Consider the following 112,922-nt stretch of genomic DNA (forward strand, 5'->3'; position numbering starts at 1 on the left):
CGAGCGGGCGTCACCGAACTACCAAGGCTAACATCAGATCCCATCTGTACGGCGGACCGCAGGGGTGGAATCCTCATCTCGTGCGGATGTATTCGTAGGCCGTCTGGGGTACATAACCCCTTCGGACTCGAGTCACCCGCAGAGGCAGCGTGCGTCAGGCACGCCGCCTCTTTCTCCGTATATATTCACAATCGCTGGTTACTACTTAAGGCCTACGAACCGAGACTCCACAGAGAGTGAGTACCACACAGGATTACAGGACAATATTCCAATTATGATCTCGAGCATGGCAGAAATTTGTAATATGGGCTAACTCAGTACCGGACTGGAGCCCGATAGATATAGTAGCTCTTGAAACGATTTACACACCGATCGCAACGCTATCCTGCGATCGGGTGTGCATTGACTTTCAAGAGCTACTATACGTGCCATACGGAGGTCGATGCAGCCCTTTGCTAACGCGTCGTGAGTCTCCGAGTGCAGACTACAGACAGCGCTCGAATTATCCATCAATACCCTAACTTCTCCCCCCTCAGAGCGGTTTTTACAGCAGTGTTCGTTGTGTTCTCAAATTAATTCTACACGCGTGCGCGGCGACGGCCTCAAGGTAACATGCAGATGAAACGAAAATCATGCTGTGACGAATTATTGACAACGCCTCAAAGGGAGTGAAGCATGCGCCATACGCTGGACGAATGGGGTGATCGTCTTGCGCGACCACAACCGCGTTGTGGCCGTGTGCGTTCGCTGCGAGTCGGCATACGCAGCGAAAGAACTCTTGAGCGGTCTGATCCGCCCCATCGGAACACAATCGTGTTCCTGTGGGTGCGAACGATTCCACGCACTCGGGTGAATCGCTCCCCGTTCAATATTTTCGGGTACGTCTCGTGAGCCTACACCCAATATGCGGGGGACCAGACACATCCCTCGCGGGCGGTTAAGTCACACCTGCCGGATGAAAGCCGATGTCCGAACTGTAACAAGGGATTGGGTGAACAGGTCAGAAAATACGTATCTGACGGCTCCCCGGTCGCGGACTTCGTCTGTGTCCTTTTCCCAACAGACGAGCCAGATATCCTGCTCGCGAGCGCAATCTGCTAGCTCGGAGATCACCGTCTGTGGACCCGGTTGCTCGAGATATCGGCGCTCGTAGTCGACTGAATCCCACGCGATCGCGGCCGGGTTCGGCTTGCCGTTGTCGTCGGCAGCTTCTTCGACGACCTTGTACGCGTTCAACAGGTCCTCCGGTGGCGCGACAGCCGGGATATTCCGATCCGTAAGCCGCGAGAAGAAGTCCTGCGGGTAGCGGACCACCCCGAATACGGCGTCCCCGTCAGCAGGTTCGAAACTCGAGTTGAGCCCACCGAAGTAGGTCGTTCGGACGGTCACCGCGACTCACCCACGGTTACCGCCGGATCGATACCCTTGGGATCGATCACGTGCGACCACGTGAGCTTCGCGACCTCCTGTTCGGAGCGCGACCCGCTGACCTCGTACCACCGCCCGGCGAGCAACTCGTCGACGAGCGTCGCTGGCACGATCGCCCGCGCGACCTGCGGCAGTCCCGGCCGCGGGAGATAGACCACAAACAGGTACATCCCGCCCGCCTCGAGCAGTTGCTCGTGGGCGGCTCGCTTGACGTAGAACCGCCCGCGGGTCGACCGACCGCCGTTGCTCGTCTCGATCTGGCAGCCTTTGATCACGACCGGAACCGCCGGCTCGACGAGCACGATTCCGTAGAACGGCAGCGACCGACTCGCCTCGAGGACGGTAGTCGTCCGAGCGTCGTGCCACGTCGCGGTGTGATCGCTGACGTACTCGAGTTCGTCGACGACCTGGGCGGTCTCCGCCTCGAGGGCGTCACCGCTGGCCTTCGAACTCTCGAGTACCGACGCTCGAGAACTCATAGTGGGACCTCTCGCGTGTTCCGAATCGCGCGCGTACACTCCGGACAGAGCCGGCGAAGTGCGTCAACGCGATCACCGCACCGCTCGCACTCGTCGGATTCGACGAGGTGGCTCATCGCGACCCACCATCTGTTCGCTCAGTACCCGGCTGTAGTGATTGGCAGAGGTGAACAGGGTAGCCACTTCGTAAACAGAAATCGATAACGATATGCCCACTAATCGAGATTGCGTTGACGAACTGGGTGAACAGTATGACACAGCACAAACGCGTCGTCGGTGTCTGCGAGTGCTGCGAAGCAGTGTACGCCGCAAAAGTACTCTCGTCGGGACGAATTCGTCCGATTGGACGGGACCACTGCTCCTGTGGAAGCAAGAGGTTCCAATCGCTCGAGTGATCGGTACCGCTCGAGGACTGTCCGCCGCCGCCGACCCGCACCTCCCGATCGTCGAGCGCACGACGAACGTCCTCATCAGTTGCTTGATGGGACGGGTGGGCGATGAGCGTTCGACTCTCGACATCGTACAGGCGACTCGCCCGAACGAACCCGTCACGCATCGGCCTCACCGCCGTGACGGCCGGGCGACCTTTCCGGATCGGGGATCGATACGTCGACGCCAGCAGCGGAGCCGCGGCTCAGTCGAGCGTAGGTATCGCAGTCGCCACAGCGATGGGCTCGATCACCGTCGTCACCGAAAACGCGCCGGAATCGGTCAGTGACGTGGGCTCCGCAGTGTTTGCACGTCGATCGATCGACCGACGGGAACGGAGCGACCGTCACGCCGACCACCTCGTTTCGGCTACTACTTTCGCAAGACAGCGGCGACCCGGAACCAGTGACTGGTTCAGTCCAGGTTCAAACGGGGTAGTTCGGAAACAGAAAAGACGTGCTTCGAGTGGTTGAAGCTCCGCTTAGTGACCGAAGAAGATTCGGCCACGCTTCAGGGTTTTTGCGGATGGGCCCTGACGGATTCGAACCATCGACCACTCGGTTATGAGCCGAGCGCTCTAACCAGACTGAGCTAAGGGCCCGTCAATCGGGAAAAATCGTGCGCGGTAATTAACGCTTGCTGTCCGGTCCGCTCGAGAAAAAACGGCCGGCCGCTACGCGGACAAGGCCTCGAGTTCCTCGTCGCTGAGTTCGGCCTCGAGTTCCGCCCGAGTATGGGAGTCAAGGACGTCCTCGCGCTCCTCGGCGTCGAGTTCCGTGACGGATTCGAAGTGGTGGCACATAGCAGTCGAATGGACGTGCGTGTGCTCAATAAAGGCTGTTTCAGGCGAGTTGACCGATCGTCTGTTACCTCGAGATGGACAAGATGGGCACCCCCTGTCGTGAAGGCACTCTCGAGTGCGTTGGGAGCGGCATCTGCCGTCGGTGTTCCGACTGGAAGCCGAGGGACTGCTAACAGCAGATCTACTCGCTCCCGTAGTCCGCGAGCGTCTGGTCGCTCGCCTCGGTTCGGTGACGCGTCGCCAGTCCGGCGAGGTGTGGCGTCTCGGGGACGATCAGTTCCTCGCAGGCAGTTTCGCAGGCACTCTTGCTTCCGGGGAGACAGAAGACTGGGGTATCGACGGCGATCCCCGCTGTTGCGCGCGAGGCCATCGCTCGCGTTCCGACTTCGTCCCACGAGAGCGATCGGAACAGTTCCCCAAAGCCCGGCAGTTCGCGCTCGAACAGCGACGCGGTCGCCTCGGGAGAGACATCGTCGACGGTGACACCGGTGCCGCCGGTCGTACACACTACGTCGATATCTCGGCGCGCGACCAGCCCGCGGACGGCGGTCCGGATCGCCGAGTAGTCGTCCCGGACCAAGACTCGCTCTCGAACCTCATGGCCTGCCGCTTCGAAACACGTCTGTATGGTATCCCCGCCGGGATCATCGGGATCGTCTTTGCCCGCCCGCGAACTCGAGACGGTGACGATCCCGACGAAGAGGGGATCGATGATGTCGTGGCCGTGATCGTCGGTACTTCGGCGGTCGTCAGTATCACTGGGCATGTACGCACGTCACTGCCGAAAGACGATAATCCCTCCCCCGATGACAGCGACGACCTGCAGTCCGACGTGACTGCCATCGTCGACACGTCGCAAAGACGGATCGCTCTCCGTCGTGAATTAGGAAGAAGCGCCGAAGCCAGGACTCGAACCTGGGACAACCTCGTATCTGCGGCGGACAGGCAGTACCTGAGTCGCCGTAACAGCGAGGTGCTCTACCATCTGAGCTACTTCGGCTCATCTCGTGATAGTCGGGTGCATTTGATAGGGCTTTCGTTTTCCCTTCCCGCGGTTCGATACCCTTTCACGCACCGCTCGAGTACGGCACCCCAATGAGCGAGGAGGACGCTGCCAGCGACGAGCCCGACGATCGAGACGGTGGTCGCGACCTCGAGCGGGTCGTCGCCGAGGTTCGAACGCAGGTCACGCCCGGCAAAGACGAACGCGCGCGTCTCCGCGAGGTCGCCGACCGGCTCATCGAGCGAGCCGAACGGGCGGCGACGGAGCGGTGTGAGGGAGCCGACGTTTTGCAGGTCGGCTCGACCGCCCGCGACACGTGGATCAGCGGCGATCGGGATATCGATATCTTCGTCCGCTTTCCGCCGGAACTCGACCGCGAATCGCTCGAGAAGTACGGCCTCGAGGTCGGCCACGCCACGTTGCCCGAGGGCCACGAGGAGTACGCCGAACACCCCTACGTCAAGGGCGAAGTCGAGGGGTTCGACATCGATGTCGTCCCCTGCTTTCGACTCGAGTCGGCGACCGAGATCCGCTCGGCGGTCGACCGCACGCCGTTCCACACCCAATATCTCCAGCGGCGACTCGACGATGCACTCGCCGACGACGTGCGGGTCACAAAGCAGTTCCTGAAGGGGATCGGCGTCTACGGCAGCGATCTCCGGACCCGCGGGTTCAGCGGCTACCTCACCGAACTGCTCGTCTGCGAGTACGGCGGGTTTCGACCGCTGCTCGAGGCCGCGGCCGACTGGCACCCGCAGATCGTGATCGATCCCGAGGGCCACGGCCGCGCACGCGAGACAAAAAATGAGGCCGATGGTACGCCGAGCGGCGACGCCGTCAGCCAGTTCGACGATCCGCTGGTCGTCATCGACCCCACGGACCCCGAACGCAACGTCGCCGCCGTCTGCTCGCGGGAAAACGTCGCCCGCTTCCAGCACTACGCCCGCGAGATCCTCGAAACACCGCGTCTCGAGTGCTTCGAACCGAACGAGCACGGGCCGCTGACCGAATCGGAACTCCGCGACCACCTCGAGCGGCGGGGCACCACTCCCGTCGCGGTCCGGTTCGACGCTCCCGACCTCGTAGAGGATCAGCTCTACCCGCAGCTTCGGAAGTCCCTCGAGGGGATCACGCGCGGGCTCGACGACCGCGGGTTCGACGTCTTCCGAGCGACGGCGATCGCGGACGACAGCGCGGTCGTCATCGCCGAACTCGCGGTCAGCGAGCGCCCCGCAGTCGAGCGCCACGGGGGACCACCGGTTCACGTCCGAGATCACGCCGAAGGATTCTACGACGCCTACGCGGACGACGCCGACGCCTACGGCCCGTTCATCGAGGGCGATCGATACGTCACCGAGCGCGAGCGGGAGTTCACCACCGCTCGCGAGTTCCTCGAGAGCAACCGGCTCTTCGACGTGGGACTCGGCGCACACGTCGAAACGGCCCTCGAGGACGGATACGACGTGTTACTCGATGAGGAAATCACTGCCCTCCTCGCGGAGTTCGGTCCGGAACTCGCGGCGTACTTCGAGCCTCGACCGTAAAAGTGGCCGTCGAGAAACCTAGAGACCGTCCAGATCGACATCGAGATCGTGTGCCTCGAGAACGTCTTCCAGTGCGGACGCCGCTTTGTCGTCGGGGTCGTCGTCCGGTTCGATCGGTTCGCGGCCGTCGAAGGTTTCGTGAACGAGCGCGACGCTATCCGCGAGAACATCCAGTCCGTACCCGCCCTCGAGAATGAACCCCAGCGCGGCGTCGGTGTCGTCGGCGAGGGTTCGAACGCGGTCGCTCATCAGGGCGTAGGCCTCCGTCGAGAGCCGGATACGGGAGATCGGATCGTGACGGTGGGCGTCGAACCCCGCGCTGATGAGGAGCAGATCAGGGTCGAAATCAGTGAGCGCGGCGGCGATCGGCCCCTCGAAGGCGGCCAGATACTCGCTGTCGTCGGTCCCGGCCGGCATGGGGACGTTCATCGTCGTCCCTTCGCCGTCACCCTCGCCGGTTTCGTCGACATCACCGGTACCGGGGTAGAGTCCCTGTTCGTGCAGCGAGACGAAGAAGACGTCGTCCCGGTCGTAGAAGATGTCCTGCGTCCCGTTACCGTGGTGGACGTCCCAGTCGATGATCGCGACCCGATCGACGTCGTACACGTCGGAATCGAGGGCGTGCTGGGCGGCGACGGCGACGTTGTTGACGAAGCAAAACCCCATCGCGTTGTCGTAGACGGCGTGATGTCCGGGTGGGCGACCGATAGAGAAGGGCGTGTTCCGGCCCGTCGCGCCCTCGAGAGCCTGTTCGGCGGCCCAACAAGCGAGCCCGGCACTCCGGCAGGCCGCGTCCCACGTTTTCTCGACAGCCGTGGTATCGGGGTCCCAACTCCCGCCGCCGTCGGCACAGAACTCACGAACAGACTCGAGGTATTCGCGCTCGTGGACAGCCGCCATCGTCTCGAGTTCGCAGGGATCGGCCTCGACGTACTCGACGCCGTGTTTCTTCTTCAGCCCCTCTCGGATCGCCCGTAGCCGGTCCGGTGACTCTGGGTGGCGCGAACCGGGATCGTGTGCGAGACAGACCTCGCTGTAGCCGAACTGCATCTACTCACTCGAACAACGAGAAGTACGTCTCGATGTCGTCGTCGGTGATCGTGCGCCGATCGGCGTGGTGCGCGAGGATCGCCGCCGCCCGGGCGACGTTGTCCGCGTAGTCCTCGAGGATATCGGCGAGGGCGACGCGGGCGTCCATCGAAACGCGGTAGCGATCGTCGATTTCGAGCCGGGCGATGCGGTCGACCGGGGCGACCGGTAACTCGAGGTCGTCCTTGTCGATGACGCGTTCGACGCCGAAATCTTGGGCCATCAGCGTCTTGCGGCCGTCAGCCGTCGCCTCCTCGGCGGCGTCGATCGCGAGGTCGCTCCCGTGTTCCTGAATCCGTGTTGCGAGTTGCTTCGACGCGTCAGCACTCACCCGAAGATCGCCCGCGTTCCGCCGGATGATCGTATCCACCGGGGCGAACGGGAGTTCGACGTTCATATCATGATAGGCGGAGCTAACTCCCTTAACGCTTTTCCTAGGCGGACGATGCGGTTGCTCGCGACCTCAGAACACGTCGTTTGCCTCGAGGCGGCCGTCGCGGACGACCCCTCGGGCGGTTACCTCCTCGCCGAGTCCGACATCAGTGTCGGTCGCGACGCTCATCGTCGTCTCGCCGTCGTCGAGCACGAGCGGGTTCCCCGCTTGGACGACGACGCCGGTGAACTCGAGTTCCTCGCCGTCGGACGGGTTGTCGGAATCGGAGTCCCCGTCGGCGCTGGCCGTCTCGGTACCGTCCGCCGCGGCGTCAGCCCCGTCCGTCGAATCGGATGCGGCGGTAGTAGCTGCTGATTCCGCGTTGGTCCCGTCCCCACCGGCGAACGCAGAGAGGCCGGCGTTCTGGTCGCTCGAGTCCTCGGCGTCGCCCTCGGAACCGCCGGAGCCGGCCGAATCGGACTCCAATACCGTGATCGTCGACTGCCAGCCCGCGGAAGCCTCGAGGTCGTCCTGCCAGCCGTCCTGAATCTCGACGTCGCCGAGCGCGACTTCGTCGCCCGGCCCCACGTCGAGATCGGCTTTGTCGCCCCAGAGTGCGACGCGGATATCGCCGGTGGCATCCTGGACGCGGATGTTCCGGACCTGTCCCTCCGAGCCGTCGTCGCGGTCGAAGGTCCGCTTCGGATCCGCCGAGCGAACGACGCCCGCGATGTCGACTACCTGGTCGATCTCGAGGTCCTCGATCGGCGTATTTTCGGGGACGTACTCGATGTCCTCGTCGACTTCCTCGACGGCACCGCGATTGCCGACGTGGAGTTCGAGACTCCCGTCGCGTTCCTTGACGTAGCCGTCGACCACCTCGACGGTCGCGCCAGCCTCGAGTTCCGTGGCGAGGTCGGCCTGCTCGTCCCACAGCGTCACGCGGATGCGTCCGGTCGAATCCCCGAGGACGAGGTTCGACACCTTCCCCTGGGAGCCGTCGTCGCGGTCGAACGTACGCACGCTGTCGGTATCGAGCAACAGGCCGACAAGGTTGACGTTCGAGAGCCCGAGCGAGAGGTCGTCGACGGCGTACGTATCGGAGATCTGCACGTCGATCTCGGTGTCCGGATCCGGCTCGACGTTGTCGACGCTGACCTCGACGCCGCTAAAGCCCTCCTTGGGTCGACCCCCGATCCGCAGAACTTGCCCTTCCTCGAGTTCCTCGATCGCGGCTTCGGCGTGTTCGTCCCAGAAAGCGGCGCGCACGGAGCCGGTCTCGTCCGCGACTTCGACGTTGACGACCTGTCCGTCCTCGTCCTCGCCGTCGCGCTCGAAGGTCCGTTTCTCGCCGATCGAGAGCACCTTGGCGACGAACTTCGCCTCTTCCATCCCGGGTTCGATATCGGCGATGCCGCCGACCTCGCTCTCGCCGACTTCGTGAGCGACGAGCATCGCCGCCGTCTCCTCGTCCGCGAGTCCCCCCATCTGCTCGACTTTCGCCTCGACGGCCTCGCGAAACTCCTCGAGAGAAACGTCGGCCTCGAGGTCTTCATATACGCCCTCGATGTCGCTCATTCTATGCTCGTGCATGGGTAGCCCGCGCATAAGCGTTATCCATTCGGTGTCTCAGTGCGGTACCGCGTTCGACGGAAACGACGGTCGTATCTGTCGAATCGGCCCGTTCAGACCGCACGGAAACGGCTCGCCGCGGCTGTGATTCGGTGGGGCTCGAGCGGGAGAGCATACGCCACGCTGGCCGCCCGACAGTATATAAACGTCAGCACCGGTTGTGCGCCGTCAGAGCAGCGCCCCAACACACGCGACCGGCCGAACGGGGTCGTGTGAGATTCCGAGACGGAGAGACGGGCTCGAGCGGGCGAAACTGTCGGCAGGCTGCAGCGAAACCCCGTGCCGGCGGGAGCCTTTCGAAAGGGCTTTAATGTTCACCGGGGTATGAAGAGATGAGTCCTGATAGGGTAGTGGACTATCCTCTTGGCTTGCGGAGCCAGGGACCGGAGTTCAAATCTCCGTCAGGACGCTCACTTATCGCGAGTGCCTCACGTTGTTCAGCACTCGCTCTTGCGTTCGGTCCTGACGTGCCTGACGCTCGCTCCGCTCGCGTCAGACTCCGTCAGGACGCATTTATCGAGACCAATAACGAGGAGGCGAGTCTGTCGTCAAGAGACTACCCGCTCGGAATTAAGTCGATAGTACTCGAGGCGATCTTCGAGCGAGCGCAGTCGCTCTCGAGTGCGTGAAATCGGGTGAGAGGAGTAAGCCCCCTTCTGTTCGTCCCGGCATTCGGCTGAGCGTCCGCGCCGCCCGCGGAAACCGCGGTGCGTTCGGGCTACCACGGCGCGGACTTGCACCGGTGAGGATTCGCCGTTCCATCGTTCCTCGGCCGTCCGTGTGCGGTCGATCACGACGTTCGCGGTTCTCGCGCCGAGGGCGCTCCGAACCGCGCTCGTGACCCGTGGATTCGAACCACGGTTTAACAACCGCCTCACGTTTCGCGGTCCGTCGGACCGCGCATCCCTCTGCGGGTTCGCTCCCCTTCCTCTCGGTTGGGTTCGCACGCATCATCGGTCGGGCCGAGACGTGTCGTTTCTGTTCCAGAGCCAGCGGTCTCCCGCTCCGGACTTGCGTCCGGTCACCTGCCCGAACAGGTGGGGGGACTTTCCTCGCGAGCGTTGCGCGTCCCAGAGGGACGGGCAACGTTGGAGTGCGGGGCACCCCGGAGGCGGCCCGCGGTAGGTGATCGCGCCGTCGCCGGCACGACCATCGCGGCAACCGGGCTCTCTCTCCCACTCGATGTAGGTCCGTGGGGCGAATAAGTCCCCCGGTCGGGACACAAAAAAGCGCCGCGCAGCGAATGGAAGCGTTTTAGGACGACTATCCCCTTGTCCATCTGTATGTCCCAGCGACAGGGCGCAGACCTCTCCTACGAAGACGGTGCTCGCGCGGTCGAACTCGCGCGTGAATCCGTCGAATCCTACGTACAACACGGGCAGCGAGAACAACCGGGCAGCATGCGCGAAGCCTTCTACGAGCGAACCGGCGCATTCGTCCGTCTCGAGTCGACTCGCGGCCGGGGGAGCCTGCGAGGCTGTGCGGGTGGCTATCGTTCGGACGACCAGCTCGGTCACGTCATCGTCGACGCGGCGATCGAGGCCGCCAGCGAGGACTCTTGTGGCTCCGAAGTGAGCCCATCGGAACTGCCGAATCTGACGGTTTCGGTCTGTACCGTCAAGAACGTCTTGCTGACCGACGACCCGATCGCCGACCTCGAGCTCGGCACCCACGGCGTCGCCATCGACGGCGGCGAGGGCGGCTGGCTCTACCCGACAGTGCCGGTTCAAAACGACTGGAGCGCCCGCGAGTACCTCGATCGGACGTGCCGTAAAGCGAAGCTCGCACCGGGCGCGTGGGAAGACGACGACGTCATCGTCACGCTGTTCGAGGGGCAGGTCTTCCGCGAGCGCGAGGCCGACGGCAGCATCGAAGAAGTCTAAGACGCGATTCGGGACCGTATTATAACTCGAGTGCAGCCGTATCCGACCAGCCGCGCGACCTGCGTCTCCGCAGCCGCTATCGAGTTTTTACGAGTCTGGGTGGCCGAAATCGACCGCCTCCGCGTCCTCGAGACACCGTTCGCTCGCGTCGTCCAGATCGAACTCCCGGACGACCTCGCCGTCGCGGACCAGCGGCTCAAGCAGGCTGTCGCCGTCTTCGGGCCCCTCACGGTCGGCGAGCGCGACGTGGTGGCCGCCCTCGGGCGTTCGATAGACGTCTTTGACTCCCGACAGCTTGCCTCGTTTGGAGATCGGCTCGCCCGCTATCTCGACGATATCGAGACTGAAGTCCACCGAGTCGGCACCGGTGATGTGGCTGCCGACGCCGAAGCCGTCGGCGATGTTACGCAGGGGTCGGATCGAGTCGGGACCGAGGCCGCCGCTACAGAAGATGTCGACGTCCTCGCGGTCGCGGGCGTCGAGTTCCCAGCGGACCTCGCGGATGATGTGCCGGAAGTCGCCCCGTCGCGAACCCGTGGTGTCGATGCGGACGCCGTCTAAATCCTCGCCCAGCGTCTCGGCGGCCAACAGGCTCTCGCTTTTCTCGTCCCAGAAGGTATCGACCAGCGCGATTCGGGGCACGTCCTCGCCGACGGCCTCGTCGAACGCCGTCCACGCCTCGGCTTGGTTGCCCTCGCCGAAACAGAACATGAGCGCGTGGGGCATCGTCCCGCCCGCCTCGCGGTCCAGAATCTCGCCCGCCGCGACGTGGGAGAAGCCGTCGAGTCCGGCGAGTAACGCGGCTCGTTCGACGGTCGATGCGATCGAGGGATGGACGTGGCGCGCGCCGAAGGAGAGAACCAGCGAATCGGGCGCGGCCCGTCGGGCCTCGAGCGCCGCCGTCGCGAAGCCGCTGGGCTGAGAGAGAAAGCCGAGCAGCGAGGTCTCGAGTTCGGCGAACTCGAGGTACGGGCCCTCGATCCGGCAGACGGGGCCGCCGTCGAACAACTGTCCGTCCGGGAGCGCGTCGATATCGACGTTTCGGCCCTCGAACAGCGTCGCGACGTCTTTGACGCCGGTGAACACGTCGAAGCTGCCGGTCGGGAACTGGTCGGCGGTCACTTCGGCGACGACGTGGGGGTTCTTCTCCGCGTGCTCGAGCGTGGCCCGCGTGCGCTCGAAGTAGGCGTCCGTGGCTTCCCCCGCGAGAATCGCTTCCGGGGGAACGGTTCCGAACGGATTTGACATATCGCCGGTTTCCCGCGGGAGGCAAAAAAGCTACCCGTCTGCCGACGTGTGTGCCGCCGGTGTCGCCGACATCGCCCCCGCTGCCGTCGGTTCGGGCCGCGGCGAGACGGGAGGCGTTAGACCGGTCGCCGACTCGAGAGACTGTGTCTCGAGCGACCGAGTCGAACCCGACTCAGCGGGGTGAATCCCCTCGAGGTCGTCGACGGTCGGTGCACCGACGATTTCGACCGTGTCGCCGGTGACGGCGACTCGATACGCGCCGGCGAAGGGTTCGCCGTCGGGAATCCGGTAGACGCCGTCCCCGGCGGCGTCGACCCGTTCGGCTCCGTTGTTCGCGAGGAGTTGGCGGTACGCGTCGGCGAACTCGGTCGCGTCCGCGTGGCTCTCCCAGGCGAGCCGCCAGACGTGGCCGGTTCGGTCGGGGTCGTCCGCATGCCGGTAGACACGGATGCTATCGCCGGCCCAGCCCGCGGTCGCGGGGTGGGAGTAGTTGTATTGGGGCGGCTCGGTAGCCCCCGCCGCGAGCGGCCGGTCGATCGCGCCGTTGGCCCAGAGCGTCGCGAACAGGGTGGCCTCGCCGATGGTCTCGGTACGGGGCTCGCCGCCTTCGGTCTCGTCGCCGTTGCTACCGCCGCCACCGCTGCCAGTGCCGTCCGTAATCGGCCACCAGTCGTCGCTCGAGCGGTCGGGAACGTCGACGGCGACCGGCTCGGTCTCGGGGTAGCGGTCGGGATGGATCAACTGAGCGGTGCTCTGGGGTGGCTCCTCGTGAGCGTGGTCGACGGCGTCCCAGCCGCCGCGGTCGTAAAGATCAGTGACGAACGGCGGCCCCTCGGCGTAGGGTGCGTAAATCGAGAGGAAGAGGCCGACGTTGAACGGCCGCTGGGCGAGGGTCTCGCCCGACGCCGCCGGCGGCTGGGTGTCGGACAGACACTGCCACTCGTCGCCACACCGCCGGTCGTAGCGCTCGGGGACGACGGTCGCTTCGCCCTCGAGCAGCCCATTTTCGGCGCGCAGGCCGTCGATCGTCTCGCTCTGACGGTTGATGCCGAACTGTTGGTCTTGCAGCGCGTGGGTCAGTTCGTGGACCAGCGTCCGGCGGTCGATCCGGATGTCGTCGGCATCGTCCGCGACGATGACGATCCGATCGTTCACGTAGTAGCCCTGTACGGAGTCGCCGTAGAGGTCGTCGAACGCCTGATTTACGTCCGTCTGTCCGTCGACGAGGAACGCGCCGCGCCAGAGTTCGTTCTCGAACGCCGACGCGTTCTCGGACCCGGCTGTCTGCCGCTCGCGAAACGTGGCTCGATCGATCACCTCGAGAGAGACGTCGCGTTCGTACTTCAGCCCGCGAACGACCTCGATCCGGGCCATCGAGCGGTACTTGACGGCCTCGAGTTGGTCCGCAGTGAGGCCGTCGCTCGCGTCGAATTCGAAGCCGTCGTCGTGGGCGTAGTCGCCGACGCGGCCGAGTTCGCGGTCGGTGTCGAACCCACTCGAGTTGCCGGGGAGGGCACAGCCCGAGCAGACGACGAGGACGACCACCGCGAACAGTCTGAGCCGACTCATTGGGTGATCGTTCGTCGGAGCGGTAACAGAAGCGTCGATCGATCGTGCGGGCGATTAATCACTCGCGTCGATCACCGCCGGTCCGGCTGCGGCCGATGACGATCCGAGTCCCCGCGCCGAGCAGCGCGATCGCGAGCGCGCTCGCCACGGCCAACGGCCCGAAGCCGGGAACGGTGTCGCTCCCGATTTCGCTCGAGTCGGTGATCTCGAGGGTGTCCCCACCCTCGGGTGCGGCACCGGCTTCGACGTTCGGGAGTTCGTCGACCGACGGCGCGCGGACGATCGTCAGCGTCTGACCGGTTCGGTTGAGAAAGTACGCGCCGGCGTAGCCGCCGTCGTCGATCACGTAGGTGTCCCGTCGTTCGTCGACGGGCTCGGCGTCGTGGTTCTCGAGCAGCCGGAGATAGCCGTCGACGAACTGTTGGGTGTCCGCGTTCGACTCCCATTGCGTTCGCCAGACGTAGCCGGCGCGACCGGCCGCCGCGGCCGGGTCGCTCGCGTTCTCGACCTCGTCGTTCGTGTAGACGACCAGTTCGTCGCCGGTCCAGCCGTTCGTATACGAGTGGTTGTAGTCGTAGCTCCCCGTTCCTTGCAAGAATTCGGTGGAATTAATCACCGAGGGCCGGGCGGAATCGAGCGCATCGGCGGCGAACATCGCGACCATGCCCGCCTCGCCGACGGTGTCGTTTGCCGTCTCGCCGTCGACCCGGAGCTGTCGCCAGTCGCCACTCGAGCGGTCGGGGACCGAAACGGTCGCCGCCTCGGGTTCCGAGCCGGGGTGGATCACCGCCGCGGTCGTCGTCGGCGGGTCGTCGTAGGCCGCGTTGACGGCCGACCAGCCCTCGCCCTGATCGCGCAGGTAGTTGACGTAGTCGGGCCCGTCGCTGTAGGGCTGATAGACGCTGAAGTAGATGCCCCAGTTGATATCGAGGTCCCCGGTGCTCGGTCCGTCCGCGGGTTCGAGACAGTCCCACTCGGTGCCACACCGACTCTCGTACTCGCGTTCGACCCGGCTGGCGTCGCCCTCGATCAGCCCGTTTCTCGCGGTCTCGCCGTCTTGGGTCGTCCCCTCGAGTTGGGACAGGTTGAACCGCTGGTCCTGTAAGGCGTGGACGAGCTCGTGGCCGAGCGTGAGTTCGTTCAGTTCGGGCGTGTCTGGGTTCTCCGAGACGATGACGATCTCGTCGGTTTCGGGATCGTAGTAGCCGGCGACGGCACCGCCGTAGACCGTTTCGGCAGCGTCCGAGGCCGCGGTGTCCCGGTCGACGGTAAACAGCGCCTCGTAGCCGATGTTCTGCTCGAGGCGGTTCTCGGAGGAGATGTTCGCAAAGCGGTCGCCGTTCGTCTCCCGGTACTCCGCACGGGAGATGACATCGACGGAGACCCGGTCGTCGAAGGTGAGGTTGCGGATTCGCTCGACGCGAGCCATCGCCCGGTAGACGACCGGGTCGAGTTCGTCCTCGTCGACGACTGCGTTGGACTGGTCGTCGACGGGGAGGTCGTCGTCGTACCAGTAGCCCGCGACGTAGCCGACGGTGTCCTCGGTCGTCGGGTTCGCGGGACGATCAGCGTCTTGGGCCGTGGTCGACGCCGTGCTCGCGGTCGCGGTCGAATCGGCAGCGAGCGCGGAAGACGACCCCGAAGCCGCGGCGACGGAGTCGGACTGCGCCGCGGCCGTGGTCGCCAGTGCCGGACCGGCGAGGCCGCCGGTTACGAGCAGTACGGCGAGAGTCACTGCGAGGAGGGCTCCGAACGGGCGGGTGCGCGTCGATCTCATTGGGAGGAGTAGCTATCCGTACGAATGGCAGTGCAAAAAGAACGACGGTTGTCCCGGTCGAACGTCGATCTCGAGGCCGGCGCGAACGTTTTTAGCGTTCCGACCGTACGACCGCCTACGCATGCACCTCGAGCCAGCCAGGACGGCAGTGGTGGTCGTCGACATGCAAAACGGGTTCTGCCACCCCGAGGGATCGCTGTACGCGCCGGGAAGCGAGGCCGTCATCGAGCCGATCGCCGAGTTGGTCGACCGCGCCCGCGATGCGGGCGCGCGACTGCTGTTCACCCGCGACGTCCACCCGCCGGAGCAGTTCGACGACGCCCACTACTACGACGAGTTCGAGCAATGGGGCGAACACGTCCTCGAGGGGTCCTGGGAGGCCGAAATCGTCGACGACCTCCCAGTCGAAGCCGCCGACAACGTCGTCGAGAAACACACCTACGACGCATTCCATAACACCGAACTCGAGGGCTGGCTGAACGCCCGCGGGATCGACGACCTCGTCATCTGTGGCACCCTCGCGAACGTCTGCGTGCTCCATACCGGCGGCAGCGCCGGTCTGCGTGACTTCCGCCCGATCATGGTCGAGGACTGTATCGGCGCGATCGAGGACGACCACCGCGAATACGCCCTCGAGCACGCCGCGTGGCTGTTCGGCGAGGTTGAGCAGAGCGAGGACCTCGAGTTCGCCTGAGTGGGAGACGACGTTCCGTTCGACCGCACGGATACCCGAACGAGTCGGACGACGCTGGGTCTCGAGTTGCAGTGTTTTACCGGGGCGGCTCCAAGGACCGTCTATGACCGCACACCTTTCGCGACAACCGGCACCGCCGACCCGACCGTGCCTCGAGCCGACGACGGACGGTGAACGCGAATGAACAGACGGCAGCTACGCCCGATTTACATCATCGGGATCGCGCTCAACGCGGTCGCGTTCACGTACGCGGTCACGAGCGGCACGTGGCTCTACGCCGGCGCGTTCGCGTTCGTCGCGGTCTATCTCGTGGTCCGGCTCCGGATGCTGTCCGCCGATACGTAGCCTCGAGCAAGCGAGTTCGCATCGGCCGCCAGTGAGTAGCTTTTACTACCGAAGCCCCGATCCACGGGTATGGCAAAGCGGCGACTGCAGTCCGGGACGGGAAACAAGGGACCGCGGCACGGCTCGAGACCGGCGGAGGGAGGCACTTGAACGAACAACAGCTGCGGCCCGTGTACTTAGTGGGCATTGGAATCAGCGCATACGCGCTCTGGTATTTCGCCACGGCCGGCTCCTCTCTCCCAGCCGTCGCATTCGGGATCGTTTTGGCCGTTTTCGTGGTTCGACTTCGACGGCTGATTGCCGATTTCTGACGCCCCAGCTTTGGGGACGTAGCGCGAGGAAACTCGAGGGTCGGACTACTCGGGACGGAACACGCGGTACGCGCCCTGCCCGATCGCGACGGGCTTGATCTCCCCGTCGGGGGCCGTGCTCTCGACGGTGATCTCGCTGACGCCGACGCTGCCGCCGACCCGGATCACGTCCGCGGTCGCGACGAGGTCGCTCGTCGCCGGCCGGAGGTAGTTGACGTTCAGGTTGATCGTCGCGATCCGCGCGCCGAAGGGGTCGTCCATGGCCGTCCGCAGCGCGAGGCCGCCGACGGTGTCGATCAGGGTGGCCGCGACACCGCCGTGGAGATCCGCCTGCTCGTCGGGATCGGGATTTGGCCGCGTGTTCGTCAGCTTCTCGTCGTAGGGAATCGACATCGTCATCGTCCCGTCGCCGACGTTGTCGACGGTCGTTCCGAGCCACGAGAGGAACTCCTGGTTCTCGTCGAGGAAGTACTGGAGCATCCCCTCGAGGTCGTCGAACTCGTCGAGCGCGTCCATCGTCGGCGTGTCCTCGGCCATGGCGACCCGTCAGCCGGCGACGGCCTTGACAGCTACGTTTCCTGACCCGCCCGTTGTCGAGGGTTGATTTCTCTCGTCACCGTACCGCACGTGTGACCGACGACACCGACCCCGACGACGGTCCCGAATACGATATCGATTTCCGCGCCGATCCCGGCGCGTACGAGATCGGTCGCGGTGAGGAAGGAGTGTTCAAAGTCGAACCCTACAAGAGCGAACTGCTCCCGCTGTGGTCGTACAGCGACGAAGCGGCCGCCGAAGCGGCCGCCGAAGCGATCTACGAGCGGTACGAACGCTATCGGGCGAACGACGAGTTTCCGGGGATGGACATGGCTCGCAAGTACCTGCAGATGGGGTACACTCGAGCGATGCGATACGCGAAGTATCCGGGCGGTCGGAAGTACGACGACGACGGAACCGAACGCGAACCCCGGGAGTGGGCCGACCCCGACAAGCGAGCGGCCGCGCTCGTCTTCGAGGAGTACTGGAAACGGGTTCGCGAAGACGACGCCTACCAGCGGGCGAAGGCGCGCTACCGCGAGCGAACCGACTGAGACCCGCGAGAGCCCGACGAGTCAGCCGACGCGGTCGTCTCGCCGGTCGTCGATCGAGCGAACTCGCACTCGAACCCGTTCCCCTCGCTCGAACGACCGGTCCGGACAGATCAGCTTCGCGCCGAAGTCGCCATCTCGAGCGCAGAACAGCGACAGGCCGGTGATCGGCTCGTCGTTCGCCGTGACGGTCACGTCGTCCCACGCGATCGTCCGGCCGTCGGCGACGCCGAGGCGGTCGCCGTTCAGCGAGACGACGGAGTCGCGGTCGCGCTCCGCGTCGAGCGACCCGCCCTGCTCGAGCAGCCCGCCGCCGTCGTAGTGTGGGAGCCCGCCGTCGAGGACGCCGTCGCCGTCGGCCCGTACGCCGACGAATTCAGCGCCGGGATTTGGATGCGCCGGCGAATCGAGGACTGCGTACGTTTCCCCAGTCGAAACGACGCGGCCGGTGCCGTCCCACTCGAGCGGACGGACCGACATCTCGAGTTCGAGCGGGAGCGACCCCGACGCTCGGTAGGGGTTCTGGTCGGGGTCGCGAACGCCGACGTGGAGGTGGTTGTCGACCCACGGCGCGAAAAAGCCCGCCCGGACGAGCCGGCCCAGCGAGTCGCCGCGGTCGACGCGCTGGCCGGCTTCGACCGACGGCTCGACGTGGAGGATTCGGACGATCAATCCCGAGAGCGGGCTCGAGTCCGCGGGCTCGAGCAGGATGAGGTGGTCGTGGTCGGGCGCGTAGGGTTTCGGCGGCGCGCGGACGGTTCGGGTCTCGCGGACGGTGCCGGCGACCGGGCTCGGCGCGGCGGTCGTCCGCCCGTCGACCAGCGTGCCGGGATAGCAATCGATCGCGCAGCCGCCGTCGTGGGCGGGGTACGGCGAGTTGTACAGTGAGAAGCGCTCGTACTGCGCCAGTACGGCCTCGGGGAGCGTGACGGCCATTCGTTGTCGGACTCTGGGGGCGGGAGCGTTTAGACCCACCGGGACCTACGGCCGCTATGCACGTTTTTCGCGGGCGGGCAGCAGCTATCGAGGCCGATCGCGACGCGAGCCAGCGGCTGCTCTCGATCGCCGCCGCCGGCGAGCGGGCCGTTCGCGTCTGGACGCCCCACCGGCAGGTCGCCTTCGGCCGCCGGGACACCCGTCTCGAAGGGTACGATCGCGCCCGCGAGGCCGCACGCGAGCGCGGGTTCCCGCCGATCGAGCGCGACGTCGGCGGCCGGGCGGTCGCCTACGACGGCGAGACGACGCTGGCGTTCGCCCGCGCCGAACCGATCGCGGACTTCCGCACCGGGTCGACGGACCGGTACGAGCGGGTTACGGCCGACCTCGAGCGGGCGTTTCGGACGCTGGGACTCGAGCCGAGCCGCGGCGAACCCGACGAGGCGTTCTGTCCCGGAACGCACTCGCTGTCGGTCGCGGACGCAAGCGCCGACGGGAGACGCCGGAAATTCGTCGGCATCGCCCAGCGCGTTCGGGTCGACGCGGCGCTCGTCGCCGGCGTGGTGCTCGTGGCAAATCGCGACGAACTCGCGACCGCGCTCGAGGGGGTCTACGACGTGCTCGGGGTGGCGCTCGATCCCGCGACGGTAGGGACTGTGGCGGGGGCAGGTGGGCCCGCCGACTCCGAGACCGTTCGGGAAGCGATCGAGGACGCCCTAATCGGCGACGCGGGCAACACGAGCGACGCGGCCGACGTGTCGATCGAACACCTCGGCGACGGGCGGTAACGATCCGTCGGCGTCCGAAAGCGGAGCGAGACGCCCTCTGGAATCCGCTCGAGAGCCGCCGACCGAGAGAGTTTTCGACGCGCGAGCCGGTGGGAGATCATGGGAGAGCGATTCGACAAAGCGGGAGCGCTCGCCGCGTTCGCCAAGGTCGTCGCGGACGCCGAGCGGGAACCGGTGGTCGTCGTCGCGGGTTGTGGCGCGGGCGCGACGGTCGAGGGATTGTGCGAGCACGATGTGGCGGCCTACGGCTTCGACGCGTCGCGATCGGCACTGGAAACGGCGGAGCCCCAGATTCGAGCGCGGCTACTCGAGGCGGACATTCGCGACGAAGACCTGATCCCGTCGCTGCGCGAGGCGTTCGGAATCGACGCGATAGACGTGTTCGTCACCGAATGCATGCTGTCGTTCCTGTCGCTCGAGGCGGCGAGGGAAACGCTGGCCCGGATTCGCGAGACCGACGGCGTCGGGACGCTGCTTCATCAGATCCGAATAGACCCGCCCGTAGCGGCTCAGGAAGGGGAGGTCGACGTGACGATCCTGCCGCCGTCGGAGTGGCAAGCCGAGTGTGATCCGGACGGCGAAGATATCTGGCGCGATGCGCTGGAACGGCTCGATCTGCCACGGACGGACACGGAAGACGGCGATGGGAACTGCTCGACTCGAGTACGGGAGAGATAACGTTTTTCCGCTCCGGGTTGTCGCCCTCGAGTATGCCGACAGGAACGCGACCGGAGGGAATCCGATGACGGCGGAGAAATCGGAGTCGACGGAGAGTTCCGAGCAGGCAGATGGCCCGGAACCGATGGACAGTCAGGGACCGTCGGGGCCGCTGTGGGACGAACTTCTCGCCGACGCGCGGACGATCGCGGCGGAGTACCGCGAGGACGGCTGGGACGCCGTCGTCCTCGAGCCGACGGCCGTCTCGCCGGTCGACACCGACGAGCGGCTCGGGCTCGAGGTCACGGTCTCGGCCGAGGCGTACGGCGTCCTCGAGGAGCTTATTGAGGAGGGCAACGTTACGATCACGGCGGCCGACGTGTACTACCGGCCGCTCGCGGACGAGGGCAGCGACCGGCGAGTCGCGCTGACCGTCGAGCGCGACGAGAATACCGAGACGGCCGTTTTCGTGCCGCTGACCTACGACCTTACGGACTGCAGAGCAGTCTTCGAAACGGCACTCGTCGAGGAGGAGCTACTGACCCACGTGACCGCGGCCGAGACGGAGCGGTGGGTCAGCTTCTCCCACGACGACCCGTCGCTGTTCCTCGAGGAGGAAGACGTTCGCGCGTGGAACGCGGACTGAGACTCACTCACTGGTCCGAAACGACAGATCCAGCGACGGCGCGGAGTGGGTCAGCGACCCCATCGAGATCACGTCGATGCCCGTCGCAGCGTAGTCGGGTACGTCCGCGAGGGTAATCCCGCCGCTGGCTTCGGCCAGTACGCCCTCGTAGTCGGCAAGTTCGTCCACGGCGGCCCGCGTTTCCTCAGGCGTCATGTTGTCGAGCAGGACGATGTCGGCTCCGGCTTCGGCCGCCCGCGGCGCGTCGGCGACGCGCTCGACTTCCACGTCGATTTTCGTCGCGAACGAGGTGCGGGCCGCGAAGTGGTCGATCGCCCCCTCGAGTCCCATCTCGGCGATGTGATTGTCCTTGACCATGACCATATGTGAGAGGTCGAGCCGGTGGGTGTCACCGCCGCCCGCGACGACAGCGCGTTTCTCGAGGCCGCGCAGGCCGGGCGTGGTCTTGCGGGTCGCGGCGACGCAGACGGTCTCGCTCTCAGCGCGCTGCTCGCGGCTTTCGCCCGCTCGCTTATCCGAGGCGCGTTGCGCCTCGCGAGCTGCGTCGACGGCGCGGCGCGTGCGCGTCGCGATCCCCGAGGCGTGGCCCGCGAGGTTGACCGCGACGCGCTCCCCGCGGAGGACCTCGCGTGCAGCGCCGTCGACGCGGAGGACTTCGTCACCGGGGTCGATCTCGTCGCCGTCCTCGAGCCGATTGGTCACGGAAACGCCGAGGGAGTCGAAGACCGCCGTCGCGGCCTCGAGGCCTGCCACGATGCCGGATTCTTTCGCGACGAGTCGACCGGTCGTCTCGCCGGGGACCTGATTCGTCACGTCGTGGTGGCCGACATCCTCGCGGAGCCAGCGCTCGATCTGTGTGTCGGTGAGCATGGCTGTCAGTCGTCCGCCGTCGGTCCGGCCGTCGACTCCTCGCGGTCGGGCGAGACGTAGTGACAGCCCGTCGATTCCGTGTTCTCGCTCGCAGCGCGCGCGATCAACAGGGCTACGACACTGGCATTCCGGAGTTCGTAGAGGTCACGGGCCGTCCGTGTTCGGACGTAGGCGTCGACCTCGCCCTTGAGCCGCCGGAGGACGGCACTCGCGCGGGCGATCTCGTCGGGGTCGCGCTCGAGACCCAGATACTCGTCCATCGTCCGCGTGAGCCGGGTGAACTTCTCGGCGGCGAAGCGCTCGGGGAGCGCGGGGTCGCTGTCGCGGAGTTCGGGTGCCTCGACGGTCTCTGGCTCGAACCCGACTGCGTCGTCGCCCGCGCGGAGCCCCCAGACGAGGCCCTCGAGCAGGCTGGTACTGGCCAGCCGATTTGCGCCGTGGACCCCGGTTCGGGCGCACTCGCCGACGGCGTAGAGCCGATCGAGGCTCGTCCGCCCGCGGTCGTCGACGTCGATCCCGCCACAGAGGAAGTGCTCGCAGGGCGCAACCGGGATCTCGTCGCCCTCGATCCCGCGGTCGCGGCATTTCTCGGCGATACCGGGGTACTCGGCGTCGAACTCGAGCGGGCTCACGTCCAATACGACTTCGCCGGTCGCCTCGCGCTCGGTGTCGACTGCGCGCGCGACTACGTCCCGCGGTGCGAGGTCGCCCTGCGGGTGGTAGTCGTCCATGAACCGCTCACCCTCGCCATTGCGGAGCACTGCGCCTTCGCCCCGCAGGGCTTCCGAGAGCAGGAAGGGGTCCTCGCCAGCATACGCCGTAGGATGAAACTGCACGTACTCCATATCCTCGATATCCGCGCCGGCGAGCGCGGCCATGGCGATGCCGTCCCCAGTCGCGTCATCGGGGTTGGTCGACCGGCCGTAGAGCGCGCCGATGCCGCCGGTCGCGAGGACCGTCGCACCGGCGTAGATCGGGTGCCCGTCCGGTTCTTCGTCACTAATCACGCCGTGAACCCGACCCTCGGCGGTGATCAACTGGAGGGCCGCAGTATCCTGCCGGACCTCGATGCGGCCGTGGTCGTTGACGTGATTCAGGAACGGTCGTAGAATGTGGGTGCCGGTCGCGGCGTCGACGTGGAGGATGCGGGACTCGGAGTGGGCGGCCTCGCGCGTGTAGTCGAACGCGCCGCCCTCGCCCTCGTCGAAGTCGACCTCGAGCGTGTCGACGAGCACGCCCTCGACGGCCTCGTCGGCGTTTTCGACGAGGGTCTCGACGGCCGCGGAATCGGCGGTGCCGTCGCTGGCGTCGATAATGTCCCTCTTGAGCGCGTCGGGATTCCCGCGCGTAGTCGAGATGCCGCCCTGCGCCCAGTCGGTGCTGGCGTCGTCCGGTTTCGTCGCCTTGGTCAGGAGACACACGTCCGCGCCCTCCCTGGCCGCCGCGAGCGCGGCCGCACAGCCCGCGATCCCGCTTCCGACGACGAGTACGTCCGTTCGTTCGCCGTCGGTCGTCGTCTCCGTGCCGGTGGTGGTCTCGGTCATGGTTAGATCTCGAGCATGCGATCGAGTGCGACGCCGGCGAGTTCCTTCTCCTCGGGCGCGACCTCGATCACGTTGTGTTCGCGGCCCTCGGCGAGTTCCTCGAGCACCCACACGAGGTAGTTGGGGTCGATCTGACGCATGGCGTTACAATCCATGCAGGCGTCGCCACAGAGCGGGAGTACCTCGACTTCGGGGTGCCAGCGCTGGAGGTGGTTCGTGAGGTGAATCTCGGTGCCGATCGCCCACGTGTCGCCGGGATCGGCGTTTGCGACGGTCTCACAGATCGTCGCTGTCGAGCCGGACTTATCGGCCGCTTCGACGACTTCGCGGCGACACTCGGGGTGGACGATCACGTTCGCATCGTCGTGTTCGGCCCGAACCTCTTCGATGTGGTCCTCACGGAACCGCTCGTGGACCTGGCAGTAGCCGTCCCAGAGGACGATGTCGCTTTCCGCGACTTCCCCGGCATCTTTCCCCTCGGGGTCCCACGGATCCCACTCGGCGATCTCGTCTTCCATCCCAAGCCGGTGGGCCGTGTTCTCCCCGAGGTGTTTGTCGGGGAGAAAGAGGACTTTGTCCCCCTTGTCGAAGGCGTACTCGAAGGCTTCGTGTGCGTTCGAGGAGGTACAGACGAGCCCACCTTGGCTCGCACAGAACGCCTTCAGGTCCGCGTAAGAGTTCATGTACGTGATTGGGACGATGTCGGCGTCGGGCGCAGCGGCCGTGATCTCGGCCCACGCGCTGTCGACCTGTAGGGCCTCGGCCATCCCGGCCATCGGACAGGAAGCCTCCATGCTCGGCAGGATCACGGACTGGTCGTCGTCCGTGATGATGTCCGCGCTCTCGGCCATGAACGTCACACCACCGAAGACCACGTACTCCGCGTCGGCCTCGGCGGCCTCCTTCGAGAGTTGGTAAGAGTCCCCGACGAAGTCCGCGTGCTCGACGATCTCGCGTCGCTGGTAGTTGTGCCCGAGGATCACCACTTCGTCGCCAAGTTCGGACAGCGCCGCCTCGATCCGGTCTGTTCGTTCAGCTTCCTCGAGATCCCGATACCGAGACGGGAGTTGTTCGAGATTGTCGTATTTGAACAGACTGAGGGCGGTTTCCAGCTCCGCCGTTTCCATTTTGACCATCTTGCGTCACCTATGAGTGATTGCATATCACAGGCGACTATTGAATAACTTTTTCCTTCGAAAGACTGGCATGGGTGAATACCACCGGTGGATAGTAGCGTCGAAAACAGAACGGTTGTCGGTCACTGGAACGAAGCAGTCCGTGATCAAGACTGTCTGTCAGACGTTCACTGCTACCTTTTTCCCCTGAGCCCTAGAGACGGTATGGCACTCGAGGACTGGTTCGAAAACTTCACGCAGCGGGACTGGGAGCGAAAATCTGTCGCGGGAACCGTTCGCCTTGCGGTGATCGGGATCGGCGGCTTCGCCCGCCAGCGCGCGCTACCCGCGATCGCCGCGGGCACCTACTGCGAGACGACGGTGCTCGTCACGAGTTCGCCGGACCGCGCCACGGACATCGCCGAGGAGTACGACGTGTCACAGGTCATCGACTACGACGCCTTCCTCGCGGGCGAGCGTACGGACGCCTACGACGGCGTCTATATCGCGACGCCGAACGCCCTGCACGGCCGGTACGCGACCGCAGCGGCCGAGTTCGGCAAACACGTTATCTGCGAAAAGCCCCTCGAGACCACCCTCGAGCGCGTTCGGAACGTAGTCGATGCCTGTACCGACGCCGGCGTGGTGTTGATGCCAGCCTACCGCCTGCAGACCGAGCCGACGGTTCGGCGGACTCGAGAACTCGTCCGTGGAGGCGTCGTCGGCGACGTGGTCCAGATCCACGGCGGCTTTTCGCACCCACTGCTCGAGCACGCGAACCCCGAGACGTGGCGGCTCGACCCCGATCTGGCCGGCGGCGGCGCGTTAGTCGACCTCGGGATCTACCCGCTGAACACGACCCGGTTCGTCCTCGACTGCGAGCCCACGAGCGTCTTCGCCACCACCCACTCGAGCGACGAACCCTTCGACCGGGTCGAGGAACACGTCGCTTTCCAACTCGAGTTTGAGACCGGTGTGACGGCCTCGTGTACCGCCAGTTTCGACGCCCACGCCAGCAGTCAGCTCGAACTGGTCGGCACCGAGGGGAAGATCCACATCGAGTCACCCTTCGGCGGCGTCGTCCCCCACGAGATGGTCGTCGAGAGCGGCGACGTGCGCACGGAGTACACCGGGCCCTCGGTCGACGAGGTCCGCGAGGAGTTCGACTACTTCGGCTACTGCGTGCTTACCGGAACCAACCCCGAACCCGACGGCGCGGACGGGCTCGCGGACCTGCGCGCGATCGAAGCCGCCTACGAGTCGGCCGAGACCGGGTGTCGGGTGGGGCTCGAATGAGGCGCTCCACTCGGTTGGAGGAGAGATTCGGGGGTGAGGGACGGCTGACTCGGTACTGTTGATGCTCGAGCTATCGCTACTGAGGAGTGTTTTTCGGAGAGTTCAGAAAGAGCCTAGGCCGGGATTTGAACCCGGGCTCTCGTCCTTACCAAGGACGCGCTTTACCGCTAAGCTACCCAGGCGCGTACTTCCTCGTTGACCGGAGATGTCTTTATGGGTTTCGATTTGCGCGGGCCGTGAGTCGGGTTATCGCGGTGCCGTCCCACAGTTGGCAGCGGCTCACGGATCCGTCGCCGAGGTCGCCCGGTCGACGTGGTCCTCGAGCGAGTGCTCTCGAGCCGAGGGCTCGAGGTCACACAGCGAGTCCTCGACGGGCGGAAACGAGGCTCCGGCGCTGTCCGCGAGTCCCTCGGCGACGGCGAGTAGGTGTGGCGAGGGGGTTTCGCCGACGGCGACGGAACCGGTGAGGACGGCGAGTTCGAGCACGTCGCGCTCGAGGTTGGCGTCGAGCGGGGCGGGGTCACCGCCGCCCGCGACGCGCTCGGCGCGGTGGGTCTGGTCGCGGCCGAACGACTGGACGGTTCGGACCGCTTTGTCGGCGGCGTCGGTGCGAGCCAGTAGGTAAAAGCCGCGGGCGACGAGGATGTCGGCCGCGAGGATCGCGAGGTCGCCGTCGGCGGTGTCGGTTTCGGCCTCGGTCGCCGTCCACGGCTCCTCGCGGGCGAGCGACCGCGTCAGTCGCAGCCCCTCGTAGATGAGCTGGACGCCCGCCGCGTGGGTGAGGACGCCGTCGAGGTCGCCGTCGGCCGCTCGAGTTCGGTTTCCGTCGTCTCCGTCGTCGAGACCGGCGACGGACTCGTCTTCGAGAACATGCTCGGCTGCCATCATCGCGGCGCTCTCGAGTGTGAGCGCCCCGGGGACCATCGATGCACGATCGAGGGTAGATTCGATATAGTCGTGTAGCTGTGGTGGTTCGACGTCCGCGACGGCCTCGACGGCGGCACGCCGACAGCTGTCGGCCTTCTCCATTAGCGGGGGGTTACGACGGGGGAGCCAAAGACCTTTGGAAACGCCCGATCGACTGCTGACATGATCCACAGCGATGCCGACGGCCCGATCCGAACCGTGACGATCGACCGTCCCGAGGCCCGCAACGCCCTCACCGTCGACGCCCTCGCGGCCCTCGAAACGGCGATCGCGGACGCCGACGAACCCGTGATCTACCTTCGGGGGCGCGGCCCCGCGTTTTCCGCGGGGGCCGATTTGAACGAGGTCGCAGCACTCGAGGGGGATCGCGATCGCGCAGCGGAGTTCGCGCGGCTGGGCCAGCGCGTCGCGCGGATGATCGAGGACTCGCCCGCGGTCGTCGTGGCGGGGATCGACGGCCCCGCACGCGGCGGCGGCCTCGAGCTCGCGCTGGCCTGTGACGTGCGGGTCGGAACCCCCGACTCGACGTACGGCGAGCCGGGGGTCGGTTTCGGCCTGTTCGGCGCGTGGGGCGGGACCGTCCGGCTGCCGCGCGTGCTGGGAGAGGGCGACGCCCTCGAGTTCGCGCTTTCGGGCCGTCCGATCGACGCCGAGGAGGCGCTGCGGATCGGGCTCGTGTCGCGGATCGACGCCGACCCGCGGTCGGTCGCCGAGGAGGTCGCCGGCAACGCGGCCGACGCGCTTGCCGTCCTAAAACGCCGGATTAGAGACGACAGCGAGCGCGCCACACAGGAGCGACGCGAGGCCGACGCCTTCGCTGATCTCGTCGCGGCCCACGCCGACGATATCGACGCGCTGCTCGAGTAGGGAGTACGACCGAGCGTCGAGTCGACGATTCGACAACCCGACCGGCACAAACAATTTACACCGTGACAGATACGGGGAAGGTATGCCCGGGCCGGTGTTTCTGGACGGCGACCGAATCACGCTGCGACCGATCGAGGAGGACGACCTCGGGTTCCTGCAGACCCAGATCAACGACCCGCGGATCTGGCGGGCGATCGGTCGCTCTCGGCCCGTCAACGGCGAACAGGAGCGGGAGTTCTTCGAGAACGAGGTCTGTGGCGACGACACCGTGAACTTCCTGATCGCCGCCGATTCGACGCCGGTCGGAACCATCGGGCTGCATTCGATCGAGTGGGAGACCCGAAAGGCCGAGATCGGGTACTGGCTCGCACCCGACTATCACGGGCAGGGGTACGGCACCGAGGCGACGGAACACGTCGTCCGGTATGCCTTCGACCAGCTCGGACTCCACCGGATCGCCGCCCGCGTGTTCGAGTTCAACGAGCCGTCGAAGCGGCTCCTCGAGAGAGTCGGCTTCACGCAGAAAGGAGTTCACCGCGACGGCGAGTTCGTCGACGGCGAGTGGCAGGACGTCTACTGGTACGGCCTGCTCGAGAACGAGTGGCGGACGTGACCGTCCGCGAACCGATCACTCGAGCGGGTCCGGTGCCGGCGGTGCGTTCCGTTTGTGTTCGCTGTGCTCGTACATCCCGCGGACCTGTTCGACAGTTTCTTCCTCGACCTCGAGCAGCCGAGCGGTCGCGGCCGCGGAGAGCGGGCCGTCGATGTGCGTTGCGAGGATCGAGTCGAGTGCGTCGTAGCTGATGCCGAGTTCGTCCTCGTCGGTCTGGTCGGCCCACAGCTCCGCGGTAGCGGTTTTCGCGGCGAGTTCCTCCGGGACGCCGACGTGGCGGGCGAGCTGGCGGACCTGTCCCTTATACAGGTTCCCGATCGGGTGACAGTCGACGGCCCCGTCGCCGTACTTGGTGAAGTAGCCGACGGCGGCCTCGCTGCGGTTGCCGGTCCCGAGGACCAGCCGGCTCTCGTGGTTAGCCACGAGGTAGTTCAGCACCGCTCGGACGCGAGCGCGCGCGTTTCCGACCGCCTCGCGGTCGCCCTCGGCTTCAGGGTAGGCCGACAGCAGCGAGTCGACGATCGGTTCGACCTCGATCACGTCGTAGGTAATCTCTAAGTCCTGGGCGACCCGTTCGGCGTCGCTCATGTTCTCCTCGCTGCTGACCGTCGCCGGCAAGACGAGCCCGTGGACGTTCTCGGCCCCGAGCGCCTCGACGGCGAGCGTTCCGGTCAGCGTGCTATCGATCCCCCCTGAGAACCCGAGCACCGCACCGTCGGCCCCCGCGGCGTCGACCTGTTCCCGAATGAAGTCGGTGATGTGGTCGCGCCGCCGCTCGAGTTCCGCCTCGGAAAAGCGAAGGTCGATCATGTGATCGAATACGGACGGCACGACCTAATAGCCTCCCCTCCCCGGAAAAAACTGACTGGATGTCCGGTTTTCGCGGTCGCTCGCGGCTCGAGACGACTCGGAAAAGGTCCGGGTGCGAGAATCGAACTGCGCGTCTCAGCCTCCACGGGCTGAAGGTTGCCACTACCCCAACCCGGACACACTGTCTTGTGGCAGCTATCGCTACCACGGCGGATAGGTAATACGCACGGAGAGTCTGCAGGGATTGCAACTCGAGGTCGGATTCTTGTGTAACGGCGGGGAACGAGGATCGCTCGAGAGCGCTACGTTCAAGTGAGCGCGGCGGATATGCTCGAGTGAGAGCGGCGCAGCGAACGAGCGCCGGTGGTGAGCAGTTCCGGAGGAACTGCGATCCTCGGCGCGCGAGGAACGCAGTGACGATGCGCGCCGGTGGTCCAGTGGTAGGACTCGAGCTTCCCAAGCTCGCGGCCCGGGTTCAATTCCCGGCCGGCGCACTTCTCGAGGATCGCACGCTTCGATAGCGGCGGCTGTCCGATCGACGAGCGAGAGCGTACCGGTCGCGTTAGAAACGGCGGAAAGCCGACTTACTCGTGGATGCCCATCGCTTCGATCTGCTCCTGATACCGGTTCCGGATCGTGACCTCGGTCACCTGCGCGACGTCCGAGACTTCCCGTTGGGTCTTCTTCTCGTTACAGAGCAGCGAGGCGGCGTAGATCGCGGCCGCGGCGTAGCCGGTCGGGGACTTACCCGAGAGCAATCCCTTCTCGGTCGTGACATCGATGATCTCGTTTGCCTTGACCTGGACCTCTTCGGAGAGTTCGAGTTCCGAGCAAAAGCGCGGCACGTACTTCTTGGGGTTTACCGGCTCCATCTCGAGGTTGAGTTCCTGGGCGACGTACCGATAGGTGCGGCCGATCTCCTTTCGCTCGACGCGGGAGACGGCGGCGACTTCCTCGAGCGATCGGGGGATGCCTTCCATGCGGCAGGCGGCATAGAGCGTACTGGTCGCGACGCCCTCGATCGAACGGCCGCGGATGAGGTCCTCGTCGAGTGCGCGCCGGTAGATCACGCAGGCGACCTCTCGGACCGAGCGGGGGATGGCGAGCGAGGAGGCCATCCGGTCGGTTTCCGACAGCGCGAACTGGAGGTTGCGCTCGCCGGCGTCTTTGGTGCGGATCCGTTCCTGCCACTTCCGCAGTCGGCGCATCTGATTGCGTTTGTCCGAAGAAATCGAGCGACCGTAGGCGTCCTGGTTCTTCCAGTCGATGGAGGTCGTCAGCCCCTTGTCGTGCATCGTCTGGGTCGTCGGCGCGCCGACACGGGACTTGTTCTGGCGCTCGGAGTGGTTGAACGCGCGCCATTCCGGCCCGTGGTCGATGTTCGTTCCTTCGACGATAAGCCCACATTGGTCACAGACGAGTTCGCCCTGATCTTCGCTCTTGACGAGTGTCCCGCCGTCGCACTCGTCACAGACCCGCTCGCGCTCCGACTCCTGTGTTTTTTCTGTCGTTTCAGGATCGCGTTCGCGCTGACGGGTGGGGCTTGCCATTTCGTGTAGATAACGAAGTTGCAAGGACTTAAGGGCTCGCCACCGAAGACGCGCGGACCGAACGATAACGATGCCGTCGATGCCGGCAAGATAGGGCGCGACGACGGCTCAGAGGTAGCCAAAGAGGGTGCCACCCAACACGAGCAGCCACATCACCGTCCCGACCAGCAACATATCGTTGAACTTCGAGTCGCGCGCCGCGCGCTTGGCCGCGCCGCCGGCGATCAGCCCGAGCGCGACGACGACGAGCATCCGCTGGACGACGACGTCGACCGGGAGCGAGGAGACACCGAGCAGACTGTAGTCGAGCCAGACCGCAAGCGCGAGCGAGGCGGCGGCGACGACCGCGGCGTCGAGTCGTCGCGTGAGCCCGCGGGCAAGCAGGTAGGTCGCGGCCGGAATGCCGACCGCGATGACCGGGTATAGCAGCGCGGCGATCTGGTGGGGGGTGAGGAACCCGGCCTGGCGCTCGAGGACGAGACCGCCCATCCGGACGCCGAGATACAGCGCCAGAATGGTGAAAACGAGGAGGACGTGGCCGGCCTCGAGGCGGGCGTAGGCGGCCGCGAGTCGGCGGCGATCGACATCGGTCAGGTGGTCGTCAATCGCGTTCGGCGCTCGCTGGCTCACGCGCTCGACGGGCTGTTCGGTCCCGCTCGAGGAGCTGAGACGGCGTCTGCCGGCGCTGGCACCGACCAGGGTGGGGATGACGAACAGCCCGGCGAGGTCGACGAGGGTTGCCCAGCCGTCGGCGTCGGCGGAGTTCCTGTTATCGAGGTAGATACGGGTCACGTCCTCTTGGACATCAATCCGTGGATGGTCCATGAAGTCGTTCTCCACTTTCGTCTGGGCGTCCTGCGAGCCGTGGACGCGGTGGCGGAGCGTAAACCAGTCGAAGTGTTCGGAGTGGGTCTGCATCGCGACCCACTCCCCTTTGGGACTCTCGTAGAGTCTGATGTGGTACCGTTGGCCGTAGTAGTCGCCGTCCTCGAGCTGGCGGGATTCGGTCATCCAGTAGCCGCTCTCGTTCGGTCCGGGGTCGACGTAGGCGTAGCGGGTCCCCCCGTCGGCTTGGCCCCAGTCGAGAGTGGGAAGAGCGCCCCGTGGTTCGTCCACCTCCTCATCCGTCGCGTTCTCGGCCGAGTCGTTGGCCGCCGTTTCGTTTTCGGGCTCGGGTACGGATTGGGTCCCCTCGGCGGTCGCGTTGGCTGGTTGAGTTTCGTTCTCGGTGGCGTTCCCGCCGGTGAGCGAGTACGTCTCCGGGAGCGCTTCCTCCTCGGATTCGTTCATCTCCGACCAGTCGCCGTCGTCAGCGTCGGTCAGGACTCGCTCGACATCGGCGAGGTCGCCGCGGACGACGACGTTGACCGGGCTTCGCTTCTGGAAGCTTCGAGTGGGACTGAGATACTCCCAGAAGCCGCTTTCGGAGTCCTCGAAGGAGACGAGTTCGGGCGCTGGCTTCGTCTGGGCCGGCTGTTCGGTGCCACCCGTCACGGTGCCGATTTGGTCGGTCGATAGCGACAGCAACAGCGACGGCCCGCCCACGAGTAAGAAGGCGAGAACAAGTAGAACGGCCGTAATTACGATCGAACGACGCATCTCCGCGATACTAGTGACGGAGACCACATCAAACCGTGTGTTCCCGAACCGGCGTCAGCCGCTCACAGGCTGATCACTGAGACCACATCAAACGTCGGGTCCAACGGTAGTGACGGGAACCGGAGCGTCGCGGACGACGCGCTGGGAGACGCTCCCGACGACGTTTCGTTCGTACTCGTCGCCGCTGGTTCCCATGACGATCAGATCGATGTCGGCAGTTTCGGCGTAGTCGACGATACGCTCGGCCGGGTTGCCCGCGTCGACCGCCGTCGTCGTCTCGAGGCCGCGATCTGCGGCGCGGGTTGCCGCGTCGTCGGCCGCCTCGCGGGCGGTCGCCTCGAGGTCGTCGCGGACGCGCTCGACGCGATCGTCGTCGAGTACGAGGAACGCGCGGTCGTCGACGACCGAGAGGACGTGCAGGGTGGCGTCGCGTGTGGCCGCGGCGTCGATGGCGTGGGCGGCGACCGTCGCTGCGTGGTCGCTGCCGTCCGTCGGAAAGAGGATCGTCTCGTACATTGCTGTCCACTCTACGGTCTCGAGCCGACGGCAAAAGCAGTTGCCCACGTTCTTTCGGTTCGGGAATGCCGGCGGCGGGCTTAGATGCCCGGAATGCCGAGCGCGTCGGGGGTAACGAAGCCGACGACAGCCATCGCGTAGATGATCCCGACCGCGACGATCCACGCGACGAATCCGATCGCGGCCGCCGAGCCCCAGCCGCCGGGATACCGCCAGTTGATGACGCCGACCCAGATGACCAGCATCAGCAAGACGCCGAGGATGGGGACCCATCCGACGAAGAAACTCGTGATCGCCCACGCGGCCGCGCCGATGAGGGCAGTCACTGCCGCGTTCACGAAGCTCGCATCCCTGTCTAACACCAGGCGCGCGCCTGCCAGGATCCCGATCGTTCCGACCAGCAAACTTAGAACGAAGATCAGGACGGAGTCCGCGGCAGCCATGTTAGGGTTTCCAGCTTAGTTCGATCTCGACTGTCTCGCGGTTCCCCCGGAGCATCGACGACCGTTCGACAACCTCGACGGATACATCGACGTTCTGGGGCGGGTTCAGCGACACGTTCTTATTCCCGACCGGAACGGTGACCTCCTCCTCGCCTCGGCCGAACTCCGTCGCGAGTTCGTCGAGGTACGCGGCGAGTTCCTCTCGTGGCAGCGTTTCGTCGGCTGTCGTCCGTTGGGCCATACCTCACTATCGGACACCTACCCGCAAAAGTATGGAGCCTGAACATGTCGATACGTCGCTCTTACTCGATCGAACCGCACTGTAACGCGCGAGTGAAAGAAGGCGGCCCGACGAAGCGGAGAAATAGGAACGTATGTTGATACGAACTCCGACCGCTCGAGCGTACGACAAGGGAGTCAACCGAATCGTGACGTGTTACCGATTGGTAATCATCCGATTCGGTCGCCCTGCGGTCGCGCTCGCAGACGGCGGCCCGCGAAGGCGCTCGGTCACTCACGTGCTCGCCGGACAAGCGTGGCTTTTTGACGACGGGGCGGGTAGCCGCCGACGATGGACGTCGCCGTCGGCATCGTCGCCCAACGTGACAACGAGCGTGCACAGGAACTCGCTGCGAGCCTCGTCGACACCCTCGAGCGCGAGGGGGCCGGCGTCGTGGTCGACGAGGCCACCGGCGAGGCGGTCGGGGCGACCCCCGTCTCGGTCGCCGCGATGGCCGGTCGGGACCTCGTCGTGAGCATCGGCGGCGACGGGACGCTGTTGTTCGTCGCCCGCGAAGTCGGCTCGACGCCGATCCTCGGGGTCAATCTCGGCGAAGTGGGCTTTCTCAACGCCGTCGCACCCGAAGACGCACTCGAGGTCGTGACCGATGTCGTGGCCGAACTCGAGCGGACGGGGACTGTCGAGGGCCGAGAGCTATCGCGGCTGCAGGCGACCGACGGTGACGGGGACTGGTCGCTCGCGCCCGCGCTCAACGAAATCGTCATCCACGGGCACCGGCGGGGACACGGCGGTGGGGCAACTATCGAAATCGATGTCGACGGCCAGCGGTACGCCGAGAGCCACGCCGACGGCGTGCTCGTGGCCACGCCGACGGGATCGACCGCCTACAACCTGAGCGAGGGCGGGCCGCTGGTCCACCCCACGGCCGACGCGCTCGTCGTCACGCAGATGGCCGCGACCGAGGCGATGCCGCCGCTGGTGGTCGAACCGGACACCGAAGTAACCCTCACCGTCACCGGGACCGACACCGCGTACGCGATCAGCGACGGGCGCAACCGCCAGCGCCTCGAGCCGCCGGCGACAGTTTCGGTCTCGCTCGCAGCCGAATCCGTCACGCTCGCCGGGCCGCAAGCGAACTTCTTCGACGGCCTCGACAAACTCGAGTGAGTCGACAGCGGCTATCGACGGCCGCCGGACCCGTCACCCTCGACGAGTCGCTCTAGGTGCTCCGGCGGGACCGCGCCGCGGGCGACGTGGCCGTCCGAGAGGAAGGTCGGGACGCCGGTGACGCCGTTCTGTTGTGCTTTGGTGAACAAATCCTCGAGTTCCGTCCGGAGATCCTCGTCGGCAACCGCGTCGCGAATCTCGTCGGCCGGCAGGTCGACGTCGGCGGCGAGGTCGGCCAGCACGTCGGCGTCGCCGATATCACGTTCGTCCTGCCACAGCGCCGTGTAGATCGCCTCGTCGAACGCGGCCCATTGCTCGGGGTACTCCTCGTTGACGTACCACGACGCGATCTGTGCATTGAACGAGTCCACGTCCGTCGCGATTTCGCGGGCCATCTCGACGCCGTACTCCTCTTGGAGCCGGCGGACGTTCTGTCTGGCCTGCTCGTAGTACTGGTCGTCTTTGCCGTCGTCGACCTCGTGATCGATCGACCCGTCCGGGTTCCGCTTACCGCGGCGCAGATCGAAGGGGTGCCACTCGACGGTCAGCGGCTCGTCGCGCCCCTCGCGGTACTGCTCGAGCGAACGCGTCCCCAGATAACAGAACGGGCAGACGTAGTCGGCGTAAATTTCGATGCGGTCGGTCGTCTTCGGCGTGGATCCGGTGTCAGCGTCGGCCATAGCACCGTTAGGCATTCGTGAGGGAAAAGTCGCCGGTCACCGGCAGTCGACGTGAGTGGCTCGAGTCGAGGTGCGGACCCGGTCCGGCTGCGGGAGAAGAGGGACACACCCGCAGCCGTCGCGCGTTAGCTCTCCGATCCCGTCGCCGGGACGTCGGCGGTGTCGGTATCCGCATCCGTCACGTCCGGCAGGTTCGGATCGCGGTAGGGGTTGCGCCCGTAGGCCGGCAGTTCGTCCTCGAGTTGGGACTTGAGCACGCGGCGCAGCCGGTTCAGGCTCGTCGTATCCAGCCCGTAATCGGCCGCGAGCCGTTTGAAGGTCTCCTCGTCGGTGATATCGTGAGCGCGATACTGGCCGAACAGGTCCTCCATCCGGTCGGCCGAGAGTTCCTGTGCGTCGATATCGTCCAGCCCGAAGTACTGCTGGCGGTCGACGTCGACGACGTGACGGATCACCACCAGCGCCACCTTCTCGATCGCGCGCTGGCTCCCGAACTCGGTGAGGTCGATCTCGTCCATCACGCCGAGTGCGAGGTCTCGCTGCCACGGCGTCACCTCAAGGGCGTTACACAGCGCTTGGGTCGTTCGCAGCCTGTCGAGGTGGTGGGCGCGCTCGCTGTAGCCCGGCGTCGCCGCGTGCTGTTCGTCGTGGAGGCGACGGACGCTCTCGGAGAGGTCCGCATCGGGTGATTCCGCGCGGCCGATGACCGTCGCGCTCGGCGTGACGACGCCCCACTGGCGGACCGTCGAATCGCGCTGGACGTCCGCTCGAGAGAGCGACCCGGACCCGGGTCGGGTCTCGAGACGGCGCTCGCGGTCGGGCTCGCCACCGTCCGCGGGCACGGCTCGCTCGGAATCTGGACCAGGGTCGGCACCGTCGTCTTGCATCGTCTGTCGCTCGGAGAGGGAGAGTGAAAAAGGCTCGCTCCGTTCAGCACACCAGTTCGACGGACAGACAGCCTTTCTAACACGTATCAGACGACCGCGTCTCTCGAGCGGGACCGGGCGCTATCGCTTGCTACTCGATGTGAGTGGTCCGCGAAAAGCCCTTCGTAGCTTCACCTTGTGACCAGAGGCACTTAAAGAACGACGCCGGCACGAGCTATCGGACCGCGGTGAGCATCTCGTCGATGAAGTCGTCCAATCGGTCGGTATCCGGGCCGTCCCGGGCGTGAGTGTCGGGATCGATCGTCTTCGGCGGGTGAGCGAACTCGCGACCGACGGCGTCGCCGATCTCGGCCGCCCCCTCGCCCGCCCGTTTCCGCTCGAGCAACTCGCGAGCGCGGTCGATCCGGTCGGCGTCGAACACTGCGGGTGCCTGCTCGCGCAGGAAGGTCTCGAACTCGAGTGCGGGCAGGTCGTGTGTGCCGCGTTCACCGGTCTCCGCGAGGTAGTAAGCAGACATAGCCGCCCGGCAGATCGTCAGGTTTCGCTTCACGGTCGGTTTGGTTTGGGTCTCGCTGAAACGCTCGTCGTCCACGGAAACCGTCATCGTCCCGTCGTCAGTTTCGGCGGTGTACGCCCCGTCGCTTGACTCGAGGATCGGAAAGATCTCGTCGTCGGTGCTGACCAGATGGTGCGAGACGTACTTGCGGTAGTTGCTCGTCGCGATCCCACGCCACGCGTGATAGAGGTCGATCGGGTTGTACGTCTGGCGGATGTAGGCCGCGATGTCGCTGGGGTCGTACGCGCATCGGTAGCGGATCGGACTCCGCAACAGATCGAGCGCCCCGTCGTTCGAGTCGGCGAGCAAGCGCGCGAACGTCCGCACGTCCCAGCCCTGATACTCGAACTCGCCGCGGTCGTCGACGAGGGTTTCAGGCGACCCCTCAAGGTGGGCGTAGCGCCGCAGATCGGTCGGGGCGAAGACGAACCCAACGTCGTAGTCGCTGTCGGGACTCGCCGCGCCCCACGCGTGGCTCCCGCGGGCGACCGCCAGCGCGACCGCGATATCGTGTTCACGTTCGATCGCGGTGAGGTGATCGTCGACGGTTTCGTGGACGTGGATCGGAACCGAAGACATAGCAGTGGCTCGAGGACGTGGAAACGAAACCCGAGAAGGCCGGGTGACGAATGCCCTTCGTAGCTTCACCTTGTGACCAGAGACACTTAAAGAACGGAACGGAGCGCCGACGGCGTGAGAGAAGCCAGAGAGGACTCGAGACTCGAGATCTGCGAAGAATCCGGTGAGTGAAGTGGCGTGTGACTAGAGTAGCCCGAAACTCGCTGCATTACCCCAGACACATATGTAACTACAATAACCTTTGAGATAATGTCCGCCCTCCGAACCGCACTGCTCGAGTGGGATCGAAGCCGGATTTCGCGAGTGCTTCTCGCCGGGCTCGCCGTCTTCCTCGCACGCCGTGTCACCGACGGGGTTGTGAACGGGGTAGGCGCAACGTTCCTCTCCCTGTTCGTACTCGGTCTCGCGTGAGAAGCGATGAAGCGACTCTTCGGTGACTCGAGCGGGTCGTGACTCCGCCGGTCATCGGGACTGCCCGCCCATCTATCGATCGGCCGGGAGACGAAAATACGGCGACACAACTATCGGGTGTGCGTCACTGACTGCAGAACGACCGTCCTCCCGTCATAGCTCTACCTTGTGACCAGAGGCACTTAAAGAAACGACGGCTCACTCGAGGCGATGTCGAGAACCCACTTGCCGAGCCAACAACTACTGGTTCCGAAAGGTTGAATCGCCCGCTACCCTGAATGCGGTCAATGAGTCATCAGTTGCCGGACGTGCAGGCGACGTCGCCCGACGTGACCGTCGGCCTGAGTCAGGTCGGCGTCACCGGCGTCGACAAGCTCGTCAAGATCGCCCGCGAGGGCAAGCGACCGATCGTCCTCACCGCCGAGTTCGAAGTCTTCGTCGACCTCCCCGGCTGGCGCAAGGGCGCGGACATGAGCCGCAACATGGAGGTCATCGACGAAATTCTCGAGGACGCGACCCGCGAGGAGGCCTATCAGGTCGAAGAGGTCTGTGGCGAGGCCGCCGAACGGCTGCTCGAGCGCCACGACTACACCTCGAAGGCGGAGGTCTCGATGGAGGCCGAGTTCATGCGCCGCGAGCAGACACCGGCGAGCGACCGCGAGACCCAACACACAGTCGACATCGTGGCCTCGGCGACGGCGACCGACGAGGGTACTCGCGAGGAGATCGGCGCGCGAGTCACCGGCATGACCGTCTGTCCCTGCTCGCAGGGGATGTCGACCGCCCGCGCAAAGCAGACCCTCGAGGACTTGGGCGTCGAGGAGGAGACGATCACGGAGTTCCTCGATGAAGTGCCACAGCCGGGTCACTCCCAGCGGGGGCACGCGACGCTGACCGTCGAAGCCAACGGCGATCCGTCGGTCGATCTGAACGATATCATCGACATCGCCCGGGACTCGATGAGCGCCCGGATCTACAACCTCGCCAAGCGGCCCGACGAGGACCACATGACCTACGCGGCCCACGCCGACGCAAAGTTCGTCGAGGACTGCGTGCGCGCGTTAGCCGAGGGCGTCGTCGACGAGTTCGACCATCTGGCCGACGACGCGGTGATCACGATGAGCCAGTCCAACGACGAGTCGATCCACCAGCACAACGCCCACGCCGAGCGCGTCGTGGAAATGGGGACGCTGCGGGACGAAGTCGCCGACTAAAATTCGAGCGGTTCCGCTTCCTCCCATCGCGGGATGAACTCCTCGCGGACGTTCGCCGCGAACTCGGGGTCTTTGAGATCGATCATGCCGAAGGCCTCGCCCGAGGTGAGCGGGTTCGGGACCTGAATGCAGATCTCGACGCCGTCGATGATGTTGAACGAGCCTGTCACGTCGTCGTGTGTCCGAACCTCGAAGTCATCGAGTTGCTGTAAGGTCTCCCGGTAGCGCTTGCCCACATCTTCGGACATCGCGGCGACCATCTCGCGGGTCATCAGGAGGTTGACGGAGACACCGCGGTCGATCGCGTCCTCGAGTTGAGCGTTGATCTCCTCACTGACCGCCTGAATGTCCCACTGGGGAGAGGGATGAGACGACACCATCACGATGTCGCGGTCGGCAGCCGCCAGCCGTTCTAAGAGTAGATCCATCGTCTCCTCGGGGCCGACAGCGGCGGTCCAGAATTGTTCTTCGACCGGCTCGGCCGCGTCGAGTTCGTCGGACAGATCGTCGACGATCGATTCGTACTGGTCCGCTTTCTCCTCGAGTTCGCGTTTCTTGTCCTCGAGCAGCCGGTCGAGGGCCGTCGAGGGTTCGACGGCGACGTATTTCTTCGGCCGGCTCGCGGTCTGGCTGCGCACGAGGTTGTACTGTTCGATGCTGTTTAACACGTCGTAGATCCGCCCCATCGGCACGTCGCTCGCCCGCGACAACTCCTTGGCCGTTGTGGGACCGGTGGTCAGCAGCGAACGATAGGCTCGAGCCTCGTACTCGGAGAGCCCGAGATCCCTGAGAGTAGCCATATGCGAACGCAACCCACTGGAGAAACATAAACGCTGTGGTAGTTTGGCTATCGGACGGGTTCGACCGATAGGGGCTGTGTATCAGCCGTGAATGGTCTGAACGCGTTCACTCAACTCATCGGGAGTTTCGGCAGGGGCTGAGACGTGATCGCCGCGTTCGACCCGCGCGGTCCCCGCCTCGAGGTCGTCCGCGTCGGGCACGACGACCTTCTCGTGGTCCGCGAGTCGGAGCGCCGCGCGGTGGAGATCCGACCCGGGTTCGGCGGCGACGCGGATCACCAGCGGCCCCTCGAGCAGCCGGGAGACGGCCGTCGCGTAGCGGGCGATCTGGACGCCGAACCGGTCACTGGCTCCGGCGAACGCCTCGAGTGTCTCTCGGGCGAACTCGCGATAACGGTCGTCACCGGTGAGAACTGCCAGATCGATGAGCGCGTCGGCGAACGCGACGTTCGCGTCGAGCGGTCGTAGCGGGCGATCGCAGAGGCCGACGCCCTCGGCGGGGCCGTCGAGGAACGAGTCCCCATCGTGGAGCCGGTCGATCGTCGCCTCTGCGACTGCCCTTGCGTCTTCGAGGACAGTGGGCTCGATCGTGCTCGCAGCCGTCGTCAGCGCCGCGAGCGCACGCGCCTGATTCGTAAGGAGCGGGACCGCGTTGCCGTCGGCGTCGCGTTCGACGGCCTCCTCGCGTGCATGGGCGACGACGCCGTCCTCCTCGAGCAGATCCTCGCGGAGCGTCGCCAGCGCGCGTTCGGCGTATCGACGGGAGCGTTCGTCGTCGGTGTAGGCGTAGTACGTGAGCAGCCCCTCGATCGCCAGGGCGTTCGGGCCGGCGAAGACGCCTCCGTCGACCGGCGGCTCGTCGGCGGCCGCCCGATCGGTCGCGTCGAGGCTGTAGGCGTCGTCCTCGCCGGGTGCCTGACTGTTCGCGAAGGCGTCGGCCTCGTCGTTCCACAACGTCGTCGTCAGGAACTCGACCGTGCGCTCGGCGGGGGTTCGGTACTCGTCTTTTCCGGTGTGGAGATAGGCGTTAGCGAACGCGCGCACTAACGCGGCGTTGGAGTCCAGTAGCTTCTCGCGCTGAAGCCCCGACCAGTCGCGGTCGGTCGCGAAGCGATAGAACCCGCCGTCGTACTCGTCTAACAGGTTCGCGCCGACCGCGTCGTACGAGCGCAGCGCCATCTCCCGGTCCCGCTTGAGCGCGAACTCGAGGGCGTCGGGCAGCGGGAACTTCGGGGTCTCTCCCCAACCGCCGGCGGTCTCGTCGTAGGTGTCGGTGAGGTGGCCGAGCATCCCCTGTTCGATCTCGGCGGTCAGCTCGCCCGCGGGCGGGTTGTCTTCCCGGAGCGGGCGCGGAACCCGGGCCGCGTCGCTGCCTTTCGTCTCCCACATGGTTCGGACGCTGTCGAGGACCTGCCGCATCCCGTCGGGACCGAGGTAGCCCGCCCCGGTCAAGACCTTCCCGTCGGGTGCCAGAAAGACCGTCGACGGAAAGCCGCCCATATTGTACCGGTCGCGGACCCGCGGATGGCGGTCCACGTCGACCCGCACCGGAACGAAGCTATCGTTGAGATTGGCCGCGATGCGGGGCTCGGAATACGTCTCCTCGTCCATCTCGTGGCAGTGATCACACCACGTCGCGGTCAGCGAGAGCAAGACGGGGCGGTCGGCCGCCGCGGCGTCGTCGAAGGCCTCCGGTCCCCAGTCGCGCCACTCGACACGGGTCGTATCGTCCATACCGGACCGACGAACGTTGCGAGGGTAAGCCCTTCGTTCGCGTAGGCCACGAGCCGCTCGGCTCCGGCCTCGAGGCACGCGATTCCGTTTCTGGAACGAGAGTAAAAGATTTTCACCGTTCGGCGACTAGATCGGACTATGCTCCGGTGGATCTTCGCGCTGTTGCTCATTCCGTTTCTCGACGCCGTGTTGCTCGCGGTCGTCGTCACCCAGTTCAGCTTTCTGAGCTGGGTCGGGATGATCCTGCTCGTCGTCCTGACGGGCCTGATCGGCATGCTCCTCGTCCGCGCCGAAGGCCGGCGGACGATACGAAAGATGCAGCGGACGATGGCCGAGGGCAAGCCGCCGACCAACGAACTGCTCGACGGCGGGCTCCTGATCGCCGCCGGAGCGTTCCTGCTGACGCCCGGGCTCGTCACCGACGCCATCGGCTTCCTGCTCGCCGTTCCGATAACGCGAGTCCCGATTCGCGCCGTGCTCAAGCGCTACGTGATCATCCCGTACGCGGACAAGAAAACGGGCGGGTTCGCCAGCGGACAGGTCTGGACGTTCGGCTTCCCGAACGACGGCCCAGCGGAGGGGAACACCGCCTCGAGCGGCGGCGAGACGTACGACCTCGGCGACGACGCCTACACCGTCGACGGCGAGGGCTCCGAGGACGCCTACTCGATCGATTTCGGAGACGAACGCACGGACGACGCGGACGACGAGCGAGACGACGACCCCCTCGCTCGGTAGCGGTTCGCACGGGTCGGTGAGAAAGAAACGCTTAAACATCCCACCGAGCAACTATCGAGTGCGAAGGAAGGCAGTGCGGGCCAATAGCTCAATTAGGTTGAGCGCCACTCTGATAAGGTGGAGGCTCTCGGTTCAAATCCGAGTTGGCCCACTTCTTGTGGCGACTTGTGCCGTGAGCCGAGCGTAGGTGTGGCGATGACGGATCGAACCTCGTAACGATACCTCACGAGCGCAGCCAGTGGAATCGTCCGCAGTCGCCTCGAGCCGACGGGAGCCAACGCAGTTTCTGAACCGGTTGGAGACACTCGAGACGGTCAGTTCCGACTGGCGGTCGTTGCTACCCCTGACGGTCGTCCCGACCGACTGCGCTATTTCACGCGTAGCGAAACTGTTGTCCGGAACTCGGCACCGCCCCATTCGAACATATCTATCACTATGAGATACAACTCGGGTTCGATAGGAGTAGCATCTATCAATCGCAGAATGCGCGACACACGTGGGAAACGGACGCGATCGGAAACTCGCGAAATCGGCCGCTCCGGATCGCGTTAGACGCGGCGACTCGCGATTATAGCAGACGATCGTCAATACCGTTCGGACGCCGTAAATAGGTTTAAACAGCACATATTCGACGTGTTCGATGACAAAAGCCCACTTATGTGGCCATTTTCTCCAGTCATGGCCACCGCATGAGTTCGCGCCGATCCCGTCTATCGTTACGAGAGAACGAGCCGATTCAGAGGAGTTCCATCGATGAGAGTTCCGATCTCGAGGGACTACATACAAGAATAGTCGTACTGCTGTCTATATATCTGATCCGATAGAACAGACCATATACCACATTCCATACTTTTTGAGTACGCAGCGTTACTGACCTCGGAACGACTTCGAGGCGTATCCCCACCGACAGTCGATAGCGATCCACTAGAGACCCAACACGTGGTAATCGAGTATGGCAACTTTCGCTCGGGACGATACGGGCAGAACGTGCCGGAAGTGTAGTTTGTCTAATTTTTCTGCCAACGTTCATTTGGGAGACGGCCGTCGTGTCGTGTGTGACAGTCACGCTCGAGCGCGATCGGTTCGTAGAGACGATGCGAGAACAGGCCAAAATAGGGGGAACGGACAATGGGGGCCTCCATCGAGTAGCACTGAGCGACGAGGACAAAGCGGTCCGAGACTGGTTCGTCACGCAACTCGAGGACGCCGGACTCTCCGTTCGGATCGACGAGATGGGGAACGTATTCGGCCGCCGAGAAGGGCGTCGAAACACCGAGCCCGTGCTCGTCGGATCGCACCTCGACTCCCAGCCCAACGGCGGGATCTACGACGGCGCGTTAGGCGTCGTCGCTGCGCTGGAGTTCGTCCGGACGCTGAACGACCGCGGTTTGGAAACGAAGCGCCCCGTCGAGATCGTCAACTGGACGAACGAGGAAGGGTCGCGGTTCCAGCCGGTCTTACAGGGCAGCGGCGTCTGGGCCGGCGAACTCGACCTCAAGGAAGAGTACGCGAAGACCGACGAGAACGGGCAAACAGTAGAGTCGGAACTCGAGCGAATCGGGTACAAGGGGGACCAGCCGGCGGCTCCCGCCGAAGCGTACGACTCCTACCTCGAACTCCACATCGAACAGGGGCCGGCCCTCGACGAGACGGGCGCAGACGTCGGCGTCGTCACCGGTATCGTCGGGCTCACGTGGGGCGAAGTGACCTTTCTGGGCGAGGCGAGCCACTCGGGTGCGACGCCGATGCACCACCGCAGCGACGCCCTCGTCGCGGCGTCGGATCTCATTACCCAGGTGCGTCGGATTCCGAACGCAATTGGCAAACGAACCGTCGGGACTGTCGGTGCCGTCGACGTGCAGCCAAATTCGATCAACGTCGTTCCCGGCGAGGTGACCGTCAGCTACGGGTTCCGCGATCCAGCGGCGTCGGTGATCGATCGCGCCGAAGACTGCGTCCAACGCGAAGCGGCGGCCGCCGCCGACCGCGAAGGCATCGCGTACGACCACGCGGACCGCGCGCGAGCCGAACCGGTCTCGTTCGACGATCGCTGCGTCGACGCGGTCGAACGCGCGGCGGCGGCGTTCGACTACGAGACGAGGGAGCTGTTCAGCGGCGGCGTCCACGACGCGACCCACGCCAGCGAGGTGTGTGACGCCGGGATGGTGTTCGCCGTCAGCGAAGATGGCAAGAGCCACACCGAAGACGAGTTCACCAGTTGGGACGACTGTTACAGCGCCGCGAACACCCTCGCGTCGGCCGCGCTCGAGCTGGCGACAGAGGACGCATGAGCCGGGAGTACCCGCGCTGTCTCGAGTGAGCGGGGCCGTCGAACTAATGCATCGCGTCGCCGCCGTCCGGACTGAGCGTCTGTCCGGTGTAGTAGTCGCCCCCGTCGCCGGCGAGGAAGGCGGCAGTCGGCGCGATATCCTCGACCTGTCCCAATCGCCCCATCGGGAGCTCCGCTTCCTTGTTCTCGCGCCACTCCGCGGAGATGTCGTCGAGTAGGTCGGTCTCGACCGGGCCGGGCGCGATGGCGTTGACGGTGACTGCGGGGGAGACTTCCCGCGCGAGCGCCCGCGTCATCGCGATGACGCCGCCCTTTGCGGCGGAGTAGTGGACCAGTTCCTCGCCGCCTTTGATCCCCAGTTGGGACGCGACGTTGATGATCCGTCCGTCTCCTTGCTCGAGCATGCCCGGCAGCGCGAATCGGGTCATCAGGAACACGCCGCGGAGGTCGACGGCGATCGTTTCGTCCCACGTCTCGACCGACATGTCGGCGAGTGGCGACTGCGTGAGGATGCCGGCGTTGTTCACCAACACGTCGACGGCACCCTCCCGGGCTTCGAACTCGTCGATCAGCTCGCGAACGTCGTCCTCGTCGCTGACGTCACCCGGTAAAACGAACGCATCGCCCTCGGTCGCCTCGACGCTTTCGACGACCTCCCGGCCGTACTTCGCGGGTTCGTCCGGGTGGCGGTTGACCGCGACGGTCGCACCCGCTTCCGCTAGTTCCTCGACGATACCGCGGCCGATACCTCGACTCCCGCCGGTAACCAACGCTGACTTGTCGCTAAGCTCTCCCATTACGTGTGTCCATGCTAGTCCGTCTCTTATAGTTACGGGATCGGTCGAACCGTACCGAGTCGGGAGCGGACAGCAGTCAATGACGGGCGAAGCAGTCAGGACGATCCGCCAGGCAGTCGTTTCGGACCGGTGGGTCACGGCAGCGTCTGGAAATTCGGCGGAATCGCGCTCACCGATTCGATCCCGTGACGAAACTCCGGCAAATCTCGGCCAAATCCGATACACCCATATGGTTCGGTAATACATCACACGCTATGGGCTCGACAGATATTCGACTAGAGTCGGTAGACATCTCGTTCCGGAACGAGCAGGTTCTCGAGGATGTCCATCTAGACATCGACGAGGGGGAGTTCTGCGTCATCGTCGGTCCGAGCGGTTGCGGGAAGAGCACGCTCCTCCAGAGCATCGCCGGGCTGACGGAACCGGATCGAGGTCGCGTCTTCATCAATGGGACGGACGCGGCGGAGTTGTCCGTCCAAGACCGCGAACTGGGCTACGTGTTCCAGGAGTTCGAAGACGCTCTCTTTCCGCACATGACCGTCGGCGAGAACGTCGCTTTCGGCGTCCGGCAGCAAGACGAGGAGATCGACGAGGCGGAACTGCAACGAAAGATCGACGAGATGCTCGAGTTGCTAGCGATCGGACACACGAAAGACGACCCGCCCTCGGAACTCAGCGGGGGGCAACAACAGCGGGTCGAACTCGCACGGCAACTCATTCGCGAGTGTGATACGATGTTGCTCGACGATCCGCTCGCCGACCTCGATTACAAGCTCCAAAAGCAGATGGAACTCGAGATCCGTCATCTCCACGAGGATCTCGGGAGTACGTTCGTCTACGTCACGCACAATCAGGACCAAGCGCTGAAACTGGCCGACAAGATCGTCGTGATGAACAAGGGCCGCATCGAACAGATCGGAACGCCATCGGATGTGTACCACCACCCGAAAACGGCGTTCGTCGCCCGCTTCCTCGGCGACAACAACGCCGTAGACGGGGAAGTCGTCGAGACGGATGTCGACGGCTGTATCGTCGACACTGCCTTCGGCCGCGTCGCAGCGGAGAACGTCAACGACGCGGCGGCCGGCGACACGGGACTCTTACAGATCCGGCCAGTCAACGTTGCGATCGGCGACGACGCAGTCGGCCGCGATACCGAGTTCGAGGCGACCCCGATGGGGAGTACGTACATGGGCGAGACGACGGAGATCGCCGTCTCGATCGATGGCAACGACTTCTACGCGATCGTACCCGGCAAAGCCGAAATCGGCGAGTACGACGAGACGATTCGAGTGGGCTGGGACCGCGAGGATGCACAGTTCTTCACCGAAATGAGCGTCACCGAGACCGAAACCGCAAGCGACATTCTGAAACTATGACCATAGCACAAAACGCAACGGCCGAAGCCGAATCGACGGAAACCGACACGATACTCGAGGTAAACGAGCTGACGAAGGTGTACCCCGACGGGACCGTCGCCGTCGAGGACATCAGCTTCGAGATCGATCGGGGCGACTTCTGTGTCCTGATCGGGCCGAGCGGCTGCGGGAAGTCCACGACGCTTCACTCGCTGGTCGGCCGATTCCCGATCACCGAGGGCGAAGTGATCCTCGCGGGCGAGGACATCACTCACGCGGAAACCCACCAGCGCGATATCGGCCTCGTCTTTCAGGACTTCCAGCTGTTCCCCCATCTGACCGTCGAAGAGAACATCAGATACGGGCTCGAGCAGCTCGGCCTCTCCGAGGACGAACAGACCGAGCGCGTCGAGGAAATGGTCGAAATAATGCGGCTCGACGAGATGCGCGATCGTTCGCCCGAGGAGCTCTCGGCCGGCCAGAAACAGCGGGTGGCGCTATCACGAAGCCTCGTGCTGGAACCCCAGCTCCTGTTGCTCGACGAACCGCTCGGCGACATGGACTACAAGCTCCAAAAGCGCATGGAGCGGGAGTTGCTCCGGATCCACCGGGAGATGGACACGACGTTCGTCTACGTGACCCACGACCAGACCCAAGCGATGCGGCTGGCCGACCAGATCATCGTCATGAACGACGGGAAGATCGAACACTCTGGCTCGACCGACGAGGTCTACAACGCGCCGAACACCGCGTTCGTCTCCACGTTCGTCGGGGACTCGAACGTATTCACCGGCGAACTGGTCGCGGTCAGCGACGACGGCACTCGAGCCACGGTACAGACCCCCTTCGGTGCGTTCGTCGCATCGACGGCGAACCTCCACTCCGCGCCCGACTCGCTCGTCGGCGAAGAGATTCCGTTCTCGGTGCGCCCGCAGTACCTCGAGATCGGCGCGGACGGTGAGAACGTGCTCGCCTGTGACGTCGACGACGTCATCCACCAACCCGGAGCCGGGACGCAGATCCTGCTCACGGCGACGAACGACGCCGGAGAGGCCACGGACCTACAGCTGAAGAGCCACGAAATCATCGACGTCGAAACCGACACCGTCGACATCACGTGGCGGCCCGAACACGCCACGCTCCTCGAGCGAATCAGTGTCTTGCCCGACGTCGATCTCAGCGAGGACGTCTTGGGCGAATAACGGAGCCGTCTCGACCGCGTCTCGATTTCTCGCTCGCGTCGATCGCTCGTCGAGCTGTCGCCACGATGTATCGGAAGCGACCGCGCTACCGCGCCGTCCAGCCGCCGTCGACGGAGAGGACGTGACCGGTGACGAAGTCGCTCCGATCGCTCGCGAGAAACAGCGCCGCGTCCGCGACGTCCTCGGGCTCGCCAAATCGGGGCCACGGGGTCCGGTTTTGCCAGTCCTCGAGGAGGTCTTCGTCGGTTTCGCGCCACTCGTGGTTCTGGGCGGTCTTGATGATGCCGGGTGCCAGCGCGTTGACGTTGATCTCGTCGGCGGCGTAGTCGAGTGACAGCTGTCGCGTGACGTTCGCGACGCCGCCCTTCGAGGCGCAGTAGGCCGCGCTGTGTTCGCCGCCGACGAGACCGTAGATCGACGCGAGGTTGATGATCTTCGCGTTGTCGCTGTCCCGGAGTTCGGGTATCGCCGCCCGCGTGAGGAGGAACGTTCCGCCGAGATTGACGTCGATAATGTCGTCCCACGCCTCGTCGGGCGTCTCGTGGGCCTGATACTGCTGGTAGATCCCGGCGTTATTGACGAGAATGTCCAGCCCGCCGTACTCGGCGACGGCGGTTTCGACCGCCGCTTCCGCGTCGTCGGCGCTCGAGACATCGGTTTCGACGAACGTCGCGTCCGCGCCCGCGTCGTCGAGTTTCTCGAATACCGATCGCTCGTCCTCGAGCTTCGGTTCTTTGCGGATGTCCGCGACGACGACGTTCGCCCCCTGTCGGCCGAATGCCGCCGCAATGGCGTTTCCGATGCCGGAACTCGCGCCGGTAACCAGTGCTGTCCGTCCGTCTAACCGTTGTGCGGTCATGACACTCATACCTCAGCAGTTCGATAATAATAATGGTATCGATGCCCGCGGTCTCGTCGACTACACCGCGGTCGCTGCCCACCCGCTGCCGAGCGGTCACTGCAAGTGCGTTGTGCGTCGGGTCACTCGGCCGGGAACTGCTCGAGCGGCTCGTTCGTCGCGGTCACGGCGAGTGCGAGTTTGATTCGTGCCTTCTGTGCGGAGAGGTCGCCGGCGAATCCGACGCCGTGTTGGCGCAACGTCTCGCCGCCGCCCGGATTGCCGTAGACGGGAGCCGTGGCCCCGCCGAGACAGCGCGAGGCGACGACGACCGGAATACCCGCCTCGAGCGCGTCGGCGATCGCGTCGCTGAGGGCCGCGGTCGTGTTACCGAGGCCGGTGCCTTCGATAACGAGGCCGTCGACGCCCGCCTCGACCGCCTCGTCGACGGGATCGCGCGGACAGTCGGCATAGCTCGGCACGATCCGGACCGCCGCGTCCGGCACGACGGGGTCGAAGCGCGCGTCCGGTTCGGGCGGCGAGTAGTGAAACCGGAAGCCGCTGTGATCGTGTGAGGCGACCGGCCCCGAATCGGGCGACCGGAACGTATCGAGGCGGCTCGTATGGGCTTTCGTGGCGGTCCGTGCCTCGTGGAGTTGCTCGTCGAAGGCGACGTAGGAGCCGCCGGCCGCCTGCACGGCGTCGTGGGTTGCGGCTCGAACCGCGGTAACGATGTTCGCGGGGCCGTCGGGACTGATTTCGTCGGGTCGGCGCTGTGCGCCCGTGAACACGATCGGGGCGTCGACGCCCAGAGTCTGGTCGGCGAAAAACGCCGACTCCTCTAAGGTGTCCGTACCGTGGGTGACGACGATCGCGTCGGCACCCGACGAGATCGCCGCTTCGGCCTGTCGGACGATCGTCACCATCGTCTCGAAGTCCATGGTGAAACTCGGAATCTGTGCGACCTGTTCGACCGAGACGGACGCGTAGTCATCGATCTCGGGAATGTCCGCGAGCAGTTCGGACCCCTGCTTGTCCGGTCTGGCACCGTCATCCGTACCGGTGCTTGCGATCGTGCCACCTGTGCTGAGTATGTGGACGTTTGAATTCATGCTGTCTGTGGGGTGATATTTGACGCACCTAATCGTTTCGAAGCGAGAAGCGAGAGCGAACGCGGACGGCAGTGGAAAGAGAGATCGGAGCCATCGGTTAGTTTGCCGTATTGCGGATGACGAGCCAGCCGGCGATGAGGAGCAAGACTGTCGAGAAGATCGTCGTCACGCTGCCGAGGGCGAACAGTTCCGGCGTCGCCCGGTCGGCCGACGCCACCGAGAACACCTGAATCGGCATCGTCGTCTCCCGACCGACGAGCAACAGCCCGCGCTCGGCTTCGTTGTACGAGAGCGTGAACGCGAACACCGCCGCGCCGAGGACCGTCGGCAGAATCTGTGGCAAGACGATCTTGCGAAAGCTGGTGAGTTTGCTGGCACCCATCACCTGTGCCGCCCGCTCGTTTTCCCGCAGATTCGGCGGGAAGCCGGCGAGCAGTACGATCACGGCGAAAGGCAGCGTCCAGACGACGTGGACCGGAATCGCGAGCATGAGCCCTCGGCTAAGCTGAAACACCTGCGTCAGCAGTAACAACGTCCCGACGCCGTACGTGATCCCCGGCGTGATGATGCCGAGGATAATGAGATACAACATGCCGCGTTGCCCCCAGAAGTCGTACCGGTACGCGAGGGCGGTCGCCGTCGCGAGCAAGGTCGTGATGACGGTCACGACCAACGCGAGTTGAATCGACCGGGAGATCGCCCCCCACATCGTATCGTTTGCGAACAAGGACTCGTAGGCCTCGAGCGTAACGCCGGCAAAGGGTGCCGTCACGCCGCCGGTGTTGAACGAAAACACCACCAGGGAGATGATCGGCGCATAGATGTAGATCGCCATCAGGACGAAATACGCCGTTACGAGTCGCTTGGTACTGAGCCGATTCAGCAGCCCCGTTACTGTAGATCCGTCTGTCGAACTCTGGCGAGTAGCCATCACCCAATGTGGTACCTCATCACACATAAAACATGGTTTTTTACGTGACCCCCTCGCTTGCCGGCGACTTCGGCCCCGCTGCAACAACAGTCATAAGGCTTGAAACCTGATTTCAGATCAGATCATGTCCCGAGACGACAGTGAGCTTTCTTTTCCGCAAGCAAACATTGCAGCAATCAAGGGAATCGCGGGCGTTCTCGCCCCGTCGCTCGGCCCCGTCTCACACGATAAGTTCATCGGGGAGCGAACCGCCTCGCAGGGGGCGTCGCCCGACGGGGTCGCGTACGACGAGTACGTCGTCACCGGTGACGGGCGAACGATCCTGGAAGCGCTACCGCTAGAGCACCCGATAGCGCCCGTCGTCAGACGGGTTGCGGGCGACGAGTTTCCAGAAGACACCGAAACGGTCGGCGAACACGTCACCGACGGCGTCACGTCGACAGTTCTGCTGCTCGCATCGCTGCTCGACGAGGCCGAGACGCTACTCGAGCACGGGGTTCACCCGACATCGGTGCGTCAGGGGTACGTCGACGCGCTGTCGGTCGCGACGGATTCCGTCCGCGACTCGCGCCGCCAGTTGGATTCGTTTTCGGACCCTGCGGCCGCCGAACGGGCGGTCGCACGAACCGCGATGACCGGCAACGACGTGGGTGGGATGGCCGACCGGTGGGCCGAGTTCGCACGCGATGCGGCCACCGAAGTCGGCTATCCGACGCCGGAGACGTTCGGCGTAGAGGGGGTGTCGACCGGCTCGATCGGGGACTCGAGGCTGCTTCGGGGAACCGTCCTGCCGAGAAACGAGGTCGTCTCCGAGCGGATGCCGACCGCGGTCGACGACGCGACCGTCCTCGTCCTGTCGGGCTTCGAACGCGGGGACGCGGGGGACGGCCGCGTCGGCGGCCTCCGGAACCCCGAACTCACGCAGGAAGCGACGATCGAGATCACCGATCCGGGCGATATCGCGGGCTACGAGGATCTGTACGCGGAGCGACGGGGCGAGATCATGGAGGCGCTTATCAAACACGATGTAGACGTCGTCGTCACTCGGCTCGGGATCGACGATCGCTACCAGCGACAGCTCGCCGACGCCGGTATCCTCGCGGTTCGCGGCGTGAACCGGCTCAAACTCGCACGGGTCGCCAAGGCGACGGGGGCGAGTCAGGTCAGAGACCCGAGCGACATCACCGTGGCGGATCTCGGCTACGCGGGACGGGTCGAACAGCAACGCGCCGAGAAACGGAGCGGGCGGCGGGAGCGACGGCGGCTCGTCGTCTTCGACGGCTGCCGGACTCCCGGCTCGATGACCGTCTTCCTCCGCGGAAACTGGGGGGAACTCAGATCCGAGGCGACGCGACAACTCCGTAAGGCCACCGCCGCAGTCGCGTCGGCGCGTGGCGAACACGGTCGCTCGGCGGGCGTCGTGCCCGGCGGCGGCGCGGTCGATATCGGCGTCGCGCGGGACGTTCGCGCGGCGGCACCGGGAACCGGCTCTCGCGCCCAACTCGCGATGAACGCCTTCGCCGACGCCGTCGAGCGGATTCCGTACGGGCTCGCCAAAAACGCGGGTCTGGATCCGATCTCGACGCTTGCCGACCTCAGAGCGGCGGCAGGCGAAACGGGGTACGAGAGCGGACTGTTCCTTCCCGAGGGAGTCGTTACCAACGTGGCAGAACACGGTGTCCTCGAGCCGTTCGCTCTGAAAACGTGGAGCTACGTGACCGCGGTCGAAGTCGCTGGAACGGTCCTTCGAATCGACGACGCCATCGACGCGAAACGGTCTCGAGAACCCGCCGACGAGGGAGACGTCATCTTCGATGACCACGCCGAGAAACACCAAGACCATCTGGACGAACACGGCACGGACGGAACCATCTGGGAGTAGGGTCGGTCTCGAGGATGCGGCAGTATCGGTTTTTCCAGGTACACGACACCAAATCAGATCCCGAAACCCCGTCGTTCAGAACCCCGTCGTTCGGAACCAATGTGACTCGAGTCGAAAACGGAAATGGCGGCGCTAGTTCTGTGCGATCTCGCTGATGTCGACGACGCGGAACAGCGCGAAGACGAACGCGAAGATCACGACCAGTAGCATGATCGACATCGCCGACGCGTTCGGGTAGTGGAGGCCGCGCTGGACTTCCTGGTAAATCAGTCCGGTCAGGGTCGCAGAGCCCGAACTGAGGAACTGCGGGATGGTGAGGTTCCCGATCGCGAGGACGAACGTGAACATACAGCCGATGGCGACGCCGGGCAGGCTGAGCGGCCACGTGACGTTGCGAAACGTCGCGATCGAATCGGCGCGCAGCGTCTCCGAGGCGTCGAGCAGATCCTCGTCGATCTGGGACAGTGAGATGTAGATCGGGGCCGCCATGAACACGAGGAAGTTCTGCAGGTAGCCGACGATCTGCGAGAAGAGGCTAAAGATGAGCCACCGAAGCGGTTCGTCGATGACCCCGATCGAGAGGAGGACCCAGTTGATGGCCCCGGATCGGCCCAGGATCGGGAACCACGCGATCGTCCTGATGAGTTCCGAGGTCCAGAACGGAATCACGAGGAACAACAGCAGGATGATCCCGCCCAACTCGCTGGTGTAGAACCGAAGGTAGTACGCGATGGGGTAGGCGAACACGAGCGTGAGCAGCGTCACCAGTATGCCGGTGCCGATGGTGCGAGCGAAGACTGCACGGACCGTCCCGTCGGTGAAGACGCGGGTCCACGGGTCCAGCGTGAACTCGTATATCACGCTGAAACTCGAGTAGGACATGAAGCTGTAGAAGCCGATGACGGCAAGCGGCAAGAGGAGGAACGCGGTGAACCACGCGACCGTCGGCAGTGACAGTGCGTACGGCTCGCTCAGGGCCAGCCGCGAACCCGTACCCTCGCTCGCCGCTCGGTCCGGTACTGATCGATCGTCGGCGGAATCAGCCGCGGTATCGGTCGTCGTCATTGTGGAGTGTCTCCCATATTCTCGGATTATGCGGCGAGGAAGTCGCCCCAGCGGTCCTGCATGTAGTCCGCCTCGTCGGGCCAGATCTGGAAGAACCCGATGTTGTCGAAGCGCTCCTCGATCGGGCCGCTGTCGCGGGTCGACCCGTCGGCATTCGGCTCGCCCTCCTCGTCGGACCAGTCGTACTCCTGGGGATCGAACAGCGCCGGTTCGTCAACCGCATCGTAGGTGCTTTCGCCGCGGTAGGCCCAATCGTAGTATTCGGGACCCATCCCTTCGCCGGAGTCGTCGGAGCCGTCACGAACGAGTTCCGTGTTCTCGTAGTGGGGAACGGAGTACCCCCATCCCTGAACGAATCCGGGGTACCAAGCGCCGTAGTGAACGTCGTTCAGGAGCGATCGGACTGCCCCGAGGTTGTCGCGTTCTCGAGCGCCGGGGTCGACCGGCGCGATGCCGCCGAACCAGTAGCGGTAGCCCTGAATGCCGCCGTCCATGGTCGCGTACGTACACGGCGTTCCCTCGCGCCGGACGTCCATCGCCGCCGGTTGCCAGAGGTCGCCGATCACCGCTTCTTCGCCGGCCATCTGGGTCACGGATTCGCCGTAGGCTTCCCACGTCGTCCGGAACTGGCCGGCCTCTTTCTGTTCGATCAAGAAATCGATGGCGGCGTCGAGTTGTTCTTGGGACGGGTTATTGAGGTCGCCGATCTCCCCGTCGACTATGTCGGTGTCGACCATGTGCATCAGCGCCTGCGGGATGGTGATCGCCGCGGTTTCCCCGATGACGGACTGACCCTCGTACTGCTCGTCGAACAGGGCGCTCCAACGCGACACCTCGTCGACGAACTTGGGGTTGTACCCGACCGCGTCGAAGTTATACGCGTGTGGCGGGAACTGGAGTTCCGTCTGCTCGTCGTCCGCCCACAGGAGGTCGTTGATCGTGTCCGTCTGCGCACCGAGGTAGCTCAGGCGCTCGCCGGGATTGGTGAAGGCGTCGGAAACTTGCGTTTCGTCCCAGTTATCTAGCTCGTCGGTTGGCGTCGGGATCGTGACATCCGATAGCGCACCAGCGCCGGAGGTTTCGACGCTGTAGGCGTCGATCGACGAGTTCTCACCGCCGAGCAATCGTTGCTGGACCGTCGGGATCGTCGCCGTCGTGACGTCGATCTCGTTGCCGGTCATTTCGCTGTACTTCGCCGCCTGTTCGTCGCGGGCCGCCCATGCGGGACCGATCCAGCGGAGGCCCTCATCGCTGCCGCCGCCGCCGATACAGCCGGCGAGGCCAGCTGCGGCAGCTGCACTTGCACCCTTGACAAAGTTTCGTCTGTTAATACCAGACATGCTTCTGAAGGTAGTGCGAGATAGCATAAAGGTATCGGTGCTACCACCCCACGGCGGGACGCGGCGACTGAACCGGACAATATTACTGGAGTGCAAGTACTTAACCAACTTCGAAGAGGTCATCCGATCGTACTATGGGAGACATAGACGTAGCAATCGGGATCGACGTTGATTGTGTCGCCGGCTGGCTCGGCTCCTACGGCGGCGAGGATTCGCCAGCGGACCTCTCGCGCGGACTCTGCGCGGGGAACGAAGGGATTCCGCGGATGCTCCAACTCCTCGAGGACGAGAACGTCAAGGGATCGTGGTACGTCCCGGGCCACTCGATCGAGACGTTCGAGGAGGAGGTCCAAGCGGTCGCCGACGCCGGTCACGAACTCGGCGTCCACGGCTATTCCCACGAGAATCCGACGGATCTCTCGCGCGAACAGGAAGACGAGATTATCGCCGTCTCGAAGGACCTCATCGAGGATGTCACGGGCGAAGAACCCGTCGGCCACCGCGCGAGTTGGTGGGAGTTCAGCGAGAACACGCCGGAACTCGTCGAAAAGCACGACTTCCTATACGATAGCAGCCTGATGGAACGGGAGTTCGAGCCGGGGTACATGCGCAAAGGCGACGACTGGGAACCGATCAAGTACGATCAGGAGCCGGAAACCTGGATGACGCCCTACGAGTACGGCGAGGAAACGGACATCGTCGAGGTGCCGATCAGCTGGTACCGCGACGACATTCCGCCGATGCTGTTCATCAAGCAGCCGTCGTACAACGCCGGCTACAAGAGCCCCGTCATGATGTACGAGGAGTACTACAAGGCACAGTTCGATTACCTGTACAACCGACGCGGTGCCGGCGTGTACACCTTCACCATTCACCCGGACATTCACGGGCTGCCGCACATGATCCCGCTGTTCGAGGACTTCATCCAGTACGTCAAGAGCCACGAGAACGCGGAGTTCAAGACGATCGAAGAGATCGCTCACAAGTTCGAAGACGATCCGTCGGTCTACGAGAGCGAAGGCGAGTACATCTAGAGCCGCGTTCCGACCGGGACACACCGCTATTTTTGCGCGCTTTGCTCAGTACGTTCGAAAGGAGCCGCAATAGCCCCGCCATCGAACGTGTACTCACAGCGCCATCGATTTGCATTCTGCAAACACGATTCTAAGGGGGCGACCATACAGGCACCAGATACCGCCATAATAGCTATAAGAGGAGGATATATCCATAATAATAGCAAGAATGTTCACAGAAGCGAGATCGGTCCCGCAGACACGTTTGCAGATAGCAAACGTGGAACAGAACCATGGCATACTGAGACTTGGTAACTATCCTCTCATTTTCCGAAAAAGCGCATCACTGAAGCGACCCGAGAAAAATTCAGGGTGATCGAATGGAATAAATCTCAGTTGTCACGTTTGCAGTCCACAAACGATTTAGGCGCGGTCGTGGTAAGACATCACGATGACAGAGAACCCATCCGACCCCGGCTCGCCTCGGACGCTCCAGACGGTCACGCGGACGCTGGACGTGATCAAAGCACTGAAAGAATTAAACGGGGCGACCGTCACCGAACTGGCGACCGAACTCGATCTCTCGAAGGGCGGAGCATACAACCACTTGACGACGCTCAGGCAGAACGGATTCGTGATCAAAAACGGCGACGAATACGACCTCAGTCCGCGGTTCATCCTCATCGGCGAGCACGTCCGTCAGGAGAACCTCCTGTACCGGTTCGGCAAGAAAGAGATCGACAAGCTCATCGAAGAAACCGGCGAGTACGCACAACTGGTGACCGAAAAACACGGGCTGGGCATCGTTCTCTATCTGAAACGCGGCGAAAAGGCGATCGGCAGCGACTATCCGGATCAGATGGAACGGAAACCGCTCGGCCTGCATCACACGGCTGCAGGAAAGTCGATCCTCGCGCATCTGCCGGACGAACGGGTCGAAGAAATCGTCGACCAACACGGACTCCGAAAGCGGACTGCGAACACGATTACGGACATCGACGACCTCCTCGAGGAGCGAGAGACGGTCCGCGAGCGGGGGTACGCCTACAACATCGAAGAAGAGGTCGAAGGGCTACGGGCCGTCGGTGCGGATATCAAAGGACCTGACGGGGATATCCTCGGTGCGGTAAGTCTCTCGGGACCGAAAAGCCGGATGCAGGGCGAACGGTTCGAGCAGGAACTCCCGGAAATGGTGATGAACACCGCCGACGTCATCGAAGTCAACATCAACATGCACACGCAGTCGACGCAGTTTTGAGGGGAGAGCGGCGCTGTCGTGCCCTATTTCGTGTATCCAAGCCACGTTGTGATTGAGTCGGAAGCTATAGTTTACAATCATATAGGTGTGATACCTCTTTAGAAGCGGTACTCTGCTCGTGTTCGTCCAGCAATAAGACGGAGTTACCCAATTACAGGTATATGATTGTAACTCACTGGATCGAGGGGACGAACCGCAGTGTGGGCAGCCGGTTTGCCGATCGATGCAGTATCACGGGGGTGTTTCAATCGTGGTTTGGGCTGAGGGCGCTGTTCAGCGCCGGACGAGGGATGAGCCAGTGTGAGCTGCTCGTGGCTCGTGCCACGAGTCGATTACCGCAACGGTGCTAACACAGCGATCCGATCGGATTCTGTAGCCCAGGAGGCGACACCGTAAGGTCTGATGCGATCGCGTTCCACGCGATACCGGACAGAATTATCAAAATAATATACATGTCGAGGATTCGTTGATTCGGTGGCGAACGCTCACGGAAAGTCGTTTACGAACAGGGATAGAAAGCTGATTTGCGACTCGACACTGCTGTGAAACCGATGTACCCGCACTCGAGGAAACCGTGATTCGGATCGACGAGCGGCAGTAGTGACCGGACGCTCCGTCGGTTCCGAAGCGATCAGAGCTCGGTATAATCGGTTTCTCGGTTACGATCACCGGGAGAGCTGAACTCGTTTTCCTTGATCGATCGGGCAATACAGCATCGATAGTACCTGATTGCTCGTCGATGGACCACGGAATCTCTAGACGATACTTCGCTAATCTGAGCTCCGATTGCAATAGTGAAATATAGAATTTAACACTATACATATGTGTTTTAGAGTTGAACTGTATTTGAACACCACTATTCCCAAACTAATTCAGACACGGATAACCGGTGCCCGCAGAATCGTCGGTCCGAGCCTTCGTCGTCCGACACGACGCTACGACCGGAACACGACCGAATCGGATAGCCGGAGACTCGCGAACGTCACCGGTGGCACGTTCACGGCTCTCGAGTGCGGACGACGAACCTCGAGGAGGCCCTCGAAAACGACCTCGCAGATTACCAGGGCCGACCGTCGGCCGTGGATCCGTTCGTCACGTCGGCGACGGTGCCGCTGTTGACGTTCTCGATGCGGCTGGTTCCGTACCTGTTGTCGATGAGAGACTACTTCTGTATCGCGCCGGTCCACCACGTCCACTGCTGGAGGCTGGCACCGGGATCAGTCGATCCGTCGGTGACCTCGAGGGCTTTCGTGCTGTTCTGGTTGATGATTCGGTACTCGCCTCCCGACGTGTTCGACCCACCAGCGCTGGCAGAAACAGTCGTTCGCCGACCACTGCTGGACGGTGGCACCATCGTCGGTCGACGCGCTTGCGACCTCCATCGGTTTCCCACTGTTGGCGTTGACGATCTCGTAGATTCCGTCGTCGCCGTGACTGAACCGGTCGCCCCGGTCACGAACGCGCCGACACCGATCGATTTCAGGTCTGTTCGTCGATCTACGTCTAATTGGTTGTGATTGTCAATCGTGAAAATGTGTTTGGTGTCTATTCGGTGGTATTATTTCAGAATAAAATCCAAGAGACGCCGTGTGACCCATCGAACCGCCGGAGCAACCCGCGAATCCGCCGTGTATCGTACGTTGTCGCGATTGTGGTCAGTCGAACAGTAACGTATCCCGTATTCGTTGGAAACATACTACTGGTTCCGCATAGCAGGAAGCAGCAGACTGATCACGGGACACTGTTTATCGTTACAATTACTGTTCGCCATTACCGAAGTACTGAAAGCGGTTGGGTGCCTCTGAAACGACCGACCCGAGAAAGCTCTCATCAGCCTCGAGAAATTATACGGCCGTAGGTGTGTAAGGGAGAGCGTAACGTCCGGACGAAAATCACGTTCGAGACGACCGAAACGGATTCGAACTGGGACGCGACGACAGTTCGTTTCGGCCGGAGATTCACGGCATCAACGGCGTGAGCAGCGGTTCGCGGGAGATCAGGAGGACGACGTTGTTGCTCGCGAAGATGGCATACAGGACGACGACCGCAGCCACGAAGCCGATGTCGAACGGCCGCGAAAGGACGTACCCGATCGCGATCACGAAGCCGGCGTAGATGACGGCAGCGAGGACGACGCCGGCGAGTCCGAAGAGCTCGTGCAGAAACACGGTCACTGGATTCAGTTCGTACGCGTAGGGTACGACGAAAAAGAGGATCGTCGCGACGAGATCGACGAACCAGACGCTGAAAAACGCGGCGCGGAGGCTGGTGGTACCCGGTCTGTCCAACCCGATTCCGATCGAGGACGTTTCCACCATCGTATTCGAATAGAGTGGACTGCGAGCATTACGCCTTTGACTTGCGGTTTCCGGCACTGTGAGCGGTTCACACCATCGATATCGGTGGCGATGACACCGGTGTAAACGGCCGCCGGAGGGCCGCCCGCGGGATTCGGTTCAGCCGGTGTTCCCCGGTCCAACTCAGCCGTCGGCCGAGAGGCGTTCGAAGTCGGTGTCGGGACAACCGTTCGGCTTCGACGGGACGTGTCGATGTGCACGTAGCTCGCCGTCAACAACGACGGTCAACAGGATGTCGTTCGCCGCGATCGCCTCGAAGCGATCGACCGGAAGCACGAGCTGGTCGACGACCGCCTCGCCGTCCTCGAGCAGGAGAACGACGTGTTCGTCGTCGACGATACGATCGACGACCCCGACGTACAGATCGGTGCCGTCGAGTTCGTCGCCGATCGCAGCGTTGGGTTGGTCGGCCGAGTCGGCGGTGCTCGCGCCGGCCGTCGTCACCGCGGCGAGCGTACCCGCCCCGAGCATACCGAGCGTTCGAAGAACTGTTCGTCGCGATCGTCGGGAGTGATCCGACATACCCCCGTTGGCCGCGGTTTGAGTAATAAACCCTCGTCCAACCGGCGGTTCCACGCTGTACCGTGGGATTGGAATTCCGTAGCAGTAGTGGAACTATAGTAGCCACTGAAACGATGTACACACTGATCGCGACGCAGTCGTGCGATCAGGTGTGCACTGACTTTCGGTGGCTACTATAGTATGGCTCTCGAGTCGTCGTCTCCACTCTCGAGATTCGCTATCCGAACGGGACACTGAAACAGCGATTCCGGACCCGATCGGTTCGTCGGTCGGTCACTGAGCTGATCGTTTCGAAAGCCGAAGACTATCGTTTCGACGAGCAGGAAGAGATATCCGTTTTTCGGGAGAGATAGTTCGATCGTCGAAATATTGATCCCAGTTTGAGGAATTTTCTACGAGTATCTGTCCTTGTTTTCCCTGTAAGATGCTACCGACCGGCCGGCGTTTCATCCAGTAAAACACCTGTTCCGACGGGCGGTTTCGTCGCCGGTCAGCGAATACGTACGGTCGGGCAATTTCGGCAGCCGCTTCGAGTTCGACACATCAGCCGTATGCGAGCGTGACTCTGATCTCGCCTGCCTTGTCCCGGAGTCGCGTCGGGAGTTCATTGTGGACGTACTCGTCCGTGAATCGGCTGGTCGGTCCGAAGACGGCCAGCGAGCCGAGGAACTCGTCATCGGGCGTATAGACGGGGACGGCGACGCCGCGGAGCCCGTCCATGTGTTCCTGATTGTTCACCGCGTACCCGCGCTCGCGAATCGACTCGAGTTCCGAAAACAGTGCGTCGGAGTCGGTGATCGTGTTCGATGTGATCCGCTCGAGGCCGACCGCGTCGATATACTCGCGGACCGCCTCGTCGTCCCACTCCGCGAGAATGAGTTTGCCTGAGGCCATCGAGTGCAGCGGCCGTCGCTGGCCGATCATCGTATTCGAGAGGCTGCCATAGCGGTGGACGTAGACGGCCTCGTTGTCCTCTTCGACGATGAACACCGCTCGTTCGTCGGTCTCCTGCCCGAGTTCGAACACCGCGCGCTTGGCTGCCGTGTATCCCACGTTTCGGGATCGGGCTTGTTCGCCGAGTTCGACGAAACGGAACCCGACGTAGTAGGCCCCGTCGCGCTCGATCACGTAGCCCAGATCGGTAAGCGTTTGCAGGTGCCGATAGACGGTACTCTTCGGGAGGTCGGTCCGGTCCGTGAGGTCCGCGATCGTGACACCCTCCTCGGCTTTGAGCGCCTCGAGGAGCGTGAACGTTTTCCGAGTGGTCGAGACGCCGACTGCGTCGGCGTCGGCCTCGACCTCGGTTTCGTCCCGATCCGTATCCATATCCGATGATATTCACACGTCGCAATTAATGTTCCGAATACTGGGACGGAAACATCACTTGGTGGAACGGACGTTTCAAATCCGGACCGATGTCGGCGAGCGCGGGCCTCGAATCGATCCCCGAGCGGAAAACGCGAAGAGACGCAGAGAGAAGCCGAAAAGCGAAGACGAGCTGCCGGATCGCGTCGTTACTGGTAGGCCGGGATACCGGTGAACTCCTCGCCGAGGACGAGCGTATGGATGTCGTGGGTTCCCTCGTAGGTGTAGACCGTCTCGAGGTTGGCCATGTGCCGCATCGGCGAGTAGTCCGTCGTGATGCCGTTCCCGCCGAGCATCTCGCGGGCGATGCGGGACTGATCGCGCGCCATGCGGACGTTGTTTCGCTTCGACATCGAGACGTGCTGTGGCCGCATGTCGCCGCGTTCCTTGAGTTCGGCGAGGCGGTAGGCAAGCAGTTGGGCCAGCGTGATCTGGGTGCCCATCTCCGCGAGCTTGCGCTGTTGGAGCTGGAACCGGCCGATCGGACCGCCGAACTGGTCGCGGTCCGTCGCGTACTGTCGGGCCTCCTCGAAGCAGTCCCGGGCAGCGCCGACCGCGCCCCAGGCGATGCCGTAGCGGGCCTGCGTGAGACAGGACAACGGGCCCTTCATGCCCTCGACGCCCGGGAGGACGTTCTCCTCGGGCACGTGGACATCGTTCAGTCCGATTTCGCCCGTGATCGAGGCCCGCAGCGAAAGCTTGTCGTCGATCTTGTTGGTCGAGACGCCGTCGCGATCGGTCTCGACGAGGAATCCCCGAACGGGGTCGTCCTCAGTCGACTTGTCGCGCGCCCAGACGATGGCCACGTCGGCGATCGGCGAGTTCGTGATCCACGTCTTCGAGCCGTTCAGGACGTAACCGTCGCCGTCGCGCTCGGCGCGGGTCTCCATCGCCGACGGGTTCGAGCCGTGTTCGGGTTCGGTGAGACCGAAGCAACCGATCGCCTCGCCTCGCCCCATGTCCGGCAGCCACTCCTCTTTCTGCGCCTCGCTCCCGTAGGCGTGAATCGGGTACATCACCAGTGCGCCCTGGACGGACGCCATCGAGCGCAGTCCTGAGTCGCCCGCCTCGAGTTCCTGCATCAAGAGGCCGTAGGCCGTCTCCGAGACGTTCGGCGACCCGTAGCCCTCGAGGTTCGGCGCGTAGAAGCCGAGTTCACCCATCTTCGGGATGAGTTCTTTCGGGAACGTCCCGTTCTCGAAGTGGTCGCCGATATCGGGTTTGACGTGTTCGTCGACGAACTCCCGGGCGGTGTCCCGGATCATCCGCTCTTCCTGGTCGAGATCTTCCTCGAGCTGAACGAAATCCAGCATACGTCATACTTCGCCAAGGGCGCAATAGGCGTTGCGGTACGGAGTATCAAGCGCCGGATCTGCTCGTACTCCCGGCGTCGAGCCGTCGTTTCCGGCCCACAAAAGTGACGGACGGAGAGCTTCCACGCTTCTCGTCGATCGGAAATACCTCGCTGGCTTCCGGCGGAGACGGCGTCTCGGGGATCTCGATTCGAACGACAGTGCAGAGTCGACGACCGGTTTCGCGAGATAGCGGAAGGATTATAATAGCTAAGTATGAAGGAGTGTCCCATGGTAGAAAAGCGGACTTACATTTCCAAGGGTACGACTCGACGATCGCTCCTCGCGGCAACCGGCGTCGGCGCTGTGACTGCACTCGCCGGCTGTATCGGCGGCGAGTCGAGCGGCGATGGCGGCGGCGATCAAACCCTCGAGACCCTGTCGGACATCGGCGAGAGCACGCGGGTATCGCCGACGCCGAGCGGCTCCGGGACCGCCCCGGCGCTCGAACGCGCGCTCGGTCACGCCACTGACGGCTACGAGCGAGTGAGTACGAGCTACGGCGAACAGGGCAATGCGATCAACGAGAATCAGCTGGACGTCGGTGTCGGGACGATGATGAACTTCTCGATCGTCCCCAGTTGGCTGCAACAGACCGCGAGTACGGTCGACAACCTTCGCGTCCTCGACGTGAGCGACGAGACCGAACAGGCCTGGAACGACGACGACCGACTGCTGATCCAGCCGGCCGAGACGGGCCAGATCGATAACGTGGACGCCCCGGATGAGGTCCCCGCACCGACGTTCGCGTACAACTTCGTCTCCCGGGCCGACCTCGAGTACGACACGGTCTACACGTTCCTCGAGACCCTCCACGAGCAGAAACAGAGCCTGGCGGAGTATCACGGCCTGCTGGGGACGTACGAGGAAGACGACTTCTGGATGAAGAACATGTACGACGGCGTCCCATTCCACGACGCCGCGGCCGACTTCTACGAGGATATCGGCGTCTGGAGCGACGACTTCGAGCGCGCTGGCGGCAGTACGAGCGGCGGTGCGACCGGCGACACGGACGTCCGGATGCGGACGTCGACGTCGACGACGACGGCCTACGCCGCGAACCAGGGGATGGCAAGCGCCGTCAACGACGGGACCGACGACCTGTTCGTCGAGGCCCAGACGAGCGAGGGGACCGAGGCGAACCTCGGTGCGCTCGATCAGGAGGACGCTGAGATGGTGTACATCCAGAACTGGTCGGCACAGGAAGTTCAGAACGGTGCCGGTGCCTACAGCGAACTCGGCTTCGAGATGGCCCAGATCGTCCACTTCTACGACCTGCCGTGGTTCTTCATCGCCGACGGCGGTAACTAACGGAACCGATGTCCGGAACATATTCCGACCGCGACCGTCCCGAGACAGCCCTCGGGTTCGTCGTCTACGCGTTGGGGTTCTCCCTGACGTTGTACACCGTCGTGTATGCCGTGTCCCTCGTGGGAGGGTGGCCCCTCAGCGGGCTCGTCGCCGAACCCGGCTGGGTGAAGCGGGACAAGCTGTACATGATCATCTTCCTCGGACTCGGGCTCGGGCTGTATTACCTCGACTATGCCCGCAAGGAGTTCGCCGACGAGGGCGGCGAATTCGGTATCGACTCGGCAGCGGCCTCGTCGACCGCCGGGGAAGCCGCCGAGAGCGCGCTCGCTCGAGCGCGACGCGCGTGGTCGAAGGTCGACCCCTACGTCGCGCTCGCGTTCGCCCTCGCAGCGCTGCTCACGATGTACTACGTCTACACGAACTTCACCCGACTCGACGGTGATGCGTACATCCTCGGCTACACTACCACCGACCACGTCGTCGGCGTGGTACTGATCGCGCTGGCAGTCGATACGACCCGCCGAGCGTTCGGGACATCGATCGCAGCCGTCGCAGTCGCGGCGATCGCGTACGCCCACACCGTGGTCGGCCCGCGCCTGTTCGGCGTCTTCGAGCACTCGGGGCAGAGCTGGGAGCAGATCGCCGAGAACGGCGCGATCGGGCTCAGCGGCGTCTACGACGGCACGATGATGGGGATCGGCTCGACGTGGGTCGCGATCTTCATCATGTTCGCCGGGATCGCAAAGGCGTTCGGGCTGATGGATTTCGTCCGCGATATCGGGAAGGAACTCGGACGGAGCCTCCGGACCGGCGTCGTCCAGATCGCCGTCATCTCGAGCATGATCATGGGCTCGATCACCGGCAGCGCGGCGGCCAACACCGCGACGACCGGCAGTTTCACTATCCCGATGATCAAAGACCAGGGTGTTGACAGCGATGTCGCCGCCTCGATCGAGGCGGTCGCCTCCGCGGGCGGCCAGATGCTGCCCCCGGTGATGGGCGTCGCGGCGTTCTTGATGGCAGACATCATTCAGGTCCCGTATCTGGACATCGTGCAGGCGGGCGTCATTCCGGCGGCGCTGTTCTACTTCAGCGTCTGTCTCGCCGTCCATTTCACGATCCTGAAGTTCGGCTGGATCTCGAACAACCTTACGTCGTTCAGGTGGCGGCTCCTCCTCACGGGGGTCCACTTCGCAGTGCCGATGGCCGTCCTCCTGTACACGCTCGTCTACCTACGGTACACGCCGCTGTCGGCGGGGATGAACACCATCTTCGCGATCATCGCTGTAATGTTCCTCCGGAACTTCGTCGTCGGCGTCTTCGACATCGGCTCCGACGAGGTCACGGCCGAGGTCCTCTGGTGGAAGATTCGCGGCGACGATCCGCTCTCGAACCTCCTCGCGACGGTCAAGCAGACCGCCGACGGGTTCAAGCAAGGCGGCGTCGACATGGCACCGCTGGTCGGCGTCCTCGCGGCAATGGGCGTGATCGTCGAACTGCTCGAGGGGACGGGGCTGACGGCCCGCGTCGCGACATCGATCGTCAGTCTCGGGGACGTGAGCATCCTCGGACTGGGCGGCGGCCTGTTCGTCGTATTGTTCCTCGCGATGATCGCCAGCATCCTGTTCGGGCTGGGGATGCCGACGCCGGCGGCGTACATCCTCGTGGCAATTCTGGTCGCGAGGCCGATCACCGAACTGGGAACCCCCGATATCGCGACGCACATGTTCGTGTTCTACTTCGCGATGCTGTCGGCGATCACGCCACCGGTCGCGATTTCGGTCGCGATCGGAGCGCGCATCGCGGACGCGAGCTTCCTCCAGTCGTGTAAGCAGGCGCTCCGACTCGGCGCGCCCGGGTTCGTCATCCCCTACGCGTTCATCGCGAACGACAGCCTCATCTACTGGTCGAGCGAGACACTGATCGCGTTCCCCGTCGTCCTGGCGGGTACCGTCGGCCTGATCGTCGCGACGATCGGCTTCGACGGGTCTCGAGACCTCTCGGCACCGGTCCGTGGCCTCTACATCGCCGCTGCGTTCTGTGCGATGTTCGGATCGCTCGTCCACGTTGCGGTCCAGATCACCGCCGCAGCCGCCATCATCGGCGTGTTGCTCCACGCCCGCTTCGTCATCGGCTACGAACTGCCGACCAAAGGGGGTTCGGAGTCCGATATCGAGACGTCGTCGACCACCGACTGATCGCGAGCCTTTTCGCCGGACCGGCCGACCCGTTTTCTCGAACAACCGAAATAAATCGGAACGATGAGTAACAATCCTTTTGTGGGTCTCAGACGACCATACACAAGGTATGACAAATCTCGTGCGGGATGTCGGCGAGACGGTCGATGCGAACCCGGATTCGGCTGCGATCGCCTACGATGGCGCGGAACTGAGCTACGAAGAGTTCTGGACACAAGCCGGACAATTCGCGCAGGCACTCGAGGACCACGGCATCGGCGAGGGCGACCGCGTCGGAATCTACCTGCCGAACCTGCCACAGTTCGTGACGGCCTTCTACGGCACCCTGCGTGCCGGCGGGATCATCGTCCCGATGAACCCCCAGTACAAGGCTCGCGAGATCCGTCACATGCTCGGCGACAGCGGGGCAAAAGCCGTCGTCGCGCTGGCCGACCTGGTGCCGAACGTCCTCGAGGTACAGGACGACACCGACGTCGAGCAGGTCGTCAGCGTGGGCGCGGACGCCGACGGCGCAACGGCGTTCGACGAGTTCCTCGCGGATGACACCAAAGAGACCGTCGACCGCGCGGACGACGACGTCGCGGTCCAGCCCTACACGTCGGGGACGACCGGCACGCCGAAGGGTGTCCTGTTAACCCACCACAACCTCGCCTTTACCACGCGGGCCAACGCGAGTGTGCCACCGGGCGGCTTTCAGGCCTCCGACCGCCTCATCGGCACGCTCCCGCTGTTCCACATCTACGGCATGTCCGTCGTGATGAACGGCGCGATGTACAGCGGCGGCACCTACTACCCCGTCCCCAAATGGGATGCCCCGACAGTGATGGACCAACTCGAGGACGACGACATCACGATCATGTTCGCCGTCCCCGCGATGTTCAACGACATGATCAACCAGCCCGACGCCGAGAGCTACGAGTTCGAGGCCCTGCGATTCGCCAACTCCGGCGGCTCGAGCCTGCCCCTCGAGGTCTTAAATCGGTTCGAATCGCTCTGGGGCGTCCAACTCAATGAGGGCTACGGCCTGACAGAGACGAGTCCGGTCACCCACGCCAACACGAACGACGCCCGCCGGAAGGGCAGCATCGGCCGCCCCCTCGAGGGCGTCGAGGCGAAGATCGTCGATGAAGAGTTCAACGAAGTCCCGCGCGTCGAGGCGGGACCGGTCGACGAGGAGGAGGCGGCGATCCACGAAATCACGGGTGAACTCGTCATCCACGGGCCGAACGTGATGAAAGAGTACTACGGCCTGCCCGAGGCCAACGAGGAGGCCTTTACGTACGAGGACGGCAAGCGCTGGTTCCACACCGGCGACATCGGCTACTGGGACGAGGATAACTTCTTCTACGTCGTCGACCGGGAGAAGCACATGATCGTTACGGGCGGGTACAACGTCTACCCGCGCGAGGTCGAAGAGTTGCTCTTCGAGCACGAGGACGTCGCCGACGCCGCCGTCGTCGGGGTGCCGGACGAGCGCCGCGGCGAGACCGTCAAAGCGTTCGTCGTAACTACGCCCGACGCCGAGGCGACGCCCGAAGACATCAAGCAGTACTGCCTGACCAACCTTGCGGAGTACAAACACCCCCGCGAGGTCGAGTTCGTTCGGGAACTCCCGCGGACGACGACGGGGAAGGTCCAGAAGTTCGAACTTCGCGGCGACGACGCCGACGACATCGGCGAGTAATCGCGAGCCCGCTCGGCCTCCCGCGATCCGCTCGCTTCCGTACTCGAGAGCCGTTCGACGGTATATTAACAAAAACAAATTTCGAGCATATCCGAAGCTACTTTGTAAGACGACACCAAGCGAACGATATGGCATTCCAGCTGTCAGCCGAGCACGAGGCGATCCGTGAGGCCGTCCGCGAGTTCGGTGAAAACGAGATGGTTCCGGTCGCCGAGGAACACGACCGGGAGCACAAGTATCCCGAGGACCTGCGCAGAAAGGCCGCCGAGTACGACTTCGTTGCACCGAACATCCCGCTCGAGTACGACGGGGCCGGGATGGACAAGATCTCCTCGACGATCGTCACCGAGGAACTCTGGCGCGCTGACCCCGGAATCGGGTCTGCCGTCGGCTCCGCCGGCTTCGGAACGGATATGATCATCGAGTTCGGCGACGAGTGGATGAAAGAGGAGTGGCTGCCCAAAATCGCCAACGGCGAGACCGCCTCCTGTTCGATGATCTCCGAGCCCGCCCACGGCTCGAACGTCGCCGGCATCGAGACGGTCGCCGAGAAGGACGGCGACGAGTACGTCCTCAACGGCAACAAGATGTGGATCACCAACGGGACCGTCGCCGACGTCGGCGTCTGTATGGCCAAGACCAGCCCCGGCGAGGGCCACAAGGGCATCACCGCCTTCCTCGTCGAGATGGACCGCGACGGCGTCTCGACCGACAAGATCACGAACAAACTCGGCATCCGCGCCTCCGACCTCGCCGAGGTCGTCATCGACGACGTTCGCATTCCCGAGGACAACGTCATCGGAGAAGTCGACAAGGGCTTCTACCAGCTGATGGAGTTCTTCGCTTCCGGCCGCACCAGCGTCGCCGCACAGGCCGTCGGTGCCGCACAGGGCGCACTCGACGCCGCTATCGAGTACGCCAACCAGCGCGAGCAGTTCGACCAGAAGATCTCGGAGTTCCAGGCCATCCAGCACAAGATCGCCGAGATGGCCACCAAGGTCGAGGCCGCCCGCTCGCTGACCTACCGCGCCGCGACCCAGGTCGAGCAGGACAACCAGGACGTCGCCGCGCAGTACTCGAGCATGGCGAAGTACTTCGCAAGCGAGATTTCGGTCGAAGTCGCCGACGAGGGCATTCAGGTCCACGGCGGCTCGGGCTATGTTACCGACTACCCCGCCGAGCGCTACTACCGCGACGCCCGCATCACGAAGATCTACGAGGGCACCAGCGAGATCCAGAAGAACATCATCGCCGACCAGATCCTCTGATCAGGTACGCCGCGGCGGAGATCGATATTTGTTCTGCCGTTTTCGCGGTTCTTTCCGATTTAATTCATACTTTCGAGACGAGTTTCAGGAAGAGATATCGCCTCGAGTCAGACATCTATCGATCGCGAATCCAAACCAAAGCCGAGCGTTACTCGAGACGCGAACAGAGCGTTACTCGTCTACTGCTCCGGGACGCGGAGTTCGACGGCCGCACCCTGGCGCATCCACCTTTTGTCTCGGCTGACGCGTCGTCCTCGCAAAATCTGGACCAAAAAGCCTAGACGATCTGTCTTAGTTGACGGTAAATTCGATCGCTGCACCCTGCCCGTAACCAACACACATCGTCGAAAGCCCGAGGCCGCCGCCCCGGCGCTGTAGTTCGTGGATCAGCGTCACCGGCAGACGAGAGCCCGATGCCCCCAGCGGGTGGCCGATGGCGATCGCGCCGCCGTTGACGTTGAACCGATCGTCGTCGAAGCCGAGTTCGTCCCGGCAGTAGATCGTCTGGCTGGCGAAGGCCTCGTTGAGTTCCACGAGGTCGTAGTCGGCGGCGTTGCGACCGTTTCGCTCCCAGATGCCCCGCACCGCCGGCACCGGACCGATCCCCATCACCGTGGGGTCGACGCCGGCGACGTTGTGGTCCTCGATTTCGGCCATGATCTCGAGGCCTTGCTCCGCGGCGAATTCGCGGCTCGTGATTAGGACGCCCGCAGCGCCGTCGGAGACCTGCGAGGCGTTGGCTGCGGTGACGGTGCCGCCCTCCTCGAACGCAGGCGGGAGGCCCGCGATCTTCTCCGCGGTCGTGCCGGGCCGAAGCCCCTCGTCCTCGGTGATCGTGCCGTCCTCGGTTTCGATCGGGACGATCTCTTCGTCGAATTTTCCCGCTTCGGTGGCCTCGCAGGCGCGCTGCTGGCTCCGGGCCCCGTACTCGTCTTGGGCCTCGCGGGAGATGTCGTACGCTTCGGCAACTTTCTCGGCGGTCTGGCCCATCGCGAGGCCGGCCGCGTCGTACTGCTCGGCGATGCCCGCGTAGGCGTCGATCCCCTTTCGGCGCTCGTTGCGGGACATGTTCTCGACGCCGCCGGCGACGATGACCTCGCGCTGGCCCGCTCGAATGGCGTCGCTCGCGCTCATGATCGCCTCGGCCGAGGAGGCACAGAGCCGGTCGATCGTGGTGCCGGGGACGGTTTCGCCGAGATCCGACAGGAGGGCGATCACCCGGGCGATGTTGTTGCTCTGCTCGTTGACCTGCTTCGCACAGCCCCAGCGGATGTCGTCGACGGCCTCGCCATCGAGGCCGGTTCGCTCGAGCATCGCGTCGACGAGCGGGACCGACAGTTCCTCGCTGCCGGTCTCGGCGAAGACGCCGCCGTGTTTTCCCTGCGGAGTTCGGACTGCCTGGACGATAACTGGCTGGCGATCGCTCATTGGTACTGAGTGACTCGCGTTCCTGAACTAAAGTAGCTCCGTTCTCCGTTATTCGATAGTTGGGTCACCGGGACGAGCATTCTGCCGTCGTAAACAGACAGGTGCCACCGTCACGGGTAGAAAATATAGTAGCCACTGAAACGATTTACACACTGATCGCGATGCTGTCGTGCGATCAGGTGTGCACTGACTTTCAGTGGCTACTATAGGTATCCAGAAAGTCCCGCCCGACACGGTACCACGTCCTCCCCAACCGACTGCGGTCCTCGCTCCCCGGCTCGCGGCGTTGCCGCTCGCCTTTTCACGGCGCGAAGCGCCGCGCTTTCGGTCGCTGTTGACCTCATCCCTCGCACGGCGTCGTCGATCAGCCGTCGCTGTCGCTCGGGCGTGATCGACAGCGCGCGCCGAGAGATTCAGAAGGGTTCGGATCCGGAAGTTCCGTCGAAAGGGAACGCTTTTGATCGTTTCCACAGAGGGTTCGCACATGCAAATCGCAGTCCTCGGAGCCGGGAGTATGGGGCACGGAATCGCACAGGTTTCCGCGATGGCGGGCCACGACGTCGTCCTGCGGGACATCGAGGAAGAGTTCGTCGAGGATGGCCTCGAGGGGATCCGCAAGAACCTCCAAGGGGGCGTCGATCGGGACAAACTCAGCGAGGCCGAGATGGAAGACACGGTAGAGCGCATCGAGGGGACGACGGACCTCGAGGCGGCGGTCGAAGACGCCGAACTGGTCGTCGAGGCCGTTCCGGAGGACATGGACCTCAAGCAGGACGTGTTCGCGGATATCGAAGCCGCCGCGAGCGAGGACACCGTGATCGCCTCGAACACCTCCTCGCTGTCGGTGACCGAGATGGCGAGCGTCCTCGAGCATCCCGAGCGGGCGGTGGGACTACACTTTTTCAACCCGCCCCACATCATGGATCTCGTCGAGATCGTCATCGCCGAGCAGACCGACGACCGCACGGAGGAGTTCGCCGTCGACTACGTCCGGGGCATCGAGAAAGAGGACGTGGTCGTCCGCGATACGGCCGGTTTCGCCACCTCGAGGCTCGGGCTCGCGCTCGGCCTCGAGGCGATCCGGATGGTCGAGCAGGGCGTCGCGAGTCCGGCCGATATCGACGAGGGGATGGAGATCGGCTACGGCCATCCGATGGGGCCCCTCGAGTTGACCGACCACGTCGGGCTGGACGTACGCCTGCACATCGCCGAGTACCTCCGCGAGGAGTTGGGCGAGCGGTTCAAGCCGCCCCAGTCCTTGCGCCGGAAGGTTCGAGCGGGTAACCTCGGCAAAAAGACCGGCGAGGGCTACTACGTCTGGGAGGACGGCGAACGCGTCGGAATGAGCGGCGACTGGGACAACGAGTAGCCCGACCCCTACTAGTTAGGCGCGGCGCTTGTTTTGATTCCGCCCGTCCATTCGAATACCGTCCGAACGACCGGACGGCGGCCCCGGGGGCGCACGTGGGAAAACGACGGGGCCACTTTTCGATCAGGTCACCGACCGCAGTACGGAACTCGCGTTCCGGCCGGGCGCGGTTCTCGAACCGCGACTGGCCGTTCATTACGGGTACCTACCTCACTAATGCGGATGCTTTTAGCCGCCCGTGAGTAAGGCTCTCGTATGGCACTGGAGCCGAGCGCCGACCCGGCCGCCGACCGGCGAGCGAACTACGACTACCGGAGCGACGACGTCGATCGCCCGGCGCTGGTCGCGGACCTCGAGGAACTCGTCGACTGCGAGGTCCGCGCGGACTCCTACTCTCGCGAGCTGTACGCGACTGACGCAAGCCCCTACGAGCTGACGCCGATCGCCGTCGCCTTTCCCGAGTCGACGGCCGACGTGTCCGGAATTCTCGAGTACTGCGCCGAGCGGGAGATTCCCGTTCTCCCGCGTGGCGGCGGGACGAGTCTCGCCGGGCAGACGGTCAACCGGGCCGTCGTACTGGACTTTACGCGGTACATGAACGAGATCCGTGAGATCGACCCCGAGGGCCGCACGGCGACGGTCCAGCCCGGGACGATCCTCGGGACGCTGAACGAGGCGCTGGCAGCCCACGACCTCAAGTTCGCCCCCGACCCCGCGTGGGGCGACAAGAGCGCCATCGGCGGCGCGATCGGCAACAACTCGACCGGCTCGCACTCGCTGCAGTACGGGAAAACGGACGCCTACATCGAGGAGGCCGAAGCCGTCCTCGCCGACGGCACCGTCACCCGGTTTGGCGAGGTGACCGTCGAGGAGATCAGTGAGCGGGCCGACCCCGACGGCGATCTGGAGGGGCGGATCTACGCCGAAGTCGAGCGGATTCTCGAGGAAGACGCGGATCGCATCGCGGAGACGTACCCCGACCTCAAGCGCAACGTGTCGGGGTACAACCTCGATCGGCTCGTCGCGGAGGCCCGGGGTGAGGATCTCCCGGGCGGCGAAGAGACTGGCGACCCGGGCACGGTCAACCTCGCTCGGCTGCTGGCCGGCAGCGAGGGGACCTTAGCAGTCGTCACCGAGGCGACCGTGTCGCTCGAGCCGATCCCCGAAACGAAGGCCGTCTCCCTGCTCTGTTATCCCGACCTCCACGAGGCAATGCGAGACATCGAGCCGATCCTTGCACACGACCCCGCCGCCGTCGAGGTGTTAGATGACGTGCTGATCGATCTGGCCCGTGACACCGCGGAGTTCGGCCCCGTCACCGAGATGCTTCCGGAGGGTACCAACGCCGTCCTCCTCGTGGAGTTCTACGCCGAAGACGACGAGCACGGGAAAGAGCAGGTCGCCGGCCTGCTGGCCGATCGCGTGCCGTCGGCGTCGCCGACGGCTGAACCGGCCGCCGACGCGCCACGCAGCGATAGCGACCCGCTCGCAATCGAGGCCCTCGAGGCCTACGACGACGCCGAGCGCGCGAAACTGTGGAAGCTCCGCAAGTCCGGGCTCCCAATCTTGCTCTCGCGGACGACCGACGAGAAACACATCTCCTTCATCGAAGACACCGCGATTCCGCCGGCGCGGCTCCCCGAGTTCGTCGAGCGATTCGAAGAGATCCTCGAGACCCATGGCACCTACGCGAGTTTCTACGCCCACGCCGGTCCCGGCGTGCTCCACGTCCGACCGCTCGTGAACACGAAGACCGATATCGGTCTCGAGCAACTACACGGAATCGCGGACGACGTGACGGACCTCGTGGTCGAATTAGGGGGGTCGGTTTCGGGCGAGCACGGGGACGGCCGCGCCCGAACCCAGTGGAACCACAAACTCTACGGCGACGATCTCTGGGAGACCTTTCAGGACCTCAAGACGGCGTTCGATCCCGACTGGCTCCTGAACCCCGGACAGGTCGTCTTCCGCGAGGACGACCCGACGGACCTGCGCGAGCACCTGCGATTCGACCCCGACTACGAGTTCGAGGCCGGCTTCGAGCCCGCCCTCGAGTGGGACAACGACAACGGCATGCAGGGGATGGTCGAACTCTGCCACGGCTGTGGCGGCTGTCGCGGCGAGCAGGAGACCACGGGTGGCGTAATGTGTCCGACCTATCGGGCGAGTCGGGAAGAGATCACGGCGACCCGCGGCCGGGCGAACGCGCTCCGGCAGGCCATGAGCGGCGGTTTGGATCCGGACGAGGCCGTCTCCGACGAGTTCGTCGAGGAGGTGATGGGGCTCTGTATCGGCTGTAAGGGCTGTGCCATCGACTGTCCGAGCGAAGTCGACATGGCGAAGCTCAAGGCCGAGGTGACCCATGAGTACCACCAGCGAAACGGCGCAACGCTGCGGGACCGGCTCTTTGCCAACGTCGCGACGCTCTCGAAGGTCGGGAGCCAACTCGCCCCCCTGTCGAACGCCCTGCCGAAGCTGCCGGGCGCGCGCAAGGCCCTCGAGGTCGCCGTCGGAATCGATTCCGATCGGTCGCTGCCGACCTTCCGCGCGAAAACGTTCCGCGATTGGTTTCACGAACGCGGCGGCGCGAGAATCAGCGAGCGCGAGGCCGACCGCACGGCCGTCCTCTATCCCGACACGTACACGAACTACAGCCACCCAGAAGCTGGGAAGGCGGCGGTTCGGGTGCTCGAGGCCGCCGGCGTCCACGTCGCGGTGCCCGACGACCTCGGCGATACCGGCCGGCCGGCGTTCTCCAAGGGCTTTCTCGAGAAGGCCGAAGACGCGGCCCGCGAGAACGTCACCGCGCTCGCGCCGCGGGTCGCCGACGGCTGGGACGTGGTCGTCATCGAGCCCTCCGACGCGGTCATGTTTCAAGGCGACTACCTCGACCTGCTCTCCTCGGAGGCGGCCGAGACGCTCGCCGGCGCGACCTACGGCGTCTGCGAGTATATCGACACCTTCCGACTGGACGAGGAAATCGCGTTCGACGCCGGTTCGGTGACGCGGGACCTCGTCTATCACGGCCACTGCCACCAGAAGTCGGTCGCGAAGGACCACCACGCCGTCGGCGTGCTCCGGCGGGCCGGCTACGCCGTCGACCCGCTCGATTCCGGCTGCTGTGGGATGGCTGGCAGTTTCGGCTACGAGTCCGAGCACGCCTCGATGAGCGACGCCATCGCCTCGATCCTCTACGAGCAGGTCGACGAGAGCGCGGGCGACCGCGTCGTCGCCCCCGGTGCCTCCTGTCGTACCCAACTCGAGAACCGGCCGGGCGCGTCCGAGGAACCGCCGACGCCGATCGAAGTCGTCGCCGAAGCCCTCGAGCGCCGGTAGCCGACCGGTATTTCGGCGGATCGCTTATCGCCACTCGAGGCCTCAGTACCCGTATGACGACGGACGAACGGGATATCGAACGCGAAGCCCAACGCGGGCGGCCGGAGACGGAAGCGAGCTACGGGATTCCCGAGGACGTAGATGGCACGCTCCCGTGGGCGTTCGTGGCGGACCGACTGGAGGATGCGCGGAATTACTGGGTGACGACGATCAAGCCTGACGGCAGTCCCCACGTCCGCCCGACGTGGGGCGTCTGGGTCGACGGCACGTTCCACTGCGGGGGCGGCGAGGAAACGCGGTGGGTTCGGAACCTCGCGACGAATTCCGACATCGTGGTCCACAGTGAGAGCGCGACAGAAGTGGTCATCCTCGAGGGCCGAGCGGAACGGATCGATAGCGAAACCGCCAGATCGGACCTGCTCGAGGCGTTGGACGCGGCCTACGAGAACAAGTACGACACCCCACACGGGACGCCGTTTTTCGCCGTGCGACCGTCGGTCGTCTTCGCGTGGAGCGAGTTTCCGACGGACGCGACGCGGTGGACGTTCGGCGGCTAACGGCCGGATCGACGCGACCGGGATTAGAGACCGACCAGATCGTCGTAGCGCGCGCCGGTCTGTTTCAGCGTCTCGGTCGAGTAGAGTCGCTCGTGCTCGACGGGGAGGTAGTCGGCGGCGAGTTCGTCGATCTTCGCATCAACGGCCTCGGGATCGCGCCCGTGGATCATCGTGAACAGGTTGTACTGCCAGTCCTGCTCGGGTCTGCGGGGGCGGTGATAACAGAGCGTGACGTAGGGAAGTCCGCCCGCGCGCTCGCCCCACTCGTCGAGGGAGTCGTCGGGCACGTTCCAGACGACCATGCAGTTGGCGTCGAAGCCCGTCACGACGTGGTTGACCACGCAGCCGATCCGCTTGATACAGCCCGTCTCCCGGAGTCGTTCGAGCGACTCGAGGACGTCCTCGACCGCGTAGCCGACGTTTGCGGCGATGTCGCGGTAGGGGGTCGCCGACAGCGGGAACCCGTTTTGAATCTCGAGGAGCAACTCGGCCTCGAGCGCGGAGAGGTCGCCCGTCGCCGCCTCGCTGATCCGGGTCGCCGAGGAGTCGGTGCGAGCCTCGAGCGAGTCGTGGCTCGCGGTTGCACCGTCTACTGGTTCTGCGCTCTCCCGCGCGAAACGGTCGCCGTTGACGACGGGAAACTCGAGGTCGATGTAGTAGTCGGTTAGCATCGGCAAGTTGAGTACCGAACAGCCGGTGCGGTCCTCGATCTCGGCGAGAATTTCGTCTCGAGCGTCCCGCGAGCCGGCGGTGACGACGAACCACATGTTCCACTCGTGGTCGCGGGCGTAGTTGTGGTTGACCTGCCGGTAGTCGTTGATGACGGCCGCGATCTCGTCGAAGCGGTCCGCGGGGGCTCGGACCGCGGCGAGGGTCGACGAGCCGATGACGGGCGGGTTGAGGACGGCACCGAATCGGCGGACGATTCCCGATTCCCGGAGGGCACGAACGTGATCGACCGCCGCCGACTCGTCGATGCCGAGCTCGGCGGCGACGCGGCGGAACGGGCGCTCGGCGATCGGGAAGCCGCTCTGATAGCCGTCGATCAGCGCCGCGTCCACGTCGTCGATGGCCTCGCGCCAGTTCCCCGACAGAGTGCTCATTAGTGGCCCTAGGGAGAAGGCCACCGTATCGTTTTCGGGTCGTCCCGGGCGCCGGGAGGTCGGTTGGGTTTCCGGCAGTCCACGCTGTTGGCGATGAAAAACCCATTATTCGACGGGGGAGCGAGTACCGGAAACGGGGGATTTTTGCGCCGTCCGTCCCAACGAGTGCACATGGCGCAGGCAACACAGGAGTTCGGCGACTGGCCGCTGAAACGACTGATGACGGAAGTGGTCGGTTCCGGCCCCAAATCGGCCGACGACATGGACCGCGAGCAGGCCCGCGAGGCGTTCCAGCGGATCCTGGCCGGCGAGCCAGACGAGACCACGCTGGGCGCGTTCTGGCTGGCCAACCGCTGGAAGCGAAACAACCCCGAGGAGCTGGCGGCCTACACCGACGTGATGTGCGAGGAGTCGGTCGTCACCGCCGAGCCCGACGCCGACCCGGTCGACTGCGGGGCGAACTACGACGGCAAGGACGCCTCCGCCATCCTCGGCGTCGGTGCCGGCGTCGTCGCCGCCGCCGCGGGCACGCCGGTCGTCGTCCACTCCGGCGATCGCGTTCCCTCCCAGAAGGCGACCCCGTACAAACACGTCCTCGACGAACTCGGCGTCAGGACCGAACTCGAGCCAGCTGAAAGCGCCGACATGGTCGACGGGACCGGCTTCGGCTTCTACTATCAGCCCGCGTTCAACCCGGGGATCGACGACCTGTGGGAGCGACGCGATGAAATGGGCGTCCGAACCTTCGTCAACACCATCGAGACGATCGCCAACCCCGCGAACGCCGACGTCCACCTCGGCTCGTTCTACCACCTCGCGTTCGCGAAGAAGCTGACGGACACGCTCAGAGAGAGCGACCGCCTCGAGTACTCCCGTGCGATCTTCTTCCAGGGTATGGAGGGCTACGACGACATCCGCCCCGGCTACACGAAAGTCGCCGAGTGGGACGAAAGCGAGGCCCTCGAGGACTACGAGATCGAGACCGCCGAGTACGCCATGGACATGGAACGCGAGGATCTCGCCGTCGACGATATCGCGGCCGACTCCGCGACGATCACGACGGAGGTACTCGCCGGCGACCGCGAAGACCACTTCGCCGACGCCATCGCGCTCAACGGCGCGTTCCGGATGTACGCCCGCCAAGACGTCGAGAGCTTAGAGGAGGGCCTCGAACGGGCCCGCGAGGTCATCGCGGACGGCAGCGCGCACGCGGTACTCGAGGAGCTACAGGCGTTCTGATCGGCCGGGTCGTCTCGCCTCGATCCTCGAACCCGCGCTGTACACTGGCCACCGATCGGAGCCGGTATCAATCATAAAGACGACTATCCTGCGGGTCTGTCAATTACAGAGGAGACACGGAGCTGGTTTCGACATTCCAGACCCCGTAGAAGACCGCATCCGTCCCTGTTACAGCTATTATGGGATCACGACTCGAGAGTTAACCGAAGAGCGCCAGCACGGAGTAGCAACCGTATCGGAACCGCTATCGACGGGTTCGAGTTTCGTCCTCGAGTGCAACCAATTGTGTTCAATTTGAAAGAAGTCTCTCAACATACCACGTTCGATACCTCTCTTCGGCAACTGTGCCGACACTCGAGTACCGACCGACCCCCGGCCCGCGAAAAACAGGACACCTTTTTGATCGGTGGCCGAGACCACCACCCATGGACGAATCACTCGAGACGGTTCTGGTGCAGTTCGACGACGAGCACGGTATCGGCACGCTCACGATGAATCGCCCGGACGCGCTGAACGCGCTGAACGGCCAGCTCAGAGACGACATCATCGCGGGGCTCGAACTGCTCGAGGCGCAAAACGAAGACGCCGACGGCGTTGCGCTCCGAGCGGTGGTCCTCGAGGGAGCCGGCGAGAAAGCGTTCTGTGCGGGTGCGGACATCGGCGGCTTCTCCGAGGAGTCGGCGGGCGACTCCTCGGCGCGCTCTCACTACGAGGTGATCCGGGACTTCCCGGCACCGGTCATCGCAAAGATCGACGGCTACTGTCTGGGCGGCGGCTTAGAGACCGCGCTGGCGTGTGACTTCCGGCTGGCCAGCGAGGGGAGTACGTTCGGCTTCCCCGAAGTGAACCTCGGCATCCTCCCCGGTGCCGGCGGCATCCAGTACGTCGAGAAACTCGCCGGCCCCGCGGTCGCGAAGGAACTCGCAATGACCGGCGAACACATCTCCGCCGAACGCGCGGGCGAGGAGGGAATCGTCACCCACGTCTACGCTGACGACGAGTTCGACGACGAGGTCGACGAGTTCGTCACCGACCTCGCCGGACAGGCCCCGCTGGCGATTCAGGGGATCAAGAAGTCCGCGACCATGGCGGTCCAGACCGGACTCGAGGAGGGACTGGAGTACGACCACCAGCTCTTCGAAGGCCTCCTCGAGACCGAGGATCACGCGGAGGGCGCGGCGGCGTTCGCCGAGGACCGCGAGCCGGAGTTCGAAGGCAAGTAACTGACCGAGACGGCCGACCGCTGGCGCTCCGGGCCGAGTTTCGACGTGCGGTGGCGCGCGCTGGATCGACAGTCCGAAGCGGAACTGAAAGAGATGTCCGTTAGTCCCACTCCTCGCCGAGGCCAGCCAGCGAGAACGGGCCGACGGGGAGGTTGTATCCTTCCTCGAGCGCCGTATCGACCTGTTCTTTCGTGGCGATGCCCTCGTCGACGATCTTCTTGGCCTCTTCGCGCATCGCCGCGTGACACCGGTTCGCGAGGAAGCCGTAGGAACCGGGGTCGTCGTCGATGGTGACCCGCGTCTTCCCGAGTTCGTCGACCAGTTCCTCGGCGCGCTCGACGACGGCTTCGTCGGTCTCCGGTGCTTGGACGATCTCGACCATGTCCATGACCGCGACCGGGTTGAAAAAGTGCGTCACCGCGACGCGGGAGGGGTCGTCGACGGCGTTGGCGATCGACGTGACCGAAAAGCCGCTCGTGTTCGAGTACAGCGGCTGGTCGTCTGTCACCTCGTCTATATCGCGGAAGACCTGCCCCTTGATCGCTAAGTCCTCCGTGACCGCCTCGATCGTGAAATCGGTCCCGTCCGTCGCCGCGTCGAGGTCCGTCGTGAACGTCAGCCGATCGAGGACCGCGTCTTTTGCTTCCGCGGAGAGATAGCCGCCCTCGACGGCGTCCTCGAGGCCGTAGTTGCCCGATACCACGCGTTCGCGGGCCTCCTCAGCCAGTTCCTCGTTGATCTCGCGGACGGCCACCTCGTAGCCGTTTCGCGCGAGAACCTGTGCGATACCGGCGCCCATGATGCCGCCACCGACGACGGCAGCACGCTGTCGTGCCATGCCAGCAACCTTCACGGGTACTGACTTAGTTCTTCTCACGGGCCTAACCGGGGCCGACGGTCGGTCTCGGCGTCGAACGAGCCGGGCGCAATCGGCAGCAGCCGCAGATTTAATAGTTGGGTCGCCGATGTTTGGTACATGGCAACGGAGTACACGCCAACCGAGATGATGGACCGGGACTCCCGGTCGAACCGCTACTATCGCAACGCAGTCGAGCGCCACTGGGATCCGGGTGAGATCGACCTCGAGCGGGACATCGAGAACCTGCTGAGCTATATCGACAGGGTGGATGAGTACGACCGAGAATCGTGGTACGGTACCCTTAACGGCATCGCGAAGTTCGGCGCAGGTGAGGACGCGGTCACCGAGGATCTCGCCCCGCTGGGAACAGTCCTCGACGATATCGACGACCAACTGTTCCTGACGACCCAGCTGTACGAGGAGGCAAAGCACGCGGACTTCTTCGACCGATACTGGCGCGAGGTCGTCTGGGAAGTCGAGGACGAACTCGGCTGGGAGCGATCGAACCCGCGCCACGAACGGTGGTTCAACGACCCCTACGTCGAACTGTTCGACCGCAATCGGAAAGCGCAGTTCCGGCTGCTCGAGGAGGACACCCCCGAAAACAGGGCGAAAGCGTACTGTCACTACCATCTCACGGTCGAGGGCATCCTCGCACAGACGGGCTACTACGGGATGCAGACCTCCTACGGCAGCGAGTTCGAGGGGCTGCCACACCTGCCGGGGCTCGTCCAAGGCTTTACGAAGATTCGCAGCGATGAGGGCCGCCACGTCGGTTTCGGGATGAACCAACTCAAGAAACTCATCGCCGAGGGCGTCGACCCCACGCTGATTCAGGAGACCGTTGAGGACCTCCTCCCGCTCGTCCAGGGCATCACCGAGGACGAGCGGTTCCAACCCGACGACCCCGGCGACCGCATCGGCTTGGAGTCCGGGAAACTGGCCGAGTACGCAGTCGAGAAACACACTGATCGAATGCAACAGATTACCGACGCCGCGGCCGATATCCCCGAAGTCGACGAACTGGTGCAACTCGAGGGCGACGACTGAGACCGGAGATGGCGGTTCGGCGGACGATGCATCGAGTGCCCCGGCGACGGTAGGCTTTTGGAACCCGACAGGGACGTGATACCATGCGACTCGATTCGGTGCGGGTACTCGATCTGTCGCGGCTCCTGCCGGGACCGTACGCGACGCAACTGCTCGCCGACGCGGGCGCGGACGTAGTGAAAGTCGAGGACACCGACGCGGGCGACTACGCCAGGCAGACGCCGCCGACGACGGACCGCGGCGTCGGCGCGCTGTTCGATAGCGTCAACCGCGGCAAGCGAAGCGTCGCGCTCGACCTGAAATCGGAGGCGGGACAGCAGGCGTTCTACGACCTCGTCGTCGAGGCCGACGTCGTTTTCGAGCAGTTCCGCCCCGGCGTCGCCGACCGCCTCGAGATCGGGTACGAGACGCTGATCGAGTACAACGAGGACCTGCTCTACTGCTCGCTGTCGGGGTTCGGACAATCGGGTCCGTACGCCGAACGCGCGGGCCACGACCTCAACTACGTCGGGATAGCCGGACTGCTCGACATGACTCGCGAGGACGAGTCGATGCCCCCCCAAATTCCGGGCTACCAGATCGGCGACCTCGGCGGCGGGCTGTTCGCGGCCTTTTCGATCGTCGGCGGCCTCCTCTCGCGGGAACTCGGCAACGGTGGCGAGTATATCGACGTTGCCATGACCGACGTGGTCGCCTCCTTCTCGCAGGCGGTTTCCCACGAGGCGCTGACCGACGGCGACCCGCGGCCCGGCGAGACCGCGCTCACCGGCCGCTACCCGTGGTACGACGTGTACGAGACCGCCGACGGACGATACGTAACCCTCGCCGCGCTCGAGCCGAAGTTCTGGGAAGCCTTCTGCGAGGAGACCGGACGCGAGGACCTCGTCGACTATCACGGGAGCGAGGATCCGGCCGAACTGGAAGCCGTACGCGAAGAACTCGAGGCCCTATTCGCGACGCGAACGCGGGACGCGTGGCTCGACGAACTGAGCGACGAGACGATGGTCGGGCCGGTGTGTACGCCGGCCGAAGCCCTCGAGTATCCGCAATTCGAGGCCCGCGGAGTGGTCGAACGGCCGGCCGACGCGCCGCCGCGAGTCGGCTTTCCGGCGGCGGGATCGAACGTCCCCGAGAGCCGCGACGAGTCGGTGCCGGGCCACGGCGAACACACCGACGAACTGCTCGCCTCGGTGGGGTACGACGAGGCGGAACGAGCCGCCCTCCGTGAGACCGGAGCCATCCGCTGACAGGCCGTCGGAACGTCACGGCGGCGAACCCGTCCCAAATCATAAGTTACTGGACAGAATAGTGACGACGGCCATGATGGGTGTCCAGTTAACACTTGACAAGCTCCTCGAGCGGGCGGTCGACCTGTACCCCGATCGGGAACTGGTGACGAAACTGCCCGACGGGAGCATACACCGGTATACGTACGCCGACGCGTCCGAACGGATCAACCAGCTTGCCGGCGCGCTCGACGATCTCGGGCTCGAGGACGGGGATCGGGTCGGCGTCGTCGCGACGAACCACTACCGCCACTACGAACTCTACTTCGGGCCGGCCTGCTCGGGGCGGTCGATCCACATGTGCAACATGCGGCTGCCTGACCACCACTTCGTCCACACGATCGACGACGCCGAGGATAGGGTGCTCTTCGTCGACCCGAGCCTCATCGAGAAGGTCGAGGCGAACGCCGACGAGTTAGACACCGTCGAGCAGTACGTCGTCCTCGACGACGAGGTACCCGAGACGAGCCTCAAGCCGGTGACCGACTACGAGTCGCTGCTCTCCGGCCAGCCGACCGACTACGAGTGGCCCGACATCGACGAGGACGCGGAGTACGGCATGTGTCACACCTCGGGGACGACGGGGCTGCCGAAGGGCGTCGCCTACTCTCACCGGGCGATGTACCTCCACAGCATCATGGGCGGCCACGTCGACGCCAATGCGATCGGCGAGCGCGATACAGTACTCCCGGTCGTCCCCATGTTCCACGCCAACGGCTGGGGGATCCCCTACGGCGCGACGCTCGTGGGGGCAAAGCAGGTCTTCCCTTCCGTCCACACCGATCCTGAGTCGATCGCTCGACTGATCGACGAGGAGAGCGTGACTTTCTCCGCGGCCGTGCCGACCATCTGGCTCGAGATGGCGGAGTTCTTAGACGAGAACCCCGAGGTCGACATCTCGAACATCGACCGGCTGACGGTCGGGGGCTCCGCGCCGCCGGAGTCGCTCATCCGGAAGTACGACGAGGAGTACGACGCGCCGATCCTCCAGGGGTGGGGGATGACCGAGACCTCGCCACTGGGAACGCTCAGTACGCTCCGCAAGGAAACCGCGGACCTCCCGAAAGACGAGCAATACGAGTACCGCGCGAAAGCGGGCCTCCCCGTTCCGGGGATGCAGACCCGCGTGGTCGACGACGACGGCGAAGAGGTCCCCGCCGACGGCGAAACGATGGGCGAACTGCAGGTCCGCAGCCCGTGGGTGACCGACGGCTACCACGATCGGCCCGAGGAGAACGAGCAGGCGTTCACCGACGACGTCCCCGCGAGCGGGGAGTCGGCGGACTCGTCCGCCGGAAGGTACCTGCGGACCGGCGACATCGCCACCCGCGACGAGATGGGCTACATCGACGTTGTCGACCGCGACAAGGACGTGATCAAGTCCGGCGGCGAGTGGATCTCCTCGGTACAACTCGAGAACGAACTGATCGGCCACGACGATGTCAGCGAGGCCACCGTCATCGCGGTCGACCACGAGCGCTGGCAGGAGCGGCCCATGGCGGTCGTGGTGCCGCGAGAGGGCGGGACCGTCGATGCGGACGACCTCGAGGCCCACCTCGCCGAGACGTTCCCCTCGTGGTGGCTGCCCGATGTCTACGAAATCGTCGACGAGATTCCGAAGACCTCGACCGGCAAGTTCGACAAGAAGACGCTTCGCGACCGGTTCGATATCGTCCTCGAGGCCGAAGACGACGAGCCGACGGTCGACGAGCAGACGACAGACGACGAGCAGGCACCCCAGCAGTAAGCGGTTTCACCGTATTTCATCATGGCAGCAAACACCACAGGCGGCGTGAGTTTCGACACCGACGACGAGACCGAACTGATCCTCGAGAGCATCGACGAGTTCGTCGCACGCGAGGTCGAGCCGATCGTCGAGGAGTTGGGCGATACCTACACGAACCCCCGCAAGGGCCGCCACGAGAACGGCCGGTGGACCGACGAACTGCTCGAGGCCCGCGAGGAGATCCGGCGCAAGTCGGCCGAGGCCGGCTTCTACGCGATGAATCTGCCGGAGGACGCGGGCGGGGACGGGATCTCGCCAGTGACGTGGTATCGCGCCAAAAAACACCTCGCCAGCCACGGCGGCGGACTCGAGCGGTACGCGCTGGCCGGCCCCGAAGGCCCCAAGCCGCTCCTCTTGCAGGCCGAGGGCGAGCAGGTCGAGCGCTACCTCGAGCCGACGGTCCGCGCGGAGAAGTCGACGGCGTTCGGCCAGACCGAGCCCGGTTACGGCTCTGACTCGCCGAACATGGAGACCACCGCGGCAAAAGACGGGGACGAATGGGTGCTGAACGGGCGCAAACAGTGGATCACCAACGCGCCCTACGCGGACTTCGTTCAGCTGTTCGCCCGGACGACACCGCAGGAAGAAGCCGGCCGCTACGGCGGCATCACCTGCTTTATCGTCGAACGGGACGAGTACGAACTCGGCTCGTACAACAACGCCGTCGGGGCCGTGGGTTCTCAAGCTGAGATTATACTGGACGACGTTCGGCTCCCCGAAGATCGCGTGCTCGGCGCAGTCGACGAGGCGTTCTACGCCGCGATGGACTTTCTCTCGCTCGGCCGACTCGAGTTGGGGGCCGAGGCCGTGGGGTACAGCGAGTATCTGCTCTCCGAGGCCACTGATTACGTCACCGAGCGCGAGGCCTTCGGGCGGACGATCGGCAACTTTCAGCAGGTCTCAACCAAGCTCGCGAAAGGAAAGGCGAAGACCTACGCGGCCGACGCGGCGGGGTTGAAACTCGCCTGGAAGATGGCCCGTAACGAGCGGACGGTGATGGACGCGTCGGTGCTGAAGTGGTTCGCGACGAACGTCCTCTGGGAGGTCGCCGACGCGGCGGTGCAGGTCCACGGCGCGAACGGGCTCGCCGAGGAGAACCCGTACATGGATTTGGTCCATCAGGCGCGGATCCTGCGGATCGTCGAGGGAACCGACGAAATCCAGCTCAATACGATCGCGAAGTCCATGGGGATCACGGACTGATCGCCCATGACCGCACCATCGACACACGCGACCGCCGCCGGGCTCGCGAGAGCGATCCGCGACGGCGAGCGCTCGCCGATCGAGGTCGTCGACGCCACCCTCGAGCGAATCCACGAACGGAACGAGCGGACGAACGCGTTCGTCACGGTGACGGACGACCTGGCCCGCGAGATGGCCGAAGACGCGGAGCGTGCGATCGACGCCGGCGAACCGCTCGGGCCGTTACACGGCGTTCCGGTCGCGATCAAGGACTTAGACGACGTCGAGGGGGTTCGAACGACCTCGGGGTCGCTGCTCTTCGAAGACCGCGTTGCCGACTCCGATTCGCCGTTCGTCGCTCGGCTGAAGGCGGCGGGTGCCGTCGTGGTCGGCAAGACCAACACGCCCGAGTTCGGGCTCGGGACGACGACGGACAACCGCGTCACCGGGCCAACGAGGACGCCGTTCGATCCCGAGCGGGTCTCGGGCGGCTCCTCGGGCGGGGCCGGCGCGGCCCTGGCCGACCGACTCGTCCCGCTCGCGCCCGGCTCCGACGCCGGCGGCTCCGTCCGGATTCCGGCGAGCTTCTGTGGCGTTTACGGACTCAAGCCCACGCAGGGCGTGATCCCGACCGTCACGCGGCCGAACGCGTTCGCGAGCCACACCCCGTTCTCCACGAACGGGCCGCTGGCCCGAACCGTCGAGGACGCGGCGCTCTCACTGGACGTGATGGCCGGCGCCCACCCGCGGGACCCGTTCTCGGTCCCGAAGGGTGACGAATACCGCGCGGCCGTCGATCGCCCCATCGACGAGATGAATATCGCGTTCAGCCCCAATATGGGGATCTATCCCGTCGATCCCGCCGTCCGCGAGGTCCTCGAGGACGCCGTCTCGGCGCTCGAGCGCGCCGGCGCGACGGTCGATCGGGTCGACCCCGATCTCGGGCACGACAACGAGGAGATCCTGGACGCCTACTACACCATGGCGAGAGTACGGTGGGGGTCGCTGCTGGACAGTTTAGAGGGGGAGGGGTTCGACCCGCGAGGGAAAGACCGCGATCGGCTGCGGCCGTATCTCGTGGATCTCATCATGGACGCCGACGAACCGACCACGCACGAGTACAAGCGCGCTGACGTGGTCCGGACGCGCGTCCTCGACGGGTTTGCGGACCTGTTCGCGGAGTACGATCTCCTCGTCACGGCGACCGTCGGGACGACGCCGTTCCCCCACGGCGAGGAACCCGAGGCGATCGACGGCGTCGAGATCGACCCGTATCGGGGCTGGGTGCTCACCCAACCGTTCAACCTCACCGGGCAGCCGGCGGCCTCGGTTCCGGCCGGTTTCGTCGACGGACTCCCCGTCGGCATGCAGATCGCGGGACAGCGACACGCCGACGACGCGGTCATCGCCGCTAGTGCCACCCTCGAGCGCCACAGACCGTGGCACGACGCGTATCCCGAGTAACGAAGGAGACCGCGGCCGGTCCGTTGGTCGGTGTTAGAAGCTAAAGAGGTCTATCCCGCCGGTCACCCCGATCACCTGCCCGGTCACGTAGCTCGCCTGCTCCGAACAGAGGTAGGTGACCATGTTGGCGACGTCCTCCTCGGTCCCGAGGTGGCGCATCGGCGTCGCGTCGGCGATGCGCGCGTAGTACTCGTCGACGTTCTCGCGGAGTTCGTCGGGGCTCATGTCGGCCCAGTCGCCGACGACGATATTGGGTGCGATGACGTTCGAAGTGACCCCCGACTGAGCCCCCTCGAGGGCCATCGTCCGGCCGACACCGATCATGGCGGCTTTGGTCGCGGAGTAGGAAAACTGGCCGAAACCGCCGTACCAGCCGGCCATCGAGGACATATTGATGATCCGACCCCAACCGCGCTCACACATCCGCGGGAAGAGTTCTTTGCTGATGTTGTAGGTGCCGGTGAGGTTGATCTCGACGTCGCGGTCCCAGACATCGTCGTCGTAGTCGCCGATACGCGAGCGAGCATCGACCATCGCCGCGTTGTTGACGAGGATGTCCACACCCCCGAAGGCGTCGCGGACTTCGGCCATCGAGTCGGCGACGTCCGCGCGATCGGTGAGATCGCACTCCACCGCCATCGCCTCGCCGCTATCGGCGGTCTCGTTGATTTCGTCGGCAGTCTCCGCCGCGCCGTCGGCGTCGACGTCGAGGACGACGACGTTTGCGCCCTCGTTCGCGAGGAGTCGGCAGTCGCCGCTTCCGATGCGTCCCGCACCGCCGGTGACCACTGCGGTCCTGTCCTGGATTCCGAGATCCATTTCTCGCTCGAATACTTCGTTATTTGACTTAATCATTGGGGAGCGGTAGCAGAGTTCATAGGAGAGCCAACTCCGAAGTACACCGAAAAGAGTCCAGAACCGTTGCTCACGAATCTATGCACAACCTCTATGATGGATCGTGGAATACTCAAGCGTACGTCATGAACTCCGCAGTCATCGTCGATGCCGTCCGGACGCCGTTCGGGAAACGCGGCGGCTCGTTCAGGGACACGCACCCGCAGGATCTTGCCGCCGAACCGCTCGAGGCGCTGCGCGAGCGCAACGGCTTCGAGCCGGAGACGATCGAGGACGTGATTTACGGTTGCGTGACGCCGGTCGACGAGCAGGGGCTCAACATCGCCAGAATCGCGCCGATGGTCGCCGGCTGGGGCGACATCGTTCCCGGCGTCCAGTTGAACCGGATGTGTGGCTCCGGCCAGCAGGCGGCGAACTTCGCCGCAACGAACGTCATGGCCGGCCAGCACGACGTGCTCGTCGCCGGCGGGGTCGAACACATGACCCGCGTCCCGATGGGGTCGGACGGTGCCGACGGGGCGGACAGCGACGACAGCCTCACTGACACCTACTTCGAGCACTTCGACGAGGTGACCCATCAGGGCGAGGGAGCCGAGCGAATCGCCGAGGAGTACGGCTTCTCGCGCTCGGAACTCGACGAGATCGCCGTTGACTCCCAGCGCCGGTGGAAGGAAGCGTGGGACGAGGGCCGGTACGACGACCAGATTACGCCCGTCGAGACCGAACTCGACGGGGAGGAGAGCGAGTCGCGAAGCGACTCGGATAGTCGAACGGGGAGTGAAACGACCCGTGAGACGGTGGTCGTCGAACAGGACGAACACCCGCGTCCCGGTACCGATGCCGAAACCCTCTCGGAACTGCCGCTGTCGTTCCGCGAGGAGGGCGAGGGCGTCCACCATCCGGGGAACGCCTCGGGGATCGTCGACGGCTCGAGTGCGCTGTTGATCGCGAGCGAGGAGGCCGCCGCGGAACACGGCTGGGACCCGATGGCCCGCATCGTCCAGACCGAGGTCGTCGGCGTTGACCCGATCACCATGTTGAAAGGGCCGATCCCGGCGACCGAGAACGTCCTCGAGAAAGCCGACATGACGATCGGCGACATCGACCTCTTCGAGGTCAACGAGGCGTTCGCGGCGGTCCCGGCGGCCTGGCTCGAGGAGACCGGTGCGTCCTGGGAGGACGTCAACGTCAACGGCGGCGCGATCGCCCACGGCCACCCGCTGGGCGCGACCGGCGCGATGTTGCTGACCAAACTGGCCCACGAACTCGAGCGCACCGGACAGGACACCGCGCTCTCGACGATGTGTATCGGCTTCGGACAGGGCATCGCGACGATCATCGAGCGGGTCTAAGCGCCCCGCTCCTCGCAGACCCGACTCGAGAACCGGGGCCCGGTTGGCCGGAGCGACGGCCAACAGTGGAACCGAAGAGCCGATCGTCTCCCCCCATCGGTTGCCAGTGTATGCGTTCTTCGACCTATATCTTTACAATGCTGTGTGAGATGGTAGGTGATATGGAATACTACGACTCCGAAAAAGCGAAAGAAGTTGCGGGCCGGGTAGAGAACTTCATGGACGAAGTCGTCATTCCGCGCGAGCGAGAGGCGCTCGCGACGGGTGAGGCGATCACCATGGACGAAATCGAGGACATGTGGGACATGGCCACAGAGCGCGACCTGTTCGCGCCGCAGGTCCCCGAGGAGTACGGCGGACAGGGACTCGACTTCAGCGACATGCTGCCGTCGTTCGAACAGGTCGGACGCTCGCTGATCGGCGCGCTCGCGATCCGCGCGAACGCGCCCCAGGAGGGGAACATGCACACATTGGAAATGGTCGGCACCGAGGAGCAAAAAGAGGAATACCTCGAGCCCCTCGTGCAGGGTGAGATTTCCTCGGCCTTCGCGATGACCGAGCCTAAACAGGGCGGCGGCTCGGACCCGAAGATGCTCCAAAGTACGGCCGTCAAGGACGGCGACGAGTGGGTCATCAACGGCCACAAGTGGTGGACCTCCGACGGCCTCGGTGCCGACTTCTATCTGGCGATGGTCCGGACGGATCTGGACGCTCACCCCTACGAGGGCACCTCGATCATCCTCGTCCCGCGGGACGCCGACGGCGTCGAAGTCGTCCGCAACGTCCCCCACCTCGGCGGGCACGGCATCACCGAGCGCGAGGGCGGCCACGCCGAAGTGAAGTTCGACAACGTCCGCGTCCCCGTCGAGAACACGATCGGCGAGGAAGGCGAAGGGTTCCAGGTCGCCCAGATGCGACTCGGCGGCGGCCGGCTGACCCACTGCATGCGCTACTCCGGCATGGCCGAGCGCTCGCTGGACATCGCGAAGGCCTACCTGCAGGAACGGGAGGCCTTCGGCACGACACTCGAGGAGAAACAGGCGCTGCGCCACCGCATCGCCGACGCCGAGACGCAACTCCACGCCGCGCGGTGTATGGTCCGTCACGCGGCGCGCGAACTCGACCGCAGCGACGCCCGCATCGAGGTCGCGATGTCGAAGATGTTCACCGCGAACGTCACCAACGAGACCATCGACCTCGCCCTGCAGTGTCTGGGCGGCAACGGGATCGGCAAGGACCTCCCGATCGCGCACTTCTACGAGAACGTCCGCGCGTTCCGCATCGTCGACGGGGCCGACGAGGTCCACCGCCGCTCGATCGCACGCTGGGCCTTCGAGGACGTCGACGAGACCGAGATCGAGAACGCCCTGCAGTTCGACGAGGACCTACGCATCGACGCGCTCGACGAGTAAGCCCTGTTCACACGGGCTCCCTTCCGACGCCGTTTTCGCTCGAGACTCGCGGTCGATGCCGATCCGTCGCTACCGAGGAGCCGAGGTCGACCTACGTCGCGACGGTGCGAAACGGTATGTGACTTTGTCCCATAGATTTTTACGCGCAGACCGGGATATTCGGGACATATGAGCGGGGACACGTCACGGCGGAGTTCGGACAGTGCCGGGCTGGAAAACATCCGTGCGGCGTCGGACGCAGTAGAGCAGTCGACGGCATCGATCGTCGTCGAGAAGGTGCGCGAACGGTGGCGAATGGCCGGTGCCGTCATCGTGCTGGCGGTGACCAGCGTCCTGCTGTTCCGCGTGGACGGCTACCTGTCCATCGACACGCAAGTGTTCGCCGGGATCACCCTCGTTCTCCTGCTCTACTTCCTCGCGACGCTCCGGACGGACATCAGGATGGAGTGACTGCGCCCATCGCCCTCCCGTAGAGGGATAGATATTTCGTGCAGTCCGACGACACTTCCGGTATGAACGGCGGGACGGTGACACCGTGATCGACTGGAAGCTGAACGGGTTCCTCCCGACTGACCGACAACCAGCCCCCGTCACGGAGAGCGCGGGCGATCGCGACGTGTTGCTCGCCCGCAGTGGCGCGGCGGTCATCGATTTGATCGTCTGCTACGTGCTGATCGAACTCCCGATCATCTACGTGTTGAGCCTGGTGTTCCGCGGGCCCTACGAGTCACTCGGGGGGTACGCCGTCGGCCTGTCGCTGGTCGCGCTCGTGCCGATTTACGCGAGCTACTCGTTCGTCTGCGAGTGGCGCTACGGGCGGACGCCCGGGAAGGTCAACCGCGGCCTGCTCGTCGTCATGGCGGACGGCAGTCGCTGCACCTATCGCGCCAGCGCCGTGCGGAACCTCCTGTTGTACGTCGATCTTCTCGGCGTCCCGCCGGTCGTGATCGGCCTCGTCTCAGCGCTCGTGACCGACGGCCGCCGCCTCGGCGACCACGCCGCCGGGACGATCGTCGTCCACTCGACGGCGCCGGCGGAACGCGATTCGGCGGTCGCCACAGACATCGACGCGAGTGCGGCCGCTCGAGCGGGTGAGAGTCGAGAGAGCGGAGAGACCTGACGGTTCCGATCGGGACTCAAGCGATTCGGACGCCGGAGTCGGCGTCGAACAGTTGGATGTACTCGTCCTGAAAAACGAGGCCGTACTGCTCGCCGTTCCCCTCGAAGTCCGGATCGGTGACGACGACGATCTCGCCGAACTCCGTGTCGAAGAAGCTGTGTGTCGCATCGCCCAGCGGTTCGTCGAGCAGGTGCGTCGCCGGGATGCCGGCCTCGGGGTCGTCGCTGACCGTGATGTACTGCGGGCGGAGGCCGACGCGGACGTCGTCGCCGGTCCATCCCTCGAGGCCGTCGCGGGCGAACTCGTAGTCGTAGCTGCCGACCGCCAGTTCGGCGGTCCCGTTGACGGCTCTGACGTTGCCATCGAAGAACTGCGTCGACGGCTGACCGATGAACTGGCTGACGAACTGCGAGTCAGGTTCGTCGTATATTTCCTTCGGCGGCGCGACCTGCTCGAGTTTGCCGTCGTTGATGACCGCGACGCGGTCGGACATCGTCATCGCCTCCTCCTGGTCGTGGGTCACGTACAGCGTCGGACAGCCGATCTCGTCGGTGACCTTCTCGATGACCGGCCGCAACTCGGCTTTGAGCTTGGCGTCTAAGTCCGACATCGGTTCGTCGAACAGGAAGACCTCCGGATCCCGCACGAGCGAGCGCCCGAGTGCGACTCGTTGTTGCTGCCCGCCGGAAAGGTCCGCGGGCATCTTCTCGAGTTGGTCGGTGATCTGGAGCAACTCCGCGGCTTCCTCGACGCGGGCGACGCGCTCTTCCCGCGAGAAGCCGGAGATCTTGAGGCCGTAGGCCATATTCTCCAGAACGCTCATGTGCGGGTACAGCGCGATGTCCTGGAAGAGCAACGCGATGTTTCGTTCTTGGACCGGTTTCTCCGTCACGTCGCGGTCGCCGAACGTGATCGTCCCGCTGGTTGGCTTATTCAACCCCGCGACACAGCGAAGCGTCGTCGTTTTCCCGCAGCCCGAGGGGCCGACGAGCGTGACGAACTCGTCGTCTTTGATCGTCAGGTCGATGTCGTCGACTGCGACGATTCTGTTCCCCGATTCCTCGTACACCTTCGTCAGGTTCCGGATTTCGATGTCTGGCATCTGTCGTTGTGTTTCGTGAATGGTGGTTGGAAGTCGATACGCGCTCTCACAGCGCCCTGACCTGGAATCCCTTTAGCAGATAGCTCTGCATGAAGTAGGCGAACAGTAGCGGCGGCAGCGTCATAGCCAGCGAGATCGCCATCAGGTAGGCGTCCGGCAGGAACTGGGCCTGCCCCATCGCCCGGAGGATGCCGGGAGCGAACGTCGTGGTGTCGGTCTGGGGCAGGAGGATCTGCGCGAACGTGAAGTCGTTCCAGGCGAGCGCGAAGGCGAACAGGGCCGCGGCGATGATCGCCGGCCGACACTGGGGAATAACGACGTCACGGAAGCCGCGCCAGCGCGAGGCGCCGTCGACCCACGCGGCCTCCTCGTGGGCCTCCGGGATCGTCATGATGTACTTCCACATCAGCCACACCGCGAAGGGCATCGAAATCGCCGACAGCGCGATGATAAGCCCGAACCGGGTCCCGAGCAGGCCGATGTTCTGCCAGATCTGGTAGAGCGGAATCCCGATGACGATGGGGCTGAAGAGGTAGCCGACCAGCAGGATGCGTGCGAAGTTCTCCTTGTGTGGGAACTCGAGGCGGGCGAGGCCGTACCCGGCGAGCAACGAGACGAGGACAACCGTCACGATGGTGCCGATCGCGACCACGATGGTGTTGAACATGTAGGTGTACATCTCCGGCTGTGTCAACACCGTGAAGTTACCGAGCGTGAAGATGTCGGGCGTCGGGAAGGCGGTGACGGAGTCCTCGACTGCCTCGTACTCGGTAAAGGCCAGCTGGGTCATCCAGTAGATCGGCCAGGCACCGACGAGAACGATGATCGCGGTGCTGATCAGTTTCAACGCTTCGATGACTCGCGTTTCGCCGTCGTATGAGAGGCCGAAGACGCCTCCCGGTGGGTCGCTTTGGCTCATGTCGTCGTCTCCACCTCCTCGCTGGGGTTGAAGAGTTTGAAGTAGATGATCGCCGACGCCAGCAGGAACAGGAACATGACGACGGAGATCGCGTTGGCGAGCCCGTAGGCCTGATCGGTGTAGACGGTCTTGTAGGCCAGGACGGGTAGTGTCGTCGTCGCGTTACCGGGGCCGCCCTCTGTGAGCTGCCAGATGATGTCGAACTTATTGAACATGAAGACCGATCGGAGCAAGACAACGACCAGGACGATCCCCATCAGACGCGGCAGCGTGATGTCGCGGAACATCTGCCACCGGTTTGCGCCACAGACCTTCGCCGCCTCGTAGAACCGATCCGGAATCGCGCGCAACTGTGCGAGCGTGAAGATGGTGACGAAGACGGCGAACTTCCAGGTCCCGATGAGGATCAGCAGCCGCATAGCCCAATCGCGCGAGCCAAGCGGGGCCGTCTGCGCTCCCCACAGACCGAACCACTCGGCACCCATCATCTGGAACACGCCACCGAGCGGGTCGAACACCCGCAGCGCGACCAGCGAGACGATGATCGTCGGGATCAGATAGGCTGTAAAGACGACCGCGGTGAGCAATTTCTGCCCGCGGGTAATGCGGTTGAGCACGAGCGCCATCCAGAGCCCGACGCCGAGCTGGAGGAGCGTGCTGCCGACCATGTAGACGATCCCCCGCCACAGCGAGCCCCAGAACGTGGAGATGTTCAGGACCTCCCGGTAGTTCGCGAGACCGACCCACTGCCACTCGGGATTCAGTGTGTGGATCTGGTGTAACGATGCCCAGAACGCGAACGCGATCGGGAGCACCGCGATGAGTACGTACAGGACCACGACGGGGAGGACGGTGCCGATCCCGGCGACCGTCTCCCGATTTACCGGCAGGTCGTCCCACGGAATGTACGCCCTCCCGGGCCGTATCGACTCTCCAGTTTCACTAGCCATCTCTCGGTCTCCTCTTCATGTGTGTGGTAATACCACGGTCAATCATAAAGATTCGCTCCGTCTCGAGCGCGGGTACCCGCCGACCGGACCGCACGCGGTACTGCCTATCCGAACTGCTCCTGTGCGTCCGCGAAGGCCTCCTCGAGTTGCCCGTAGCCCCACTCGTAGGCCTCCTGGACGGACATCGAGTCGGTGACGACGCGGTTGACCATGTCGCCGTAGAACCACTGCCGTTGCATGTACAGCGACTCGGGCGAGGAGGTGTTGGCCTCGTCGACGCTCCCGTAGTGGTTGCCCCAGATTTCGTCCTGGACGTACTCGAGCTTCTCGAGCAGGTGGGGGTGGGCCTGGAAGATGTCCTGGTTCTGGAACGCGTCCGAGCCGATCACGTCGGCGTAGGTCGGCAGGAACCGACCGGGGTCCGTCTCGTAGAAACTCGCGGTCTGCTCCATGCTGTCGGCGTAGAGCCACTCGAACCACTCCTTGGCGTCGCCCGGTCTGTCGCCGTTCGCGAAGATGTGGTAGCCGTCGGGGGCCGGAGCGGAGAGCCAGTTTTCGTCGGGGTCGACACCGTCCATCATCGGATACGGGATGATCTCCGTGTTCTCGGCAACGAAGCGGAGATCGTCGTTGTCGTTTGCCTCGGCCGTTTGCGCGGTGACGCCGACCGGCCAGGCGTTGAGGTGATAGCACTGGGCGTACTGGCCCTGGACCCACTGACTGAGCGACTCGGCCCAACCGATGCTGGTCGGGTCGGGCGAGTACTGGGAGAGGTCCTTGACGTACTGTAAGACCTCGGTGACCACGTCCTCGGGCCAGTGTATCTCGAGTTCCTCGCGGGCGTCCGGATCGCTCCAGCGGAGGCCGATCCCGGAGATGCCGGCGCTCGCCAGCATGACGAGGATTTCGTCTTGGCTCTTGCCCGTCGGCGCGCCGGCGAGCCCGTAGCCGCGGGCGTCGACCTCGTCCGACTCGTCGATGATCCGGGCGTTCTCCAGAACGTCGCTGAAGGTCTCGGGGACGTCCAGACCGAGTGCCTCGTAGATGTCCGCTCGGTACTGGAAGTTCGAGACGTACAGCCCGTGTGGGATCTGGTAGAGCTCGTCTCCCTCGCCGAGGAACGCGTCGGTGTTTATCTCCCCGTTGACCTCTTCGATCGACGAGACGACGTCGTTGACTGTCTCGAGTTGGCCGGTTTCCCAGATATCGGCCACCTGGTCGAACGTGGACGTGTTGGCGTCCGGCGGGTTCCCCGACTGGATCAACTGCGCAAGCCGCCCCTCCTGGGTCCCGGACATCCCGCCCTCCTCGATGTTCATCGGGATGCCGGTCTCGTCCTCGAACGACGACTCGAGGTCGTCCCAGAGCGGTTGCCACGCGTCGTTGTAGTAGTCCGTAATGAAGTGGACGTCGTCGTCGCCACCACCGCCACCGAGACAGCCCGCCATCGCCCCCGCGAGTCCGACACCCATTCCCGAAAGTACCCGGCGTCTGTTGAGAGTGTTCCGTGTCATCTGTGATCAAGCCACACTTGCACAACGGTAACAGACATAGGCAGTCATATAAATCTTCACTATTATTTCACATATTGTCTCGGCCTATTATTTCCGATCGGGACGGTAAGTTACCAAACGCACGGTCATTCTGACAAGAACAAAGCAACAATAACACCCCAGAAGCCCACTGTCCCTCGGAAACGGCCGTTTCGGCCGATAGTAGCCACTGAAACGATGTACATACTGATCGCGACGGGGTCGTGCGATCAGGTGTGCACTGACTTTCAGTGGCTACTACAGGGGACGTGATCGCCTGACGGCGATGGAAATCGAGTTTCGGCTCGAGCATCCCGTCCCACTCATTGTGGCCGCACGGTTTTCGAGACCCAGCCGGTGGCACCGTCGGGCTTCGGGCCGTTCTCCTCGGGGATCTGGAGGTTCCCGTCACCGTCGCGGGCCCGGACGATCACCTCGTGTCGCCCGCCGGCCCCGTACTCGTGGCGCCACTGCCGCCAGACGTCATCACCCGGGAGGGGGTCGGACAGTTCGGCCTCGACCCACGTGTCGCCGTCGTCGGTGGATACCTCGACGGCATCGATGCCCCGCGTTCCGGCGTACGCGTGGCCCGCGACCTCGATGCGGCCGCCGCCGAGGTGGTTGACCTGCCAGAGCTTGGCGACCGTCTCAACCGGGCCGGTCCCGTGCCAGCCGCGGTGTTCCCAGTAGCCCCGCGTCTCCTCGTTGCGAACCTCGATCTCTGTCACCCACTTTACGTTGATCTCGCCCCAGTGGCCCGGGACGAGTACGCGCGCCGGAGCGCCGTGGCCTCGAGGCAGCGGACGACCGTTCATTCGGGAGGCCAACAGCCCCGACCACAGCGCCTCGATCGGGAACTCGTTGTAGTACGAGTCCGCCCCGTGCAAGACGACTCGATCGCCCTGCGGATTCGCGTCCTCGAGAAGCGCCTCGACGGGGACGCCGCTCCAGAGCGCGGTGTCCATCTGCCGGCCGTTGAGCTGGTCGCCGACACAGCGCAGCGTGACGAACCGATCCTCGACGGCCATGGCCTCGATGTCCGCGATATCGTACTCCTGCTCCGCCTCGACGGCACCCGTCACCGAGAGCGTCCACGCCTCGCGGTCGACGGCCGGGTTCACGTTGGCGATGTCGACCTCGTAGAAGTCGGTGCTGACCAGCGGCTCGAGGCCCTCGACGGCGAGTGACTGGTCTTTCGCCCGCGTGAGCAACTCTCGAACCTCGGGCCGGGCGTCCTCGGGAACGTCGAAGGCCGACGGAAACGTGTCGTCGCCGGTTCCGCGGACGAAGACGCCGAGCGCGCTCAGGCCGATCGCCGAGCCGACGGCACCGAGGACGCGTCGCCGGTCGAACGAACCGAGAGCCGCGTCTCCGTCGGCGGCGAGGAGGGTCGTGACGGCCGCCACCAGTACGACGAGTCCGGCACCGGCAGCCGTGGCGATGCTCGAGACCGGCGACCTCGTCACCCCGACGGCGACCATACCCGGCAGGACCGTCCCGGCGACGACGCCGGCGAACACGTCGGTTCGGATACTCGAGGGGCCGAAAGCGGGTCCGCGACCCCAGAGGAGCAACACGCCCGGCAGGGCCGCCAGTCCGAACAGGAGACACGTCAGTGCGATGGCCGTCAGGAACGCCAACTGGTGGCCGAGCGTCCCGAGTTCGGTGATCGCGAACGCGACGAGTGCGTCGGGGCTGACGACGATGACGAATCGATCGATCGGCGTCGCGACGAACGCCGGTCGTCGGCCGACGGACAGGTACGAGCCCCCCACGGCGGCGAGTCCCGCAGCGAGCGCCACGGCGACCGGCGGAAGCCACGGACGCAGCCGAGCGACCGCACTCTTGATGCGTGACATTATCTACCAATATGGTCGGGCCGGGTATGAAAGCTTCGCGAACGCACCGGCATCCCGAATCGAAGCCGACGCTCAGTCCGCTTTTACCTTCGTCCGGGAGACCTCGGGGTTGCGCAACAGCGGCAGCGAGACGACCGTGAGACAGCTCAGTACGAGCACTGCACAGAGCACGTAGGTCACCCGATAGCCGAACCAGAGATCGACGGCCGGGATCGCGACCAGCGGACCGAGACTGAGCCCGACATCGCCCATCACCTGATAGACCCCGCCCATCCGGCCGAGTTCGTCGCCCGGCGTCAGATCGCCCATGATCGCCAGCATCGCGGGCGCGGCCGCACCCATGCCGCCGCCGACGAGCACGATCGCCCCGAGCAGCGCCTCGATCGTCGGCACGTACGCGATGATCAGAAACCCCGCCCCCATCGATAGGAACGCCGGAACCGTCAGCAGGGTCCGATCGCTGACCATGTCCGATACCCAGCCGGTGACGACCGTCGTCGATCCCGACGTGAGAACACCCAGTCCCATCACGATGCCGCTGATCCCCGCCGCACCGAGCGCCGAGAGCTCGAGGCCGTAGTCGCTGGCGTACCGGGCGAGCGTCGAGAGGACGATGCCGCCCCAGAGGAGCCGCACGGTGAAGTTACCGTAGCCGATCAGCAGGACGGTCGGATTGCTGGCGAGCAGCGAGGGGACTTCCCGAAGTTTCGCGGCTCGGCCCTCCGCGCCGGCGTGGACATCGGGCAGGACGAGCGTCGCGACGGTGCCGGCGATCAACGCGAGGACGCCGGCGGTGACGAACGCCGTTTGCATGCTGGCGAGATCGGTCAGGAGGCCGCCGAGGACGAGTCCGGTCGGGAAGCCGAGCGACTGCCCGCCGCGCATGTAGCCGACCCACCGGCCGCGGTTGTCGGCCGTCGTGACGTGCGTGATCGTCGCGAACGCGCCGAGGAAGACGAACGCGCTGCCGATCCCCCAGAACAGCCGCGCCGTAACGAAAACGACGCCCGGCAGGGACACCGCGCCGAGCACCGGCACCGCACCAAGATGGGTCGGGGGCGTGTGCAAGCCGACGACGTAGCCGAAGGGGGCCAGCGCCTGCGTGAACAGCCCGAAAATCATCGGTTTGCGCGCGCCGACCCGATCGATGAGCGTCCCCGCGGGCGTGTTCATGACCAGCCGCGCGATCCGGTTCGCCGAGAGGATCACGCTCAGCATGACCGCGCTGATCACGAGCCGTTCGTCGAGCAACGGGAGCGTCGGGAAGGCCACGCCGGTCGCCACTCCGCCGAAGAAGATGCCGGCGATGACCGCAAGCGCGATCGTCCGGATCTCCCCGTTCGAGTACGCGGAGCCGTCGCTCTCGTCAGTCATCAGCCATCGCGAGCGACCGCCGAGAACTGTCTCGAGTCGAGGGCCATCCCACGCCGGCCGGTGGCTCCTCGAGGGATCGATCGGGTCCCGTCACGATTGTCTCCCGTGTGCCTCGATCCATTCGTCTCGCAGTTCCGTCTCGCGGAACGTACCGCTGCCGCGCTTGGGAGGTCGACGATCAGCGGGTGGGTGTCAGGAGCGAGGTCGCCGATGACGGCCGGTTCAGTCGTCATTCTTGCCCCTCCGCGACGCCAATACCGGTTACTGACCGTTCTCCCGACTCGAGTGTGCGATTCGCTGCCATTCCCGTTTACGGATTCATCGACCGCCGGTATAAGCGATTCGACCGTCCGATCCGTCGCCCCACGCGTTCCGACCGCGTTCCGCGAGGGGTACTGTTATAGCGGTCCTCGGTAAACCGTGGTGGCAATGAGGCGCGGACAGCACGGAGACGGAACGCAACGCGGCGCAACCGAACGGCGGGCGACGGCCAGTCCCGTCGACATGGAGGGACGCGATGCCGAATAAACCGATCACGGAACTCGAGGCGATGGTCGGGGACTCCCGCGTCACGGTCGAGGAGTTCCGCATCGAACCGGGCAAAGTCGAAGAGTTCGCGCGGTCGATCACCGCCGAAGACCCGGTCTTCCGCGACGAGGCCGTCGCCGCCGAGCGGGGCCACGACCGCGTCCCCGCGCCGCTTACCTACTCACAGGTCGGCCGCTTCCCGCGGTACACCCCCGCCGACGTCGACGGGAAGGGATTCGATCTCGCCTTCCAGCCCGAGTACGTCATCCACGGCGAGCAGGCCCACGAGTACGAACGGCCGATCTACGTCGGCGACGTCCTCGAGGGGACGACCACCCTCGCGGACGTCTTCCAGCGCGAGGGCGGCCGGGCGGGGACGATGACCTTCGCCGTCCTCGAGACCGAGTACCGAACCCCGGACGGCGAACTCGTCCTGACCGACCGCTCGACGGCGATCGAGACCGAGGGTGCGATCGACGACGGGGACGAGAGCGGGGCCGACGAGTCCGCGAGCGACGGCGAGCCGGCCGAACCAGACGGCGGAACTGCGGAGGCGGACACCGCGACCCCAGCACCGACCGCCGACGAGTTCGAGCGCGTCCGGGGCGTCGACGGCCTCGAGCCCGGTGACACCGGCCCGACCGTCGTCGTCGAGGACCTCGAGCGAAAGCAGTTCGTCAAGTATGCCGGGGCCAGCGGCGACTTCAACCCGATCCACTACGACGAACCGTACGCGACCGGAGCGGGCAACGAGAGCGTCTTCGGCCAAGGGATGTTCACCGCCGGCGTCGCCTCGCGGGTCGTCGCCAACTGGTTCGACCTGCGGGACGTGACGAGCTTCGGCGTGCGGTTCCAGTCCCGCGTTTTCCCCGGCGACACCGTCGTCGCGACCGGCGAGGTCGCCGAAATCGACGCGGACGCGGGCACGGTGGAGGCGGAACTCGAGGCCCGGACGACCGACGGCGAGACGCTGCTGACCGGGACGGCGACGGCCGACCTCGAGTAGCAAAGCCGCGATCGGGTTTTATTCCGGCTCGAACACCGGTATCGCGGCTTCCTTGGAGACCTGCCAGAACCGTACCCCGACGGCCGCGCCGATCTCGAGGTCGTCGGGATCGGCGTCGAGCAGGGCGAGCAGGCGCGGTCCCTCGGCGAGGTCGATCGCACCGACGGCGTAGGGCGTCCGGTCGGCGAAGCCGGGTTCGCCGGGGACGTGGCAGATGGTGTAGGTGTAGACCGTGCCGACGCCCTCGTTCGCTTCGAACGGCGGGTCCTCGGCCCCGCAGGCCGTACAGACCGCTCGCGGGTACAGCTGGCGGTGGCCACACTCGCAGTCCTGATAGCGCAGTTCGCCCTCGAGCGTGCCCGCCCAGAAGGGGGTCGTCGCGCCGGTCGGGACCGGGACCGGCCCGTCCCACTCCTCGCGGCGGTCCTCGACGCGTCCCGTCATGATTCCCTCCGGAGGACGACGGTGCTGCTCGAGGAGAGTAAGCCCCCGGTACCGTGGGCGACGGCGACTTCGGCGTCGTCGACCTGCCGATCGCCCTCGTAGTCGCCGCGGAGCTGACGCGCGGCCTCGATGAGGACGAAGATCCCGAAGTGACCGGGGTGACAGTACGAGAGCCCGCCGCCCTGCGTGTTCATCGGCAGATCGCCGCCCGGTGCGGTGGTGCCGCCCGAGACGAATTCGCCGCCCGCGCCCTTTTCGCAGAAGCCGAGATCCTCGAGGGTGACCAGGGCGGTGTAGGTAAACGAGTCGTAAATCTCGGCGACGTCGACGTCGTCGTGGGTAATCCCGGCTTGGTCGAACGCCTTCGGCCCGGTTACCGCGGCCCCGGTTGTCGTCATGTCGGGCATCTCGCTGATGTCCTGGCGGTGGGTACTCGTCGAGGCCACGCCCGCGACAGCGATCTCGGGAACGCCGAGTTCGGCCGCTTTCTCCTCGCTCACGAGCACGACCGCGCCGCCGCCGTCCGAGACGAGACAACAATCGAGCAGGTTGAACGGCTCGGCGATCTCCCGGGACTCGAGGACGTCCTCGACCGTGATCGGGTCCCGTTGGGCCGCTTTGGGGTTCATCGCGGCCCACTCGCGGGTCGCAACGGCGACCTCCGCGAACTGTTCCTCGGTGGTGCCGTACTCGTGCATGTGCCGGCGCGCGGCCATCGCGTAGGCCCCCGGCGGGCGGAAGAGCCCGGTCGGCCGGACGAAGCCGTCGATTGGGTGGGTCTCCTCGAGCGATTGATCCCTGCCGGGGCCGGTCTTGCTCGTCGAGCCGTAGGCGACGACCACCACGTCGGCCTCGTCGCGGGCCATGGCGTCGCGGACGTGGCCACAGAAATTCTCGAACGACGAGCCGCCGATCTCGGTCCCCTCGAGGAAGGAGGGTTCGTCGAGGTCGAGATATTCGGCCAGCACCAGCGCGGGCATGTAGTCGTCGCCGCCCGCGACCGCGACGCCGTCGACGTCCGCGAGGGGACAGCCGGCGTCCTCGAGGGCGCGCACCGTCGCGATGGCGGCGTTGTCCAGCCAGTTCCGGTCGGGCGTCTCGCCGAGGTCGCTCTCGGCGACGCCCGCGAGGATCGGTTCAGCCACGGATATGCCTCCGTCGGAGCGGTCGTCCCATCGTCTCCCGATATCTCGACCGAACGCAAATATGTTGTGGTGGGGGCTAACACGCCACAGAAGATATCGAGCCGCGCGCTCGAGGACGGCCAGCGCCGCGTCGGATCCTGAGAGGTACTATTTTATATCATTCCGTGATACCGTGACCCATGGATTTGGCACGTGTTACCGACGACGCCAGAGAGGGGAACGTCGCGCGCCTCCACGACGAGACCGCTCGTCACCACGGCGACGCACAGGCGATCGAGTACCACGGGCGGACGCTGACCCACGACGAACTGCGGGCCGAGAGCGCCCGCTTTGCGGGCGGGCTGGCCGACCTTGGGCTCGAGCCGGGCGATATCATGCTCCAGTACCTGCCGAACTGCCCGCCGTCCCTGATCGGCGCGCTGGGCGCGTTCAAAGCCGGTGTCACCGTCTCGCCGGTCAATCCCCAGTATCGCAAACGCGAGCTGACCTACCAGCTCGAGGATACCGAGGCCGCGGCCGTGCTCACCCACGAGGCTCTCGAACCCCACCTCGAGGAGGCCCTCACGGCGATCGACTGGAATCCGGTCGTCATCTCGGTCGACAGCGACTCCGAGGCCGTCCATCCTTTCACGGCGGTCCGCGGCGAGGAGCGGTTCGTCGAGCGGGCCGACGACGACGTCGCACTCCTGCCGTACACCTCGGGGACGACCGGGAAGCCAAAGGGTGTCCAGTTGACCCACCGCAACTTCCGGGCCCAGACGTTCTCCGTCCTCGCACAGGACAATGCGCTCGCGGACGAGGCCGTTAGAAGCCTCGTCTGGCTGCCGCTCTATCACATCACCGGCTTCACGCACACGGCCTGGCAGCCCCTCGTCCGGGGCGGGAGCGTCTACCTCCGCAACGCGGCCAACTGGGACGGCGACGCCGCGATGGCGCTGATCGAGGAAGAAGGGATCACCCACTACGTCGGCGTCACCGCGATGTACGTCGACATGATCAACAGCGAAGCCTTCGGTGAGTACGATCTCACCAGCCTCGAGTCGGCCGGCGAGGGCGGGGCGAAAATGTCCGTCGCGGTTCAAGAGGAGTTCGAAGAGACAGCAGGCGTCGAAATGGCCGAGGGGTACGGGCTCACCGAGACCAACGGCGCAACCCACACCCAGCGCAACTCGACGTTCGGCCTGCGCCACGGGACGATCGGCCAGCCGACCCGCATGACCGAGGCCAAGATCGTCGACTCGAGTGGGGAGACGGTCGAAATCGGCGAGGAAGGTGAGCTCCTCGTCCGCGGCCCACAGGTCATGAAGGGCTATCACGGGATGCCCGAGGCCACCGACGAAGCGTTCACCGACAGCGGTTGGTTCCGCACCGGCGACATCGCCCGTCGTGACGCGGACAACTACTACGAGATCGTCGACCGGAAGAAACACATGATCAATTCGGCCGGCTACAACATCTACCCGAGCGAACTCGAGGAACTTCTCTCGGAGCACGACGCCGTCGCGGAGGGGGCCGTCGTCGGGGTTCCCGACGAACGGCGCAACGAGGTCCCGAAGGCGTTCGTAGTCACCGCGCCGGGCGTCGAACCCGGCAAGGACATCACGGCCGAGGCGATCAAAGCGTACTTCCTCGACAACGTCGCCGCCTACAAACACCCCCGCGAGGTCGCGTTCATCGAGGAACTGCCGCGGACGACTTCGGGGAAGATCCAGAAGTACAAGCTCGAGGACGCCGAGGAGGAGCGCTGAGCCGTGCGAGTCGTCGTCTCCCCGCACGTCCTCGCGGGCGGCGGGCCCCTCGTCACCGAGGAGATCCGCGAGCGACGCTCCGAGATCGACCTCGAGCATATCGCGGACGAGGCCGACCTCCCGGCGGCGATCGAAGACGCCGCGGTCCTCGTCACCCACCGGCTCCCCGAGGAGGTCCTCGAGGCGGCCACCGACCTCGAGTGGGTGCAGGCGCTCAGCGCCGGGATCGACCGCTTCGATCACGACGCGCTGGCCGACCGCGGCGTGGCGCTGACGAACGTCTCGGGGATCCACGCGAAGCCGATCGGCCAGCAAGTCTTGGGCTATCTGTTGCACTTCGAGCGCGGCTTCGATCGCGCGATCGCCCAGCAGGACGACCGCGAGTGGAAACGCTATACGGGCGGCGAACTCGGCGACCGAACCGTCGGGATCGTCGGCGTCGGCGCGATCGGATCGAAAGTGGCCGACTACTGCCGACGCTTCGACGCCCGCGTGATCGGGACGAAGCGGGACCCGACTGATCCGCCCGAGAGCGTCGACGAGATCTACGGCGCGGACGGGCTCGAGTCCGTCCTGGCCGAGAGCGACTACCTCGTGATCGCCTGTCCGCTGACCGACGAGACGCGGGGGCTGATCGACGCAGAGGCACTCGCGACGCTGTCCGACGAGGCCGTGCTGGTCAATATCGCCCGCGGTGGGGTCGTCGACCAGTCCGCACTCGTCGACGCGCTCGAGGCCGACGAACTCGGCGGCGCGGCACTGGACGTCTTCGAGGAAGAGCCGCTCCCAGAGGCCTCGCCGCTGTGGGACCGCGACGACGTGCTCGTGACGCCGCATATGGCCGGGAGTACACCCCACTATTGGGAGCGCTGTGCCGACGTCTTCCTGCGAAACTACGACCGGGCCCGCGAGGGCAGGCCACTCGAGAACCGCGTCGTCTGATCGCGTTTGTCCGTCCGCTCGCGGCCGCACCCGTCCATACATTGAAGGTTCGACCCGTCGACTATCGGGTATGTCAGACCTTCGCATTGACGCGATGGTGCCGAAGCTATCGGACGGTGCTGGCGAGGCTGCCGCCCGCGCCGAGGACCTGGGGTTCGACGGCGTCTGGACGCCCGAGATGGACAACGACGCGTTCCTGCCCCACCCGTTGATCGCGGACCGAACGGACGAAATCAGACAGGGAACGCGCATCGCGCTCGCCTTTACGCGCAGTCCGATGGCACTGGCTTACACCGCCTGGGACCTCGCGCAGTGCTCCGACGGCCGGTTCACGCTCGGAATCGGCACGCAGGTCAAGGGCCACAACGAGCGCCGGTTCAGCGTGGACTGGGACTCGCCGGGGCCGCGGCTGCGCGAAGTTGTCGAATCGCTCCGGCACATCTTCGACGTGTTTCAGGGCGAGGCGGAACTCGACTATCAGGGTAAGCACTACTCGTTTTCGCTGATGACGGACAACTTCAATCCGGGACCGATCGACCACCCCGAGATTCCGATCTACATCGCCGGCGTCAACGAGTACAACATCCGGCTCGCGGGCGAACTCTGCGACGGGCTGGCGATGCATCCGTTCAACACCCCCGAGTACACGGACGAGGTCATCGCGCCGACCGTCGCCGAGGGAGCCGACCGCGACGACCGCTCGCTCGAGGACGTGGCTCTCTCCGCGAGCCCGTTCGTCGTAACCGGAGAAACTACAGCGGAGCGCGAGCGCTCTCGCGCGGAGGTCCGCCAGCGCATCGCCTTCTACGGGAGTACGCGCACCTACCACGACGTGCTCGCCCACCACGGCTGGCGGTCGGTCGGCGAGGAGTTACACGACCTCTCGAGAGAGCAGCGCTGGGAAGACATGGCGGACCTGATCACCGACGAGATGGTGGCGACGTTCGCGATCGAAGCGCCACCCGAAGAACTGCTCGCCCAGGCAGAGGACATCTACGGCGGGATCGCGGACCGCGTCGTCCTCCCGGTAGCTCACGGCGAGGCCTTCTTGAAGGAGTAGTAGCGGACGCCGTCGCGGTCCTCGTACTCGATTCTCCCCCGCGTCTCGAGCGTGCCGAGCGCGCCAAGCGTGTCCAGTAACTGGGCCGGATAGCGGACATCGCCGGCGCGGTTACGGGTGAGCTCCATCGGCGTCGCGGGGCCGACGGCGCTGACCGACTCGAGGGTCTCGGCCGTAAGCGTCTCGAGGGCCGACCGGGTGGTCGCGATGACCCCGTCGTAGTCGGTAAAGATCGGTCCGTGGCCGGGGAACACGCGGTCGAACTGGCGTCCCTCGAGCCGGTCCATGGCAGTGTGGAACGCCTCGACGGCGTCGTAGGCCCCGTCGTCGATGCCGACGTGGATCGCGCCCGGACGGAACGGCTCGATGAGCGCGTCGCCGCTGAACAGCACGCGCGTGCCGTGTACCGCAGTCGCCAGACTGGCGTGGTGTACCTGATGGCCGGGCGTGTGGATGGCCTCAAACTCGCGGCCGGCGACGTCGAACGGCTCGCCGAACTCGAAGGGGACGGCCGCCGCCGGCGCGAGCAAGCGACGGTTGCGCCGCAGGGACGACTGTGCTCGCTCGATCTCGCGCTCGATCGCCTCACCGCGATACCCCGCGGATCGACCGATCTCGCGGACGCCGTCGGCGAGGTCGTCCTCGTCGCGCTCGAGTCGCTCGAGGACCGGCGCTGGGGCGTACACCGTCGCTCCGGCCTCGCGCAACAGCGGGACCTGCCCGATGTGATCGCTGTGGGGATGCGTGACGACGACCGCCTCGATGTCCTCGAGGTCGTACCCTCGAGCGGCGACGCCGTCGCGGAGCGTCGCTTCGGCGCGGTCGGCCGGATCGCCGGCGTCGATCAGGATCGGTGCGGGCTCCGCGAGGAGGTACGCCGCGGCGTGTTTCGGCGGCCACTCGATGTCGAAGTCGATGCGCGAGACCTGTGAGACGGCGTCGACGCCCTGCCGCGTGGGGTCTTCCATCGTGGTTCAGATGAGTTCGCGGGCGATCGTCCGCTTTTGAATCTCGTCGGTCCCCTCGAAGATGCGGAAGACTCGAGCCGAGCGGTAGTTGCGCTCGATGGGGAGATCCTTCATGAAGCCGGCACCGCCGTGGACCTGCATCGCGATGTCGGCGGCGTCGTTGGCCAGTTTCGCGCCGCGGAGCTTCGCCATCGACTCCTCTTTCCGAGCGCGCTCCCCGTTGTCCATCTTCCAGGCGGCGTAGCGGTAGAGCTGCCGGACCTGTTCGATGTCCGTCGCGAGCTCGGCCAACTGGAACGAGATCCCCTGCCGGTGGCCGATCGGTTTTCCGAACGTCTCCCGATCGCGGGCGTACTCCACGGAGAGGTCCAGCAGGAACTCGGCCGTCCCGACTGCGCCGGCGGCGATGTTGATGCGGCCGCCGCCGATCCAGTCCATCGCGGACTGGAACCCCTTGTCGACCTCGCCCAGCACCTGGTCCTCGCCGACGCGGCAGTCGTCGAGGTAGATCTCTGCGTGGGTGCCGGGCGTCATCCCCATCGCGCGGTGGATCGTCCCGATCTCGAAACCGGGGGTGCCCTCGTCGACGAGGAAGCAGGTGATGCCACCGAGATCACCGTCCTCGCCGCTCGTTCGGGCGAAGACCATCGCGAAGTCGGCGTAGGGCGCGTTCGTAATGTACACCTTCTGCCCGTTGATGACCCACTCGTCGCCCTCTCTCTCGGCGCGGGTGTCCATGTGGTGGGCGTCGCTGCCGTGGCCCGGTTCCGTCAGCGCGAAACAGGTCGTGATCTCGCCGTCCATCAGCGGCTCCACATACTTCTCTCGCTGGCGCTCGTCGCAGTTCAGCAGGATCGGCGTCGGTCCGCCCGCACCGCCGAAGATGGCGCTGTGAAAGCCCGGCGGTCGGTTGGACATGTGTTCGCCGACGATCGCTCGAGTGAGAATGTCGACGTCGCCGCCGCCGACCTCCTCGGGCATGGTCATCCCGTAGAAGCCCGCCTCGACCGACTTTTGCCGGATCCGTTCGACGATGTTGCGGTACTCGGGGACCTGCCGGTGCTCGTCGTCGACGATCTCCTTCTCGTAGTCGGCACCGAGGAACTCGTCGTACTCGCTCTCGAGTGGGGCGACTTCCTGCTCGATGAAATCGTCGAGCGCTTTCTTGATCTGGACTGCCTCGGACGGTTCGCTGAAGTCCATAATCAGCCTTACATAACGCCCCACTTAAGCATTACCACGGGAATAGTTTTCAACTATCATGGAAATGCCCGAACGGTCCGTGCCGGCAGTATTAGCGACGGGGACGGGCGCGTGTACGTCAAGCTCGATTTTTTCGCACGTGACCGGTGTTCAGCAGAGCGGAACAGTTTTACTCCCCATCGTTGAGCGTGTACTATGGCAACATCAGGCACGAACGAGGGGAATCGCGTCGCGGCAGTGGTCAAGACCTTGGACATCCTCGAGGCGCTGTGGCAGGCTGAGGGGGCCGGCGTCACGGCGCTTACCGAGCGAACGGGGCTTGCAAAGAGTACGGTACACGCCCATCTGACGACGCTCCGATCGAAGGGGTACGTCGTCCAAGAGGGCGACGAATACCGGCTGAGCCTCCGATTCCTCTCCTTCGGGGAGCACGTGAAACACGCCGAGCCGCTGTACGCGGCCTCCGACGGACCGATCGAGGAACTCTCCGAGCGAGTCGGCGAGCGAGTGCTCTGTTCGACACACCAGAACGGGCTCGGCACGATCATCAACGTCAGCGAGGGAACGCGCGCGTTCACGAGCGACATCGACATCGGGACCCACACCTACCTCCACAGTTCGGCCGGCGGAAAGGTGATCCTCGCTCACTTCACCGAGGAACGCATCGACGAGATCATCGCGGAGTGGGGCCTCCCCGCGTTCACCGACGAGACGATTACCGATCGAGAGACGCTGCTCGAGGAACTCGCCGTGGTTCGCGAGGAGGGCGTGGCGTACAACCACGGCGAGTATCTACCGGGAATCAGCGCGATCGCCGCGCCGATACTCGACAACGACGGGACCGCCTATGGGGCAGTCACCGTCACCGGACCACAGCATCGACTCGAGAACGAGTGGGAGGAAAACGACCTTCGGACCCAGCTGTTGTCGACCGCAAACACGATCGAAGTGAACGTAATGTTCTCGTAGCCGTTCAGTCAGATCGAACGCCACTGCGATGTCTCGGAGTGACTCAGTTGCCGACCGTATCCTAATTCGATCGGCAGACCACCCTCGCCGAAGATTACAATAATATGTTTGTAATTTAGTAGCGATCAGGTACCCTTCAGCGCTCATACGATAGCGGTGTTCGAGGCCGGACCGCTCGAGTCTCGACTCGAGCGATATCGAAAATAGTACCAGTTTTAATGGTATGTCAATATACTGGTTATCTGAACAAGATGACGACCACTTTTTGTCTTTCACTGTCCCGTCGTGATCTCGACAGCGGTAACAACTGACGAGAAGCAGGATAAATAATCAGCCATCTATTCGCGTCTTTCCGCGTACTACGCTACTTTTCGAGGGGTAGTCAGTCTCGAATTGATCGATCACGCAGTTACTGGCGACCCACACGTTAGACGTGGTCGGTCGGCTCACGAGATAATCGCCGTCTAGAATAGATTCCGAGATCGATCGAAGTACCAATAATATAATTTATGTATTCCTGGAACCATCAGCTTCCAGTAGTACATCGGACTCCAGTTCCGATCGCCGACTCGCCGCTGGCCGCAGTCGGTTGGGCAACCGGTGGCGACTAGTCGGCTTCGTCCGCCCGTTCGGCCATCATCGTCGCGGCCGTCGTCGCCCAGTCACCCCAGACGAATCCGATGGCGACAACGAGCGCCCACCATGCGTAGCTGAGCACGATTCCGACGTAGACACCGGGAAGTCCGTACTCGAAGGTGATACCAGCGAGATACGAAAAGCCGAGCAGGAAGCCGGCAGTCCCGGTAAGTCGGGCGTAGAAGGGTGTGCGGGTATCGCCAGCGCCGCGGAGGCTCCCCGCCAACGGGAAGAAGAGACCGAAGAAGAACATCGAGACGCCGAAGACGCGAGCGAAGGTCGCGGCGTACTCGAGGGTGGCTGGGTCGGACGTAAAGAGGCGGGCGATCGGGGTCGCGCCGACGAGCAGGACGATGCCGGCGAGACCGAGCGTGAGGACGCTCAGTGCCGTGATCGCCAGTCCCGCGAACCGCGCGTCGTCGGGACGGCTCTCGCCGAGGGTCTGTCCGACGATGATGCTCGCGGCGACGCTGTAGGATCGGTACAGCGGGCCGCTGAACTGCTGATAGATCCGCCGTCCGATGTGGTAGGCCGCCGTCACTTCGGTTCCGAAGGTAAGCAAGAGCGCGTTGAAGGGGAAGTTCGCGACCGAGGTGCTCATTCCTTCAGCGAAGTTCGGTAGGCTCACCGCGACGAGTTGGCGCGTGATCGTGAGACTCCGTGGCCGGGCAAACGAGAGGTCCGTGCGATCGATCGCGATCGCGGCCGTGATCGCGACGGCCTCGACCGTGCGACCGATCGCCGTCGCCAGTCCGACGCCGACGATCCCGAGCGCCGGGAGGGGCCCGAGACCGAGCCCGAGCCCGGCCGTCGCGCCGATGTTGATCACGTTCGCGGTGCCGTTGACCACCATCGGCGTCCGCGTATCGCCGGTGCCCTGCAGCGAGCGCGCACCGACGAGGCCGACGATACGCATCGGCGCGGCGGCGAAAACCAGCGCGAGGTAGCGTCCGCCGGTCTCGGCCACGTCGGGGTCGGCACCCAGCAGGGCGATCAACGGCCGAGACAGAAAGAATCCGACGAGCACGAGCGGCAACCCCGCCAGAAAGCCGATGAGAAGCGCCTGCGTAATCGCCCGGTCTCGAGTCGCCGCCGCACCCCGGCCGGTGTCCTGACTCGAGAGGGTGATCGCGCCGGTGCCGAGACCGAGTCCGATCCGCAGCGGGAGCTGGGCGTAGAGGTCCGCGAGGCCGACCGCGGCGACGGCGGTCGGCGAGAACAGGCCGGTGACGATGATGTCGACCGTTCGCATCAGCGTGTTGAGCGTCTGCTGGACCGCGATCGGCCACGAGAGCGAGAACGTCCGCCGCCAAACGCGCCGGCCGCGCCGAACGCGATCCCCGGACTCGGCCATACACCCGATAGCACGGAGATCCGCCGCATCAACGTATTGGTCTCGGGGGATCGGTCACGACCGTGCGCGATACGTGCGCTCGCAACCGGGTCGAACGCTGTGAAGCGAATCGACCGTCGATAGATAGATTACTACTGTTCAGAGAATGTAGTTCTCCGGCGAACGATGACAAGAAAAGAACAAGAAATCATGAACGAATTTATGTGCCGGCCGGCCGATACGGTTCCTATGCGACTCGAAGACAAGACGGTAGTCATCACGGGTGCGGCGTCGGGAATCGGGCAGGCGACGGCCGAGCGCTGCGCCGAGGAGGGCGCACGGGTCATCGTTACGGACATCGACACCGACGGCGGCGAGGCGGTCGCCCAGGCCATCGAAGCGGACGGCGGCGACGCGGCGTTCTACGAACTCGACGTCACCGACAGCGACCAGTTCCACGCGGTCGTCGACGAGGTCGCCGAGACTCACGGCCTCGACGTGATGATCAACAACGCCGGCACCGGCCACCCGGGCGGCAGCCTCGAGACGCTCGATGACGACATCCGGGATTTCGTCATCGACATCAACATCAAGGGCGTCTGGAACGGCTGTCACGCGGCGCTTCCCCATCTGAAAGAGCAGGGCCACGGCGCGATCGTCAACGTCGGCTCGCTGGCGAGTATCCTCGGGCTCCCCAAGCAGTCCGCCTACTCGATGAGCAAGGGCGCGGTCCTGAACATGACGAAGGCCGTCGCCGCCGAGGCCGGCCCCCACGGCGTCCGCGCGAACACGGTCTGTCCCGGCTTCACCGAGACCTCGCTGCTCGATCAGTACCTCGAGGGCCAAGAGAATCCCGAGGCGGCCCGCAAGCAGATGATCGAACAGTACCCGCTCAAGCGACTTGCCGAACCCGAGGAGATCGCGGACGCGATCCTGTTTCTGGCGAGCGAGGAGTCCTCGTTCGTCAACGGCCACGGACTGGTCGTCGACGGCGGCTTCTCGGCCTGACCTGCGCGGGCGCGATCGCCGTCTTCTCACTCCTCGCGGACCAGCGCCACGCTCGCGAGTTGGTCGCCCGCGGTCACGGTCGCCTCGCGGGTGAGCGCGTAGAGCACGCCGTCCCGGTCCGCGCGGGCCTCGTGGAGCGGCTCGTAGGTCGTCGGGTGATAAACCGTCCCGATCGGCGTCCCCTCCGTGATCGACGCTCCGACCTCGAGTCCCGGCTCGGGCCGGAAGAGCCCGGAGTCGGCGGCGGTGACCTGGCCGAGGTGGTTCCGGGCAACGGTGGGATCGCGGTCGGGAACGTCGCCCGGAAGCAACTCGAGGGACCGACAGACGTCGAGCAGTCCCTCGACCCCCTCCGCGACGACCCCCTCGAGGATCTGCTTGTTGTGGGCGAGTTCGGGCGTGATCGACGGGATTCCCTCCTCGGCGGCGGCGACCCGGAGCTTCCCCGCGAAGCCGCGGCGGTGCCACTCGTCGGGGGCCTCGTCGTCGGCCTGTTCGGACAACAGGAGGTCGGTTCCGAAGGCGTTGGCGAGGCTGCGCGAGCGCTCGTCGCC

102 protein-coding genes, 6 tRNA genes and 1 other RNA gene (1 of these 109 running past the window's edge) are annotated in these 112,922 nt (G+C 64.7%); 48 read left to right on the top strand and 61 right to left on the bottom strand.

What is annotated here, in order from left to right; genetic code table 11:
* Positions 1-942: 942 nt before the first annotated feature.
* The 7 genes from ACJYUO_RS19130 to ACJYUO_RS19160 all read right to left on the bottom strand — a co-directional run bounded on the left by ACJYUO_RS19130 (position 943) and on the right by ACJYUO_RS19160 (position 4,138).
* Complete coding sequence (locus tag ACJYUO_RS19130; protein ID WP_494346939.1) at positions 943-1,389, bottom strand: hypothetical protein; 447 nt, start codon at positions 1,387-1,389, stop codon at positions 943-945.
* On the bottom strand, positions 1,386-1,907 hold the full coding sequence (locus tag ACJYUO_RS19135) for a PD-(D/E)XK family putative nuclease (RefSeq protein ID WP_494346940.1): 522 nt from the start codon (positions 1,905-1,907) through the stop codon (positions 1,386-1,388). The genes ACJYUO_RS19130 and ACJYUO_RS19135 overlap by 4 nt, the downstream gene beginning before the upstream one ends.
* 548 nt (positions 1,908-2,455) lie before the next feature.
* On the bottom strand, positions 2,456-2,695 hold the full coding sequence (locus ACJYUO_RS19140; protein WP_494346941.1) for a DUF7563 family protein: 240 nt from the start codon (positions 2,693-2,695) through the stop codon (positions 2,456-2,458).
* A 167-nt stretch (positions 2,696-2,862) separates the two neighbouring features.
* Positions 2,863-2,937, bottom strand: a tRNA-Ile gene (locus ACJYUO_RS19145).
* Positions 2,938-3,009: 72 nt separating this feature from the next.
* A complete protein-coding gene (locus tag ACJYUO_RS19150) occupies positions 3,010-3,138 on the bottom strand; it encodes a hypothetical protein (RefSeq protein WP_494346942.1) in 129 nt (42 codons plus the stop codon).
* A gap of 181 nt (positions 3,139-3,319) precedes the next feature.
* Complete coding sequence (locus ACJYUO_RS19155; protein WP_494346943.1) at positions 3,320-3,904, bottom strand: MogA/MoaB family molybdenum cofactor biosynthesis protein; 585 nt, start codon at positions 3,902-3,904, stop codon at positions 3,320-3,322.
* A 128-nt stretch (positions 3,905-4,032) separates the two neighbouring features.
* Positions 4,033-4,138, bottom strand: a tRNA-Asn gene (locus ACJYUO_RS19160).
* Positions 4,139-4,233: 95 nt separating this feature from the next.
* On the opposite strand from ACJYUO_RS19160, the gene cca reads away from it, so the two are divergent.
* A complete protein-coding gene (gene cca, locus ACJYUO_RS19165; RefSeq protein WP_494346944.1) occupies positions 4,234-5,685 on the top strand; it encodes a CCA tRNA nucleotidyltransferase in 1,452 nt (483 codons plus the stop codon).
* Positions 5,686-5,703: 18 nt separating this feature from the next.
* Here cca and ACJYUO_RS19170 read toward each other — a convergent pair whose 3' ends face one another.
* The 3 genes from ACJYUO_RS19170 to ACJYUO_RS19180 all read right to left on the bottom strand — a co-directional run bounded on the left by ACJYUO_RS19170 (position 5,704) and on the right by ACJYUO_RS19180 (position 8,725).
* Positions 5,704-6,735: a histone deacetylase family protein gene (locus ACJYUO_RS19170; protein ID WP_494346945.1), complete on the bottom strand. Its 1,032-nt coding sequence runs from the start codon at positions 6,733-6,735 to the stop codon at positions 5,704-5,706.
* Positions 6,736-6,739: 4 nt separating this feature from the next.
* The gene (locus ACJYUO_RS19175) at positions 6,740-7,171 is read right to left on the bottom strand and encodes a histone (RefSeq protein ID WP_494346946.1); all 432 of its coding nucleotides are present in this window, start codon (positions 7,169-7,171) and stop codon (positions 6,740-6,742) included.
* 66 nt (positions 7,172-7,237) lie between these two features.
* On the bottom strand, positions 7,238-8,725 hold the full coding sequence (locus ACJYUO_RS19180) for a single-stranded DNA binding protein (protein ID WP_494346947.1): 1,488 nt from the start codon (positions 8,723-8,725) through the stop codon (positions 7,238-7,240).
* A 390-nt stretch (positions 8,726-9,115) separates the two neighbouring features.
* On the opposite strand from ACJYUO_RS19180, the gene ACJYUO_RS19185 reads away from it, so the two are divergent.
* Positions 9,116-9,188 (top strand) — tRNA-Arg (locus ACJYUO_RS19185).
* A 224-nt stretch (positions 9,189-9,412) separates the two neighbouring features.
* On the opposite strand, the gene rnpB is transcribed toward ACJYUO_RS19185, so the two are convergent.
* An RNA gene (gene rnpB, locus ACJYUO_RS19190) (RNase P RNA component) lies at positions 9,413-9,851 on the bottom strand.
* 211 nt (positions 9,852-10,062) lie between these two features.
* Between rnpB and ACJYUO_RS19195 the strand changes: the two genes are divergently transcribed.
* Entirely contained in the window at positions 10,063-10,662 is a 600-nt protein-coding gene (locus ACJYUO_RS19195; protein ID WP_494346948.1) for a TIGR00296 family protein, read from the top strand.
* Between the two features lie 87 nt (positions 10,663-10,749).
* Here ACJYUO_RS19195 and ACJYUO_RS19200 read toward each other — a convergent pair whose 3' ends face one another.
* The 3 genes from ACJYUO_RS19200 to ACJYUO_RS19210 are packed head-to-tail and all read right to left on the bottom strand — an operon-like array spanning position 10,750 to position 15,256.
* Positions 10,750-11,910, bottom strand: coding sequence for a nicotinate phosphoribosyltransferase (locus ACJYUO_RS19200; RefSeq protein WP_494346949.1), 1,161 nt, complete (start codon positions 11,908-11,910; stop codon positions 10,750-10,752).
* Between the two features lie 30 nt (positions 11,911-11,940).
* Complete coding sequence (locus tag ACJYUO_RS19205; protein WP_494346950.1) at positions 11,941-13,479, bottom strand: Hvo_1808 family surface protein; 1,539 nt, start codon at positions 13,477-13,479, stop codon at positions 11,941-11,943.
* Between the two features lie 58 nt (positions 13,480-13,537).
* Positions 13,538-15,256: an Hvo_1808 family surface protein gene (locus ACJYUO_RS19210; RefSeq protein WP_494346951.1), complete on the bottom strand. Its 1,719-nt coding sequence runs from the start codon at positions 15,254-15,256 to the stop codon at positions 13,538-13,540.
* A 121-nt stretch (positions 15,257-15,377) separates the two neighbouring features.
* Between ACJYUO_RS19210 and ACJYUO_RS19215 the strand changes: the two genes are divergently transcribed.
* Together ACJYUO_RS19215 and ACJYUO_RS19220 are read left to right on the top strand one after the other, a co-directional pair.
* The gene (locus tag ACJYUO_RS19215; RefSeq protein ID WP_494346952.1) at positions 15,378-15,950 is read left to right on the top strand and encodes a cysteine hydrolase family protein; all 573 of its coding nucleotides are present in this window, start codon (positions 15,378-15,380) and stop codon (positions 15,948-15,950) included.
* 180 nt (positions 15,951-16,130) lie between these two features.
* Entirely contained in the window at positions 16,131-16,295 is a 165-nt protein-coding gene (locus ACJYUO_RS19220; protein ID WP_494346953.1) for a hypothetical protein, read from the top strand.
* 356 nt (positions 16,296-16,651) lie between these two features.
* Here ACJYUO_RS19220 and ACJYUO_RS19225 read toward each other — a convergent pair whose 3' ends face one another.
* On the bottom strand, positions 16,652-17,143 hold the full coding sequence (locus ACJYUO_RS19225; protein WP_494346954.1) for a PaaI family thioesterase: 492 nt from the start codon (positions 17,141-17,143) through the stop codon (positions 16,652-16,654).
* A gap of 92 nt (positions 17,144-17,235) precedes the next feature.
* Here ACJYUO_RS19225 and ACJYUO_RS19230 point away from each other — a divergent pair, with 92 nt between their 5' ends.
* Positions 17,236-17,697: a DUF4385 family protein gene (locus ACJYUO_RS19230; RefSeq protein ID WP_494346955.1), complete on the top strand. Its 462-nt coding sequence runs from the start codon at positions 17,236-17,238 to the stop codon at positions 17,695-17,697.
* 21 nt (positions 17,698-17,718) lie between these two features.
* On the opposite strand, the gene ACJYUO_RS19235 is transcribed toward ACJYUO_RS19230, so the two are convergent.
* The gene (locus ACJYUO_RS19235) at positions 17,719-18,630 is read right to left on the bottom strand and encodes a DUF8155 domain-containing protein (RefSeq protein WP_494346956.1); all 912 of its coding nucleotides are present in this window, start codon (positions 18,628-18,630) and stop codon (positions 17,719-17,721) included.
* A gap of 56 nt (positions 18,631-18,686) precedes the next feature.
* On the opposite strand from ACJYUO_RS19235, the gene ACJYUO_RS19240 reads away from it, so the two are divergent.
* The 3 genes from ACJYUO_RS19240 (at position 18,687) to ACJYUO_RS19250 (ending at position 20,721) form a co-directional block, all read left to right on the top strand.
* On the top strand, positions 18,687-19,418 hold the full coding sequence (locus tag ACJYUO_RS19240; protein WP_494346957.1) for a lipoyl protein ligase domain-containing protein: 732 nt from the start codon (positions 18,687-18,689) through the stop codon (positions 19,416-19,418).
* A 99-nt stretch (positions 19,419-19,517) separates the two neighbouring features.
* A complete protein-coding gene (locus ACJYUO_RS19245) occupies positions 19,518-20,096 on the top strand; it encodes a class I SAM-dependent methyltransferase (protein ID WP_494346958.1) in 579 nt (192 codons plus the stop codon).
* Positions 20,097-20,220: 124 nt separating this feature from the next.
* The gene (locus ACJYUO_RS19250) at positions 20,221-20,721 is read left to right on the top strand and encodes a DUF7529 family protein (protein WP_494347080.1); all 501 of its coding nucleotides are present in this window, start codon (positions 20,221-20,223) and stop codon (positions 20,719-20,721) included.
* A 3-nt stretch (positions 20,722-20,724) separates the two neighbouring features.
* On the opposite strand, the gene nadC is transcribed toward ACJYUO_RS19250, so the two are convergent.
* The 3 genes from nadC to nadA are packed head-to-tail and all read right to left on the bottom strand — an operon-like array spanning position 20,725 to position 24,271.
* Positions 20,725-21,591, bottom strand: a complete 867-nt coding sequence (gene nadC / locus ACJYUO_RS19255) for a carboxylating nicotinate-nucleotide diphosphorylase (RefSeq protein ID WP_494346959.1) — start codon at positions 21,589-21,591, stop codon at positions 20,725-20,727.
* Between the two features lie 5 nt (positions 21,592-21,596).
* Positions 21,597-23,135 carry an L-aspartate oxidase gene (locus tag ACJYUO_RS19260; protein WP_494346960.1) on the bottom strand — a complete coding sequence of 513 codons (1,539 nt, stop codon included), beginning with the start codon at positions 23,133-23,135 and terminating at the stop codon, positions 21,597-21,599.
* Between the two features lie 2 nt (positions 23,136-23,137).
* Positions 23,138-24,271 carry a quinolinate synthase NadA gene (gene nadA / locus ACJYUO_RS19265; protein ID WP_494346961.1) on the bottom strand — a complete coding sequence of 378 codons (1,134 nt, stop codon included), beginning with the start codon at positions 24,269-24,271 and terminating at the stop codon, positions 23,138-23,140.
* Between the two features lie 204 nt (positions 24,272-24,475).
* Between nadA and gfo6 the strand changes: the two genes are divergently transcribed.
* Positions 24,476-25,546 (top strand): D-xylose 1-dehydrogenase Gfo6, encoded by a 1,071-nt coding sequence (gfo6, locus tag ACJYUO_RS19270; protein ID WP_494346962.1) that lies wholly within the window; start codon positions 24,476-24,478, stop codon positions 25,544-25,546.
* Between the two features lie 110 nt (positions 25,547-25,656).
* Here gfo6 and ACJYUO_RS19275 read toward each other — a convergent pair.
* A tRNA-Thr gene (locus ACJYUO_RS19275) sits at positions 25,657-25,728 on the bottom strand.
* Positions 25,729-25,825: 97 nt separating this feature from the next.
* Positions 25,826-26,575: a DUF7114 family protein gene (locus ACJYUO_RS19280; RefSeq protein WP_494346963.1), complete on the bottom strand. Its 750-nt coding sequence runs from the start codon at positions 26,573-26,575 to the stop codon at positions 25,826-25,828.
* Positions 26,576-26,635: 60 nt separating this feature from the next.
* Here ACJYUO_RS19280 and ACJYUO_RS19285 point away from each other — a divergent pair, with 60 nt between their 5' ends.
* Both ACJYUO_RS19285 and ACJYUO_RS19290 read left to right on the top strand, forming a co-directional pair.
* Positions 26,636-27,340 (top strand): enoyl-CoA hydratase/isomerase family protein, encoded by a 705-nt coding sequence (locus ACJYUO_RS19285; protein ID WP_494346964.1) that lies wholly within the window; start codon positions 26,636-26,638, stop codon positions 27,338-27,340.
* A gap of 82 nt (positions 27,341-27,422) precedes the next feature.
* Positions 27,423-27,953, top strand: coding sequence for a GNAT family N-acetyltransferase (locus ACJYUO_RS19290; protein WP_494346965.1), 531 nt, complete (start codon positions 27,423-27,425; stop codon positions 27,951-27,953).
* Between the two features lie 15 nt (positions 27,954-27,968).
* Here the strand turns inward: ACJYUO_RS19290 and ACJYUO_RS19295 are convergent, their stop codons facing one another.
* Positions 27,969-28,763 carry an NAD+ synthase gene (locus ACJYUO_RS19295; RefSeq protein WP_494346966.1) on the bottom strand — a complete coding sequence of 265 codons (795 nt, stop codon included), beginning with the start codon at positions 28,761-28,763 and terminating at the stop codon, positions 27,969-27,971.
* Between the two features lie 423 nt (positions 28,764-29,186).
* Here ACJYUO_RS19295 and ACJYUO_RS19300 point away from each other — a divergent pair.
* Positions 29,187-29,257: transfer RNA gene (locus ACJYUO_RS19300), tRNA-Gly, on the top strand.
* 90 nt (positions 29,258-29,347) lie between these two features.
* Here the strand turns inward: ACJYUO_RS19300 and ACJYUO_RS19305 are convergent.
* The 5 genes from ACJYUO_RS19305 to ACJYUO_RS19325 form a co-directional block, all read right to left on the bottom strand.
* Positions 29,348-30,313: a transcription initiation factor IIB gene (locus ACJYUO_RS19305; RefSeq protein WP_494346967.1), complete on the bottom strand. Its 966-nt coding sequence runs from the start codon at positions 30,311-30,313 to the stop codon at positions 29,348-29,350.
* A 108-nt stretch (positions 30,314-30,421) separates the two neighbouring features.
* Entirely contained in the window at positions 30,422-31,912 is a 1,491-nt protein-coding gene (locus ACJYUO_RS19310; protein ID WP_494346968.1) for a hypothetical protein, read from the bottom strand.
* 87 nt (positions 31,913-31,999) lie between these two features.
* On the bottom strand, positions 32,000-32,428 hold the full coding sequence (locus ACJYUO_RS19315; RefSeq protein ID WP_494346969.1) for a universal stress protein: 429 nt from the start codon (positions 32,426-32,428) through the stop codon (positions 32,000-32,002).
* Positions 32,429-32,508: 80 nt separating this feature from the next.
* Positions 32,509-32,871, bottom strand: a complete 363-nt coding sequence (locus ACJYUO_RS19320; RefSeq protein ID WP_494346970.1) for a hypothetical protein — start codon at positions 32,869-32,871, stop codon at positions 32,509-32,511.
* 1 nt (position 32,872) lies between these two features.
* Positions 32,873-33,112, bottom strand: a complete 240-nt coding sequence (locus tag ACJYUO_RS19325; protein ID WP_494346971.1) for an amphi-Trp domain-containing protein — start codon at positions 33,110-33,112, stop codon at positions 32,873-32,875.
* Between the two features lie 330 nt (positions 33,113-33,442).
* On the opposite strand from ACJYUO_RS19325, the gene ACJYUO_RS19330 reads away from it, so the two are divergent.
* Positions 33,443-34,279, top strand: a complete 837-nt coding sequence (locus ACJYUO_RS19330) for an NAD(+)/NADH kinase (RefSeq protein ID WP_494346972.1) — start codon at positions 33,443-33,445, stop codon at positions 34,277-34,279.
* An 11-nt stretch (positions 34,280-34,290) separates the two neighbouring features.
* On the opposite strand, the gene ACJYUO_RS19335 is transcribed toward ACJYUO_RS19330, so the two are convergent.
* The 3 genes from ACJYUO_RS19335 to ACJYUO_RS19345 all read right to left on the bottom strand — a co-directional run bounded on the left by ACJYUO_RS19335 (position 34,291) and on the right by ACJYUO_RS19345 (position 36,981).
* The gene (locus tag ACJYUO_RS19335) at positions 34,291-34,959 is read right to left on the bottom strand and encodes a DsbA family oxidoreductase (protein ID WP_494346973.1); all 669 of its coding nucleotides are present in this window, start codon (positions 34,957-34,959) and stop codon (positions 34,291-34,293) included.
* Between the two features lie 125 nt (positions 34,960-35,084).
* Positions 35,085-35,846 carry a DNA-directed RNA polymerase subunit epsilon gene (locus tag ACJYUO_RS19340; protein WP_494346974.1) on the bottom strand — a complete coding sequence of 254 codons (762 nt, stop codon included), beginning with the start codon at positions 35,844-35,846 and terminating at the stop codon, positions 35,085-35,087.
* Between the two features lie 214 nt (positions 35,847-36,060).
* Positions 36,061-36,981: a nucleotidyltransferase domain-containing protein gene (locus ACJYUO_RS19345; RefSeq protein ID WP_494346975.1), complete on the bottom strand. Its 921-nt coding sequence runs from the start codon at positions 36,979-36,981 to the stop codon at positions 36,061-36,063.
* Positions 36,982-37,230: 249 nt separating this feature from the next.
* Between ACJYUO_RS19345 and ACJYUO_RS19350 the strand changes: the two genes are divergently transcribed.
* Both ACJYUO_RS19350 and mptA read left to right on the top strand, forming a co-directional pair.
* The gene (locus ACJYUO_RS19350) at positions 37,231-37,392 is read left to right on the top strand and encodes a hypothetical protein (protein WP_494346976.1); all 162 of its coding nucleotides are present in this window, start codon (positions 37,231-37,233) and stop codon (positions 37,390-37,392) included.
* A gap of 287 nt (positions 37,393-37,679) precedes the next feature.
* The gene (gene mptA / locus ACJYUO_RS19355) at positions 37,680-38,606 is read left to right on the top strand and encodes a GTP cyclohydrolase MptA (RefSeq protein ID WP_494346977.1); all 927 of its coding nucleotides are present in this window, start codon (positions 37,680-37,682) and stop codon (positions 38,604-38,606) included.
* Here the strand turns inward: mptA and ACJYUO_RS19360 are convergent.
* Both ACJYUO_RS19360 and ACJYUO_RS19365 read right to left on the bottom strand, forming a co-directional pair.
* Positions 38,603-39,406 carry a TrmB family transcriptional regulator gene (locus ACJYUO_RS19360; protein ID WP_494346978.1) on the bottom strand — a complete coding sequence of 268 codons (804 nt, stop codon included), beginning with the start codon at positions 39,404-39,406 and terminating at the stop codon, positions 38,603-38,605. The two genes, mptA and ACJYUO_RS19360, sit on opposite strands and share 4 nt — an antisense overlap.
* A gap of 81 nt (positions 39,407-39,487) precedes the next feature.
* Positions 39,488-41,140, bottom strand: a complete 1,653-nt coding sequence (locus ACJYUO_RS19365) for a DUF255 domain-containing protein (RefSeq protein ID WP_494346979.1) — start codon at positions 41,138-41,140, stop codon at positions 39,488-39,490.
* 138 nt (positions 41,141-41,278) lie between these two features.
* On the opposite strand from ACJYUO_RS19365, the gene ACJYUO_RS19370 reads away from it, so the two are divergent.
* From ACJYUO_RS19370 to ACJYUO_RS19380, 3 genes are all read left to right on the top strand, one after another.
* Positions 41,279-41,878, top strand: coding sequence for an FxsA family protein (locus ACJYUO_RS19370; protein WP_494346980.1), 600 nt, complete (start codon positions 41,279-41,281; stop codon positions 41,876-41,878).
* A 77-nt stretch (positions 41,879-41,955) separates the two neighbouring features.
* A tRNA-Ile gene (locus ACJYUO_RS19375) sits at positions 41,956-42,029 on the top strand.
* A 904-nt stretch (positions 42,030-42,933) separates the two neighbouring features.
* The gene (locus tag ACJYUO_RS19380; RefSeq protein ID WP_494346981.1) at positions 42,934-44,169 is read left to right on the top strand and encodes a Zn-dependent hydrolase; all 1,236 of its coding nucleotides are present in this window, start codon (positions 42,934-42,936) and stop codon (positions 44,167-44,169) included.
* Positions 44,170-44,212: 43 nt separating this feature from the next.
* Here ACJYUO_RS19380 and ACJYUO_RS19385 read toward each other — a convergent pair whose 3' ends face one another.
* Positions 44,213-44,965: a 3-oxoacyl-ACP reductase family protein gene (locus ACJYUO_RS19385; protein ID WP_494346982.1), complete on the bottom strand. Its 753-nt coding sequence runs from the start codon at positions 44,963-44,965 to the stop codon at positions 44,213-44,215.
* A 254-nt stretch (positions 44,966-45,219) separates the two neighbouring features.
* Between ACJYUO_RS19385 and ACJYUO_RS19390 the strand changes: the two genes are divergently transcribed.
* Together ACJYUO_RS19390 and ACJYUO_RS19395 are read left to right on the top strand one after the other, a co-directional pair.
* Positions 45,220-46,344 (top strand): ABC transporter ATP-binding protein, encoded by a 1,125-nt coding sequence (locus ACJYUO_RS19390; RefSeq protein WP_494346983.1) that lies wholly within the window; start codon positions 45,220-45,222, stop codon positions 46,342-46,344.
* Complete coding sequence (locus ACJYUO_RS19395) at positions 46,341-47,525, top strand: ABC transporter ATP-binding protein (protein ID WP_494346984.1); 1,185 nt, start codon at positions 46,341-46,343, stop codon at positions 47,523-47,525. Before ACJYUO_RS19390 ends, ACJYUO_RS19395 begins: the two co-directional genes overlap by 4 nt.
* An 85-nt stretch (positions 47,526-47,610) precedes the next feature.
* On the opposite strand, the gene ACJYUO_RS19400 is transcribed toward ACJYUO_RS19395, so the two are convergent.
* The 3 genes from ACJYUO_RS19400 to ACJYUO_RS19410 form a co-directional block, all read right to left on the bottom strand.
* Positions 47,611-48,384, bottom strand: coding sequence for an SDR family NAD(P)-dependent oxidoreductase (locus ACJYUO_RS19400; protein WP_494346985.1), 774 nt, complete (start codon positions 48,382-48,384; stop codon positions 47,611-47,613).
* 122 nt (positions 48,385-48,506) lie between these two features.
* A complete protein-coding gene (locus ACJYUO_RS19405; RefSeq protein ID WP_494346986.1) occupies positions 48,507-49,475 on the bottom strand; it encodes an asparaginase in 969 nt (322 codons plus the stop codon).
* 97 nt (positions 49,476-49,572) lie between these two features.
* Positions 49,573-50,406 carry an ABC transporter permease gene (locus tag ACJYUO_RS19410; RefSeq protein WP_494346987.1) on the bottom strand — a complete coding sequence of 278 codons (834 nt, stop codon included), beginning with the start codon at positions 50,404-50,406 and terminating at the stop codon, positions 49,573-49,575.
* Positions 50,407-50,530: 124 nt separating this feature from the next.
* On the opposite strand from ACJYUO_RS19410, the gene ACJYUO_RS19415 reads away from it, so the two are divergent.
* Positions 50,531-52,288 carry a TCP-1/cpn60 chaperonin family protein gene (locus tag ACJYUO_RS19415; RefSeq protein WP_494346988.1) on the top strand — a complete coding sequence of 586 codons (1,758 nt, stop codon included), beginning with the start codon at positions 50,531-50,533 and terminating at the stop codon, positions 52,286-52,288.
* A gap of 132 nt (positions 52,289-52,420) precedes the next feature.
* Here ACJYUO_RS19415 and ACJYUO_RS19420 read toward each other — a convergent pair whose 3' ends face one another.
* Both ACJYUO_RS19420 and ACJYUO_RS19425 read right to left on the bottom strand, forming a co-directional pair.
* On the bottom strand, positions 52,421-53,353 hold the full coding sequence (locus tag ACJYUO_RS19420) for an ABC transporter permease (protein ID WP_494346989.1): 933 nt from the start codon (positions 53,351-53,353) through the stop codon (positions 52,421-52,423).
* 26 nt (positions 53,354-53,379) lie between these two features.
* Positions 53,380-54,693: a twin-arginine translocation signal domain-containing protein gene (locus tag ACJYUO_RS19425; RefSeq protein WP_494346990.1), complete on the bottom strand. Its 1,314-nt coding sequence runs from the start codon at positions 54,691-54,693 to the stop codon at positions 53,380-53,382.
* 134 nt (positions 54,694-54,827) lie between these two features.
* Here ACJYUO_RS19425 and ACJYUO_RS19430 point away from each other — a divergent pair, with 134 nt between their 5' ends.
* Entirely contained in the window at positions 54,828-55,727 is a 900-nt protein-coding gene (locus tag ACJYUO_RS19430; RefSeq protein ID WP_494346991.1) for a polysaccharide deacetylase family protein, read from the top strand.
* A gap of 430 nt (positions 55,728-56,157) precedes the next feature.
* On the top strand, positions 56,158-56,964 hold the full coding sequence (locus ACJYUO_RS19435) for an IclR family transcriptional regulator (protein ID WP_494346992.1): 807 nt from the start codon (positions 56,158-56,160) through the stop codon (positions 56,962-56,964).
* A 1,162-nt stretch (positions 56,965-58,126) separates the two neighbouring features.
* Here the strand turns inward: ACJYUO_RS19435 and ACJYUO_RS19440 are convergent.
* The 6 genes from ACJYUO_RS19440 to ACJYUO_RS19465 all read right to left on the bottom strand — a co-directional run bounded on the left by ACJYUO_RS19440 (position 58,127) and on the right by ACJYUO_RS19465 (position 62,521).
* Entirely contained in the window at positions 58,127-58,231 is a 105-nt protein-coding gene (locus ACJYUO_RS19440; protein WP_494347081.1) for a hypothetical protein, read from the bottom strand.
* Positions 58,182-58,346: a hypothetical protein gene (locus tag ACJYUO_RS19445; protein ID WP_494346993.1), complete on the bottom strand. Its 165-nt coding sequence runs from the start codon at positions 58,344-58,346 to the stop codon at positions 58,182-58,184. The genes ACJYUO_RS19440 and ACJYUO_RS19445 overlap by 50 nt, the downstream gene beginning before the upstream one ends.
* 576 nt (positions 58,347-58,922) lie before the next feature.
* Complete coding sequence (locus ACJYUO_RS19450; RefSeq protein ID WP_494346994.1) at positions 58,923-59,282, bottom strand: hypothetical protein; 360 nt, start codon at positions 59,280-59,282, stop codon at positions 58,923-58,925.
* Between the two features lie 162 nt (positions 59,283-59,444).
* Complete coding sequence (locus ACJYUO_RS19455; protein ID WP_494346995.1) at positions 59,445-59,843, bottom strand: hypothetical protein; 399 nt, start codon at positions 59,841-59,843, stop codon at positions 59,445-59,447.
* Positions 59,844-60,386: 543 nt separating this feature from the next.
* Positions 60,387-61,169 carry an IclR family transcriptional regulator gene (locus ACJYUO_RS19460; protein WP_494346996.1) on the bottom strand — a complete coding sequence of 261 codons (783 nt, stop codon included), beginning with the start codon at positions 61,167-61,169 and terminating at the stop codon, positions 60,387-60,389.
* Between the two features lie 188 nt (positions 61,170-61,357).
* Positions 61,358-62,521, bottom strand: a complete 1,164-nt coding sequence (locus ACJYUO_RS19465; RefSeq protein ID WP_494346997.1) for an acyl-CoA dehydrogenase family protein — start codon at positions 62,519-62,521, stop codon at positions 61,358-61,360.
* Between the two features lie 270 nt (positions 62,522-62,791).
* Between ACJYUO_RS19465 and ACJYUO_RS19470 the strand changes: the two genes are divergently transcribed.
* The 4 genes from ACJYUO_RS19470 to ACJYUO_RS19485 all read left to right on the top strand — a co-directional run bounded on the left by ACJYUO_RS19470 (position 62,792) and on the right by ACJYUO_RS19485 (position 69,021).
* Complete coding sequence (locus ACJYUO_RS19470) at positions 62,792-63,871, top strand: TAXI family TRAP transporter solute-binding subunit (protein WP_494346998.1); 1,080 nt, start codon at positions 62,792-62,794, stop codon at positions 63,869-63,871.
* Between the two features lie 8 nt (positions 63,872-63,879).
* Entirely contained in the window at positions 63,880-66,069 is a 2,190-nt protein-coding gene (locus ACJYUO_RS19475) for a TRAP transporter permease (RefSeq protein ID WP_494346999.1), read from the top strand.
* A 109-nt stretch (positions 66,070-66,178) separates the two neighbouring features.
* Positions 66,179-67,753 (top strand): long-chain-fatty-acid--CoA ligase, encoded by a 1,575-nt coding sequence (locus ACJYUO_RS19480; RefSeq protein ID WP_494347000.1) that lies wholly within the window; start codon positions 66,179-66,181, stop codon positions 67,751-67,753.
* Between the two features lie 128 nt (positions 67,754-67,881).
* Positions 67,882-69,021: an acyl-CoA dehydrogenase family protein gene (locus ACJYUO_RS19485; RefSeq protein WP_494347001.1), complete on the top strand. Its 1,140-nt coding sequence runs from the start codon at positions 67,882-67,884 to the stop codon at positions 69,019-69,021.
* Between the two features lie 291 nt (positions 69,022-69,312).
* Here the strand turns inward: ACJYUO_RS19485 and ACJYUO_RS19490 are convergent, their stop codons facing one another.
* Positions 69,313-70,449: a thiolase family protein gene (locus ACJYUO_RS19490; RefSeq protein ID WP_494347002.1), complete on the bottom strand. Its 1,137-nt coding sequence runs from the start codon at positions 70,447-70,449 to the stop codon at positions 69,313-69,315.
* Between the two features lie 484 nt (positions 70,450-70,933).
* Between ACJYUO_RS19490 and ACJYUO_RS19495 the strand changes: the two genes are divergently transcribed.
* The 3 genes from ACJYUO_RS19495 (at position 70,934) to ACJYUO_RS19505 (ending at position 75,711) form a co-directional block, all read left to right on the top strand.
* Positions 70,934-71,818, top strand: a complete 885-nt coding sequence (locus ACJYUO_RS19495; protein ID WP_494347003.1) for a 3-hydroxyacyl-CoA dehydrogenase family protein — start codon at positions 70,934-70,936, stop codon at positions 71,816-71,818.
* 255 nt (positions 71,819-72,073) lie between these two features.
* Positions 72,074-75,154 (top strand): FAD-linked oxidase C-terminal domain-containing protein, encoded by a 3,081-nt coding sequence (locus tag ACJYUO_RS19500; RefSeq protein ID WP_494347004.1) that lies wholly within the window; start codon positions 72,074-72,076, stop codon positions 75,152-75,154.
* 53 nt (positions 75,155-75,207) lie between these two features.
* Positions 75,208-75,711, top strand: coding sequence for a pyridoxamine 5'-phosphate oxidase family protein (locus ACJYUO_RS19505; RefSeq protein ID WP_494347005.1), 504 nt, complete (start codon positions 75,208-75,210; stop codon positions 75,709-75,711).
* Between the two features lie 23 nt (positions 75,712-75,734).
* On the opposite strand, the gene ahbB is transcribed toward ACJYUO_RS19505, so the two are convergent.
* Positions 75,735-76,814: a siroheme decarboxylase subunit beta gene (gene ahbB / locus ACJYUO_RS19510; RefSeq protein WP_494347006.1), complete on the bottom strand. Its 1,080-nt coding sequence runs from the start codon at positions 76,812-76,814 to the stop codon at positions 75,735-75,737.
* A 171-nt stretch (positions 76,815-76,985) separates the two neighbouring features.
* Here ahbB and ACJYUO_RS19515 point away from each other — a divergent pair, with 171 nt between their 5' ends.
* A complete protein-coding gene (locus tag ACJYUO_RS19515; protein WP_494347007.1) occupies positions 76,986-78,053 on the top strand; it encodes an anthranilate phosphoribosyltransferase in 1,068 nt (355 codons plus the stop codon).
* A 425-nt stretch (positions 78,054-78,478) separates the two neighbouring features.
* Positions 78,479-79,276, top strand: a complete 798-nt coding sequence (locus tag ACJYUO_RS19520) for an enoyl-CoA hydratase/isomerase family protein (RefSeq protein WP_494347008.1) — start codon at positions 78,479-78,481, stop codon at positions 79,274-79,276.
* A 100-nt stretch (positions 79,277-79,376) separates the two neighbouring features.
* Here ACJYUO_RS19520 and ACJYUO_RS19525 read toward each other — a convergent pair whose 3' ends face one another.
* Positions 79,377-80,114 carry a 3-hydroxyacyl-CoA dehydrogenase family protein gene (locus ACJYUO_RS19525; RefSeq protein WP_494347009.1) on the bottom strand — a complete coding sequence of 246 codons (738 nt, stop codon included), beginning with the start codon at positions 80,112-80,114 and terminating at the stop codon, positions 79,377-79,379.
* 138 nt (positions 80,115-80,252) lie between these two features.
* Here ACJYUO_RS19525 and ACJYUO_RS19530 point away from each other — a divergent pair, with 138 nt between their 5' ends.
* The 5 genes from ACJYUO_RS19530 (at position 80,253) to ACJYUO_RS19550 (ending at position 86,903) form a co-directional block, all read left to right on the top strand.
* Entirely contained in the window at positions 80,253-81,185 is a 933-nt protein-coding gene (locus ACJYUO_RS19530; RefSeq protein WP_494347010.1) for a ferritin family protein, read from the top strand.
* Between the two features lie 83 nt (positions 81,186-81,268).
* Positions 81,269-82,432 (top strand): CaiB/BaiF CoA transferase family protein, encoded by a 1,164-nt coding sequence (locus ACJYUO_RS19535; RefSeq protein ID WP_494347011.1) that lies wholly within the window; start codon positions 81,269-81,271, stop codon positions 82,430-82,432.
* A 76-nt stretch (positions 82,433-82,508) separates the two neighbouring features.
* On the top strand, positions 82,509-84,218 hold the full coding sequence (locus ACJYUO_RS19540; RefSeq protein WP_494347082.1) for a long-chain fatty acid--CoA ligase: 1,710 nt from the start codon (positions 82,509-82,511) through the stop codon (positions 84,216-84,218).
* Between the two features lie 21 nt (positions 84,219-84,239).
* A complete protein-coding gene (locus ACJYUO_RS19545; protein ID WP_494347012.1) occupies positions 84,240-85,460 on the top strand; it encodes an acyl-CoA dehydrogenase family protein in 1,221 nt (406 codons plus the stop codon).
* 6 nt (positions 85,461-85,466) lie between these two features.
* Positions 85,467-86,903 carry an amidase gene (locus tag ACJYUO_RS19550; RefSeq protein WP_494347013.1) on the top strand — a complete coding sequence of 479 codons (1,437 nt, stop codon included), beginning with the start codon at positions 85,467-85,469 and terminating at the stop codon, positions 86,901-86,903.
* 33 nt (positions 86,904-86,936) lie between these two features.
* Here the strand turns inward: ACJYUO_RS19550 and ACJYUO_RS19555 are convergent, their stop codons facing one another.
* On the bottom strand, positions 86,937-87,722 hold the full coding sequence (locus tag ACJYUO_RS19555) for an SDR family NAD(P)-dependent oxidoreductase (RefSeq protein ID WP_494347014.1): 786 nt from the start codon (positions 87,720-87,722) through the stop codon (positions 86,937-86,939).
* A 161-nt stretch (positions 87,723-87,883) separates the two neighbouring features.
* On the opposite strand from ACJYUO_RS19555, the gene ACJYUO_RS19560 reads away from it, so the two are divergent.
* The 4 genes from ACJYUO_RS19560 (at position 87,884) to ACJYUO_RS19575 (ending at position 91,642) form a co-directional block, all read left to right on the top strand.
* The gene (locus tag ACJYUO_RS19560) at positions 87,884-89,110 is read left to right on the top strand and encodes a thiolase family protein (protein WP_494347015.1); all 1,227 of its coding nucleotides are present in this window, start codon (positions 87,884-87,886) and stop codon (positions 89,108-89,110) included.
* A gap of 161 nt (positions 89,111-89,271) precedes the next feature.
* Entirely contained in the window at positions 89,272-90,522 is a 1,251-nt protein-coding gene (locus ACJYUO_RS19565) for an acyl-CoA dehydrogenase family protein (RefSeq protein WP_494347016.1), read from the top strand.
* Positions 90,523-90,690: 168 nt separating this feature from the next.
* Positions 90,691-90,972 (top strand): hypothetical protein, encoded by a 282-nt coding sequence (locus ACJYUO_RS19570; RefSeq protein WP_494347017.1) that lies wholly within the window; start codon positions 90,691-90,693, stop codon positions 90,970-90,972.
* Between the two features lie 85 nt (positions 90,973-91,057).
* A complete protein-coding gene (locus tag ACJYUO_RS19575) occupies positions 91,058-91,642 on the top strand; it encodes an RDD family protein (RefSeq protein WP_494347018.1) in 585 nt (194 codons plus the stop codon).
* A 16-nt stretch (positions 91,643-91,658) separates the two neighbouring features.
* Here the strand turns inward: ACJYUO_RS19575 and ACJYUO_RS19580 are convergent, their stop codons facing one another.
* The 7 genes from ACJYUO_RS19580 to ACJYUO_RS19610 form a co-directional block, all read right to left on the bottom strand.
* On the bottom strand, positions 91,659-92,744 hold the full coding sequence (locus ACJYUO_RS19580) for an ABC transporter ATP-binding protein (RefSeq protein WP_494347019.1): 1,086 nt from the start codon (positions 92,742-92,744) through the stop codon (positions 91,659-91,661).
* Positions 92,745-92,790: 46 nt separating this feature from the next.
* Positions 92,791-93,663 carry a carbohydrate ABC transporter permease gene (locus ACJYUO_RS19585; protein WP_494347020.1) on the bottom strand — a complete coding sequence of 291 codons (873 nt, stop codon included), beginning with the start codon at positions 93,661-93,663 and terminating at the stop codon, positions 92,791-92,793.
* Positions 93,660-94,613, bottom strand: a complete 954-nt coding sequence (locus tag ACJYUO_RS19590) for a carbohydrate ABC transporter permease (protein ID WP_494347021.1) — start codon at positions 94,611-94,613, stop codon at positions 93,660-93,662. Before ACJYUO_RS19590 ends, ACJYUO_RS19585 begins: the two co-directional genes overlap by 4 nt.
* Before the next feature lie 104 nt (positions 94,614-94,717).
* On the bottom strand, positions 94,718-96,085 hold the full coding sequence (locus tag ACJYUO_RS19595) for an ABC transporter substrate-binding protein (protein ID WP_494347022.1): 1,368 nt from the start codon (positions 96,083-96,085) through the stop codon (positions 94,718-94,720).
* Between the two features lie 383 nt (positions 96,086-96,468).
* Positions 96,469-98,004 carry a molybdopterin-dependent oxidoreductase gene (locus ACJYUO_RS19600; RefSeq protein ID WP_494347023.1) on the bottom strand — a complete coding sequence of 512 codons (1,536 nt, stop codon included), beginning with the start codon at positions 98,002-98,004 and terminating at the stop codon, positions 96,469-96,471.
* A gap of 72 nt (positions 98,005-98,076) precedes the next feature.
* The gene (locus ACJYUO_RS19605; RefSeq protein ID WP_494347024.1) at positions 98,077-99,378 is read right to left on the bottom strand and encodes an MFS transporter; all 1,302 of its coding nucleotides are present in this window, start codon (positions 99,376-99,378) and stop codon (positions 98,077-98,079) included.
* A complete protein-coding gene (locus ACJYUO_RS19610; RefSeq protein WP_494347025.1) occupies positions 99,378-99,611 on the bottom strand; it encodes a hypothetical protein in 234 nt (77 codons plus the stop codon). Before ACJYUO_RS19610 ends, ACJYUO_RS19605 begins: the two co-directional genes overlap by 1 nt.
* A 284-nt stretch (positions 99,612-99,895) precedes the next feature.
* On the opposite strand from ACJYUO_RS19610, the gene ACJYUO_RS19615 reads away from it, so the two are divergent.
* Entirely contained in the window at positions 99,896-100,912 is a 1,017-nt protein-coding gene (locus ACJYUO_RS19615) for an FAS1-like dehydratase domain-containing protein (RefSeq protein ID WP_494347026.1), read from the top strand.
* Between the two features lie 18 nt (positions 100,913-100,930).
* Here ACJYUO_RS19615 and ACJYUO_RS19620 read toward each other — a convergent pair whose 3' ends face one another.
* Together ACJYUO_RS19620 and ACJYUO_RS19625 are read right to left on the bottom strand one after the other, a co-directional pair.
* Positions 100,931-101,356, bottom strand: coding sequence for a Zn-ribbon domain-containing OB-fold protein (locus ACJYUO_RS19620; RefSeq protein ID WP_494347027.1), 426 nt, complete (start codon positions 101,354-101,356; stop codon positions 100,931-100,933).
* Entirely contained in the window at positions 101,353-102,501 is a 1,149-nt protein-coding gene (locus ACJYUO_RS19625) for an acetyl-CoA acetyltransferase (protein WP_494347028.1), read from the bottom strand. The genes ACJYUO_RS19620 and ACJYUO_RS19625 overlap by 4 nt, the downstream gene beginning before the upstream one ends.
* A 179-nt stretch (positions 102,502-102,680) precedes the next feature.
* Here ACJYUO_RS19625 and ACJYUO_RS19630 point away from each other — a divergent pair, with 179 nt between their 5' ends.
* The 3 genes from ACJYUO_RS19630 to ACJYUO_RS19640 all read left to right on the top strand — a co-directional run bounded on the left by ACJYUO_RS19630 (position 102,681) and on the right by ACJYUO_RS19640 (position 106,251).
* Positions 102,681-104,249 (top strand): class I adenylate-forming enzyme family protein, encoded by a 1,569-nt coding sequence (locus tag ACJYUO_RS19630; RefSeq protein ID WP_494347029.1) that lies wholly within the window; start codon positions 102,681-102,683, stop codon positions 104,247-104,249.
* Positions 104,250-104,252: 3 nt separating this feature from the next.
* Positions 104,253-105,191 (top strand): D-2-hydroxyacid dehydrogenase, encoded by a 939-nt coding sequence (locus ACJYUO_RS19635; protein ID WP_494347030.1) that lies wholly within the window; start codon positions 104,253-104,255, stop codon positions 105,189-105,191.
* Positions 105,192-105,261: 70 nt separating this feature from the next.
* On the top strand, positions 105,262-106,251 hold the full coding sequence (locus ACJYUO_RS19640; RefSeq protein ID WP_494347031.1) for a TIGR03617 family F420-dependent LLM class oxidoreductase: 990 nt from the start codon (positions 105,262-105,264) through the stop codon (positions 106,249-106,251).
* Here the strand turns inward: ACJYUO_RS19640 and ACJYUO_RS19645 are convergent.
* The gene (locus ACJYUO_RS19645; RefSeq protein ID WP_494347032.1) at positions 106,224-107,219 is read right to left on the bottom strand and encodes an MBL fold metallo-hydrolase; all 996 of its coding nucleotides are present in this window, start codon (positions 107,217-107,219) and stop codon (positions 106,224-106,226) included. The two genes, ACJYUO_RS19640 and ACJYUO_RS19645, sit on opposite strands and share 28 nt — an antisense overlap.
* 6 nt (positions 107,220-107,225) lie before the next feature.
* Positions 107,226-108,422 carry an acyl-CoA dehydrogenase family protein gene (locus tag ACJYUO_RS19650; protein ID WP_494347033.1) on the bottom strand — a complete coding sequence of 399 codons (1,197 nt, stop codon included), beginning with the start codon at positions 108,420-108,422 and terminating at the stop codon, positions 107,226-107,228.
* Between the two features lie 195 nt (positions 108,423-108,617).
* Here ACJYUO_RS19650 and ACJYUO_RS19655 point away from each other — a divergent pair, with 195 nt between their 5' ends.
* A complete protein-coding gene (locus ACJYUO_RS19655; RefSeq protein ID WP_494347034.1) occupies positions 108,618-109,391 on the top strand; it encodes an IclR family transcriptional regulator in 774 nt (257 codons plus the stop codon).
* Positions 109,392-109,998: 607 nt separating this feature from the next.
* Here ACJYUO_RS19655 and ACJYUO_RS19660 read toward each other — a convergent pair.
* Positions 109,999-111,381, bottom strand: coding sequence for an MATE family efflux transporter (locus ACJYUO_RS19660; protein ID WP_494347035.1), 1,383 nt, complete (start codon positions 111,379-111,381; stop codon positions 109,999-110,001).
* A gap of 228 nt (positions 111,382-111,609) precedes the next feature.
* On the opposite strand from ACJYUO_RS19660, the gene ACJYUO_RS19665 reads away from it, so the two are divergent.
* Positions 111,610-112,368 carry an SDR family NAD(P)-dependent oxidoreductase gene (locus ACJYUO_RS19665; protein WP_494347036.1) on the top strand — a complete coding sequence of 253 codons (759 nt, stop codon included), beginning with the start codon at positions 111,610-111,612 and terminating at the stop codon, positions 112,366-112,368.
* A 26-nt stretch (positions 112,369-112,394) separates the two neighbouring features.
* On the opposite strand, the gene ACJYUO_RS19670 is transcribed toward ACJYUO_RS19665, so the two are convergent.
* Positions 112,395-112,922: the 3' portion of a succinylglutamate desuccinylase/aspartoacylase family protein gene (locus tag ACJYUO_RS19670; protein ID WP_494347037.1), read on the bottom strand. It continues 444 nt past the right edge of the window; the window shows 528 of its 972 coding nt (coding positions 445-972); its start codon lies off the right edge, out of view — the gene reads right to left on this strand; the stop codon is at positions 112,395-112,397.

It is taken from the genome of Natrinema sp. CRL1 (assembly GCF_059162405.1).

Coding starts and splice junctions, on each gene's coding strand:
- ACJYUO_RS19555 (WP_494347014.1), bottom strand. CDS start 87,722: ATGGATCTCGGAATCCAGGACAGGACCGCAGTGGTCACCGGCGGTGCG.
- ACJYUO_RS19480 (WP_494347000.1), top strand. CDS start 66,179: ATGACAAATCTCGTGCGGGATGTCGGCGAGACGGTCGATGCGAACCCG.
- ACJYUO_RS19385 (WP_494346982.1), bottom strand. CDS start 44,965: ATGGGAGAGCTTAGCGACAAGTCAGCGTTGGTTACCGGCGGGAGTCGA.
- ACJYUO_RS19215 (WP_494346952.1), top strand. CDS start 15,378: ATGCACCTCGAGCCAGCCAGGACGGCAGTGGTGGTCGTCGACATGCAA.
- ACJYUO_RS19340 (WP_494346974.1), bottom strand. CDS start 35,846: ATGCAAGACGACGGTGCCGACCCTGGTCCAGATTCCGAGCGAGCCGTG.
- ACJYUO_RS19665 (WP_494347036.1), top strand. CDS start 111,610: ATGCGACTCGAAGACAAGACGGTAGTCATCACGGGTGCGGCGTCGGGA.
- ACJYUO_RS19505 (WP_494347005.1), top strand. CDS start 75,208: ATGACGACGGACGAACGGGATATCGAACGCGAAGCCCAACGCGGGCGG.
- ACJYUO_RS19285 (WP_494346964.1), top strand. CDS start 26,636: ATGATCCACAGCGATGCCGACGGCCCGATCCGAACCGTGACGATCGAC.
- ACJYUO_RS19135 (WP_494346940.1), bottom strand. CDS start 1,907: ATGAGTTCTCGAGCGTCGGTACTCGAGAGTTCGAAGGCCAGCGGTGAC.
- ACJYUO_RS19315 (WP_494346969.1), bottom strand. CDS start 32,428: ATGTACGAGACGATCCTCTTTCCGACGGACGGCAGCGACCACGCAGCG.
- ACJYUO_RS19545 (WP_494347012.1), top strand. CDS start 84,240: ATGGCAGCAAACACCACAGGCGGCGTGAGTTTCGACACCGACGACGAG.
- ACJYUO_RS19235 (WP_494346956.1), bottom strand. CDS start 18,630: ATGGCCGTCACGCTCCCCGAGGCCGTACTGGCGCAGTACGAGCGCTTC.
- ACJYUO_RS19365 (WP_494346979.1), bottom strand. CDS start 41,140: ATGGACGATACGACCCGTGTCGAGTGGCGCGACTGGGGACCGGAGGCC.
- ACJYUO_RS19220 (WP_494346953.1), top strand. CDS start 16,131: ATGAACAGACGGCAGCTACGCCCGATTTACATCATCGGGATCGCGCTC.
- ACJYUO_RS19460 (WP_494346996.1), bottom strand. CDS start 61,169: ATGGATACGGATCGGGACGAAACCGAGGTCGAGGCCGACGCCGACGCA.
- ACJYUO_RS19360 (WP_494346978.1), bottom strand. CDS start 39,406: ATGGCTACTCTCAGGGATCTCGGGCTCTCCGAGTACGAGGCTCGAGCC.
- ACJYUO_RS19650 (WP_494347033.1), bottom strand. CDS start 108,422: ATGGACTTCAGCGAACCGTCCGAGGCAGTCCAGATCAAGAAAGCGCTC.
- ACJYUO_RS19450 (WP_494346994.1), bottom strand. CDS start 59,282: ATGGTGGAAACGTCCTCGATCGGAATCGGGTTGGACAGACCGGGTACC.
- ACJYUO_RS19170 (WP_494346945.1), bottom strand. CDS start 6,735: ATGCAGTTCGGCTACAGCGAGGTCTGTCTCGCACACGATCCCGGTTCG.
- ACJYUO_RS19405 (WP_494346986.1), bottom strand. CDS start 49,475: ATGAATTCAAACGTCCACATACTCAGCACAGGTGGCACGATCGCAAGC.
- ACJYUO_RS19515 (WP_494347007.1), top strand. CDS start 76,986: ATGGCGCAGGCAACACAGGAGTTCGGCGACTGGCCGCTGAAACGACTG.
- ACJYUO_RS19580 (WP_494347019.1), bottom strand. CDS start 92,744: ATGCCAGACATCGAAATCCGGAACCTGACGAAGGTGTACGAGGAATCG.
- ACJYUO_RS19565 (WP_494347016.1), top strand. CDS start 89,272: ATGGAATACTACGACTCCGAAAAAGCGAAAGAAGTTGCGGGCCGGGTA.
- ACJYUO_RS19550 (WP_494347013.1), top strand. CDS start 85,467: ATGACCGCACCATCGACACACGCGACCGCCGCCGGGCTCGCGAGAGCG.
- ACJYUO_RS19420 (WP_494346989.1), bottom strand. CDS start 53,353: ATGACGACGACCGATACCGCGGCTGATTCCGCCGACGATCGATCAGTA.
- ACJYUO_RS19500 (WP_494347004.1), top strand. CDS start 72,074: ATGGCACTGGAGCCGAGCGCCGACCCGGCCGCCGACCGGCGAGCGAAC.
- ACJYUO_RS19525 (WP_494347009.1), bottom strand. CDS start 80,114: ATGGCACGACAGCGTGCTGCCGTCGTCGGTGGCGGCATCATGGGCGCC.
- ACJYUO_RS19155 (WP_494346943.1), bottom strand. CDS start 3,904: ATGCCCAGTGATACTGACGACCGCCGAAGTACCGACGATCACGGCCAC.
- ACJYUO_RS19455 (WP_494346995.1), bottom strand. CDS start 59,843: ATGTCGGATCACTCCCGACGATCGCGACGAACAGTTCTTCGAACGCTC.
- ACJYUO_RS19475 (WP_494346999.1), top strand. CDS start 63,880: ATGTCCGGAACATATTCCGACCGCGACCGTCCCGAGACAGCCCTCGGG.
- ACJYUO_RS19640 (WP_494347031.1), top strand. CDS start 105,262: ATGTCAGACCTTCGCATTGACGCGATGGTGCCGAAGCTATCGGACGGT.
- ACJYUO_RS19425 (WP_494346990.1), bottom strand. CDS start 54,693: ATGTCTGGTATTAACAGACGAAACTTTGTCAAGGGTGCAAGTGCAGCT.
- ACJYUO_RS19345 (WP_494346975.1), bottom strand. CDS start 36,981: ATGTCTTCGGTTCCGATCCACGTCCACGAAACCGTCGACGATCACCTC.
- ACJYUO_RS19245 (WP_494346958.1), top strand. CDS start 19,518: ATGGGAGAGCGATTCGACAAAGCGGGAGCGCTCGCCGCGTTCGCCAAG.
- ACJYUO_RS19200 (WP_494346949.1), bottom strand. CDS start 11,910: ATGTCAAATCCGTTCGGAACCGTTCCCCCGGAAGCGATTCTCGCGGGG.
- ACJYUO_RS19150 (WP_494346942.1), bottom strand. CDS start 3,138: ATGTGCCACCACTTCGAATCCGTCACGGAACTCGACGCCGAGGAGCGC.
- ACJYUO_RS19470 (WP_494346998.1), top strand. CDS start 62,792: ATGGTAGAAAAGCGGACTTACATTTCCAAGGGTACGACTCGACGATCG.
- ACJYUO_RS19590 (WP_494347021.1), bottom strand. CDS start 94,613: ATGGCTAGTGAAACTGGAGAGTCGATACGGCCCGGGAGGGCGTACATT.
- ACJYUO_RS19630 (WP_494347029.1), top strand. CDS start 102,681: ATGGATTTGGCACGTGTTACCGACGACGCCAGAGAGGGGAACGTCGCG.
- ACJYUO_RS19295 (WP_494346966.1), bottom strand. CDS start 28,763: ATGATCGACCTTCGCTTTTCCGAGGCGGAACTCGAGCGGCGGCGCGAC.
- ACJYUO_RS19595 (WP_494347022.1), bottom strand. CDS start 96,085: ATGGGTGTCGGACTCGCGGGGGCGATGGCGGGCTGTCTCGGTGGCGGT.
- ACJYUO_RS19660 (WP_494347035.1), bottom strand. CDS start 111,381: ATGGCCGAGTCCGGGGATCGCGTTCGGCGCGGCCGGCGCGTTTGGCGG.
- ACJYUO_RS19195 (WP_494346948.1), top strand. CDS start 10,063: ATGTCCCAGCGACAGGGCGCAGACCTCTCCTACGAAGACGGTGCTCGC.
- ACJYUO_RS19400 (WP_494346985.1), bottom strand. CDS start 48,384: ATGACCGCACAACGGTTAGACGGACGGACAGCACTGGTTACCGGCGCG.
- mptA (WP_494346977.1), top strand. CDS start 37,680: ATGAGTCATCAGTTGCCGGACGTGCAGGCGACGTCGCCCGACGTGACC.
- ACJYUO_RS19280 (WP_494346963.1), bottom strand. CDS start 26,575: ATGGAGAAGGCCGACAGCTGTCGGCGTGCCGCCGTCGAGGCCGTCGCG.
- ACJYUO_RS19325 (WP_494346971.1), bottom strand. CDS start 33,112: ATGGCCCAACGGACGACAGCCGACGAAACGCTGCCACGAGAGGAACTC.
- ACJYUO_RS19410 (WP_494346987.1), bottom strand. CDS start 50,406: ATGGCTACTCGCCAGAGTTCGACAGACGGATCTACAGTAACGGGGCTG.
- ACJYUO_RS19495 (WP_494347003.1), top strand. CDS start 70,934: ATGCAAATCGCAGTCCTCGGAGCCGGGAGTATGGGGCACGGAATCGCA.
- ACJYUO_RS19490 (WP_494347002.1), bottom strand. CDS start 70,449: ATGAGCGATCGCCAGCCAGTTATCGTCCAGGCAGTCCGAACTCCGCAG.
- ACJYUO_RS19600 (WP_494347023.1), bottom strand. CDS start 98,004: ATGTCACGCATCAAGAGTGCGGTCGCTCGGCTGCGTCCGTGGCTTCCG.
- ACJYUO_RS19570 (WP_494347017.1), top strand. CDS start 90,691: ATGAGCGGGGACACGTCACGGCGGAGTTCGGACAGTGCCGGGCTGGAA.
- ACJYUO_RS19320 (WP_494346970.1), bottom strand. CDS start 32,871: ATGGCTGCCGCGGACTCCGTCCTGATCTTCGTTCTAAGTTTGCTGGTC.
- ACJYUO_RS19610 (WP_494347025.1), bottom strand. CDS start 99,611: ATGACGACTGAACCGGCCGTCATCGGCGACCTCGCTCCTGACACCCAC.
- ACJYUO_RS19290 (WP_494346965.1), top strand. CDS start 27,423: ATGCCCGGGCCGGTGTTTCTGGACGGCGACCGAATCACGCTGCGACCG.
- ACJYUO_RS19395 (WP_494346984.1), top strand. CDS start 46,341: ATGACCATAGCACAAAACGCAACGGCCGAAGCCGAATCGACGGAAACC.
- ACJYUO_RS19175 (WP_494346946.1), bottom strand. CDS start 7,171: ATGAACGTCGAACTCCCGTTCGCCCCGGTGGATACGATCATCCGGCGG.
- ACJYUO_RS19605 (WP_494347024.1), bottom strand. CDS start 99,378: ATGACTGACGAGAGCGACGGCTCCGCGTACTCGAACGGGGAGATCCGG.
- ACJYUO_RS19240 (WP_494346957.1), top strand. CDS start 18,687: ATGCACGTTTTTCGCGGGCGGGCAGCAGCTATCGAGGCCGATCGCGAC.
- ACJYUO_RS19310 (WP_494346968.1), bottom strand. CDS start 31,912: ATGCGTCGTTCGATCGTAATTACGGCCGTTCTACTTGTTCTCGCCTTC.
- gfo6 (WP_494346962.1), top strand. CDS start 24,476: ATGGCACTCGAGGACTGGTTCGAAAACTTCACGCAGCGGGACTGGGAG.
- ACJYUO_RS19180 (WP_494346947.1), bottom strand. CDS start 8,725: ATGAGCGACATCGAGGGCGTATATGAAGACCTCGAGGCCGACGTTTCT.
- nadA (WP_494346961.1), bottom strand. CDS start 24,271: ATGGTCAAAATGGAAACGGCGGAGCTGGAAACCGCCCTCAGTCTGTTC.
- ACJYUO_RS19540 (WP_494347082.1), top strand. CDS start 82,509: ATGGGTGTCCAGTTAACACTTGACAAGCTCCTCGAGCGGGCGGTCGAC.
- ACJYUO_RS19485 (WP_494347001.1), top strand. CDS start 67,882: ATGGCATTCCAGCTGTCAGCCGAGCACGAGGCGATCCGTGAGGCCGTC.
- ACJYUO_RS19585 (WP_494347020.1), bottom strand. CDS start 93,663: ATGAGCCAAAGCGACCCACCGGGAGGCGTCTTCGGCCTCTCATACGAC.
- ACJYUO_RS19520 (WP_494347008.1), top strand. CDS start 78,479: ATGGACGAATCACTCGAGACGGTTCTGGTGCAGTTCGACGACGAGCAC.
- ACJYUO_RS19535 (WP_494347011.1), top strand. CDS start 81,269: ATGCGACTCGATTCGGTGCGGGTACTCGATCTGTCGCGGCTCCTGCCG.
- ACJYUO_RS19305 (WP_494346967.1), bottom strand. CDS start 30,313: ATGGCAAGCCCCACCCGTCAGCGCGAACGCGATCCTGAAACGACAGAA.
- ACJYUO_RS19445 (WP_494346993.1), bottom strand. CDS start 58,346: ATGGAGGTCGCAAGCGCGTCGACCGACGATGGTGCCACCGTCCAGCAG.
- ACJYUO_RS19260 (WP_494346960.1), bottom strand. CDS start 23,135: ATGACCGAGACCACCACCGGCACGGAGACGACGACCGACGGCGAACGA.
- ACJYUO_RS19390 (WP_494346983.1), top strand. CDS start 45,220: ATGGGCTCGACAGATATTCGACTAGAGTCGGTAGACATCTCGTTCCGG.
- ACJYUO_RS19330 (WP_494346972.1), top strand. CDS start 33,443: ATGGACGTCGCCGTCGGCATCGTCGCCCAACGTGACAACGAGCGTGCA.
- ACJYUO_RS19250 (WP_494347080.1), top strand. CDS start 20,221: ATGGACAGTCAGGGACCGTCGGGGCCGCTGTGGGACGAACTTCTCGCC.
- ACJYUO_RS19435 (WP_494346992.1), top strand. CDS start 56,158: ATGACAGAGAACCCATCCGACCCCGGCTCGCCTCGGACGCTCCAGACG.
- ACJYUO_RS19655 (WP_494347034.1), top strand. CDS start 108,618: ATGGCAACATCAGGCACGAACGAGGGGAATCGCGTCGCGGCAGTGGTC.
- ACJYUO_RS19560 (WP_494347015.1), top strand. CDS start 87,884: ATGAACTCCGCAGTCATCGTCGATGCCGTCCGGACGCCGTTCGGGAAA.
- ACJYUO_RS19370 (WP_494346980.1), top strand. CDS start 41,279: ATGCTCCGGTGGATCTTCGCGCTGTTGCTCATTCCGTTTCTCGACGCC.
- cca (WP_494346944.1), top strand. CDS start 4,234: ATGAGCGAGGAGGACGCTGCCAGCGACGAGCCCGACGATCGAGACGGT.
- ACJYUO_RS19205 (WP_494346950.1), bottom strand. CDS start 13,479: ATGAGTCGGCTCAGACTGTTCGCGGTGGTCGTCCTCGTCGTCTGCTCG.
- nadC (WP_494346959.1), bottom strand. CDS start 21,591: ATGCTCACCGACACACAGATCGAGCGCTGGCTCCGCGAGGATGTCGGC.
- ACJYUO_RS19430 (WP_494346991.1), top strand. CDS start 54,828: ATGGGAGACATAGACGTAGCAATCGGGATCGACGTTGATTGTGTCGCC.
- ACJYUO_RS19465 (WP_494346997.1), bottom strand. CDS start 62,521: ATGCTGGATTTCGTTCAGCTCGAGGAAGATCTCGACCAGGAAGAGCGG.
- ahbB (WP_494347006.1), bottom strand. CDS start 76,814: ATGAGCACTCTGTCGGGGAACTGGCGCGAGGCCATCGACGACGTGGAC.
- ACJYUO_RS19615 (WP_494347026.1), top strand. CDS start 99,896: ATGCCGAATAAACCGATCACGGAACTCGAGGCGATGGTCGGGGACTCC.
- ACJYUO_RS19530 (WP_494347010.1), top strand. CDS start 80,253: ATGGCAACGGAGTACACGCCAACCGAGATGATGGACCGGGACTCCCGG.
- ACJYUO_RS19415 (WP_494346988.1), top strand. CDS start 50,531: ATGTCCCGAGACGACAGTGAGCTTTCTTTTCCGCAAGCAAACATTGCA.
- ACJYUO_RS19225 (WP_494346954.1), bottom strand. CDS start 17,143: ATGGCCGAGGACACGCCGACGATGGACGCGCTCGACGAGTTCGACGAC.
- ACJYUO_RS19210 (WP_494346951.1), bottom strand. CDS start 15,256: ATGAGATCGACGCGCACCCGCCCGTTCGGAGCCCTCCTCGCAGTGACT.
- ACJYUO_RS19645 (WP_494347032.1), bottom strand. CDS start 107,219: ATGGAAGACCCCACGCGGCAGGGCGTCGACGCCGTCTCACAGGTCTCG.
- ACJYUO_RS19620 (WP_494347027.1), bottom strand. CDS start 101,356: ATGACGGGACGCGTCGAGGACCGCCGCGAGGAGTGGGACGGGCCGGTC.
- ACJYUO_RS19350 (WP_494346976.1), top strand. CDS start 37,231: ATGTCCGCCCTCCGAACCGCACTGCTCGAGTGGGATCGAAGCCGGATT.
- ACJYUO_RS19335 (WP_494346973.1), bottom strand. CDS start 34,959: ATGGCCGACGCTGACACCGGATCCACGCCGAAGACGACCGACCGCATC.